This is a genomic window from Flavobacterium nitrogenifigens, from assembly GCF_003254565.1.
Classification (GTDB): Bacteria; Bacteroidota; Bacteroidia; order Flavobacteriales; family Flavobacteriaceae; genus Flavobacterium; species Flavobacterium nitrogenifigens.
This window is the reverse complement of record NZ_QJRI01000181.1, coordinates 1-115,343: the sequence shown is the minus strand read 5'-3', so window position 1 is coordinate 115,343 and position 115,343 is coordinate 1. Positions and strand designations below refer to the sequence as shown.

Annotated in this window: 95 protein-coding genes, 2 tRNA genes and 1 riboswitch (1 of these 98 running past the window's edge); of the genes, 53 read left to right on the top strand and 44 right to left on the bottom strand. The window is 34.1% G+C overall.

The annotated features are described in order from the left end of the window. Positions 1 to 2,671: the 5' portion of a type IX secretion system sortase PorU gene (gene porU / locus DM397_RS20545; RefSeq protein WP_111379353.1), read on the bottom strand. It extends 1,166 nt beyond the left edge of the window; the window shows 2,671 of its 3,837 coding nt (coding positions 1-2,671); its start codon is at positions 2,669 to 2,671; its stop codon lies beyond the left edge, outside the window. Between the two features lie 212 nt (positions 2,672 to 2,883). On the opposite strand from porU, the gene gldJ reads away from it, so the two are divergent. Continuing rightward, the gene (gene gldJ / locus DM397_RS20540) at positions 2,884 to 4,569 is read left to right on the top strand and encodes a gliding motility lipoprotein GldJ (RefSeq protein WP_111379352.1); all 1,686 of its coding nucleotides are present in this window, start codon (positions 2,884 to 2,886) and stop codon (positions 4,567 to 4,569) included. A 118-nt stretch (positions 4,570 to 4,687) separates the two neighbouring features. Then, a complete protein-coding gene (locus DM397_RS20535; RefSeq protein ID WP_111379350.1) occupies positions 4,688 to 5,971 on the top strand; it encodes a UDP-N-acetylmuramoyl-tripeptide--D-alanyl-D-alanine ligase in 1,284 nt (427 codons plus the stop codon). 46 nt (positions 5,972 to 6,017) lie between these two features. Here the strand turns inward: DM397_RS20535 and DM397_RS20530 are convergent, their stop codons facing one another. Beyond that, positions 6,018 to 8,897: a triple tyrosine motif-containing protein gene (locus DM397_RS20530; protein ID WP_111379349.1), complete on the bottom strand. Its 2,880-nt coding sequence runs from the start codon at positions 8,895 to 8,897 to the stop codon at positions 6,018 to 6,020. Positions 8,898 to 9,242: 345 nt separating this feature from the next. Here DM397_RS20530 and DM397_RS20525 point away from each other — a divergent pair, with 345 nt between their 5' ends. The 11 genes from DM397_RS20525 (at position 9,243) to bglX (ending at position 26,220) form a co-directional block, all read left to right on the top strand. After that, a complete protein-coding gene (locus tag DM397_RS20525; RefSeq protein ID WP_111379347.1) occupies positions 9,243 to 9,437 on the top strand; it encodes a hypothetical protein in 195 nt (64 codons plus the stop codon). 798 nt (positions 9,438 to 10,235) lie between these two features. Next, positions 10,236 to 13,361 carry a SusC/RagA family TonB-linked outer membrane protein gene (locus DM397_RS20520; protein ID WP_111379345.1) on the top strand — a complete coding sequence of 1,042 codons (3,126 nt, stop codon included), beginning with the start codon at positions 10,236 to 10,238 and terminating at the stop codon, positions 13,359 to 13,361. Positions 13,362 to 13,372: 11 nt separating this feature from the next. After that, the gene (locus DM397_RS20515; RefSeq protein WP_111379344.1) at positions 13,373 to 14,881 is read left to right on the top strand and encodes a RagB/SusD family nutrient uptake outer membrane protein; all 1,509 of its coding nucleotides are present in this window, start codon (positions 13,373 to 13,375) and stop codon (positions 14,879 to 14,881) included. A gap of 19 nt (positions 14,882 to 14,900) precedes the next feature. Next, positions 14,901 to 15,785 carry a hypothetical protein gene (locus tag DM397_RS20510; protein WP_111379342.1) on the top strand — a complete coding sequence of 295 codons (885 nt, stop codon included), beginning with the start codon at positions 14,901 to 14,903 and terminating at the stop codon, positions 15,783 to 15,785. A gap of 143 nt (positions 15,786 to 15,928) precedes the next feature. Next, positions 15,929 to 17,383 (top strand): glycoside hydrolase family 30 protein, encoded by a 1,455-nt coding sequence (locus tag DM397_RS20505; RefSeq protein ID WP_111379341.1) that lies wholly within the window; start codon positions 15,929 to 15,931, stop codon positions 17,381 to 17,383. A 91-nt stretch (positions 17,384 to 17,474) separates the two neighbouring features. Next, positions 17,475 to 18,926, top strand: coding sequence for a glycoside hydrolase family 30 protein (locus DM397_RS20500; protein WP_111379339.1), 1,452 nt, complete (start codon positions 17,475 to 17,477; stop codon positions 18,924 to 18,926). A 29-nt stretch (positions 18,927 to 18,955) separates the two neighbouring features. Next, the gene (locus tag DM397_RS20495) at positions 18,956 to 20,428 is read left to right on the top strand and encodes a glycoside hydrolase family 30 protein (RefSeq protein WP_111379338.1); all 1,473 of its coding nucleotides are present in this window, start codon (positions 18,956 to 18,958) and stop codon (positions 20,426 to 20,428) included. 133 nt (positions 20,429 to 20,561) lie between these two features. Beyond that, positions 20,562 to 21,638 carry a glycoside hydrolase family 16 protein gene (locus tag DM397_RS20490; protein ID WP_111379336.1) on the top strand — a complete coding sequence of 359 codons (1,077 nt, stop codon included), beginning with the start codon at positions 20,562 to 20,564 and terminating at the stop codon, positions 21,636 to 21,638. Between the two features lie 72 nt (positions 21,639 to 21,710). Next, positions 21,711 to 22,550: an endonuclease/exonuclease/phosphatase family protein gene (locus tag DM397_RS20485; RefSeq protein ID WP_111379334.1), complete on the top strand. Its 840-nt coding sequence runs from the start codon at positions 21,711 to 21,713 to the stop codon at positions 22,548 to 22,550. Between the two features lie 2 nt (positions 22,551 to 22,552). Then, on the top strand, positions 22,553 to 23,977 hold the full coding sequence (locus DM397_RS20480; RefSeq protein WP_111379333.1) for a glycoside hydrolase family 30 protein: 1,425 nt from the start codon (positions 22,553 to 22,555) through the stop codon (positions 23,975 to 23,977). A 14-nt stretch (positions 23,978 to 23,991) separates the two neighbouring features. After that, complete coding sequence (gene bglX / locus DM397_RS20475; protein ID WP_111379331.1) at positions 23,992 to 26,220, top strand: beta-glucosidase BglX; 2,229 nt, start codon at positions 23,992 to 23,994, stop codon at positions 26,218 to 26,220. 236 nt (positions 26,221 to 26,456) lie between these two features. On the opposite strand, the gene DM397_RS20470 is transcribed toward bglX, so the two are convergent. Further along, positions 26,457 to 28,478, bottom strand: a complete 2,022-nt coding sequence (locus tag DM397_RS20470) for a hypothetical protein (RefSeq protein WP_111379330.1) — start codon at positions 28,476 to 28,478, stop codon at positions 26,457 to 26,459. A 150-nt stretch (positions 28,479 to 28,628) separates the two neighbouring features. Continuing rightward, positions 28,629 to 28,886: a hypothetical protein gene (locus DM397_RS20465; protein WP_111379328.1), complete on the bottom strand. Its 258-nt coding sequence runs from the start codon at positions 28,884 to 28,886 to the stop codon at positions 28,629 to 28,631. A 282-nt stretch (positions 28,887 to 29,168) separates the two neighbouring features. On the opposite strand from DM397_RS20465, the gene DM397_RS20460 reads away from it, so the two are divergent. Further along, positions 29,169 to 29,924 (top strand): NUDIX hydrolase, encoded by a 756-nt coding sequence (locus DM397_RS20460; protein ID WP_111379326.1) that lies wholly within the window; start codon positions 29,169 to 29,171, stop codon positions 29,922 to 29,924. 26 nt (positions 29,925 to 29,950) lie between these two features. Next, the gene (locus DM397_RS20455) at positions 29,951 to 30,271 is read left to right on the top strand and encodes an MmcQ/YjbR family DNA-binding protein (RefSeq protein ID WP_111379325.1); all 321 of its coding nucleotides are present in this window, start codon (positions 29,951 to 29,953) and stop codon (positions 30,269 to 30,271) included. 5 nt (positions 30,272 to 30,276) lie between these two features. Here the strand turns inward: DM397_RS20455 and DM397_RS20450 are convergent, their stop codons facing one another. The 10 genes from DM397_RS20450 to ahcY all read right to left on the bottom strand — a co-directional run bounded on the left by DM397_RS20450 (position 30,277) and on the right by ahcY (position 39,160). Beyond that, a complete protein-coding gene (locus tag DM397_RS20450) occupies positions 30,277 to 30,885 on the bottom strand; it encodes an alpha-ketoglutarate-dependent dioxygenase AlkB family protein (protein ID WP_111379323.1) in 609 nt (202 codons plus the stop codon). Next, positions 30,872 to 31,117 (bottom strand): Ada metal-binding domain-containing protein, encoded by a 246-nt coding sequence (locus tag DM397_RS20445; protein ID WP_111379321.1) that lies wholly within the window; start codon positions 31,115 to 31,117, stop codon positions 30,872 to 30,874. The genes DM397_RS20450 and DM397_RS20445 overlap by 14 nt, the downstream gene beginning before the upstream one ends. 145 nt (positions 31,118 to 31,262) lie before the next feature. After that, on the bottom strand, positions 31,263 to 31,976 hold the full coding sequence (locus DM397_RS20440) for a 2OG-Fe(II) oxygenase (protein ID WP_111379320.1): 714 nt from the start codon (positions 31,974 to 31,976) through the stop codon (positions 31,263 to 31,265). Positions 31,977 to 32,120: 144 nt separating this feature from the next. Then, positions 32,121 to 32,963: a bifunctional helix-turn-helix domain-containing protein/methylated-DNA--[protein]-cysteine S-methyltransferase gene (locus DM397_RS20435; RefSeq protein ID WP_111379318.1), complete on the bottom strand. Its 843-nt coding sequence runs from the start codon at positions 32,961 to 32,963 to the stop codon at positions 32,121 to 32,123. Between the two features lie 134 nt (positions 32,964 to 33,097). Next, a complete protein-coding gene (locus DM397_RS20430; protein ID WP_111379316.1) occupies positions 33,098 to 33,559 on the bottom strand; it encodes a GNAT family N-acetyltransferase in 462 nt (153 codons plus the stop codon). 26 nt (positions 33,560 to 33,585) lie between these two features. Next, positions 33,586 to 34,545, bottom strand: coding sequence for a Fic family protein (locus tag DM397_RS20425; protein WP_111379315.1), 960 nt, complete (start codon positions 34,543 to 34,545; stop codon positions 33,586 to 33,588). Positions 34,546 to 34,586: 41 nt separating this feature from the next. Next, positions 34,587 to 34,919: a DMT family transporter gene (locus DM397_RS20420; protein WP_111379313.1), complete on the bottom strand. Its 333-nt coding sequence runs from the start codon at positions 34,917 to 34,919 to the stop codon at positions 34,587 to 34,589. A gap of 52 nt (positions 34,920 to 34,971) precedes the next feature. Continuing rightward, the gene (locus DM397_RS20415; RefSeq protein WP_111379312.1) at positions 34,972 to 35,256 is read right to left on the bottom strand and encodes a hypothetical protein; all 285 of its coding nucleotides are present in this window, start codon (positions 35,254 to 35,256) and stop codon (positions 34,972 to 34,974) included. 69 nt (positions 35,257 to 35,325) lie between these two features. Further along, complete coding sequence (locus DM397_RS20410) at positions 35,326 to 37,644, bottom strand: patatin-like phospholipase family protein (RefSeq protein WP_111379310.1); 2,319 nt, start codon at positions 37,642 to 37,644, stop codon at positions 35,326 to 35,328. A gap of 199 nt (positions 37,645 to 37,843) precedes the next feature. Then, positions 37,844 to 39,160 (bottom strand): adenosylhomocysteinase, encoded by a 1,317-nt coding sequence (gene ahcY, locus DM397_RS20405; RefSeq protein ID WP_111379309.1) that lies wholly within the window; start codon positions 39,158 to 39,160, stop codon positions 37,844 to 37,846. 317 nt (positions 39,161 to 39,477) lie between these two features. Between ahcY and DM397_RS20400 the strand changes: the two genes are divergently transcribed. Further along, positions 39,478 to 40,128, top strand: coding sequence for a 4'-phosphopantetheinyl transferase family protein (locus tag DM397_RS20400; protein ID WP_111379307.1), 651 nt, complete (start codon positions 39,478 to 39,480; stop codon positions 40,126 to 40,128). A gap of 137 nt (positions 40,129 to 40,265) precedes the next feature. Here DM397_RS20400 and DM397_RS20395 read toward each other — a convergent pair whose 3' ends face one another. The 3 genes from DM397_RS20395 to DM397_RS20385 form a co-directional block, all read right to left on the bottom strand. Further along, positions 40,266 to 40,664 carry a group III truncated hemoglobin gene (locus DM397_RS20395; RefSeq protein ID WP_111379306.1) on the bottom strand — a complete coding sequence of 133 codons (399 nt, stop codon included), beginning with the start codon at positions 40,662 to 40,664 and terminating at the stop codon, positions 40,266 to 40,268. Then, positions 40,661 to 40,948, bottom strand: coding sequence for a hypothetical protein (locus tag DM397_RS20390; RefSeq protein WP_111379304.1), 288 nt, complete (start codon positions 40,946 to 40,948; stop codon positions 40,661 to 40,663). The genes DM397_RS20395 and DM397_RS20390 overlap by 4 nt, the downstream gene beginning before the upstream one ends. A gap of 81 nt (positions 40,949 to 41,029) precedes the next feature. Next, positions 41,030 to 41,626, bottom strand: a complete 597-nt coding sequence (locus DM397_RS20385) for a Crp/Fnr family transcriptional regulator (RefSeq protein ID WP_111379302.1) — start codon at positions 41,624 to 41,626, stop codon at positions 41,030 to 41,032. Positions 41,627 to 41,720: 94 nt separating this feature from the next. On the opposite strand from DM397_RS20385, the gene DM397_RS20380 reads away from it, so the two are divergent. The 5 genes from DM397_RS20380 (at position 41,721) to DM397_RS20360 (ending at position 48,026) form a co-directional block, all read left to right on the top strand. Continuing rightward, the gene (locus DM397_RS20380) at positions 41,721 to 42,449 is read left to right on the top strand and encodes a phosphoglycerol geranylgeranyltransferase (RefSeq protein WP_111379301.1); all 729 of its coding nucleotides are present in this window, start codon (positions 41,721 to 41,723) and stop codon (positions 42,447 to 42,449) included. Positions 42,450 to 42,469: 20 nt separating this feature from the next. Beyond that, positions 42,470 to 43,093 (top strand): nicotinamide riboside transporter PnuC, encoded by a 624-nt coding sequence (pnuC, locus tag DM397_RS20375; RefSeq protein ID WP_111379299.1) that lies wholly within the window; start codon positions 42,470 to 42,472, stop codon positions 43,091 to 43,093. Then, entirely contained in the window at positions 43,054 to 45,168 is a 2,115-nt protein-coding gene (locus DM397_RS20370) for a DUF4301 family protein (protein WP_111379297.1), read from the top strand. Before pnuC ends, DM397_RS20370 begins: the two co-directional genes overlap by 40 nt. A 1-nt stretch (position 45,169) precedes the next feature. Continuing rightward, positions 45,170 to 45,571, top strand: a complete 402-nt coding sequence (gene arfB / locus DM397_RS20365) for an alternative ribosome rescue aminoacyl-tRNA hydrolase ArfB (RefSeq protein WP_111379295.1) — start codon at positions 45,170 to 45,172, stop codon at positions 45,569 to 45,571. A gap of 265 nt (positions 45,572 to 45,836) precedes the next feature. Then, on the top strand, positions 45,837 to 48,026 hold the full coding sequence (locus DM397_RS20360) for a TonB-dependent receptor (RefSeq protein ID WP_111379294.1): 2,190 nt from the start codon (positions 45,837 to 45,839) through the stop codon (positions 48,024 to 48,026). 48 nt (positions 48,027 to 48,074) lie between these two features. On the opposite strand, the gene DM397_RS20355 is transcribed toward DM397_RS20360, so the two are convergent. Further along, positions 48,075 to 48,491, bottom strand: a complete 417-nt coding sequence (locus DM397_RS20355) for a Rieske (2Fe-2S) protein (protein WP_111379292.1) — start codon at positions 48,489 to 48,491, stop codon at positions 48,075 to 48,077. Between the two features lie 159 nt (positions 48,492 to 48,650). Between DM397_RS20355 and greA the strand changes: the two genes are divergently transcribed. Both greA and DM397_RS20345 read left to right on the top strand, forming a co-directional pair. Beyond that, a complete protein-coding gene (gene greA, locus DM397_RS20350) occupies positions 48,651 to 49,127 on the top strand; it encodes a transcription elongation factor GreA (RefSeq protein WP_026728641.1) in 477 nt (158 codons plus the stop codon). A gap of 50 nt (positions 49,128 to 49,177) precedes the next feature. Beyond that, positions 49,178 to 49,567, top strand: coding sequence for an HIT family protein (locus DM397_RS20345; RefSeq protein ID WP_111379290.1), 390 nt, complete (start codon positions 49,178 to 49,180; stop codon positions 49,565 to 49,567). A gap of 55 nt (positions 49,568 to 49,622) precedes the next feature. On the opposite strand, the gene DM397_RS20340 is transcribed toward DM397_RS20345, so the two are convergent. Continuing rightward, positions 49,623 to 50,774, bottom strand: a complete 1,152-nt coding sequence (locus DM397_RS20340; protein ID WP_111379289.1) for a sensor histidine kinase — start codon at positions 50,772 to 50,774, stop codon at positions 49,623 to 49,625. 159 nt (positions 50,775 to 50,933) lie between these two features. On the opposite strand from DM397_RS20340, the gene DM397_RS20335 reads away from it, so the two are divergent. From DM397_RS20335 to DM397_RS20320, 4 genes are all read left to right on the top strand, one after another. Further along, positions 50,934 to 51,809: a flavin reductase family protein gene (locus DM397_RS20335; protein ID WP_111379287.1), complete on the top strand. Its 876-nt coding sequence runs from the start codon at positions 50,934 to 50,936 to the stop codon at positions 51,807 to 51,809. 34 nt (positions 51,810 to 51,843) lie between these two features. Then, a complete protein-coding gene (locus DM397_RS20330; protein ID WP_111379285.1) occupies positions 51,844 to 52,215 on the top strand; it encodes a DUF3127 domain-containing protein in 372 nt (123 codons plus the stop codon). 192 nt (positions 52,216 to 52,407) lie between these two features. Then, positions 52,408 to 53,046, top strand: a complete 639-nt coding sequence (gene aat / locus DM397_RS20325) for a leucyl/phenylalanyl-tRNA--protein transferase (RefSeq protein WP_111379284.1) — start codon at positions 52,408 to 52,410, stop codon at positions 53,044 to 53,046. Between the two features lie 3 nt (positions 53,047 to 53,049). Next, positions 53,050 to 53,844, top strand: coding sequence for an MOSC domain-containing protein (locus tag DM397_RS20320; RefSeq protein WP_111379282.1), 795 nt, complete (start codon positions 53,050 to 53,052; stop codon positions 53,842 to 53,844). On the opposite strand, the gene DM397_RS20315 is transcribed toward DM397_RS20320, so the two are convergent. The 11 genes from DM397_RS20315 to DM397_RS20265 form a co-directional block, all read right to left on the bottom strand. Then, positions 53,841 to 54,551: a HesA/MoeB/ThiF family protein gene (locus DM397_RS20315; RefSeq protein WP_111379280.1), complete on the bottom strand. Its 711-nt coding sequence runs from the start codon at positions 54,549 to 54,551 to the stop codon at positions 53,841 to 53,843. The genes DM397_RS20320 and DM397_RS20315 overlap by 4 nt on opposite strands. Positions 54,552 to 54,621: 70 nt before the next feature. Next, entirely contained in the window at positions 54,622 to 55,734 is a 1,113-nt protein-coding gene (gene thiH / locus DM397_RS20310; RefSeq protein ID WP_111379279.1) for a 2-iminoacetate synthase ThiH, read from the bottom strand. A gap of 153 nt (positions 55,735 to 55,887) precedes the next feature. Beyond that, positions 55,888 to 56,664, bottom strand: a complete 777-nt coding sequence (locus tag DM397_RS20305; RefSeq protein ID WP_111379277.1) for a thiazole synthase — start codon at positions 56,662 to 56,664, stop codon at positions 55,888 to 55,890. Continuing rightward, positions 56,645 to 57,283 carry a thiamine phosphate synthase gene (locus DM397_RS20300; RefSeq protein WP_111379275.1) on the bottom strand — a complete coding sequence of 213 codons (639 nt, stop codon included), beginning with the start codon at positions 57,281 to 57,283 and terminating at the stop codon, positions 56,645 to 56,647. The genes DM397_RS20305 and DM397_RS20300 overlap by 20 nt, the downstream gene beginning before the upstream one ends. Further along, positions 57,276 to 58,028 (bottom strand): hydroxymethylpyrimidine/phosphomethylpyrimidine kinase, encoded by a 753-nt coding sequence (locus tag DM397_RS20295; RefSeq protein ID WP_111379273.1) that lies wholly within the window; start codon positions 58,026 to 58,028, stop codon positions 57,276 to 57,278. Before DM397_RS20295 ends, DM397_RS20300 begins: the two co-directional genes overlap by 8 nt. Beyond that, entirely contained in the window at positions 57,986 to 58,597 is a 612-nt protein-coding gene (locus DM397_RS20290) for a thiamine phosphate synthase (RefSeq protein ID WP_111379271.1), read from the bottom strand. The genes DM397_RS20295 and DM397_RS20290 overlap by 43 nt, the downstream gene beginning before the upstream one ends. 89 nt (positions 58,598 to 58,686) lie before the next feature. After that, positions 58,687 to 60,510 (bottom strand): phosphomethylpyrimidine synthase ThiC, encoded by a 1,824-nt coding sequence (thiC, locus tag DM397_RS20285; RefSeq protein ID WP_111379270.1) that lies wholly within the window; start codon positions 60,508 to 60,510, stop codon positions 58,687 to 58,689. A gap of 101 nt (positions 60,511 to 60,611) precedes the next feature. Further along, entirely contained in the window at positions 60,612 to 60,818 is a 207-nt protein-coding gene (gene thiS, locus DM397_RS20280) for a sulfur carrier protein ThiS (protein WP_111379268.1), read from the bottom strand. A gap of 67 nt (positions 60,819 to 60,885) precedes the next feature. Then, positions 60,886 to 60,982, bottom strand: a riboswitch (TPP riboswitch). Between the two features lie 98 nt (positions 60,983 to 61,080). Further along, the gene (locus tag DM397_RS20275; RefSeq protein WP_111379266.1) at positions 61,081 to 61,641 is read right to left on the bottom strand and encodes a DNA-3-methyladenine glycosylase I; all 561 of its coding nucleotides are present in this window, start codon (positions 61,639 to 61,641) and stop codon (positions 61,081 to 61,083) included. Positions 61,642 to 61,656: 15 nt separating this feature from the next. Next, positions 61,657 to 62,334, bottom strand: coding sequence for a hypothetical protein (locus tag DM397_RS20270; RefSeq protein WP_111379265.1), 678 nt, complete (start codon positions 62,332 to 62,334; stop codon positions 61,657 to 61,659). A gap of 23 nt (positions 62,335 to 62,357) precedes the next feature. Further along, a complete protein-coding gene (locus DM397_RS20265; protein WP_008466784.1) occupies positions 62,358 to 63,020 on the bottom strand; it encodes a queuosine precursor transporter in 663 nt (220 codons plus the stop codon). A gap of 271 nt (positions 63,021 to 63,291) precedes the next feature. On the opposite strand from DM397_RS20265, the gene DM397_RS20260 reads away from it, so the two are divergent. Next, a complete protein-coding gene (locus tag DM397_RS20260; protein ID WP_111379263.1) occupies positions 63,292 to 65,355 on the top strand; it encodes a M3 family metallopeptidase in 2,064 nt (687 codons plus the stop codon). A gap of 57 nt (positions 65,356 to 65,412) precedes the next feature. Here the strand turns inward: DM397_RS20260 and tsf are convergent, their stop codons facing one another. The 6 genes from tsf to DM397_RS20230 form a co-directional block, all read right to left on the bottom strand. Then, positions 65,413 to 66,375 carry a translation elongation factor Ts gene (gene tsf, locus DM397_RS20255; protein ID WP_111288029.1) on the bottom strand — a complete coding sequence of 321 codons (963 nt, stop codon included), beginning with the start codon at positions 66,373 to 66,375 and terminating at the stop codon, positions 65,413 to 65,415. 143 nt (positions 66,376 to 66,518) lie between these two features. After that, the gene (gene rpsB / locus DM397_RS20250) at positions 66,519 to 67,286 is read right to left on the bottom strand and encodes a 30S ribosomal protein S2 (RefSeq protein WP_111367996.1); all 768 of its coding nucleotides are present in this window, start codon (positions 67,284 to 67,286) and stop codon (positions 66,519 to 66,521) included. Positions 67,287 to 67,462: 176 nt separating this feature from the next. Then, the gene (gene rpsI, locus DM397_RS20245) at positions 67,463 to 67,849 is read right to left on the bottom strand and encodes a 30S ribosomal protein S9 (RefSeq protein WP_008466792.1); all 387 of its coding nucleotides are present in this window, start codon (positions 67,847 to 67,849) and stop codon (positions 67,463 to 67,465) included. Then, positions 67,849 to 68,304, bottom strand: coding sequence for a 50S ribosomal protein L13 (gene rplM / locus DM397_RS20240; RefSeq protein ID WP_111379262.1), 456 nt, complete (start codon positions 68,302 to 68,304; stop codon positions 67,849 to 67,851). Before rplM ends, rpsI begins: the two co-directional genes overlap by 1 nt. A gap of 194 nt (positions 68,305 to 68,498) precedes the next feature. Beyond that, positions 68,499 to 69,311 carry a ferritin-like domain-containing protein gene (locus DM397_RS20235; protein ID WP_111379260.1) on the bottom strand — a complete coding sequence of 271 codons (813 nt, stop codon included), beginning with the start codon at positions 69,309 to 69,311 and terminating at the stop codon, positions 68,499 to 68,501. 25 nt (positions 69,312 to 69,336) lie between these two features. Continuing rightward, on the bottom strand, positions 69,337 to 70,083 hold the full coding sequence (locus DM397_RS20230; protein WP_111379626.1) for a ferritin-like domain-containing protein: 747 nt from the start codon (positions 70,081 to 70,083) through the stop codon (positions 69,337 to 69,339). 207 nt (positions 70,084 to 70,290) lie between these two features. On the opposite strand from DM397_RS20230, the gene DM397_RS20225 reads away from it, so the two are divergent. Next, entirely contained in the window at positions 70,291 to 71,316 is a 1,026-nt protein-coding gene (locus tag DM397_RS20225; protein WP_111379258.1) for a LacI family DNA-binding transcriptional regulator, read from the top strand. 36 nt (positions 71,317 to 71,352) lie between these two features. On the opposite strand, the gene DM397_RS20220 is transcribed toward DM397_RS20225, so the two are convergent. Both DM397_RS20220 and polA read right to left on the bottom strand, forming a co-directional pair. After that, positions 71,353 to 72,468 carry a hypothetical protein gene (locus tag DM397_RS20220; RefSeq protein ID WP_111379257.1) on the bottom strand — a complete coding sequence of 372 codons (1,116 nt, stop codon included), beginning with the start codon at positions 72,466 to 72,468 and terminating at the stop codon, positions 71,353 to 71,355. Between the two features lie 134 nt (positions 72,469 to 72,602). Next, a complete protein-coding gene (polA, locus tag DM397_RS20215; protein WP_111379255.1) occupies positions 72,603 to 75,440 on the bottom strand; it encodes a DNA polymerase I in 2,838 nt (945 codons plus the stop codon). 326 nt (positions 75,441 to 75,766) lie between these two features. Here polA and DM397_RS20210 point away from each other — a divergent pair, with 326 nt between their 5' ends. The 6 genes from DM397_RS20210 to DM397_RS20185 all read left to right on the top strand — a co-directional run bounded on the left by DM397_RS20210 (position 75,767) and on the right by DM397_RS20185 (position 80,245). Then, positions 75,767 to 75,979, top strand: coding sequence for a hypothetical protein (locus DM397_RS20210; RefSeq protein ID WP_111379254.1), 213 nt, complete (start codon positions 75,767 to 75,769; stop codon positions 75,977 to 75,979). Between the two features lie 185 nt (positions 75,980 to 76,164). Then, the gene (locus DM397_RS20205; RefSeq protein WP_111379252.1) at positions 76,165 to 76,839 is read left to right on the top strand and encodes a response regulator transcription factor; all 675 of its coding nucleotides are present in this window, start codon (positions 76,165 to 76,167) and stop codon (positions 76,837 to 76,839) included. Positions 76,840 to 76,849: 10 nt separating this feature from the next. Next, on the top strand, positions 76,850 to 78,178 hold the full coding sequence (locus tag DM397_RS20200) for a sensor histidine kinase (RefSeq protein ID WP_239457886.1): 1,329 nt from the start codon (positions 76,850 to 76,852) through the stop codon (positions 78,176 to 78,178). 104 nt (positions 78,179 to 78,282) lie between these two features. Beyond that, positions 78,283 to 78,471, top strand: coding sequence for a hypothetical protein (locus tag DM397_RS20195; protein WP_111379251.1), 189 nt, complete (start codon positions 78,283 to 78,285; stop codon positions 78,469 to 78,471). A gap of 162 nt (positions 78,472 to 78,633) precedes the next feature. Continuing rightward, positions 78,634 to 79,869: a metallophosphoesterase gene (locus DM397_RS20190; protein WP_111379250.1), complete on the top strand. Its 1,236-nt coding sequence runs from the start codon at positions 78,634 to 78,636 to the stop codon at positions 79,867 to 79,869. A 73-nt stretch (positions 79,870 to 79,942) separates the two neighbouring features. Then, on the top strand, positions 79,943 to 80,245 hold the full coding sequence (locus DM397_RS20185; RefSeq protein WP_008466807.1) for a thioredoxin family protein: 303 nt from the start codon (positions 79,943 to 79,945) through the stop codon (positions 80,243 to 80,245). Between the two features lie 24 nt (positions 80,246 to 80,269). Here DM397_RS20185 and DM397_RS20180 read toward each other — a convergent pair whose 3' ends face one another. After that, positions 80,270 to 80,911 carry a polysaccharide deacetylase family protein gene (locus DM397_RS20180; protein ID WP_111379249.1) on the bottom strand — a complete coding sequence of 214 codons (642 nt, stop codon included), beginning with the start codon at positions 80,909 to 80,911 and terminating at the stop codon, positions 80,270 to 80,272. A gap of 100 nt (positions 80,912 to 81,011) precedes the next feature. Next, a complete protein-coding gene (locus DM397_RS20175) occupies positions 81,012 to 84,290 on the bottom strand; it encodes a glycosyltransferase family 117 protein (RefSeq protein WP_111379248.1) in 3,279 nt (1,092 codons plus the stop codon). Between the two features lie 246 nt (positions 84,291 to 84,536). On the opposite strand from DM397_RS20175, the gene DM397_RS20170 reads away from it, so the two are divergent. Further along, positions 84,537 to 84,607, top strand: a tRNA-Gln gene (locus DM397_RS20170). A gap of 109 nt (positions 84,608 to 84,716) precedes the next feature. Then, a tRNA-Gln gene (locus tag DM397_RS20165) sits at positions 84,717 to 84,787 on the top strand. Between the two features lie 220 nt (positions 84,788 to 85,007). Here the strand turns inward: DM397_RS20165 and DM397_RS20160 are convergent. The 3 genes from DM397_RS20160 to DM397_RS20150 all read right to left on the bottom strand — a co-directional run bounded on the left by DM397_RS20160 (position 85,008) and on the right by DM397_RS20150 (position 88,279). Beyond that, a complete protein-coding gene (locus tag DM397_RS20160) occupies positions 85,008 to 85,814 on the bottom strand; it encodes a helix-turn-helix domain-containing protein (RefSeq protein ID WP_111379246.1) in 807 nt (268 codons plus the stop codon). 62 nt (positions 85,815 to 85,876) lie between these two features. Then, positions 85,877 to 87,298 carry an aldehyde dehydrogenase family protein gene (locus tag DM397_RS20155; RefSeq protein WP_111379244.1) on the bottom strand — a complete coding sequence of 474 codons (1,422 nt, stop codon included), beginning with the start codon at positions 87,296 to 87,298 and terminating at the stop codon, positions 85,877 to 85,879. Between the two features lie 156 nt (positions 87,299 to 87,454). Beyond that, the gene (locus DM397_RS20150; RefSeq protein WP_111379243.1) at positions 87,455 to 88,279 is read right to left on the bottom strand and encodes a universal stress protein; all 825 of its coding nucleotides are present in this window, start codon (positions 88,277 to 88,279) and stop codon (positions 87,455 to 87,457) included. A 174-nt stretch (positions 88,280 to 88,453) separates the two neighbouring features. Here DM397_RS20150 and rimP point away from each other — a divergent pair, with 174 nt between their 5' ends. The 4 genes from rimP (at position 88,454) to DM397_RS20130 (ending at position 94,243) form a co-directional block, all read left to right on the top strand. Continuing rightward, complete coding sequence (rimP, locus tag DM397_RS20145) at positions 88,454 to 88,918, top strand: ribosome assembly cofactor RimP (RefSeq protein ID WP_162536295.1); 465 nt, start codon at positions 88,454 to 88,456, stop codon at positions 88,916 to 88,918. Positions 88,919 to 88,937: 19 nt separating this feature from the next. After that, positions 88,938 to 90,191: a transcription termination factor NusA gene (nusA, locus tag DM397_RS20140; RefSeq protein ID WP_095927936.1), complete on the top strand. Its 1,254-nt coding sequence runs from the start codon at positions 88,938 to 88,940 to the stop codon at positions 90,189 to 90,191. 58 nt (positions 90,192 to 90,249) lie between these two features. After that, complete coding sequence (gene infB / locus DM397_RS20135) at positions 90,250 to 93,126, top strand: translation initiation factor IF-2 (RefSeq protein WP_111379242.1); 2,877 nt, start codon at positions 90,250 to 90,252, stop codon at positions 93,124 to 93,126. Positions 93,127 to 93,469: 343 nt separating this feature from the next. Next, positions 93,470 to 94,243 (top strand): acid phosphatase, encoded by a 774-nt coding sequence (locus tag DM397_RS20130; protein WP_111379622.1) that lies wholly within the window; start codon positions 93,470 to 93,472, stop codon positions 94,241 to 94,243. 153 nt (positions 94,244 to 94,396) lie between these two features. On the opposite strand, the gene DM397_RS20125 is transcribed toward DM397_RS20130, so the two are convergent. Then, positions 94,397 to 94,786: an SPOR domain-containing protein gene (locus DM397_RS20125; protein WP_111379241.1), complete on the bottom strand. Its 390-nt coding sequence runs from the start codon at positions 94,784 to 94,786 to the stop codon at positions 94,397 to 94,399. 220 nt (positions 94,787 to 95,006) lie between these two features. Here DM397_RS20125 and DM397_RS20120 point away from each other — a divergent pair, with 220 nt between their 5' ends. From DM397_RS20120 to DM397_RS24115, 12 genes are all read left to right on the top strand, one after another. After that, positions 95,007 to 96,344, top strand: coding sequence for a c-type cytochrome (locus DM397_RS20120; RefSeq protein WP_111379240.1), 1,338 nt, complete (start codon positions 95,007 to 95,009; stop codon positions 96,342 to 96,344). A 32-nt stretch (positions 96,345 to 96,376) separates the two neighbouring features. Further along, entirely contained in the window at positions 96,377 to 99,427 is a 3,051-nt protein-coding gene (locus DM397_RS20115) for a TAT-variant-translocated molybdopterin oxidoreductase (RefSeq protein ID WP_111379239.1), read from the top strand. 34 nt (positions 99,428 to 99,461) lie between these two features. Next, positions 99,462 to 100,865 carry an NrfD/PsrC family molybdoenzyme membrane anchor subunit gene (gene nrfD / locus DM397_RS20110; protein WP_008466839.1) on the top strand — a complete coding sequence of 468 codons (1,404 nt, stop codon included), beginning with the start codon at positions 99,462 to 99,464 and terminating at the stop codon, positions 100,863 to 100,865. After that, positions 100,858 to 101,382, top strand: coding sequence for a DUF3341 domain-containing protein (locus tag DM397_RS20105; RefSeq protein ID WP_111379238.1), 525 nt, complete (start codon positions 100,858 to 100,860; stop codon positions 101,380 to 101,382). The genes nrfD and DM397_RS20105 overlap by 8 nt, the downstream gene beginning before the upstream one ends. 8 nt (positions 101,383 to 101,390) lie before the next feature. Next, a complete protein-coding gene (locus DM397_RS20100; RefSeq protein ID WP_111379237.1) occupies positions 101,391 to 101,936 on the top strand; it encodes a c-type cytochrome in 546 nt (181 codons plus the stop codon). 27 nt (positions 101,937 to 101,963) lie between these two features. Continuing rightward, positions 101,964 to 103,358 carry a quinol:cytochrome C oxidoreductase gene (locus DM397_RS20095; protein WP_111379236.1) on the top strand — a complete coding sequence of 465 codons (1,395 nt, stop codon included), beginning with the start codon at positions 101,964 to 101,966 and terminating at the stop codon, positions 103,356 to 103,358. Between the two features lie 19 nt (positions 103,359 to 103,377). Then, positions 103,378 to 104,568 (top strand): cytochrome c oxidase subunit II, encoded by a 1,191-nt coding sequence (locus DM397_RS20090; RefSeq protein ID WP_111379235.1) that lies wholly within the window; start codon positions 103,378 to 103,380, stop codon positions 104,566 to 104,568. Between the two features lie 30 nt (positions 104,569 to 104,598). Continuing rightward, entirely contained in the window at positions 104,599 to 106,401 is a 1,803-nt protein-coding gene (locus tag DM397_RS20085) for a cytochrome c oxidase subunit I (RefSeq protein ID WP_008466848.1), read from the top strand. A 108-nt stretch (positions 106,402 to 106,509) separates the two neighbouring features. Next, on the top strand, positions 106,510 to 107,532 hold the full coding sequence (gene ruvB / locus DM397_RS20080) for a Holliday junction branch migration DNA helicase RuvB (RefSeq protein WP_111379234.1): 1,023 nt from the start codon (positions 106,510 to 106,512) through the stop codon (positions 107,530 to 107,532). A gap of 11 nt (positions 107,533 to 107,543) precedes the next feature. Next, positions 107,544 to 108,890, top strand: coding sequence for a cytochrome P450 (locus DM397_RS20075; RefSeq protein ID WP_111379233.1), 1,347 nt, complete (start codon positions 107,544 to 107,546; stop codon positions 108,888 to 108,890). Further along, positions 108,890 to 109,813 (top strand): tRNA epoxyqueuosine(34) reductase QueG, encoded by a 924-nt coding sequence (queG, locus tag DM397_RS20070; RefSeq protein WP_111379232.1) that lies wholly within the window; start codon positions 108,890 to 108,892, stop codon positions 109,811 to 109,813. Before DM397_RS20075 ends, queG begins: the two co-directional genes overlap by 1 nt. A 514-nt stretch (positions 109,814 to 110,327) precedes the next feature. Beyond that, a partial coding sequence (locus tag DM397_RS24115) for a beta strand repeat-containing protein (protein WP_111379231.1) occupies positions 110,328 to 115,343 on the top strand: 5,016 nt, incomplete at its 3' end.

Below are 115,343 nucleotides of genomic sequence, written 5' to 3'. Positions count from 1 at the left end.
TTCTTAATGATTCTGCAATAGTATTGTATTGATTTGAACCATAAGAAAGAAGGTTTTTACTCAGTGTTTTGTTAAATTCTTCGGCATTTGTTTGTCCGATTTCGCGAACTGTAGTCAACATTGAAATCGCGCCTCCTTTCGGATTCCAATATACATATTCGCCGGCTGTTGGTCTTGTAGGGTCATCAAAACGAGAAAATTCACATGTAATGGTTATGAATAAGGGGTATTTGTATTGATTGCTAAGGTTTTGTCCGTCAGATTTCTCCCAAATTCTTTCGCTTGCTAATCCATCTTCACCGCCATGTCCTAAATAATTAAATATTAGAGCGCCTTTTTCAAAAGCATTAAAGAAATCAGTTCTCGCTTTTGGGTATCGCGATCCGCCAGCAGAAGCTTCTTGAGTATAAGCATCCAGAAAAATTTTATCAATATTAAAAAAAGGTTTTTCAGTCGCGATTAGATCTGCAAGTGCGTTTTGGTTGGCTTGCAAAGTTTGGTCGCCTGGTCTATCTGAGTCATCGCTAATTAAAACGACATTGTTTCTCCAATTTCCGTAAGATTTTATGTCATGATATTCGATGACTTTATTGACCATTTCCTGAGCTTGCGCGTTGTCTGAAACTAGCATTCTTCCTAAAGCAATATCGATCCCGCCAAGAGACGGAATAACAACTCCTTCGTTAGCATCCATTAATCCGTAAAAATCATCAGAGGCAAATGAAGCTTCGCCGACAGTATTGCTTATTAAGGATTGGTAGATAGGTACAATATTAGTGTTGTTTGTAATTCTGTCTTTGTAATCATACGAAGCGTCTCCGAATAAGTTTAAGTAGCGCACTCTCTTATCTGGTGAAGAAGCATTGTCGTAAACATATTTGACACAATTTCGAATAGCGGCAATGTCTTGTTTGCCAGAAGAAAATTCTTGATAGATGTTTTCCAAAGAAATAACCTTTACGATTAAACCAGAATTTGTTCTGTGAAAATTGGCCAATCTCTCTGCTTGAGAAGCTAAAGATTTTGGAGTTATTATAACATAATCAATATCTTGAAAAACATTTTGGCTGTTTCTAAAAATTGTTCCTTTTAAATTTTGATTGGCAATTTTTGACTGATTTTCTTTTAGTGGAGTGTAATAATCAGAAGGATCTATTGCAACATATTTTCTAACCTCTCCTAAATTAGCTTTAAAGCTAAAAGAAGACTGATTGGTGTTTTCAGCTTTAGAAGCATTATATAGGTCTGTGACGTCCCAAATTTGAGTTATTCCTGATGCGTTTCCAATAGTATAATTGACAATTCCAGCTGTAGAACCTGCAGCGTTGTATTGAAAATGAAATTGTTTGCCTAAGCCTAAAAGTTTTCGTTTTGCTGTTAGGTTGATGTAATCCAGATAGCCTTTTGATCCTGGAACACCATTATTATTATAGGTAAGTTTTATTTTGATATTGTCTGCTCCGGTAAATTGAGTATTTGCAGGAAGTTTGCCTGTGGTGTATTTTGTGTCAGAATTGGGTATTAAAGATGAAAAATTTATGGAGCCTACATTTTGTCCGTTGGCTGTTATGGCAAAAGAAGTAGGTGTAAAAGATGCGGCAGCTGCGTTTATCTCAATTTTTACAGGTGCAGAAACGTCTAGGTTTGGAAAACTAAAAGTGAATTCCTGTTCTTGATTAATATCAAATGATTCTCCGAGCCATTGACGTCCAAGATGCACAATGTTGGTTTGGTCGATTTCGTGGTATTGATAGTCATCAAACGTGTTTAATTCTAAAGTGCTATTCCCTGTCGGTTGATTTAGGTTTTGAATTCGCTTGCCATCTCCTCCAGAAACGGTAATATAATAATAGGACTTGGTGTCGTATAAGTTTAAATTGGTTTGGCTTTCAGAATTCCAGTTGTCAGTTCCTTCAGCATAAAAAAGAATATAATCTTCATTGTTAAAAACACCGTCGTTTTCGCCAGTTATTTGTATGGCATTTTCTGTTAAATCATCTGGGTAGTAATTGCTGTTGGCAAGAGGGAGCATTCTTCCGCCGTTTCCATAAATTTTTATTCTTCTCGGATCAACTTTAGAAACGTCAAATCCTAAACTTTGCAAAAAAGACCTATCTATTTTATAAACCCCTGATTTTTGGATATAAAAGCGATACCAATCTCCAGAAGCCAAAACAGAATTTACTATTGCCGCCGATTTTTGAAATGAAGAAGTCGATGCAGTTCGCGTGTTTGAATTGCTAATAAAGTAAGAAAAGGACTTTATGCGTTTGTAGCTGTTTCCTGCCTTAATTATTGGTGATAAAGAAAGGAAAGAATATCGTATGTCTCTTGCGTTTGTAACTATTATGGATTCATTAGGTGTCTCAGGGATATTTTCAATTGTTAAATCTCCTAAATCAGCGCTTGAAATCGATTCATATACGATGTTGCTAATTTGCACTGAACTGCCGTTTGAAATGCCAGATTGATTTAGGTTTTGAAGTAATGCGATGCTTTTTTTTGTAATGTCGAAGCGGAAACTGGTTCCTAAAAAGTACGGAATTATGATTTTGCTTTCGCCATAATTTATCTCTTTTTTATTTTGCCAATCGATTGTTATAGCTCCATTTGTCTGTGAAAACGAGATGATTGGGATTAAAAAAAAGTAAATTAGAAATGCTTGCTTCATCTGTTAAAAAGGCGAGATTTAATTAAAAAATATTTAGTAAGTAAAAATATACTATTTCATGTTATAGTAATAATAAAAAGTATATTTTTGCGTTCGTAACTAAAGGTTATTTTCTGGTAAAAAACAGCTAAATAAAATTATTAGAACAGATGTTGCCAATTAAATGTTAATTATTATATTGCAGCACCTAAATTTATCACCTAAGAATGAGTATGAAAGTAAACAAAATTGTAGTCTTGCAGTTAATGATGTCAATGGTATTGATGTTGGGCACGGCTAGTTGTAGCAAAAAATCGAGTTCCACTCACGCTTCTAGAGCTACTGGCTGGGATGTAGATAGTCAGAATGGAACTGCTGCCAGAAATGCAGGTAAAAAACAACAGGCTGGTCCTGGTTTGGTTTTTGTTGAAGGAGGTACGTTTACTATGGGTAAAGTACAGGATGATGTTATGCACGATTGGAATAACACGCCAACTCAACAACACGTTCAATCATTCTATATGGATGAAACCGAAGTTACGAACGGTATGTACTTAGAATACCTAGAGTGGTTAAAGAAAGTTTTCCCACCAACAGAAGAAAATTACAAAAACATTTACGAAGGAGCATCTCCTGATACATTAGTATGGAGAAATCGTTTAGGATACAACGAAACGATGACTAATAACTATTTAAGACACCCATCTTATGCTAACTATCCTGTAGTTGGTGTTAACTGGATTCAAGCTGTTGAGTTCAGTAAATGGAGAACAGACCGTGTAAACGAGGCTGTTTTAGAGAAAAACGGGTATCTTAAAAAAGGAGCTAAAACAAATGATGTTAATGCTGAAAATGCATTTAATACTGAAGGATATTTAATGTCTCCAAGTACATCACGTGGTGCAAGCGAAGAGATTGTAATAAAGAAAAATCCTGACGGAAGAAGACCTAAAGCAGGTAAAGATGGTGTTGTGCCAGAAGAGAAAAATGTTTATGCTCAACGTTCATCTGGAATTATTTTACCAGAATACAGACTTCCTACAGAAGCTGAGTGGGAATACGCTGCTGCTGCTGATGTTGGACAAAGAGAATACAATATTTATAAAGGACAAAAGAAATATCCTTGGTCTGGAGATTACACACGTTCTAACAAACGTAAAAACAAAGGTGACCAATTGGCTAACTTTAAACAAGGAAACGGTGATTACGGTGGAATTGCAGGTTGGTCAGATGACGGAGCAGATATTACAAATGCTGTGAAAAGTTATGCACCAAACGATTTCGGTCTATATGATATGGCAGGAAACGTTGCAGAATGGGTAGCTGACGTTTACAGACCTATTATTGATAACGAGGCAAATGATTTTAACTATTATAGAGGTAACCAATATGCTAAAAACAAAATTGGTAAAGATGGTAAAATTGAAATCGTTACAACATCTACTATTAAATATGATACTTTAAGTAATGGTAAAGTTATTGCAAGAAACCTTCCGGGAGAAATTGCACAAGTGCCAGTTGACGAACAAGAAACGTATTTAAGACAAAATTTCAGTACAAGCGATAACATCAATTACAGAGATGGTGATAAGCAATCTTCTAGATTTTTTGATTTTGGTGATTCAGAGTCTGGACCTAAAGCAGATCAGGCAATGTACAACTCTCCTAAACATAACGTTACAACAGACAGTTTAGGAAAAATGATCAGAAAATATGATAACTCTAGTAAACGTACAACTTTAATCGATGATAAAGTAAGAGTTTACAAAGGAGGTTCTTGGAGAGACAGAGCTTACTGGTTAGATCCAGCTCAAAGAAGATACTTCCCTCAAGATATGGCAACTGATTATATTGGTTTCAGATGTGCAATGTCTAGAGTAGGTTCAAAATCTGAAAAAAGAAAATCTCCTAGAAACTAAGATTTAGGAATTCAAATAATAAAAAATTCCAAATTCCAAAAGCTGAATATTCAGTCTGGAATTTGGAATTTTTTTATTGTTTTTTTTCTACTTTTATGACTTATTAAAAAATATATAAATGAATATTCAAGACATTCATAACTTGTTTTTACAATGCAGTTCTCTGTCTATTGATACAAGAAAAATCGAAAAGAATTCGATGTTTTTTGCTATTAAAGGGGAGAATTTTGATGCTAATACATTTGCTAAAGAAGCTTTAGATTTAGGAGCTCTATTTGTTGTTATAGACAATGAATCTTATTTTATTGACGACAGGACTATTTTGGTAGAAAACAGTCTCCAAACGCTTCAGGAATTGGCAAAATTCCACAGATCTTATTTGGCTCTTCCAATTGTTGCTTTGACAGGAAGTAACGGAAAAACAACGACAAAAGAATTAATCAATGTTGTGCTGTCAAAGAAGTTCAAAACAAAAGCGACTATTGGCAATTTAAATAATCATATAGGTGTGCCATTGACTTTGCTTTCTTTTACCAAAGAAACTGAGATTGGAATTGTTGAAATGGGAGCCAATCATCAAAAAGAAATCGAATTTCTATGCCAGATTGCACAGCCAGATTTTGGATATATAACCAATTTTGGAAAAGCACATTTGGAGGGTTTTGGTGGAGTAGAAGGAGTAATTGCGGGTAAAAGCGAAATGTATCAATATCTTGCAGCAAACCAGAAAACGGTTTTTGTAAATTTGGAAGATCCTATTCAGATTGAGAAATCAAAAGAAATAAAATCATTTACTTTTGGAGTAAAAAAGGAAAATGCGGATTTAAATATTCAGAATATTTCAGCTAATCCTTTTGTGACTATCGCCTACAATAATTTTTCTGTGGAATCGCATTTAATTGGACTTTACAACGCCAATAATATTAATGCGGCAGTAGCAATTGGAAAATACTTTGATGTTAAAGAAAGTGATATAAAGAGCGCTATTGAAAATTATATTCCAGCTAATAATAGGTCTCAAATGATGCAAAAAGGATCAAATGAGATTATTTTAGATGCTTATAATGCTAATCCTAGCAGTATGGCTGTTGCGATTACCAATTTCCTACAGTTAGACAAGAAAAATAAGATTATGATTCTTGGAGATATGTTCGAATTGGGAGATGAAAGCCTTTATGAGCATAAAGTTATAGTGGATTCTTTAGCAAATCAGAATGAAGCTCAATGCTTCTTATTGGGAAAATCATTTTTTGCGAATAAAATTTCGAAGGAAAATATTCAGTTTTTTGAAACATTCGATGCTTTTGCTGAATTCCTTACGACCTTCAAATTTGATTCTAATATGATATTAATAAAAGGTTCGCGAGGTATGGCCTTAGAGCGAACGTTAGAATATATTTAAAAAAAAGTAGAGGCTGTCTCAGAAATTTTCAAGACAGCCTCTTTTTTTAAATACTCATTAAAAATCCGATTAGGTTTTCCTTTTTGTTTAGCCCTAATTTCTTTCTTAAACGATAACGGGCCAATTCAACTCCACCTGTAGAAATATTCATAATTTCGGCTATTTCTTTGGTCGACATATTCATTAATAAATAAGTAGATAAATCTAATTCTCTAGGAGAAATAGTTGGGTACTGGCCTTTTAGGCGTTTTAAGAACTCAAAATGAACATTTTTAATGTGTTTTTCTAAGTCTTTCCAGCTTTTATCTGTATTTACTTCTTTTACAATACTTTTATGCAGTTTGCTAAACTCTGCTTTGGTAGTTTCATCCAATATTCCAGTATCGATATCTTTCAGTTTATGAATAATTCCATTTAAAACTTTATTCTTTTTTACAACCTGTAGAGAATTGTTTACTAGCTCTTTGTCTTTTGCTAAAATTTTGATTTGGAGCTTATCATTTTTCAGTTTTTCAATTTCTTTTTCCAAATCATGCTGCTCATGCCTGATTTTCGATTCCTTTTCAAGATATAATCTTCTCTGTTCTATGGTTTCGTAATACCTATTTTTTCTAATCTTCAATTTTATTCTGATAGAGATTAAATAAGCGCCAAGTAAAACGAGTACCAAGTAAAATAAATAAGCCAAAAAGTGCCTGTACCAAGGAGGTGATACAGTAAACTCGACCTCTGTGATATTCGATTCTATGCCATAACTGTTTCTGGCCCTTAATTTCATTACATAATTGCCTTCTCTTAAATTTGTATACTCTTTAATGGCTGTCGAGGACCAGCCACGCCAGTTCTCTTCAAATGGCTCTAATTTATACGAATACATTACATTTTCCTGATTTTCGTACGTTGGAGAAGCAAAAGTAAATTTAACACGATTGTATTTGTAAGGTATGCTATATGATTCCAATTTATTGGTCAGATTTCCAGTTAAAATAGTATCTCCAGGATTCGTAAAACTTTCAATAAAAGCTTTTGGTTTTGTCATGAAAGTGCTTGGAATAGTTGAATTGTAATGCGCCAAACGATCTGTTAAACCTATGAAAATATTTTGCGGATCTATCGCGTTAACCGAAATATAATTGTTTACCAAATTCCCTGTTAAGTTCGAGAATATAGCTTGTTTCTTAGTAAAAGTTCCATTTTTATTTTTGACTAATACGCCAAGGGATTCATTAAACGCATACCAGAGGTTTCCTTCAGAATCCTCAATTAAGGTGTTGATAGTTGGGATTCCATCGAATAGTTTCGTTATTTTTTTATCCTCAAAAAAGGTTTCTTGTTCAACAGAATATCTATAAAAATGATTTTTTACTTGGAAATATACTTTTCCGTTAATGCTTTGGAGACTGTTTATTCCTTTAAATTTTTCTGAAATGCCAACATGCTTTTTTATAAAATCAAATCTTTGTAGATCTTCAGAAAGCTTTACTTGGTATAAGAACGGATTTTTCTTGAGCCACAAATAGTTTGCATCTATTTCAACAGAAAAATTATTGGTCGTTTCATCAAATCCTTTTACTTGATGAAGGTAATCATATCCAGTGGCTGAGCGCTTAAAAATTGAAAACCCATTATAACTTTCTCCAATAATATAATTTTCGTGATCTGGTATTTTTTTAAACCCAAAATATCCTTTGCTATCCAGTATTTTTGACACCCTATTATTTTCAATAATTAAGGCTCCACTATTACTTGCACATATTAAAACATTATTTAAGACTTGAATATTCCAAACTTGAGAGATTGTTCCTTCAACTCTTGTAAAGGGACTATCTCTAAATGTGCTTCCCCAAGTATGGTAGAATAATCCTTGATTTGTGGCTACATAAAGATTTCCGTTATGAGTTGTCGAGGCATAGACTGTTCCTATATTATAACTATAGTCAAAATAAGAAAAAGGCGAATTCTCATTGATAAAAGTTATACCGTTGTCTAGACCAAGCCAGATATTGCTTTTTTTGTCAACAAAAGAAACAAGAATAGTATTGTTCTGAATACCTTTTTGACGATTTAAATGCTGGATTATTTTACCGTTTAAATCACAGATAATGGCTCCGTCTAACACAGAGTTAAGTATAATAAATTTGTTTTTGATGATTGATCCGCCAAGCGAAGTGTTTTTCTTGATGAACTCGTTGGCTTCTGTTGCCCAAGGTTTGATAATGCCATTTTCGGACACAAAAAGACCTTTTTCCAATGTAGCATATAATAATCTGTTATTAGGCAATGGAAAAAGAGACCATATTTCCTTGTCATTAAAAAAAGTAGTGCCTTTTATTGCAGTAAGTTTTCTGTTTTTATATTCAAGTAAACCCAGAGTTTTATCCTGAAAATACAAACGGTTATTTACTAAAAATGAAAACTGAAAATTGTGAGGCGCGGTTAGAGTTGTAACTTTTTCATTTTTTAGAAAAAAGACTTTGCTGAAAGACTGAAAGATAACTTCTCCTTTAAAAATATGAATTCTCCAAATAAGATTAATATTTTCCTTGTCTATCGGGCTTAAAAGGTTATAGAGAGAATGATATTTTAAAATTCCTTTTTCATCATTTTTAAAATATCCAAATTCATTATTTCCTCCAACAAATATTCTTCCCGAAGCATCAATTTTTAAGCTTCTGATCTCAGATTTGTTAGGTAGGGAGTATTTATGCCAGTTTGAGCCATCAAATTGTATCAGACCACTATTATTTGCAAAATAAATGTTTCCATTTTTATCCTGATCAATACTCCAGTTTTGAGTTCCGCCTTTATATTCTGATCTTTTGTAATTCTTTATATCTGGAATTCCGATATTTTTTACCTGAGAGAAATTTTTTGTATGTAAGAAAAATAATAAAAATAATGTGAAAGATCTAACTAAGGATTTCATAAAATTTTAAGTATAATTTTTATAATAAATGTTTTATTTTGATTTTAAGCTATTGATTTGTTAATCTTAAATAATGATATCTTTTAAATTATTTTTAATTTATATAACGATAGCCACTATTAAACTAATGTAATATACGTTTTTTTTTAAACTAACATTTATGTAATATTTTTTTTAAAATTAAAAAGCTGTAAATTAATAGATTATAAAATAAATGTTGTGTTTTTGTCATGTGTTAGAATTTGCTTTGAAGTGTTTTTATAAAAATATTTAGCCTCATTCTAATTGGAATAATTATTATCATTTCGCCAAATTACTAATTAATTAACCAAAAATTTTAGAAAAATGAAATTGATAAAAATATTTATTTTTTGTATTTCCTCTTTACTGTTTTTAATAGTTGCGTTTATTGAAGAGGCAAATGGAATTATTGATGATGAAAGAGGTTTCCCCATTTTAAGACGCGACAGTTTAGTAAACGGATCTAATAAAGCAATTCCTCTGACTTTATTGGAAATTTCAGATTGGTGTTTACTCTAATGAAACTTTGACCATTAATTTCATTGATTTTGAATTGGTAAATTGATAATAAGTAAAAAAACAAATTTCACGATTGTTCTCAAGACAATATCTCAATATTTATGCGAAGTGATGGTTTAGCAAATACACTACACTAAGGGAAACTGTGAAAAACTCTTTTTTATGTAAGTTTTTAGACTGTGTAAAACTTGTATAATCCATTTTTTAAACTTTCAGTATGGAAGTTCATCAGATTTTAAAGTTGAACATAAAATGCTTTAGCATCAATGTTCATGAAAAAAATGCCTTTTTCTCAAATTTTTCAAGACGGATTCCTTTATTTTTTGACTATTAGCAGTCTTTTAAATATGAAAAATCTGATAAAAATTTGTGAAATAAGATTTTTCTTTCAGTGAAGAATATTAGTAATAATATAAAAAAAGTAGGGTAAAAATATGATATTCTTTATTTTTTGATTTTTGTAAAAATAGAATGTTTTTTTGTTGTAATTGTTTGTAGAATAGCTTTTTATGTCTTGATAAGCACTACTACCACGTTGTAGTTTTAATAATTTTTAATAAAATTTTTAGATGAGAATATTATGTAGTGTTATTTTTTAAAATTAACTTTTTTTTAGTATTATTTTTTTTTGATTTAAATATCTGTTAATAAATGTTTTATAATTTTTTTGATGTGTTTTTATAATATTATTTTTTTCTGTTTGATGTGTTTTTGTAATGATTTTTAGATGAGAAAAGTGAAAATTAAGTTTTAGTATTGCATCAAATTACTAATTAATTAACCAAAATTTTTAGAAAAATGAAATTAACAAAACTACTTGTTTTTTGTATTTCATCTTTATTATTCTCGGTTATAGCTGTGGCTCAGGATGTCACAGTAAATGGAATAATTAATGATGAAAATGGTTTGCCTGTTCCAGGCGCAACAGTTTTATTAAAAGGTACTACGAAATCGACAGCGTCAGACTTTGACGGAAAATTTCAAATGCAAGTACCGTCAAACGGAACATTAACAATTACATTTATTGGTTATAGCACTGTAACTGAAGCTGTAAATGGAAGAACAAAAATTTCAATTCAATTAAAACCAGAATCACAATCTTTAAATGAGGTTGTCGTTGTTGGATATGGTACTCAAAAGAAATCGGTTGTAACTGGAGCAATTTCTAGTGTGAAAGCATCAGATTTAGAAGATTTACCAATAACAAGAGTTGAACAATCTCTTCAAGGTAGGGTTTCTGGGGTTACTATAGCAGCAAATGCAGGGCAACCAGGGTCTGCTTCTACAATACGAGTAAGGGGTATTACTTCTTTTGGTAACAACGAACCTTTATGGGTAGTTGACGGTGTAATTGTAGATTCAGGAGGAATTGGTTATTTGAATCAATCTGATATTGCTTCTATGGAGGTTTTAAAAGACGCAGCGTCTCAAGCTATTTATGGTGCTCGAGCGGCGGCGGGGGTAATCCTTATCACAACTAAAAAAGGTAAATCTGGAAAAATGAGTGTAAATTATAATGGTTACACTGGATTTTCTGCAGCAGCGAGAAAACTTGATTTGTTAAATGCTACTGAGTATGCAACTATAATGAATGAAAGATATGCAAATGGTTATACAGATACTTCTAAACCTTACGATCTTCCGTACAAAAACGTTTCTTCTTATGGAGCAGGAACAGATTGGCAAAAAACAATCTTCAATGATAACGCTCAAAGAACCGGTCATGAATTAAGTTTATCAGGAGGAAATGATGTCTCTACTTTCTATGTTTCTTTTGGTTTATTAGATCAAGAAGGTATTGTAGCTACTCCAATTTCTAACTACAATAGAAAAAACATCCGTTTAAACTCAACACACAAAATTGTAAAAGGATTAACTTTTGGTCAAACTTTAGGTTACTCTCACGAAAAAACAGTAGGTATTGGAAATACAAATAATGAATATGGTGGGCCATTAAGTTCTGCTATCAATTTGGATCCTATTACTCCAGCAGTTGTAACTGATCCAACTGTGGCTAATAATCCCCCATACAGCAATCAGGCTGGTATTTTAAGAGATGCAAACGGAAATCCTTATGGAATTTCTCAGGTAGTAACTCAGGAGATGAGTAATCCACTAGCTTACATTCAAACTAGATTAGGAAACTACAATTGGGCTGATAATTTTGTTGGAAATGCTTATTTAGAGTTAGAAGCAATTAAAGGCTTAAAAATTAGAAGTACTTTAGGTGGTAAATTGGCATATTGGGGATCAGAAAGTTTTACTCCAGTATTTTACTTTAACTCTTCTACCATTAATTCAAAGAATAATTTGAGCAGAAGTTCAAATAGAGGTTTTGGATGGAATATCGAAAATACTATTTCATACGCAAAACAAATTGAAGATCACAACTTTTCAGTTTTAGTAGGACAAGGTGCTTATGTAGATAACATCACATCTGGATCTACAGTGACTTATTTTAATATTCCTTATACTAATTTTGATGATGCTACTTTCCCGAATGATCATCCACAAGACAATATTACTGCTTCTGCTTATAATGGTTATGAGCATAAAGTTACTTCATTATTTGCGAGAGCTAATTATGATTACAAAGAGAAATACTTATTTACTGGTATTGTACGTCGTGACGGTTCTTCTCGTTTTGGTCAAAATTACAAATATGGAACTTTCCCTTCATTCTCATTAGGATGGGTGCCAACTAAAGAAAGTTTCTGGCCAGAAAACAAGGTTGTAACTCAATTAAAGTTTAGAGGAGGATATGGAATTACAGGTAGTGATGCAATTGGAGATTTTAAATATTTAGCAACTATCGGTTCAGGAAGAAATTATACTATTGGAGATCAAGGTTCAGTAGTTGTGGGTAATAGCCCTAATGCACCTGCGAATCCAGATTTGAAATGGGAAGAAACTAGCCAGGCAAACGTTGCTTTTGATATCACGTTCTTTAATGACTTATCATTAACAACAGATTTTTATGTTAAAAAGTCTAAAGGTATTTTGCAAGATATTGATTTACCTGGTCACGTTGGTAGTACCGGTAGACCTTCTGCAAATATTGCTGATATGGAAAATAAAGGGATTGACTTAGAGCTTTCTTACCGTAAAAAAATTGGAAAAGTTGGTTTTAGCATTAGCGGAAATATTTCTTATTTAGAAAACGAGGTAACAAATTTAGGAAAAGATATCCAGTTCATTTCTGGAGATGCTACTTTCCAAAATATGGGTGCAGTAACAAGAACTCAAGTAGGACAAACTTATAACTCTTTTTATGGATATAAGACACAAGGAATTTTTCAAAATCAAGCAGAAATTAATGCTTACACAAATGCTTCAGGCGGTTTAATTCAGCCAGGTGCAAGACCAGGAGATTTCAGATGGCAAGATCTTAATGGAGATGGAAAAATTTCAGATGATGATAAAACTTTCATCGGAAGCCCACTTCCAAAATATACATACGGTTTCACAATTAATTTAGATTATAAGAACTTTGATTTGTTAATCTTTACTCAAGGAGCAATTGGAAACAAAATTTTCCAAGGATTACGTCGTCTAGATATTACAGATGCTAACTACCAAACTTCAGCTTTAGGTCGTTGGACAGGTGAAGGATCAACAAATTCATATCCAATTTTATCAACGGTTGATAACAATAAGAACTTCTCAAATCCTTCAGATTTCTATTTAGAAGATGGAGACTATTGGAGAATTAAAACGGTTCAAATTGGTTATAACCTTCCAAATGATGTTGTTTCAAAAGCAGGTCTTTCAAAAACAAGACTTTATTTGACTGGAGAAAATTTATTAACATTTACAAAATACTCTGGATATGATCCTGAGATTGGAGGAGGAGTTTTTGGTATTGATAAAGGATATTATCCACAAGCAAGAACTATAATGGTAGGGGTTAATTTACAATTTTAAAATTAAGAATCATGAAAATTAAAAGTATAAGATATTCATTCATTGCCGCTGGATTGTTACTTCTAGGCTCTTCTTGTGGTGAAGATTTTTTAACAGTGGAGCCAAAAGGGCTTCCGTTAGTAGATAATTATTATAAAGATGAATCAGAAGCATTTTCTGCCCTGGTTGCTGTTTATGATATTATGGGTAAACAATCTAAAGGTTTTGAAAATATGATCACGATGCTAAATGCTGGATCAGATGATTTCTATGCTGGAGGTGGTGGACCTGGAGATGGTGCTGGTATACACGCTTTTGATAACTATAAATTGGATAAAATAAATATGCCAAGAAGTTATTGGGGTGATTTTTTTCAAGGAATTGCTAGAGCAAATATTTTATTGGCAAAATTACCGGATGTAGATATGTCTGATGCTAAAAAAGTACGTTTTGGAGCAGAAGCAAAAGCGTTGAGAGGATATTTCTATTTTGAATTGGTAAGAACATTTAAAAATTTGCCATTGATCCTTACACCAATTTCGCCAGCTGAAGGATATAAAGTTACTCAAGTTAGTCCAGATGCGATTTATGCGCAAATAGAGAAAGATTTAATAGAAGCAAAAGCTGTGCTTCCTAATAAAATTGATGTTCCAACAGAAGGAGGTCGTCTTTCAAAAGGGGCAGTACAGGCACTATTAGGTAAAGTTTATTTGTATGAAGGTAAAAATTCATTAGCAGCTGCTGAATTTGCAGATGTAAATGGTACGCCAGGCGGAACTAGTATGTATGGTTACAAATTGCTGACTAAATTTTCAGATTTGTGGGTAATCAGTAACAAATTTAACTCAGAAGCTATTATCGAAATCATGCATACAGATAAAAGTAATGCAGATTGGGGATTCTGGGGCGGTGGAGCTGACGAAGGAAACTCTGTAAATATAATGGTTGGTCCAAGAGGATACGAAAGAAAAGATCTAACATTAGCAGATTATATCTCAGGATGGAGTTTTAACCCGGTAACTCAAAGTTTATACGATGCCTTAAAAGGAGATCCACGTTTCGAATCTACAATTTTTGATCTGCGTGCTCTTGTTGCAGCAGATAAAGCAAAGTATGCACCTGGCGATCAGGATACAGGATATTTCTTAAAGAAATTTATGCCTTTAAACTCTGATACATCTACAAGTGGTGGAGCAACAGCCTTAAATTACAAACAAGATACTTATGCAATTCGTCTAGCAGATACTTACTTAATGGAAGCAGAAGCATTAGGAGGAACTGGCGCTAGAGCGCAAGCTTTATTAGATGCTGTACGTGCTAGAGTTGGATTGGCTTCTGTACCAGTATCATTAGATGCAATTGCCAACGAAAGAAGGTTAGAATTGGCTGGTGAAGGACACCGTTGGTTCGACTTAGTTAGAACTGGAAAAGCGGCAACTGTTCTTGCTTCTAGTGGGTTCGTTGCTGGTAAAAATGAGGTTTGGCCTATTCCACAAAAGGACTTAGAGAATACTCAGTTAGTTCAAAATCCTAATTACTAATTAGTTAATACAATATCATATGAAAATAAATTTAATAAAAAAACAAGGTCTTTTAGCGTTGTTTTTTATGGCGACAGTATTAAGTTTAACTAGCTGTCAACCGGAAGATTCCGTTGAGAATAATGGATTAACCAATGATAATGTCGATGCATCTTTTACAGTTACACCAGTTGAAGGAAAAGTAAATACTTATAAATTGGTGGCTCAGCCAAAAGGAGTTTTAAAATCATTATGGGATATAGGAGCAGGTACTTATGCAGGTAAAATGGAAGAGGAAATTTCTTTACCTGATGCTGGAACATATACAATTGTGCATACAGCAATTGGTGCTGGAGGTGGTAAAGCTACTAAATCGCAAGAGGTTGTAGTTGCTACATCAGATCCATTAAAAGGAAATCTAGTACAAGGTGGTTCTTTTGCAACTGCTGCGGATCAAGCAAAATGGACAATTCTAAATCTTAGTGCTTCAGGTGCTGCATTCTGGTCATTTGCTAATAGCAGTGCAACTATTCACTCTCCAGGAGGATGGGCACAGGAAGGGATCTACCAAGCAATTGATGTTGTAAAAGATAAAGAGTATACAATAGATATGAAAGTTTCTTCTCCTAGTGGCTCTGATGAAACTTGGTTTGAAGTTTATGCAGGTAAATCAGTTCCACAATCTGGAGTTGAGTACAAAGACAACAAAGTTATGGGATTAAGTACTTGGGATGGTTGTGCAAAAGCAGGATTTTCAGGAATGCTTTCTAAAGTTGGTTGCGTTAAAAATGACAAAACAGGCACAGTTTCGAATGTGGTTAAATTTACAGAAACAGGAAAAATCTATTTACTTATCCGTTCTGGTGGTAATACTTTCACTAAAGATGGAATCACAGTTACTAAAATTGAGTTCCGAGGAAAATAAAAAGTTAAGTTTAAGTTTAAGTTTGGTTGTAAATAGCCCATAATCATTATGAGTATGGGCTATTTTTTAAATCCTTCAATGGGTAGAACTCGATTTTTTGATTTCTTCTAAACTTCAATTTAAAAAATAATAATTGGAAGCGAATGAAAAAAAATAGCCTAAAAATTTTATGCCTTTTGTTTTCTGCTGCAGCTTTTGCGCAACAGCCAAAAACAAAAAAAGAGTTTACAACCAACGGCAAAAAAATAACCGTTTATACTACCGCAGAAAACTCAAAGTTACGATTGACTACAACAGATAATTTAACTTTTTCTGCCGCAAAACAACCATTAGAAACAGAAACGTCTGTTTTTGTACAGCCAACCAGAAGGTTTCAGACTTTTATGGGAATTGGAGGAGCTATTACAGATGCTAGCGCCGAAATATTTGCTAAACTTTCAAAAGAAAAACAAGCAGAATTCTTAGATGCTTACTACGATCAGCAAAAAGGAATAGGCTATTCTTTGCTAAGAACAACAATTCAAAGTTCTGATTTTAGCAGTGGAAGCTATTCTTATATCGAAGAAGGCGATAAAGATTTGAAAACTTTTTCTATTGATCATGATAGACAATATCGTATTCCATTAATAAAACAAGCTATACAAAAAGCAGGTGGAAAATTGACAACATACGTTGCGCCTTGGTCGCCAAATGCTTTTATGAAAAGCAATAAAAATGTATTAAAGGGGGGCACTTTACTTCCAGAATACTATCAGACATGGGCAAATTTCTATGTAAAGTTTATTAAAGCCTACGAAAAAGAAGGTATTCCGATCTGGGGAACTTCTACGCAAAATGAGCCAATGGCGGTTCAGACTTGGGAATCTTGTATTTATACAGCTGAAGCAGAAAGAGATTTTATCAAAAATTATCTTGGGCCAACTTTGAAAAAAGAAAATCTTGGAGATAAAAAAATCATTGTTTGGGATCATAATCGTGATTTGATGAATTATCGTGCTAATGTAATTTACTCAGATCCTGAAGCATCAAAATATGTTTGGGGAATGGGATTTCATTGGTACGAAACTTGGTCTGGCGGAGCGCCAATGTTTGATAATGTTGGAAAAGTAAATGAAGCTTATCCAGATAAAAAACTAATGTTTATAGAAGGATGTATCGAAAAATTTGACGCATCAAAATACCAATTCTGGGGTAATGCAGAACGTTATGGAATGAACATGATTCATGATTTTAATAACGGAACGGTTGCTTGGACAGATTGGAATATTCTTTTAGACCAGTTTGGAGGACCAAATCATGTTGGAAATTTCTGTTTTGCACCAATTCATGCAGATACAACAACAGGAGAATTAATCTACACACCATCGTACTATTACATCGGACACTTTTCAAAGTTCATTCGCTTAAATGCTGTTCGTGTGAGTACAGCAGTAAGCAAAAGCGCTTTATTGAGCACATCATTTTTAAATGCTGACGGAACTATGGCAACTATTGTCATGAACCAATCAGCAAATGATCTTACCTACAATTTGATTATTGGGGATAAAAAGGCAGAAGTAAAAATTCCGCCACACGCTATACAAACACTTGTTTATTAATATTTTGCAGTAAAGTAATGAAGAGGACTAATTTGAATCATCCATTTTAGTCTTCTCTTGCTTTTAATTTTAAAACGATTATTTAAGCAATATGAAAGTTACCTCTCAAATATTTTTATCAGCTTTTATCTTAATGCAATTAAGCTGTTTTACCTCAAAAATAACAGCCCAGAAAAATAATAAAATAAAGGTTTATACTACTGCCGAAAACACCAATTTGAAATTGTCATTATCAAATGATTTAATTTCAAAAAACAACACTAAACAACAAAAAAACACAACAGTATCTATTACTGTAAATCCTGAAAAGACAGACCAAACCTTTCTCGGAATCGGAGGTGCAATTACAGATGCAAGCGCTGAAGTTTTTGCCAAATTATCGCCAAAAAAACAGCAGGAATTCTTAAATGCTTATTACGATAAAAATAAAGGTATTGGATATACTTTGGCAAGAACAAACATTCACAGCTGTGATTTCAGCAGTGATAGTTATACTTATATTTCTGAAGGAGATAAAGAGTTAAAGACTTTTAATATTGACCACGATCGAAAATATAGAATTCCTTTAATCAAAAAAGCAATTGAAACAGCCGGCGGAAAACTAACCTTATTTGTTAGCCCATGGAGTCCCCCAGCTTTCATGAAAGACAATAATGATATTTTGCACGGCGGCGTTTTATTGCCTGAATTTGCTCCAGCTTGGGCATTGTATTACACCAAATTCATAAAAGAATACGAAAAAGAAGGAATTCCAATCTGGGGACTTACAGTTCAGAACGAACCAATGGCCAAACAAAGCTGGGAATCTTGTATCTATACTCCAGAAGCAGAAAGAGACTTTCTTAAAAATCATCTTGGACCAACTTTAGAAAAAGAAGGATTAGGGGCAAAAAATGTTATTATCTGGGATCATAATCGCGGAGACATGCTAACCAAAAGAGCCAATCTTGTTTTCTCGGATCCTGAAGTTTCTAAATATGCTTGGGGAATTGGATTTCATTGGTACGAAACCTGGAACGGAGGCCCGCCTCAATTCGAGTCTGTAGCAAAAGTTCATGAAGCGTTTCCAAATAAAAATCTTCTTTTTACAGAAGGCTGTATCGAAAAATTTGATGCTTCAAAATATCAGTTTTGGGGAAATGCAGAACGTTACGGAATCAATATGATTCATGATTTTAATAACGGAACAGTTGGTTGGACAGACTGGAATATTCTTTTAGACCAGAACGGGGGGCCAAATCACGTTGGTAATTTCTGTTTTGCGCCAATCCATGCCGATACAACAAAAGATGAATTGATTTATACTCCAATGTATTATTATATAGGACATTTTTCAAAATTTATTAGACCAAATGCAAAAAGAGTACTTGAAACCACAAGTGATAAATCTTTATTAAGTACTTCGTTTAAAAATTCTGACGGACAATTGATTACGATTGTAATGAATCAATCTGAAAAAGAGGTTCTTTATTCTTTAGAAAATCAAACAGGAAGAACGACAATTACTATTCCGGCACATGCTATACAGACTATTGTATACTAATTGTCAAGCTAACTAAAAAAACACAAAAAATGAAATTTAATTTAAAAAATACTATAAAAGCATTTTTCTTCATGGCAGCCGTAATAGCTCAGGTAAAATGCTCTTCTTCAAGTGATCCTGTAGAAAATCCACCCGTAAATCCACCCGTTGTAAATCCGCCGGTAGTGGTAAAAAATGATGTTGATTTCTGGTTGACAAAAGGCAATCAGAGTGTTTTATTGGCAAAACAATCTGGGACTTTAGGATTTGGCACAACAGCAAATGCCTATGCTAATATCGAAGTGAATGCTACTCAAAAATATCAGACCATTGATGGTTTCGGATATACCTTAACAGGAGGAAGTGTTGACGTTATAAACCAATTAAATGCAACAAAAAGAACTGCTCTTTTGCAAGAATTATTCGGGAATGGAGAAAACTCAATTGGAGTAAGTTATATCAGAATTAGTATCGGAGCTTCAGATTTAAATGCAACGCCTTTTACTTATAATGATCTTGCGGCTGGAGAAACAGATTTAAATCTAGATAAGTTTAGTTTAGAAAAAGATAAAAATCTAATTGCCATGTTAAAAGAAATTCTGGCAATTAATCCGAAGATTTTAATTTTGGCAACTCCGTGGTCTGCACCTATCTGGATGAAAGATGTTGCTAGTTTTAAAGGAGGAAAATTGAAAACGGAATATTATAATGTTTACGCTAAGTATTTTGTAAAATACATTCAGCAAATGAAAGCAGAAGGAATTACAATCGATGCGGTAACTCCTCAAAACGAACCTTTACATGACGGGAATAATCCAAGTATGTATATGTCTGCAACAGATCAGGCAAGTTTTATAAAAAATAGTTTGGGGCCAGCTTTTAAAACAGCAAATCTAAACGTGAAAATTATTGCTTATGATCATAATTGCGATAATCCAAATTATCCAAAAGCAATTTTGGCAGATACAGATGCATTTCCTTTTGTAGACGGATCGGCTTTTCATTTATATGCAGGAGACATTAGTGCTTTAACCAACGTATATAATTCTTATCCGACCAAAAATGTATATTTTACAGAACAATGGACTTCTTCTGAAGGTAGTTTTGATGGTGATTTAAAATGGCATCTTCGAAATGTAATTATCGGATCGATGAGAAATTATAGTAAAAATGCTTTAGAATGGAATGTCGCAAATAATGCAAATTTTGGACCTCATACAGACGGAGGCTGTACAATGTGTAAAGGTGCAATAACCATAACCTCTAGTGATAGTTTTCAGCGTAATGTTGCCTATTATATTATCGCTCATGCTTCAAAATTTGTTCCGATGGGGTCTGTTAGAATTGAAAGCAATTCTGGAGGAAGTTTGCAAAATGTGGCGTTTATTACACCTTCAGGTTCTAAAGTATTGATTGTTGAAAATGATGGTTCTATTACAGAAACTTTCAATATTAAATTTAACGGAAAATGGGTAACAACTTCGCTTGAAGCGGGATCAGTTGGAACTTATACTTGGAAATAATATAATAAACAGTTCAATTTAAAAACTCTTTTTAATCTCAAATCTTTTGTTATTAACAAAAAACAAAAAGTAGTAGAAATAATATTTGCATTGAAATTCAATTTATTAACTAAACCATTTAAATAATAAAAAGATGAAAATAATCAATCTCGCAAATAGAGCTGGAGTATTTACTTTAGTTTTATTGTTTGCATTTCAATCTTGCAGCAGTAATAATGATTCGGGTGGAGATTCTCCAGCAAGTACTGTACCAGCGAATCTTTCTGTTCAGGTTGATGTTGTAGGAAGAACAGCAGAAAACCCGAATGGAGACGGAAGCGGAAAAATCAAATTAACAATCAATGCGACAAATGCACAATCATATAAAGTATTGATAAATAATGAACTTAAAGAACTAACAACAGGAGCTTTAAATTATGAGTTTACGGCATCAGGAACTATAAATTACCCTATTATTGTTTCTGCATACAATGGAGCAAAATTTATAAGTACTTCGACATCTGTAAATGTTTTTGTAGCTAGAAAAATAATTTGGGCAGACGAATTTAATACAGATGGAGCTCCAGATTCTTCAAAATGGGGTTATGATTTGGGAAATGGAAACGGTTTTGGGAATAACGAATTACAATATTATACAAACCGCTCTGAAAATGTAAAAATCGAAGGAGGCCTTTTGAAAATCACAGCAATCAAAGAAGCTTACCAAGGAAACCAATATACTTCGACAAGGATGCTAACGAGAGGTAAATTTTCTTTTAAATACGGAAGAGCAGAAGTTCGTGCAAAATTACCTGTAGGAGGCGGTACTTGGCCAGCTTTCTGGCTGTTGGGAGATAATATAGACACAGTTGGTTGGCCGTCATGCGGAGAAATAGACATTTTAGAATCAGTCGGAAACAATCCAAATGTAATTCATTCGTCACTGCATTCTCCAGGACGCTCAGGAAATACCCCAGATACAAAAACAACAACGGCTCCAAATTCAACAACCGAGTTTCATATCTACGCTGCCGAATGGGATGCCGAAAACATCAAATTTTATGTAGATGATAATTTATTTTACACGTATAAAAACTCAAGCACAACTCCATTTAATGCCAAATTCTTTGTGATTCTAAATTTAGCAATGGGAGGAAATTTTGGTGGAACTGTAGATCCAAATTTCAAAAGTGCTACTTATGAAATTGATTACGTAAGAGTGTACAATTAACATAACTTTTAAATAAATTTTTTTCTTTAAAGTCCCGTAAACACTAGATTTACAAGATTAAAATTTTTTAACATGAAAAAGATAAACAAACTTGTTTTTGCAGTAATGCTGCTTTTAGCCGTGAACTCATTTTATGGTCAGAATTTAAAAATTATGACTTACAATATCCGTTTGGATGTTGCTTCAGATGGAGAAAATGCTTGGCCAAAACGAAAGGATTATTTCACATCTCAAATTGGGTTTTATAGTCCAGAAATTTTTGGAGTTCAGGAAGCAACGCCAAATCAAGTTTTAGATATTGCATCGGCTCTGCCAAATTATAACAGATTTGGGGTAGGAAGAGAAGAAGGCGGATTGGGAGAAGCCTGTACGATTTATTATAAAAAAGACCGTTTTAAAGTTGAACAATCCAATACTTTCTGGTTGTCTGAAACTCCAAATGTGGTTTCAAGAGGTTGGGATGCTGCCTGCAACAGAGTTTGTACTTATGGACTTTTTAAAGATTTAAAAACGAAAAAACTATTTTGGGTTTTCAATTTGCATTTAGATCATATGGGTGAAGAAGCAAGGGTAAAAGGCGTACAGCTTGTTCTTTCTAAAATAAAAGAATTGAATACAAAAAATTACCCAGCTTTTTTAATGGGTGATTTCAATTCTGAACCGAACACAACGCAAATTGGTGAAATCAAAAAAGTGATGGATGATACCAAAGATGTTTCAATAGAAAAACCTTTCGGTCCTTCGGGAACTTTCAATGATTTCAAACACAATGAACCCGTAACATTATTATTAGATTACATTTTTATTTCAAAAAACAGTGGTCTAAAAGTTCAAAAACACGCAGTGTTAAGTGATTCTAAAGATTTAAAATATCCGTCGGATCATTTGCCTGTCTTAATAGAAATAGATTAAAAATGAAAAACATCAACAAAAAACTTCAAATCCTTGTTTTGCTGCCATTAATTGCAATGCAGTTCAACTGTGGATCTTCAAAAAGTGTTACAGCCAATTCTGGAAAAGTAGAATCTTGGATTACTACTACAGATGAAACTTCAAAACTTAAAAAACAAACTGATTTAGTCTTTGGTTCAGAAACAAATTCAAATCAGACCATTGAAGTAAATCCAGCAGAGAAATTTCAAACCATAGAAGGTTTCGGATTCTCGCTAACAGGAGGAAGCGCTCAAGCTATCAAAAAATTGGATAAGGCAAAAAGAGAAGCGTTACTTCAGGAATTATTTTCAAGAAAAGACAATGCAATTGGTCTAAGTTATTTAAGAATAAGTATTGGAGCATCAGATTTGAATGAAAAAGTTTTTTCGTATGATGATATGCCAGAAGGACAAACCGATATGAATTTGGAACACTTTAATCTTGGCCCAGATTTAGACGATGTAATTCCGGTTTTAAAAGAAATCTTAGCTATAAATCCTAAAATAAAAATAATGGGTTCTCCATGGTCGCCTCCAGTTTGGATGAAAGATAACGGAAGCTCAAAAGGCGGAAGCTTACAGCCAAAATACTATGGAGTTTATGCACAGTATTTTGTAAAATATATTCAAGCAATGAAATCGCACGGAATTGTTATTGATGCCATTACGCCTCAAAACGAACCATTGCACCCAGGAAACAATCCGAGTTTGTTAATGTTGGCAGAACAGCAAGCAGACTTTATTGGAAATCATTTAGGTCCCGCTTTCGCGAAAGCAGGAATCAAAACCAAAATTATTGTTTACGATCACAACTGCAACAAACCAGAATATCCTTTGACGATTTTAAGAGATCCAAAAGCAAATCCGTTTGTAACAGGATCGGCTTTCCACTTGTATGAAGGAGATATTAGCGCTTTAACGACTGTTCATAACGAGTTTCCAAATAAAGATCTGTATTTTACAGAACAATATACAGGAACAGGAACCAATTTTGAAACCGATTTAAAATGGAGTGTAAAAAATGTGGTAATCGGTTCAATGAGAAATTGGAGTAAAAATGCACTTTCGTGGGGATTAGCAAATGATGAATTCTACAAACCTTTTACACCTGGTGGATGTTCAACTTGCAAAGGAGCTTTGATGATTGACCAAAATCAGAACATCAAAAGAGAAGTAGGATATTATATCATTGGGCATGCTTCTAAATTTGTTCCAGAAGGTTCAGTAAGAATTGGAAGTAATGTTTCAGGAAATTTATATAATGTGGCTTTCAAAACTCCTTCAGGACAAACCGTTTTAATTGTAGAAAATGATGGAGCTTCGGCTGAAACATTTAATATTAAATACAACCAAAAACAAACCACAACCACTCTAAACGCAGGTGCAGTTGCAACTTACGTTTGGTAAATAGTTTTAAATACATGAAAAAAGTAACTACAATTACGCTATTTATGCTTTCGCTTTTTGCGTCGGCACAACAGCAGTCAATAGATCAGAAAGTCAATGATCTGTTGAAGAAAATGACAATCGAAGAAAAAATTGGTCAGTTAAATCAATATACGGGCGATAATCAGGCAACAGGTCCAATTACAATAAACCCAAATAAACAAGCTGAAATAAAAGCAGGTTTAATTGGTTCGATGCTAAACGTAATCGGAACAAAATATACTAGAGGATATCAGGAATTGGCGATGCAGTCAAGACTTAAAATTCCGTTGTTATTTGGTCAAGACGTTATTCATGGCTACAAAACTACTTTTCCGCTTCCGTTAGCCGAAGCGGCAAGCTGGGATTTACAAGCAATTGAATTAGCAGCAAGAGTAGCAGCAACAGAAGCTGCGGCAAGTGGAATTCACTGGACATTTGCGCCGATGGTAGATATTAGCCGTGATCCTCGTTGGGGACGTGTAATGGAAGGAGCAGGAGAAGATACTTATCTAGGTTCTAAAATTGCTTACGCAAGAGTAAAAGGTTTTCAAGGAAACAAATTGGGAGATTTAAACTCAGTTATGGCTTGCGTAAAACACTTTGCAGCTTATGGAGCCGGAGTTGGAGGAAGAGATTATAATTCTGTAGATATGAGCGAAAGGATGTTGTGGGAAACCTATTTGCCACCATTTAAAGCGGCTTTAGACGCTGGTGCAGCAACATTTATGAATTCATTCAACGATATTAACGGAATTCCAGCAACTGGAAATGCACATTTGCAAAGAGATATCTTAAAAGGAAAATGGAACTTTCAAGGTTTTGTAGTTTCAGACTGGGGATCAATTGGAGAAATGGTAGCACACGGTTACTCTAAAGATCTTAAAGAGGCAGCATATTCTGCTATTACTGCAGGAAGCGATATGGATATGGAAAGTAATGCATACCGTAAGAATTTAGCAGAGTTAGTAAAAGAAGGCAGAGTTTCTATAGATTTGGTTGATGACGCAGTAAGACGTATTCTTCGCAAGAAATTCGAATTAGGATTATTTGATGACCCTTACAGATATTCTGATGAAAAACGTGCAGAAAAAGCATTAAATAATCCAGAACACAGAAAAGCCGCCCTTGAAGTTGCGGAGAAAAGTATTGTATTATTAAAGAATGAAAACCAGACTTTGCCAATTTCTAAAAATGTAAAAACAATTGCATTTATTGGACCAATGGTTAAAGAATACAAAGAGAACATGGGCTTTTGGTCTGTAGAACTTCCAGAAGTAGATTACAATAAATGGATCGTTTCGCAATGGGATGGATTGCAAAATAAAGTGGGCAAAAACACCAAATTATTGTACGCAAAAGGTTGTGAGATTGAAGGAACAAACAAAGATGGTTTTGCAGAAGCGGTTGCAACGGCAAAACAAGCAGATGTTGTAATTTTGAGTATTGGTGAAAGACGCGACATGAGCGGTGAAGCGAAAAGCAGAAGCGACTTGCATTTGCCAGGTGTTCAAGAAGATTTAGTAAAAGCAATTCAAGCAACAGGGAAACCGGTTGTAGTTTTAATAAATGCAGGAAGACCTTTAGTTTTTAACTGGACTGCAGACAATGTTCCTGCTATTATGTACACTTGGTGGTTAGGAACGGAAGCAGGAAATGCTATTGCAAATGTTTTGTTTGGAGATTACAATCCGTCTGGAAAACTGCCAATGACTTTCCCAAGAGAAGTAGGGCAAGTGCCAATTTATTACAATCATTTTAGTACAGGAAGACCAGCTAAAGATGAAAACTCAACAAACTATGTTTCAGCTTATATCGACTTGAAAAATTCTCCAAAATATCCTTTCGGATATGGTTTGAGCTACACAACGTTTGATTATTCTGGTTTGAAATTATCTTCAACTAAAATAAAAAGCAATGAAACAATTAAGGTTTCGTTCCAATTGAAAAACAGCGGAAAAGTGGCAGGAGAAGAAGTAGTTCAGTTGTATTTGAAAGATAAATTTGGTTCTGTTGTGAGACCAGTTTTAGAATTAAAAGATTTCCAAAAAGTGAAATTAAACGCTGGCGAATCTAAAACAATCGAATTCACAATTGACAAAGAGAAACTTTCTTTCTACAATAATAAAGTAGAATGGGTTGCTGAACCAGGAGATTTCGAAGTTATGATTGGAGCTTCATCAGCAGATATTAAATTAAAATCTGATTTTGAATTAGTGAATTAGCCCATTGGGTGAAATTAAAAAGTACTGTTTAACACATAGAGACATAGATTTTTGTGTCGTACAAAAGAGAATAAAAGAAACAAGTTTCCACACATAGCAAAACTATGTGCATTTAAACTAGTGAAATGCCTTTTATTTAAGTCTTTAACTATGTTTCTATGTGTTGAAAAAATTTAGCAAAATAGATATTAAATAAAAAAGCGGGATTTTAAAATCCCGCTTTTTTTATGTCAAAATTATTTAAGTCGTTTTTTAAAACTATATTTCAGCATATTCAATAAGCCTTCTTCAATAATATCGATTCCAATTCCGAAATTACTGTCTGCAATTTCGTGATGTGCATTTCTAAAATCTTCAAAATCTTCACTAGGAATTTCTAAATTGATCAATGGTTTAAAATCGACATAAATAGAAGCGCCATTTTTGGTTACTTTTTTGCGGCTTGTAAAATCAAAATAAGGATTTGTAATAGTGCTTTCTTGAACAGTGTATTTTTCCTGAGTATCTATTTTCTGATCTGTCGTTAGGTTGATTTCGTATTTTTCGTTATCAAAATTATGCCAGAAAGAAAGATCGCTGTGCATAAAATCGCGTGCAGAATTCTTAACCACATTTCTATCAAAATACATTAAAAAACGATTCTTTTCAGGATCTGTAAAATAAGGGTTCTCAATCGAAGTGTTATACTGAATTGTAAACTCGTTCAGCTTTTTATCATCGCTTACAATTTCAATCGACGCATCTTTAAAAATGGTTCTGATATCAGTTCCGTTTCTATCTCCAGAATAATTTAAAGCATAGAATAAGAAATTATTCCAACTGTCAATGATTTCTCTTTTGTTAGTGTTTTTAAAATATTTACGCATATAATTGGCACGATTTCCTTTGTAAGTCGTAACCAACTTTAGCTGGCCCAAATTATTTTCAGCACTGAAATCGGCTTTTTCAGTTATACCATAATAAGGGAATTTATGAGGTTCTTTGATAGCTAATTCTTGATTTGGTTTTACTTCCAAATAATGCATAAAGTAGATATAACCACGGTTTTCAATTAACCCAAATTCATCTCTAGAAGTAGCATCAACAAAATACGTTTCGCCTTTGTAATTGATTTTTACAATAACGTGATTAAAAGTCAATAAAGATGGAAGATAATATTTGATGTAATGATCCGAATTAAAGTTTACCAATACTACAGAAGAATCAACATTGATATAATCCAGAACCACTTTCAGTAAAACCGATTTTGCTTTACAATCACCTTGTTTATTTTCATAAGTGACTGATGGTTCTTGCGGTTTGTGGCCGTTCATTTCATCAGCATTAAAAATATAATACACATGATTCTGTACGTAATCAATCGCAAATTGTAATTTCTCGTCTTGATCAGCAATGGCATCCAGTTTTTCAACAAGGTTTGGAGCAAACTCTTTTAAAGAGGCTTTACTGTATATTTCTTCATAGAGCGGAGAAATATAATTAGACAAATCAATCCAATTACGATCTGTAGCAAAATCAATAAAAGGAGCAATTTCTCTATTAACGTCAAAAGAGTTAATGTAATCGTCTTTTTCGATGACAAATTGTTCTCCTTTTTTCAAGTGATTGATTTCGGGTTCTATAACATTCCCTTCTTCATCTCTGAAAAATGTTTTTTTGTAAGCGATTGTTTCTTTTCTGTCATTGATGAAAGAAAACTTATACTTTCCGTAAGCCCAATAAGAACTTGGCGTTACATACACATATTTAAGAAACTCCTTTCTCATAAAATCGCGATCTGTAAAAACCTTTGTGCGAGAATCTTCGGTAATCAAGACATCATAAAGACGCAAATCTTTAATCGTAATATTTACTTTTTTATTGCTACTCAAAATACCGCCTTCGCTTTGATTTTCGCTATCCAAAACTTTAATTTTAGTATCAGCGATTTTATCAATCAAAACACCATCTCTCAAAACACTTATTCTGTGTATAACATAAGTCTCGTTTTCTTCTACAACAACATCTCTTACAGAAGCGCTTTCTAGGTTTGAAGGTTCGTTAAGTGTATAGGCAACGCAAGCATATTCACTGTTTTCAGTATCACTTGTGTAATAAACTTTATCTAAGAAATAGCAGAAATCACGTCCTTCGTCAACTTGTTTGTTAGAGAAATCCGATTCTTTTATATAGTCAATAAGTTGATCGTCGTTAATTGTAGGTGCCCAGCTTTCTGGTTTTTGAATTTTGTAGCTTTCTGATTCAATGATGTTTTCCATGTACTTTTTCTATAGGGGTATATTCTTACTTTTAAAACAGCTAAAATAATTAATAAATGACCATTTTCTTTCATTTTATTGTGAAATTTATAATAAAAAAAAAGCCTCACTAAAGTGAGGCTGCATTATAAATTATAAACAGGGACAAGGTTATTTTATAACAGTATTTACAAAATCCATGGCACCAATTCCTTTATAAGAAGCGTACAAGGCTTTATCGAATGCTTCTTGTTTTTCTTTTTTGTTTTTCGCATCAGTTTCAACAATCATTTCATTGAAAATCCTTTCCTGTTCTTCACTGTATTTCAAGGAAGCTTCTAAGAGATAGGTTTTAGAAACAAAACCAAAAGAATTTAGAATTTTACTTCTAATCTTTTGATTGAAATTTTTTAAAGTATTGGTATTCATGGTTTTCTACATTTAAATTTCTACACTCACTTTGAAGATAAATGGTAGCTTTGTATTGTTTTTCTTTGTTTATCGATTTCAATTTTAACAATTAAAATCAGTAATGTGTTATTATGACGCAATGTAGTTATTTTTTTTAAATTTGATTTTAAATTTTCGTTAAAATTGTAGTTTGAACACTTCTGTTTTAATTGAAAATCATCTCTTTATAAAAATACGTGAGTTTTATAAAAATGAAGTAAATTGCAGTGTTATTAAAAGAAGAATTTATATAGATTTTTGATGTTAAAAGACATTATAGATAATAACGAAAATTACCAGCCAGGACTTTCTATAGATTGTGTCATTTTTGGTTTTCATGATAATCAGTTAAAAGTTTTATTGATTAAAGTGGAACGAGCCAATAAATGGTCTTTACCCGGCGGATTTATTCCTGTTGATCAGGATATAGATACGGCTGCAATCACGGTATTGAATAGCAGAACTGGCGTTGATGGTGTTTTTTTAAGACAATTTGCAACCTTTGGAAAAGTAGATCGCAACAAACAGCATTTTGATAAAAAAATACTGGAATACCTTAAAATTGAAGAAGCAAAAGGAAAATGGCTTATGCGCCGTTTTGTAACGATTGGATATTATGCTTTGGTCGATTTTTCTAAAATCCTTCCAAATCCTGCAAACAGACTTGAAGTTGTTGAATGGATCGACCATAAAGAAGTTCCTGAACTTATTCTAGATCATCGTGAAATTCTCGATAAAGCTTTGGACACATTAAGAATTGAATTGAATTTAATGCCTATAGGCTACAATTTATTGCCAGAGAAATTTACAATTCCGGAATTGCAGAAATTGTATGAAACGATTTTAGATAAAAAACTTGACCGCCGAAATTTTTTACGTAAAATCACCAATATCGGAATTCTTACAAAACTTGATGAAAAGAAAAGCAATGTAGCGCATAAAGCTCCAAACTTATATTCTTTTGATAAAGGAAAATACGATGAGGTTCTTAAAAACGGACTGAATCAAGGCTGGTAGAGGGATAATAATTTAAAAATGATATTATGGTTTCAATTGAAGAATTTAGAAAGTTAGCAATGTCATTTCCAGATGCAACAGAAGAACCTCACTTTGAGAAAACTTCTTTCCGAATCAAAAAGAAAATTTTTGCCACTTTTGATGAAAAAAATAATCACGCCGTTTTAAAGTTAAACGAAATTGATCAGTCTGTTTTTTGCGCGTCAAGCGAAAAGATTTTCTATCCAATTCCAAATAAATGGGGAAAACAAGGCTGGACAATTGTCGAACTTTCAAGAGTAAGACCCGAAATGTTTGAAGATGCTTTGATACGATCTTACGAAACTGTGGCTTCACAAAAGAAATAGAATTGCTATCTCACAATTGTTCTAAAAGTCAAATTAACCCTTGGTTTTTGTGTAGTTTTTGTTGGAGGAAGTCTGTGAAGCCAATGTGTTTGCGTTTCATCTTTCATGACCAATAAACTTCCATGTTCCAAAATTAGAGAAATGGTTTCTTTAGACTCTTTATGTTTGAAAGCAAACTTACGTTCTGCTCCAAAACTTACTGAGCCAATTGCACCATTTTTCTTTAAATCTTTTTCGGCATCGCTGTGCCAAGCCATTCCTTCTTCTCCAGAATGATATAAATTCAGCAGACAGGAATTGAAAGTTTCACCTGTTTTTTCTTCAATGATTTTTTTGAGTTTCAAAAGTTCAGGAGTCCACGGTAGCGCTTTTTTTGTGGTATTCGAATACGTATATTCAAATTTCTGATCACCGTACCAAGCTACTTTTCTTTTGGTGAGGATTAGTTTTCCGAAGATGATGGCTTCATCATTTTTCCATTCAATTGTATTTAATAAAATATCACGGTAGGAATCGGCGTCTGTTCTCGAAAATAATTTTCCATAATAATTCACCGTTCCATCTTTTGGAAGCAGATTGGTTGTTTCGTCTGTTTGAGGATTAAATAAGTCCATTTTTCCATTTTAGATATTCCGATTTCATACAATGTCCGCAAGGTCTGAAACCATTTTGTTTGGCATTTATTTCAGAGGAAAAGAAGACACGATTTTCTCTTTTCATTCTTTTTCCCGAAGAACATTTTAGCGTTCCGTAGATTTTTAATTTCTGATTGCCACCGAAACAAATTTCCGCATTTTTAATTTTAATACGAAGATCTGAATCGGTTATTTTGTTATGTTGAAACATATTGTTTTGTGTTTTGTTTTTCCGCCACGAATTCACGAATTTTCTTTTTAAAATCTTTGCGATTATTTATTCGAATTAATTCGAATAATTTCTGATAAAGTTTGTAAAACGAATAATTCGTGAATTCGTGGCGGAAAAAAAATATTTATGAAAGAGCATCATGAAAAATAATTCCCAACGTATATCTTTCACCCGAATGTACTTCGCTTACGCCATGTTTCATATTCACACGATAATATCCTTTTGTGCCTTTTACTGGTCTAAAATTGGTTGTAAAAACTAAAATATCTCCTTTTTTAGGTTTCAAAACAATCGCTTTAGATTGAGCTCTTGGAGTTTGCTGCGTTAGAACAAATTCACCGCCAGTAAAATCTTCGTCAGGTTCGTTTAGAAAAAGTACAATTTGAATAGGAAAATAAACATCTCCATATAAATCCTGATGCAAAGTATTAAAACCGCTTTTGCCGTATTTTAGAATTAAAACTGTTGCTTTAAGCTGATTATTGTCGTGACATTGTTTTAGCAAATCTTCATGTTTTGCTGGAAATACCGTATCAATATTTAAGGCTTTCATCCAAGCATTGGCAATTGGAGCTAGTTTAGGATAAATAGAAGATCGAATGTTCTGAATTAAATCTGGAAGCGGATAATTGAAATATTTATATTCGCCCAAGCCAAATCGGTAGCGCTCCATTACAACTGTTTTTCGGTATATGGATGGGTTGTCATAATCGAATTTTAAATCCTCGCATTGTTCATTATTAAGGACTTTCGGAATGATTGCGAATCCATTTTCGTGCATAGATTCAGTGATGCTTTCCCAGTTTTGGGAAGCAATTTTTGATTGTATATTTTGCATAAAGAATTTTTAGATTACGATTTTTTTCTGCCACGAATTCACGAATTTTTTTGTAAATACTTTATCTAATATTATTCGAATTAATTCGAATAAATAATCGCAAAGATTTTAAAAAAATAATTCGTGAATTCGTGGCAAAAAAACTTATAGATTTATTTGTGCGCCTTCCCAGCCAATAATGGCTGTTTTTCGAGTATTTCCCCACATGTAACCGCCAAAAGTTCCAGAAGACTGAATTACACGATGACATGGAATGAGAAACGCAACAGGATTGCTTCCAATTGCTGTTCCGACAGCGCGTGAAGCATTTGGTTTTTGAATTTGGTGTGCGATTGAACCATAAGTAGAAAGCTGTCCCATTGGGATTTTAAGCAAAGCTTCCCAAACTTTCAGCTGGAAATCGGTTCCTTTTAAATGCAATTTGATTTCAGATAATTTGCTCCAATCATTCTGAAAAATGAATAGTGCATTTTGCTGTGCTAAGTCTAGTTTTTGAGTAAAAGAGGCATTCGGAAATTTATCTTTTAAGGCAACAAGTCCAGTGATTTCATCTTCGGCGAAAGCCATAAAACAAACGCCTTTTTGTGTTGATGCGACGATAATATTCCCAAACGGACTTTCAGCAAAACTGTAATTGATGGCTAGATTTTTTCCTCCGTTTTTATATTCGGCAGGAGTCATTCCTTCGATATTGACAAATAAATCATGAAGTCGGCTTGTTCCTGATAATCCTGTTTCAAAAGCAGTTTCAGAAACGGTCGCCTGATTTTCTTTGAGTAATTTTTTGGCGTGTTCGATGCTTGTAAATTGTAAAAACTTCTTCGGACTCGTTCCTGCCCATTCGCTAAAAAGCCTCTGAAAGTGAAACGGACTTAAATGCACTTTTTCTGCAACCTCATCAAGATTGGGCTGATCTTTAAAATTTGCTTTGATATAATCGATTGCTTCTGCAATGCGGTTATAATTAATGGTTTCTTGTGTGTTCATTTTTCTTCCATTTTATAAGGCAAAGATCGTTTGGTTTTGGCAGGTATAAAATCTGAAACTTGCTTTGTTTTTTGTTTCAAGTTTCAGGTTTCAAGTTCCAGCTTAACTTGAAACCTGAAACTTGAAACAAAATTTTACAATTCTTTTTCCATCTTAAAGTTAATCAATTCAACGCCCAAACGAATATTTTTTTGTTCGGCTTTTACAGCAAATCCTTTCTTTTCAAAAAATGGTTTTGCAGTAATACTAATATCTGAAGTTATGATTTTGGAATGATGTTTTCTAGCTTCAGTTTCTAATTCATTTAGAATTTTGTCTGCAATTCCTTGTCGCTGAAAATTTTTATGAATGTAGAAGAAATCAATGTAATCTCCATCTTTTAAGGTTCCAAAACCTGCAATCTGATTTTCAATAATGGCTAGTAAAACAAATTGTTTTTCGATAACTTCAATCCAGCGTTCTTTATTTTTTATGCCATAAGTCCACGCTTCAATTTGTTGCGGATTATAATCGTTTTTGCAAACAGATTGAATGGTTTCTACATACAATTTTTGCATTTCGGGAAGGTCTGAGATTGTAGCTTTGCGGATTTTCATGGTTAAGATGCTCTCTTTAAAAAAAACTAAGATTTAATTAAGGTATATTTGGCAGTGCTCTGATTTCCTGTAATATCAAAAAGCTTTAGTTCAAGTCCTTTTTTTAAATCACGGCTTGCAGTAGCTGCTGAAATATCTTTAAAAACATGCATATAATCTTTTCTTGTAAACTCTTTAATTCCGAGAGAATAAAAGTATTCTAATCTATCAATGTCTTTTATTGTTCTATTATCATAATTGAGTAAGTTTTCTAGTGATTTATTTATCACATCTAGCATGTACTCAATAAAATAAGTTGATTTTCCGCTGCTGTCACTCATAGCTAAAGATTTGTAATAACTATCTTGTGTTTTACTTATCAATGTCTCAAAAGGTAAAAAATCAAAAACAGGATATTCTTCCATTAAAATAATGGTTTGCCATAATCTTCCCATTCTTCCGTTTCCGTCTAAAAAGGGATGAATAAATTCCATCTCATAATGAAAAACACAGCTTTTTATTAAAGTTAATTCATCTTTATTTTTTAAGTACTCAAATAAATCATTCATTAAAAACGGGACATTCTCGTAAGGAGGAGCTATGTGTGCAACTTTTGTTCCTTTTACAATTCCAACCCCTTGTTTTCGATATTTTCCAGCATCAAGAATTAGATCTTTCATCAATAATTGATGAGCGTTTAGAAAGCTTTTGGAAGAAGTCGATTTATATTTTTCTAAATCATCATAAACTTTAATAGCATTTAAAACTTCTAATACATCTTTTTGAGGACCAATTACTCTTTTGTTCTCGATTAATGCAGTTATTTGTTCTTCTGTTAAAGTATTTCCTTCAATTTGCAAAGAAGAATGTATTGTTTTGATTCTATTCTGTTTTCTTAGTTTTGGAGACTGTTTATCAAGATATACAGCGTTCAGTGCTCCAATTTTTTCAGAAATAGAACTTATCAATTTTAATATAGTGGGTGTAATCTCATAAGGAGGTTTCATGATAGTATCATTTGATACTATCAAAAATAATATTTTTTGATTTAATGAGCTGTAGTTTTAGAGAAAACATTAATTACAACTACGCCAATTATAATTAAAGCTAAGCCAATAATTGCTGGTAAATCTGGAATTTCTTTGAAAAAAATAGCGCCAATAATTGTAATTAGAACAATTCCGACTCCAGACCAGATGGCATAAGCAAATCCGACAGGAATGGTCCTGATGGCAAAACTCAAACAATAAAAAGCGCCACAATATCCAATAATGGTAATGATACTTGGAATGAGTTTGGTAAATTCTTCAGACTTTTTTAATGCTGAGGTAGCAATGATTTCGAATATTATAGCGATAAATAAAAATAAAAAATTCTTCATGATTGTCGTTTTTTACAAAGTTAAGCTTTGTTTAAAACGAAGGGGAATTTATTTATCGAATATGAGTTTCTGTTTCATTATTTTTTACTTCATCAAAACAATTGATGCATAACATTTGAAAATCGGCTTTGGCTTGAAAAACATCAGTCCATTCTTCGCCATTATCAAGAAGCCATTGTTCGCATTCTCCGCACCAGGCAATTTGAGGAAGATCTTCTTCGGCTTCTGAATAGTAAAAACCTACTTTTTCTTTAGAGTCGGTCGCCATTGCAATGTGAATACAGCCAAAAGTCATTTCTTTTGTGCCATGTGTTTCGCATAAAACTTTTTCAATCATAATTTCCTGTCTTCTTTTATTCTTCCAGATGTTTTGGATTTCAAACTTAAACTTTTAGGATTAATTCTCCTATGGATTAAGTGATAATCCTACGCTGAAAAATAATCGTACTTTGTCTATATTATTGATCCATGAAGTATCAAAATGAATTGGGCCTAAAATAGATTGATAAGAAATCGCTGCTCCTCCAGATATTACGAGACTGGTATCGAGATTGTCATCCCAATTTCCTTTTGGATTGAAGGCATGTTTTATATAATCGTTGAAATTTTCAAAACCAACAGAAGCAAGATTGAAATGAGGAGTAAGATAAATTTTTCCGATTAAGTTTATTTGAGATCCAAGTTTGAGCCCCATATATTGTGTAACATTAAGTTCGTCTTCATGAAGTCCTGCAAATGAGAAGCGATTGCTACCAGAACTTGGTATAATACCACCTATAAAGTATTTTGCAGCATAGCCAAGTCCTGAAAACGGAAGATCGTCATTTTTAAGTTTGTCTTGAAAAATAAAATAGGAATCAAAACCTATAATTCCTGTAATTTTCTTTTTTAGGGGCAATCTCTTTTCATAAGTTAAACCCAATTTGGTGTAGCCATTTGTTGAGCCAGAAATACGCTTAAAGTCTGGATCGTAAAGTGAGGCATCAAGATCGGTAAGAAGTGATCGCGCTATGTTTGATTTTATAATAGTTCCGTCGGTGGCAAAGAAAACTTTATCCATGTCATTATAAGAATAATGAAAGTTGAACTCGATATTGTTAAAGCTGTAGTTGTTGATACTTAAATAATTAGGGTTGTATTCACGGTCATATTTTGGTTTTAGATTTGTATAACTATAATTTAGTCCAAAACCGACATAACTTTTTAGAGAATTTAAGTTTCTGTTTACTTCATTGTTTACTTCAAAAGTATTGTAAAGTATATTGTCTGATGCTTTACCATTAATATAAATTTCTTGGCGAAGTAAAGCTCCATAGGCCTCAGACATCCACCACCATTCTCGGTGTTGTCCAAAATTTTTCTGGTAATTGATTCTTGCTTTTGGCTGCTCGGCAATATCGACCGTTAAAAGAAGACGTGATGCATCGGCAAGAACATTTCGTCCTGTGTAGTTAAAAATGATTCCGACACCTCTGTACGTGTCATAATGAATTGAGGTATTTAGCTGATTTTTGGCACGTTCGAAACCAAATAATGTAATGCCTAATTTGTCTCCATCTTTGATGAAATAACTATATGTAATCTCGTCAAAAAGATTGGTTCCCATTGCTCTGTTAATTCCTGCAATTAAATCTTTGGTAGTATATTTTACATGGGTTTTCAGGTTTGCTCGTCCAACAACGAGAGGCATATTTTCGGGGCTTATTTTTTTATAAACGATTGTGTCCAATACAAACTCATTTGGCATATCGGGCAATTTGTGAGTTCGCTGCTGAAATCCTTTTAACTTTTCTGAAAGCGCAATTAAAGCTGGAAGATTTTGATCTGTGGCAATTTTACCGTCTTTGTAAATTTCGTTGCTATTGGCAAAATCGGCAGTAGAAAAACGAAGATTCGGTAAATGATCAACCAATATTGTACATAAATCTCGGTTTGCAGGATTTTTGATGTTGCTGGGGAACATACTGGTCTGCATTAATATGGTCATAAGATTGTTTAGCTTATCGACAGGTTCCATTCCGCCTCCGACATCGCTTCCAATAATAATATCGGCACCCATTTGTTTGGCAACATCAGTTGGGAAATTATTTAATACTCCACCGTCTACCAAAACAGTTTTTCCGTAAGGCATTGGTTTGAATATAGCAGGCAGCGACATGCTGGCACGCATGGCGTAAGATAAACTTCCTTTGCTTAAAATAACTTCTTTTCCTTCAACCAAGTCTGTAGCCATAGCTCTGAAAGGAATTGGCAGACTGTCAAAATCTTTGACATTGTATACCGGAAAGGTTAGCTCAGAAAGGTATTCTCTTAGATTTTGATCATTTAAGAGAGAGCCAATGCTGTTAAGTTTTCCGTCTTTAACGCCGATTCCGACTAAATAACGTTGAAATTCTCTTTTTTCTTCGGCACTTACAGCTCGTAATGACTGCCCTCCGCCTAAGAGTTTATCCCAATAAATATCTTTAGTGATTTTTTCTATACTGTCACCAGAATATCCCATTGCATACAAACCACCTATTATACTTCCCATACTGTTTCCAACAATAAGGTCTGGAACAATGTGAAGAGAGTCTAATTTCTGTAAAAGAGGAATGTGAGCAATCCCTTTTGCGCCCCCGCCACTTAACACTAATACGACTTTAGGCTTTTTTTCCTGAGAAAAAATAATTTGCGGAAGGCTGAGTAAAAATAAGAAGACGAATAAATAAGATGTTTTTTTCAATTTTTTTACTATTTAAGTATTTGATAAATAGATTCTTATTCTGGTTATTAAAAGTAAGCAGATATTTATAAAAGTACAATTTTTTGAAAAGAAATCTTTTTTTGTCTGTTAAAAACAAAACCCGACAGGTTTTAAAACCTGTCGGGTTTGAATATGTATTTAGATAATCTAAAATCTAAACTCAGAAATCTAAAATCAATTAGTATCTGTAGTATTCTGGTTTGAATGGACCTTGAACTTCAACACCAATATAAGCAGCTTGATCTTCACGTAAAGTTTCTAATTCAACGCCTAATTTAGCTAAGTGTAAAGCAGCAACTTTTTCATCTAAATGTTTTGGTAACATGTAAACTTCGTTTTTGTAAGCTGCACTGTTGTTCCATAATTCGATTTGAGCTAAAGTCTGGTTTGTGAATGAGTTACTCATTACAAAACTTGGGTGACCTGTAGCACAACCAAGGTTTACCAAACGACCTTCAGCCAAGATAATGATATCTTTTCCAGTAATAGTATATTTGTCAACCTGAGGTTTGATTTCGATTTTAGAAGCACCGTGGTTTTTGTTTAACCAAGCCATGTCGATTTCGTTATCAAAGTGCCCGATGTTACAAACAACAGTTTTGTCTTTCATTTTTTCGAAATGACTTCCAACCACGATATCTTTATTTCCTGTAGTTGTAATGATGATATCAGCATTAGCAATTACAGTGTCTAATTTTTTTACTTCGTAACCGTCCATTGCAGCTTGTAAAGCACAAATTGGATCGATTTCAGTAACTGTTACAATAGAACCAGCACCTCTAAAAGAAGCAGCAGTTCCTTTTCCTACGTCACCATATCCACAAACGATTACTCTTTTTCCAGCCAACATTAAGTCAGTTGCACGACGAATAGCATCTACTGCAGATTCTTTACATCCGTATTTGTTATCAAATTTAGATTTAGTAACAGAGTCGTTAATGTTGATAGCAGGCATTGGTAAAGTTCCAGCTTTTACTCTTTCGTAAAGTCTGTGAACACCAGTTGTAGTTTCTTCAGAAAGACCTTTAATTCCAGGAACTAATTCTGGGTAACGATCGATAACCATGTTTGTTAAATCTCCACCATCATCCAAGATCATGTTTAATGGTTTTCTATCTTCACCAAAGAACAAAGTCTGCTCAATACACCAGTCAAATTCTTCTTCATTTAAACCTTTCCAAGCGTAAACAGAAATTCCAGCAGCAGCAATAGCAGCAGCAGCTTGATCTTGAGTAGAGAAAATGTTACAAGAAGACCAAGTAACTTCTGCACCAAGAGCAATTAAAGTTTCGATCAAAACAGCAGTTTGAATCGTCATGTGTAAACATCCAGCAATACGAGCACCTTTTAATGGTTGTTCGTCTTTATATTCAGCGCGAAGTGCCATTAAACCTGGCATTTCAGCTTCAGCTAGTTCAATTTCTTTTCTTCCCCAAGCCGCTAGAGAAATGTCTTTTACTTTGAAAGCCACGTAAGGCGTAGTTGTAGTACTCATTTATATTATATTTGTATAATTGTAAAATTTTTGCAAATTTAAGGAATAGCTTTTTATTTTTACTAATTTCTGTCAGATTTGTGAAATCTTTAATTTCTTAATCTCTAGAATGTTACTTTAAAAATTGTTTTTAGCCATATAAGTGATGTAAGTTCATTTAAAAAAGATTCTTAAACTATTACCTTTGTTGCGAATTGCTTATATTTACTAATGCATTCTTTAAACCAACAGTTATATTTTCTTAAATAACTTGTATGGTTTAAAATTTACCACTAAACATTTATAATTAACCATTTACCATTTATAATTAAAAAGTAATGCCTTTATTTCAGACCATACAATTCAACGAAACGACTAAAATTTTAATTTGGGAAATAACCGAATCTTTTGACGAATTGTACAGTCGCGTTACTTTGAAAGAAAAGACGCAACGCAGACTAGATGGAATGAAATCTCAAATGCATCAGCGTGCTTTTCTAAGTGTTAGAATGCTGATTCAGGAAATGGGTTTTACTGATAAAGACTTACATTATGATGAGTTTGGGAAACCTTATTTTGATTGTGATAATCATATTTCAATTACACATTCTTACCATTTTGCGGCAATCATTATAAGTAAAGAAAAGGTTGGAATTGATATGGAATTGCAGCGAGAAAAGATTCAGAGAATTGCAGATAAATTTACAGATTTCGAATGCAATTACTTAGACCCTTCATCGATAGAAGAATACATAAAAAAACTTACCGTTATCTGGGGTGCCAAAGAGGCAATCTTTAAAATAAGAAATGAAAAAGGTATAAGTTTTAAAGATCATATTAATGTAGACAATTTCTCTTTAGAAGAAACCCAAACTCAGGCAAGTCTTCATTTTGATAATTTGATTAAGGATTTTGATGTTCATTATCAGGAAGTCAAATCGGATAATTTTGAGGGAACTTTTACTTTGGTTTATGCTTTTGAGAAATAAAGTTTTAATGTAAAAATTCCAAATTCCAAATTCCAAATTTGAAGATTTATTTTCAATTTTGTCATTCGGAGGAACAGGGAATCTTCGCAAGAAACTCCGCAAAGTAAATCGTAAGCCTTTTAAATAAATAAAGAATTTTAAATCTCGCTTTCTTTTTGTCTATGCTGAAACATACTCATATATAGAAAAGTGCTCATTTTGCGAGCGCGTCTTTTTAGTGTTTCGGCATTCTCACCTTCAAAATGTTCGTCAATGGTTTGAAACCAATGATTCAGCCAGATTCCGAATTCGTTTGTTGTGATTTTCTCATCAAAATGAGCGTCAACTTCATTGTGAACCGCATGAGGATTTCCTTTGTATTTTCGGACACCAAATAGATTGGTTTCCCAAAAATCTGTCAGCTTTTCGAGATGCGCATCCCAATCAGAAATCATTTCATTAAAATAAAAGCCGATTTCACGATCGGCTCTTATTTTAGCATAAAACTGATGAACCAAAAAAGAAACATCAGCTCTATTTTCTATTTGTTTTCTCATAGAATTAAACTATTTAAAAGTATAAAGAACAAACTTAAAAAAGTGCTTAACATGATAAGGTTGAAAACTACTTTATGTTTCATTTGTGCCAAAATAGATGTATTTGCGAAAACACAAGCTAAAACAATAATTCCTAGTTGGATCATTTGTGGAATAGAAGTCCCGTTTGCTAAAACATACATAGCTGCAGCGCCTCCTAAACAGCTTTGTCCAATTACTGCCATTGCAGCAGAACCCATATAATTTCTATTGAAAATGTCGAATGTTGTTTGATATAGTGTCATGATATTCAGTTTTTTATATCAACAAAATTACAGCTACAATAGACTACATTTTATGACTTTAATCATAAAACGATTTTTTTTTTATCTGTATACTTTTCGGTTAATAATCTTCAATTCGCCTTTTTTCTCCAATGCTTTAATGGTTCTGATGACAGTTTCAACCCGTAAACCTGTTAAATCTCCAATTTGCTGTCTGGTAAAATTAATGAGATAACCATTTTTATCTTTTTGAAAATTGAAATAGGCGATTCCGTGATCTATTAATTTTAAAACTCGATGTTCAGGTTCATGCGTCGAAATCTCTGCCGCCATAACCGATTTATAATACAATCTTTGCGCTAAGTTTTCGATTATCTGAATGCTCACTTTTGGATTTTCTTCTAAAAGCTTCATGAAATTTTCTTTTGGAAGAATAAAAAGCTCAGTATTTTCAACAGCTATTGCATTTGCAGGATATTTTTGATTTAGGAATAATGGAGGTTCGCCAAAAGATTGCCCGTTATAAAAAATACCTTGTATAAATTCACGCCCATCATCATTATAATTACTCATTTTTATTTCACCAGAAATAATCTGGTAGTAATTTGACGGTAGATTTCCTTCTTCAAAAATAATGTCATTTTTATCAAATGATTTTTTTATGACTCCGTACTTTTCTAGTAATTCAACTGTAATCATAATGTGTTATTTACGTTATCAAAAGACGTTCGACAAATATAATTCATTCAAAATAGTTCTTCTACATTAAAAATCTTTTACTTTTACACCCCGTATGCAAGAACAAATACTCACTATCAGACAGCAGATTTTAGAAGCTAAAAGCAATGGCCAGAAATTATTGGCAGTGCTCTTGGATCCTGATAAAATTGTATTGGAAAATGTCGATCATTTAATTGGAAAAATTAAAGGTTCCCCTGCAACTCACATTTTTGTTGGAGGAAGTATTGTTCAGAACAACATTTTAGAAGAATTGATTTCGGAGTTAAAGCAAAAAATAAATCTGCCGGTTATTTTATTTCCTGGAGATCCTTCTCAGATTTCATCAAAAGCAGATGGTATTTTATTTCTTTCTTTATTATCTGGCCGAAATCCTGATTATTTGATCGAATATCAGGTTCAGGCTGCCCCAATTCTTAAAAAAACAAATTTAGAAGTTATTTCAACAGGTTATATTTTAATTGAAAGCGGCAATGAGACAGCTGTTGCCCGTGTGAGTAAAACAAAACCTTTAAGTCGTGAAAATCTTGATTTGGTTTTGGCAACAGCACAAGCAGGAGAAATGTTAGGAAACCAACTTATTTATTTAGAAGCGGGAAGTGGTGCCAAACAGTCTGTTCCAACAGAAATGATTGAACTTATTTCTCAAAACATTCAAATTCCTGTTATTGTTGGTGGAGGAATTGTAGATTTGCAAGGAATTCAAAAAGCCTATCAGGCTGGAGCAGATTTGGTTGTTATTGGAACTGCTTTTGAAAATAACAGTCGTTTTTTTGAGTTATAAAAGACAAATACCACATTTTCATGATAGATTTTTTTTTAGAAAGTTATAAGAATGCACCGCTATGGCATATTGCTTTGGAGTTCCTAGTATTCGTCTGCGGAATTTTAAGTGTTTGGTTTGCTAAAAAAGAAAATATCTGGGTGTATCCGACAGGACTAATTGCGACAGCAATATCAGTATATCTGCTTTATGTTGCGGGTTATATCGGCGATATGATTATTAATGCTTATTTTTCGATTATGAGTATCTACGGCTGGTATGTATGGGCAAAAGGAGGGACTGCAGAAGATAATCTGCCAATTACCCGTACAAATTTTAATGAAAAAATAATCGGAATCTTACTGTTTATTGTGACTGTTTTTGTAGTTTTCGGGATTTATAAATATTTCGATTATGAAATACATAAAGACAATTATGTTGATATGATTTCGTCAGGAATATTTTTCGCAGGAATGTGGTATATGGCCAGAAAAAAAATAGAAAACTGGACACTTTGGATTATTGGTGATATTATTGTTGTGCCTCTCTACGCTTATCGCGGTTTAGGGATGCTGTCACTTCAATACATAATTTTTACAATTTTGGCTATTTCAGCTTATTTAGAATGGAGAAAGATCTTAGACAGCAAAAAACAACCATCATAAAAATTGCTTTGTTTGGTCCTGAAAGTACAGGAAAAACAACCTTAGCAAAACAGCTTGCAGATTACTACGAAACCGAATGGGTTCCTGAGTTTGCACGCGATTATTTGCAAGAAAAATGGGAAGAGAATAAGCATATTTGTGTAGCCGATGATATGATGCCAATTGCGTACGGTCAGACTGCATTGGAAAACGAAAAACTGGCAAATGCAAATAAATACTTGTTTTGTGATACCAACTTAATGGTAACCAAAGTATTTTCTGAAATGTATTATGGTTTTTGTGATCCGCTTTTGAATGAAGCGGCGCTCAAGCATGAATATGATTTGTTTTTCCTTACCGACATTGATGTTCCTTGGGAGAAAGATGATATTCGTGATACTCCAGAAGGAAGAGAAACTGTTTTTTCTGTTTTTAAACAAACTTTAATAGATACGAAAAAGCCTTTTATAACCTTATCCGGCGATAAAGAAACTCGTTTGGCAAAAGCAACGGTTATTATTAGCGAATTGACTATTGCTAAAGAAAAAGGATTTACGTCATCAGATTTTGTTCAAATTTACGATAGGGGAATTCCTTTGGAAAAAATTCTAAAACAGATGGAAATTCTTGACAACGGAATTCCAAAAAGCAATTTAATAAGTCCAGCCACAACTGATAATGGAATTTTAAGTTTATCTGAAAAAGATTTTGAAGATAAAGCTGTTTTTTTTGATAAACAGAAAGAAAATTTAAAAATTAAAAAGTTTGTTCCTGCTTCTGGTGCGGCAACAAGAATGTTTAAATTTTTGAATGCATTTTTGAATGATTTTGATATTCAGGAAGAAACTATTAATGCGTATATAAATAGAAAAAAAGATAAAGAACTTGCCATTTTTATTATTGGAATGGATAAGTTTCCTTTTTTCAAATCGATCGATGAAAAATTAAGAGAAATTTATCCTGATTTTGAAACTCTTGAAAGAGATTACAAGAATTATTATTTTATAAAATTATTGTTGTCTCCTGACAATTTTAATTTTGCTAATAAACCAAAGGCGGTATTGCCATTTCATTGGTATGAAACGCATATTGCAACTCCAATTGAAGAACATTTAAATGAATGTATACATTACGCTACTTCAAATAAAGTCTCGAATTTGCATTTTACTGTATCAGAAAACCATCAAGAGTTATTTTATAGAGGAGTTGATGAGGTAATAGAAAAGATTGAAGAACCGGCTGGAGTTAAAATTAATATTACTTATTCGTATCAAAATAGAAGTACAGACTCCATTACTATTGATGGAGAAAACAGATTGGTAAAAGATAAAAATGGTAATTTAATTTTCAGACCAGGAGGGCACGGTGCTTTGATTGAAAATTTAAATAATCTTGATGCAGATTTAATCTTCATTAAAAATATAGATAATGTCATTCAGAACCATATTGATAAAATTACATTATATAAAAAGGCCCTAGCAGGTGTTTTAATAGAAATACAACAAAAAGTTTTTTCTTATTTAAAAGCAATTGATCAAAATGATGTCAAAGAAAATCATTTAGCAGATATTGTTTTGTTTTTAAAAGAAGAACTAAATGTCGAGATGAGTAATGACTTCAGTAAATTTACTTTTGAAAATAAAGTAAATAAAATTAAAGAACTTTTAGATAGACCAATACGCGTTTGCGGAATGGTAAAAAATGAAGGAGAACCAGGGGGAGGACCATTTTGGGTAATGAATGATAAAGGTATAAGCTCTCTTCAAATTGTTGAAACTTCTCAGGTAGATTTGACTAGCAAGAAACAGCAGGCAATTTTAGCAGAAGCAACACATTTTAATCCTGTAGATTTAGTTTGCGGCATCAAAAACTATAAAAAGGAAAAATTCGATTTACTGCAATTTGTAGATCAAAAAACAGGTTTTATTGTAGAAAAAAGTGTTGATGGGAAAACAGTGAGAAGTTATGAGCTACCAGGTTTATGGAACGGATCGATGGCCAATTGGTTAACCGTTTTTGTAGCTGTTCCTTTGATTACTTTTAATCCTGTAAAAACGGTAAACGATTTGTTGAAAGCGGCACATCAGCCACAATAATATGGATTCAGAAAAAATCATAGCAGAGTTAAATTTCAAAGCCGTTCGAAGTAGCGGTTCTGGTGGGCAAAACGTAAATAAAGTTTCGTCTAAAGTAGTTTTGAGTTTTGATCTGAATGCTTCTCAAGCCTTGACTGATGAAGAGAAATTATTATTAAAAGAAAATATTTCGGCAAGATTAACTTCTGAAAATATTTTGATCTTAAACTGTGACGAAGACCGTAGTCAGCTTAAAAACAAAGAGATTGTAACCAAACGGTTTGTGGAAATCATCAGAAAAGGACTTTATGTTCCTAAAGTTAGAAAGGCGACAAAAGTTCCAAAAGCTGTAATTAAGAAAAGAATCAAAGACAAAAAGAATGTTTCTGATTTGAAGCAATCAAGAAAAAAACCGGATTTTTAGTATTAAGACAGAAGAATTAAGTATTAAGAAATTCAAAGATGAAAAATCTTAATACTTAATACATTTATCTTAATACTTTTTTATATTTGCACTGTCTCAAAGGGGTGCTCCAAATAACGAGCTGAGATCATACCCAAAGAACCTGAGCGAGTAATGTTGCTAAGGGAAAACGACACTATCGAGCGTGCACACTTTATTTTGTCGGGAAACACATTTATTAATTTAACAAAGAATAATTCCCCCTTTTATTCGTAATTCTTTACGAATGAAAACTATTTTTAAAGGTACTGAGGTACTAAGTTGCAAAGGTTCTGAGGTTCAAAAAATGAGCAGAACCAGATCTATTTTCTTTTCTCTATTTTCTATCTTCTTTTCTCTTTTCTCTTTTGCGCAGCAGCAAGATTCTACCAAAGTGAATCAGCTTGATGATGTATTGGTTTCGGCAGTTCGTGTTACTTCTAAGACTCCGGTGAGTTTTAGTAATATGGATAAAAAGGAGATCAAGTATAGAAATCTAGGTCAGGACATTCCGGTTCTGATGAATTATCTTCCTTCGGTTGTGACAACTTCAGATGCAGGAAATGGTGTTGGTTATACCGGTATTCGAGTTCGTGGAAGCGATGCAACACGTGTAAACGTAACCATAAACGGAATTCCGTACAATGATGCAGAAAGTCAAGGAACATTTTGGGTAAATATGCCCGATTTCGCTTCTTCTGTAGAGAGCCTTCAGTTGCAGCGCGGAGTTGGAACATCAACAAATGGAGCAGGTGCTTTTGGTGCCAGTTTAAATATGCTTACAGATAGTTATGCTAGAAAAGCGACGGGTGAGATTTCAAGTTCTGCAGGATCATTTAACACATTTAAAAATACAGTAAAGTTTAGTACAGGTTTATTAAATGATCATTTTGAAATTGCTGGACGTTTATCTACAATAAAAACACACGGATATATTGATCGAGGAAGTGCAGATCTAAAATCATATTTTTTGCAGGGAACTTATGTTGGCAAAACCACTTTGATTAAAGCATTAGTTTTTGGAGGAACTCAAAAAACATATCAATCTTGGAACGGAATCGATGCAGAAACGCTTAATATAGACCGTACTTTTAATTCTGCTGGAATGTACACAGACGATGCAGGAAATGTGCATTTCTATGATAACGAAACCGATAATTACAATCAAGATCATTATCAATTGCATTGGAGCGAATCGATTTCTGATAAATGGAGTACAAACCTAGCATTTCATTATACAAAAGGAAAAGGGTATTACGAAAATTATAAAGAAGATGAACCTGTTGCTGGTTATGGACCAATTCAACCAACAAAAACAGTTGAAGATGACAATGGGAATTTAGTTCCAGTAACCGATTTGATTCGTCAAAAATGGTTGGATAACGATTTCTACGGAACGACTTTTTCTGCTAAATATGTAACAGAAAAATTAAATGTTATTTTAGGCGGAGGTTGGAATAAATATGAAGGAGATCATTTCGGAAAAGTAATCTGGTCACAATACTCTGATCAATCGGTATTAGGATCTCATTACTATGATGATTATTCGTCAAAAACAGATGGTAATATTTTTGCGAAAGCAAATTATCAATTCACAGAAAAATTAAGTTTCTATGGAGATTTACAATACAGAAATGTGAAATATAAAGCAAATAGTAAAGAAACTGGTTTAGTAGATGATAATTTCAATTTCTTTAATCCGAAAGCTGGTTTGAATTATGCTTTCAATGAAAAAAACACTTTGTATTTTTCTTATGCAAGAGCAAATCGTGAACCAAATAGAACAGATTACGAAGGCGGAAATGTAAAACCAGAAAAACTGAATGATTTTGAGTTAGGATGGAGATTCAATTCAGAGAAATTTCAATTGAACTCTAATGTATATTACATGGGATACAAAGATCAATTAATCTTAACAGGAAGATTGGATGATGTAGGAAACCCGATTCGCGCTAATACAGAGAAAAGCTACCGTTTAGGTTTTGAATTTGATGCAACGATTGCACTTTCTGAGAAATTTACTTTAAGGCCAAACTTTACTTTAAGCAGTAACAAAAATGTTGATTTAGCAGTTGATGGAGAATATTACGGAACAACTAAAATTGCCTATTCTCCAGAAGTAATTGCAGGAAACGTGATTGTGTATAAACCGATAGAAAGATTATATCTTTCATTATTGCAAAAATATGTTGGAGAACAATATATGAACAATATTGAACTTCCGGCAGCTAAATTGGCAGATTACTTTGTAAACGATTTTAATGCATCTTACGAAATTAAACCAAAAAAGATTTTTCAATCTATAACAATCACAGCTTTGGTGAATAATATTTTCGATAAAAAATATGTTTCAAATGGTTATATGTGGGATGTTTATCCGTACTATTATCCGCAAGCAGGAACAAATTTCTTAGTAGGTTTGAATTTGAAATTTTAATGAACCTAAGACACAAAAAAGCCTGAAATATTTCAGGCTTTTTTGTATTTAATTGTACACGTGAATAATAGTTCCAGAAGATTCAACGCGATATTGTTTCATCGGATATTCTTTTCCGCCCAGACCTGTAAATAAATTATATTGGCTTTTGTCGCAAGAACAAACTGCATAAATTCCATCAATTGTCATTGCAGTACAAGAATTAAAAGCTTGATTAGGGCAAGCTGCATCAAAAGCGTTATAGGTTCCTTCGCCAGTTTTCATTACAATAATTCCTTTTGCACCATAATTGGCAACATATACAGGATTACTCGGATACAGTAGTTTGTTATACGTTGGAAGATTAGTGTCGAGATAAGCATTTACCGAATAGTTAGGAATGTTCGGATTGTTATTACTTCTGTTATTGTCACTGCAAGCAAATAAAACTGCAGTAAATGCGATAAAGAACCAGATTTTTTTCATTATTTGAATAAGAATTAGTTAAAACAAAAATAATTTATTTAGATTTGAAATCTATATATGATTAACATATAATTATGTACTATTAAAAATTATAGTATATTTGTGGTAAGAAAATCCCGTCGCGATGGGATTTTTTGTATTTATATAAACGATGAAGTTATGAGTAAAGTATCTTATTATACAGCTGAAGGATTAAAAAAATTAAAAGATGAATTGGAGCATTTAAAGAGTGTAATGCGTCCAAAGGCATCTCAAGATATTGCAGATGCAAGAGATAAAGGTGATTTGTCTGAAAATGCAGAATATGATGCAGCAAAAGAAGCGCAAGGTTTATTAGAAATGAGAATTGCTAAACTTGAAGAAGTATATGCAAATGCTAGATTAATTGACGAATCGCAATTAGATGTTTCTAAAGTTTTGGTTTTATCGAATGTAAAAATCAAAAACCAAAGTAACGGAATGGAGATGAAATATACGCTTGTTGCTGAAAGTGAAGCTGATTTAAAAACAGGAAAAATTTCTGTAACTTCTCCTATCGGGAAAGGTTTATTAGGGAAATCTGTTGGAGAAGTAGCCGAAATTACGGTTCCAAACGGAGTTTTGAAATTTGAAATTCTGGAAATTTCGAGAGACTAAGCCATTGCGAGGAACGAAGCAATCACACTATTAAGATTTAAAAATTAACCATGAGTTCAATATTCACTAAAATAGTCAACGGAGAAATTCCTGCATACAAAATCGCTGAAGACGAGAACTATTTAGCGTTTTTAGATGTAAATCCAAACGCTAAAGGACACACACTTTGTATCCCGAAACAAGAAATCGATAAGATTTTTGATATGGACGAAGAGTTGTATTTAGGATTGATGAAGTTTTCTAAAAAAGTTGCAGCGGCCTTAGAAAAGACAGTTCCATGCAAAAGAATCGGAATAGCAGTTGTCGGACTTGAAGTGCCTCATGCACACGTACATTTGATTCCGTTAAACCATATGGATGAAATGCGTTTTATTGATAAAGTTTCACTTTCAAAAGAAGAATTTGAAGCTTTAGCAAAAAATATTCAATCAAATTTGTAAAGACTTCGACTTCGCTCAGTCTGACAAAACAAATAACTAAAGTGCAGTAAATTTATTACTGCACTTTTTTATTTAAAGCAATCTGAAAAGTAGTTCCTTTCCCAATTTCAGAGTGTAAAACTTTGATTTTCCCGTTATGATATTCTTCCACAATTCTTTTAGTTAAAGAAAGTCCAAGTCCCCAACCACGTTTTTTTGTGGTATATCCAGTTTCGAAAATAGTGTTGAATTGCTTTTTAGGAATTCCGGTTCCAGAATCTTTAATGTTAATTTTTACCTGATGTGCGTCTTGTTCAATTTGAAGGTCTAAAGTTCCTTTTCCTTTCATGGCATCAATAGCATTTTTAACCAAATTTTCGATCGTCCAGCTATGCAAAGTAGGGTTTATCATTACTAAAATAGGAGAATCTGGAGCATGAAACGAAAAGGCAACTTGTTTAGAAAAACGAGATTGCAAATACTCATAAGCTGTTTTAGTTTCCTTTACAATATCATGAAGTTCTAAAACAGGAATAGAGCCAATTTTAGAAAAACGATCAGTAATGGTCTGCAAACGTTCGATATCTTTTTCAATTTCAAGACTAATTGACGGATCTATATTTTCTGTTTTTAATATTTCAACCCAACCAATTAATGAAGAAAGCGGTGTGCCAATTTGATGTGCCGTCTCTTTTGCCATTCCTGCCCAAAGTTTGTTTTGGGTTGCCATTTTAGTGCTTTTGTAAAAATTATAAATTAAAGCAATACACAAGAATATAATAAGAAGAAGTGCAATCGGATAATATTTGAGTTTGTTCAATAATGAAGAATTACCGTAATATAAGGTCTGATATTTCCCTGGAGCATATTCAAAAGTGATAGGCTCATTTTCATTTTTCAGTTTATTTAAGAAAGCGATTCTTTTTTTCTTGTCATTAAGAATTTCGTCAGGGACATTCACTGCACTTACCACATTATCATAAAGCATTATTATACCTGGAATCGAAGTATTGTTATTAAAAATCTGAAGAGGAAGTTCTACATCTGTATTTTCGTCGGCGTTCACTATCGTAATTTGCGCCTTCACAAAAAGATTCATTTTTAAACGTTCCTCATTTTTAAAAATTTGGAAAAAAGTATAAGTGTTCCAAAGAATTAGAGAAATGATTATAAAACATACCGAAATAATAATCCAGCGGGTTGTATTTGTTCTTTCAGAAAAAGACATATCAGTTTTTTTGAGGTATAAATATAACGAAATATACACATTTTATATTTTCTCCATATAGAAAGATTTTTCGATTTTATCTCTAAAACTATTTTTTCGAATTAAACCATTTCAATACTTTTGTAGCTACTAAAAGAGATTCTGTCTAAATTTAAAAGTATGATCAGCGTTAACCCAAAAGAGATTCCAACGGCCAAATTGCAAGGCTATCTGCAGAGTTCAATCGGGCCTAGACCTATTGCTTTTGCAAGCACAATTAGCGAAAAAGGGATTCCGAATTTATCTCCATTTAGTTTCTTTAATGTGTTTAGTGCCAATCCGCCAATTTTGGTTTTTTCACCATCAAGACGTGTTCGCGATAATACGATTAAACATACTCTAATTAATGCAGAAGCGACTCGAGAAGTGGTAATAAATGTTGTTAATTATGATATTGTACAACAAACATCATTGGCAAGTACAGAATATGCAGACGGAGTAAACGAATTTATTAAAGCAGGATTAACCCAAATTCCTTCAGATTTAGTAAAACCATATCGCGTAAAAGAATCTCCGGTTCAGTTTGAATGCAAGATTACGCAGATTATTCCGTTAGGAACAGAAGGAGGAGCTGGAAATTTGATTTTATGTGAAGTAGTAAAAATTCATATCGATGAATCGATTTTAGATGAAAATGGAGCGATCGATCAGCATAAAATTGATTTGGTTTCAAGACTTGGAAATAATTGGTATTCAAGATCTAATCAAGGGCTTTTTGAAGTTGCAAAACCCTTGACAACATTGGGAGTAGGCGTAGATTCGATACCCGATTTTATAAAAGAAAGCCCTGTTTTTGATGGGAATGATTTAGGGAAATTAGGAAATGTTGAAACCTTGCCTACAAAAGAAGAAGTTAGTATATTTGTGAAACAAAATTTCGCAGTCAAAGGAGTTTTAAGCTCAGACGACCAGAAAAAAGTGCATTTAGAAGCCAAAAAATATCTGGATAACGGTGATGTAGAATCGGCTTGGAAAGTGCTTTTAGCCAAGAAATAAAAAGAAAATAGAAACAATAATTAAATAGACGAAGATGGAAGTTACAGGAAAAGTAAAAGTGGTTAACCCAGAGCAGCAAGTTAGTGCCTCATTCAAAAAAAGAGAGTTAGTTGTTACTACTGAGGAGCAGTATCCACAACATATTTTAATCGAATTTACACAAGATAAATGCGATTTGTTGAGTAGCTATAAACAAGGAGATGCAGTAAAAGTTTCTATCAATTTAAGAGGAAGAGAATGGGTTAATCCGCAAGGAGAAACTAGATATTTCAATAGTATTCAAGGTTGGAGAATCGAAAGATTAGCAGCAGAAACTCCAGGACAAGCTCCTGCAATGCCAGCGGCAGAAACTTTTGCTCCAGCAACAAACTTAAATGAAGACGAACCAGACGATTTACCGTTCTAAAAAAAGGTTTAAATTCCAAATTATAAATTCCAAATTCCAATTCATAACTATGTTTTGGGATTTGGAATTTTAGTTTAGAGCTTTATTTTAAATAAAAGACAATATTCTGAAAGTTTGGAATTTGGAATTTTTAGTATTGAGATTTCTATTTGTATTGGAATTTGGAATTTCATAATTGAATATTAAAAAGAGATGTATTATTTATTCAACGATTTGTTTTTTCCGCCAGTTGAAGAAGCTGATGAAGAAGGGGTTTTAGCAATTGGAGGCGATCTAAGTCCAGAGCGCTTACTATTGGCTTACAAAAGCGGTATTTTTCCTTGGTTTAATGAAGGAGAACCGATTCTTTGGTGGGCGCCAGATCCTAGAATGGTATTGTTTTTTGATGAATTGGCGATATCCAAAAGTATGCGGAAGATTCTCAATAAGAAAATATTTAAGGTTACTTATAATAAAAATTTCAAAGAGGTAATTTTAAATTGTCAGCAGATAAAACGAGAAGGGCAGGATGGAACTTGGATTTCGGATGAAATGATTGAAGCCTATTGCAAATTAAATGAAGAAGGAGTGGCAAAATCGGTTGAGGTTTGGCAAGATGATGTTTTGGTTGGCGGTTTGTACGGAATTGATTTGGGAGATGTTTTTTGCGGAGAAAGTATGTTTTCTAAAGTTTCAAATGCTTCAAAAACAGCTTTCATTGCTTTAGCCTTATATTTGAAGAAAGAAAATTATAAATTATTGGATTGTCAGGTTTACAATCCGCATTTGGAGAGCTTAGGCTGTCGAGAAATTGATCGTGAAGAGTTTATGTCCATTTTAAAAAGCAAATAGAAAATGAGTGCTATTTACAGCGTAAAAGAAATTTATATTTATCCGATAAAGAGTTTGGCGGGAATTAGTCTTGAATCTGCAAAAGCTGAAGAAATGGGATTTGAAAACGACCGCCGTTGGATGCTTATTGATGCAGAAAATCAAATGCTGACACAAAGAGAACATCGAATCATGAGTCAGTTTTATCCGCAGATTTCAAATGGGAAAATCAGCATTACTTTTCAGGATCAAAAGCAAGAATTTTCTATTAGCGAACATTTAGAAAATGTGATAGAAGTAAATGTTTGGGACGATAAAAGCGAAGTGGTTGAGGTAAATCTTGAAACGTCAAAATGGTTTAGTCAGCATTTGGGCTTTCAATGCAAATTGGTTAAAATACTTAAAAATGGAGCTCGTAAACACGAAAGCTCCAGATTAAAAGAAACATTCAATGTGAGTTTGGCAGATGGTTATCCTTATTTAATGATTGGATCTAAAAGTTTGGATTTTTTGAATGATAAATTGGATGAAAAAATTACCATAAAAAGATTTCGTCCAAACATTGTTGTAAGCACTGAAAATCCTCACGAAGAAGATGATTTTAAGACTTTTGCGATAGGAGAGGTTCAATTTAAAAACATAAAGCCCTGCGGAAGATGTGTTATGGTGAACAATGATCCGGAAAATGGGCGTTTGAAAAAGGAACCGCTAAAAACGTTAAGCAAATACAGAAATGTAGATAATTCTGTTTTATTCGGAACCAATATTGTGAGTCTGAATTCTGGAATTATTAGAGTTGGTGATGAGGTTATTTTCTAGAAATTCAACTTTATAAAATTCCAATTTAAAGTATTAAAAATTACTAGTTCATTGTTTAAAGTTGGTAATTCTAGAATCAATTTTAAGGTTTCATGCGCCATCATATTGCCTATAATTCCAGGTAAAGTTCCAAGAACACCATTCAAATTACAATTCGGAGCATCTTTTGGATCTGGCATTTCGGGAAATAAATCCCTAAGATTTTTACTTCCGTTATGATTAAAAACAGCAATCTGACCTTCAAATTTCAAAATACTTCCATAAACCAAAGGTTTCTCCAATTTTACGCAAGTATCATTTACCAAATAGCGCGTTGTAAAATTGTCTGAACCATCTACAATTATATCATACTGTTCAATGATTTTTGAGGCATTTTCCAAAGTCAGTTTTTCATTGATTGCAACAGCCTCAATCAGCGGATTTAGTTTTGAAACGACTTCTTGAGCAACAATTGATTTTTGTTTTCCGATTTCATTTTCGGTATATAAAATCTGTCTGTGTAGATTATGAATTTCGATCGTATCAAAATCCATAATTCCAATAAAACCAACTCCTGCAGTTGCAATATATTGTAAAATTGGACAGCCCAAACCGCCTGCGCCAATTACTAAAACTCTTGCTTTTTTTAATTTTTCCTGACCTTCATCACCAATTTCAGGAAGGATGGTTTGTCTGTTATAACGAAGGAATTCTTGTATAATGCTCATTTTTTTAATTGTGAATTGTGAATTGTGAATTGTAAAATGTTAAGTTTTCAAACTTGAAACTTGAAACATTTCAACTATAAGCCTTGTTCCAGTCTTTCCAAACAGGTTCATAACCTGCATTTTTTATGATGTTTGAAATTTCTTCTGCAGAACGTTCATCGCTGATTTCAAATTGTTCCAACGATTGAGGATCGACAACATAACCTCCCGGATTTGTTTTAGAGCCCGCACTCATACTCGTAACGCCAATCGGAATTATATGGTTTCTAAACGTCTCATTTTCGCGAGTAGAAATCGAAATTTCTAAATCCTCATTCCACAAACGATAAGCGCAGATTAATTGTGTCAAATCTTTATCATCCATAATGAAGTTGGGTTCGATAATACCTTCAGCTGGACGCAGACGAGGAAAAGAAACGGAATATTTGGTCTGCCAATATTTTTTTTGAAGATAATCTAAATGTAAGGCATTGAAGAAACTATCTGTTCTCCAGTCTTCTAAACCTAATAAAACGCCTAGACCAATTTTATGAATTCCAGCAGTTCCAATTCGATCTGGAGTTTCCAATCGATAATCGAAATTTGATTTTTTACCTTTTGTATGATATTTTTTGTAAACTTCCTGATGATACGTTTCCTGATAAACCAAAACAGAATATACTCCAGCATTGTGTAAACACTCGTAATCTTCTACAGAAAGAGGCTGTACTTCAACAGAAATAATAGAAAAGTTTTCTTTGATTAGATTAATAGCATTAAGAAAATAATTAATATTTACAGTATAATTTGCTTCTCCCGTAACTAATAAAACATGATCAAAACCTGTGTTTTTTAAGGCTTCAACTTCCAGTTTTATTTCAGCGTCAGTCAGCGTTTTTCTTTTGATTTTATTGTCTAAACTAAATCCGCAATAGGTGCAAATGTTTTGGCATTCGTTGCTCAAATAAAGTGGCGCATACATTTGGATGGTTTTCCCGAAACGCTTCTTGGTGATTTCATGACATTTTTGTGCCATTTGCTCTAAATAATTTTGAGCAATAGGAGAAATTAGAATCAAAAAATCATCGAGATTGTATTTGGTTTTAGCCAAAGTGCGCTCGACATCTTTTGATGTGGTTTTATATATTCTAGATTGGATTTCATCCCAATTATATTGCTCAAAAATAGATTTGAATGTTTTCATGTGAGTTTAGTTTTACTGCAAAAGTTTTTTAACGCAAAGCGCGCTAAGAATACGCAAAGTTCGCTAAGCTTTGAGTTCTTGTTTTTGACAAAAAGTTCGCAAAGCTTAGCGAACTTTGCGGAAAAACTCTGCGAACTTTGCGTTAGAAAAAAATTATTCATAAAGAAAAGAAGTCAAAGGACTAGAAGCTGAAGCATAATTCTGCTGATTGGCAACTTTAGCTTCAAAAGCTTTTCTTCCTGCAATTACCGCTTCCTTAAAAGCTTCGGCCATTAATTTCGGATTTCCAGCTACGGCAATGGCAGTATTTACCAAAACGGCATCGGCACCAATTTCCATTGCTTTTGCTGCATCAGAAGGCACTCCAATTCCAGCATCTACGATAACAGGAACGGTACTTTGTTCAATGATGATTTCTATAAAATCGATTGTTTTTAAACCTTTATTGCTTCCAATTGGTGAACCTAACGGCATTACGGCAGATGTTCCAGCACTTTCTAAATACTTGCACAAAACAGGATCAGCATGAATGTACGGAAGTACAATAAAACCAAGTTTAGCCAATTCTTCGGTTGCTTTTAAAGTCTCAATCGGATCTGGCATTAAATATTTCGGATCGGGATGAATTTCCAGTTTTACCCAATTGGTTTCCAAAGCTTCGCGAGCCAATTGTGCAGCAAAAACAGCTTCTTTTGCATTTCTTGCCCCAGAAGTGTTGGGTAATAAATTGATATTTGGATGTTTTAAGTGCGATAAAATAGCATCAGTATCAGTTTCAAGATCAATACGCTTTAGGGCAACAGTAACCAATTCGCTTTCTGAAGCTAAAACAGCATCTTCCATTTCTTCATTCGAACCAAATTTTCCAGTTCCGAGAAACAAACGGGACTTAAAGGTTTTATCTCCAATATTAAACAATGATGTCTGCATATAATTTTTCTTTTAATTGTTGAATTAATTTTGGTTTTTCATCACTTTCAGTAATGATTCCAGACACGGCAATTCCGAAAATTCCTGTTTCCATTAGCGGACTTACATCGCGCACTGTGATGCCGCCAATGGCATAAACAGGAATGTCAATTTTATTTTTTTTTAGTTTTTGAAGAATTTCATGATAACCCGACAAACCTAAAATCGGACTTAGTTTTTCTTTAGTTGCTGTAAACCTGAAAGGCCCTAAGCCAATATAATCACAGCCGTTTTTTACATGATTTTCGATATCTTCAAAAGTATTGGCAGTTCCTCCGATAATTTTTGTTGAGCCTAAAATTGCTCTGGCTTCGTCGATTTTTGTGTCGGTTAATCCCAAGTGAACTCCATCAGCTGCAATTTGTTCTGCGAGATGCAAATCGTCGTTTACAATAAAGTTCGCAAGATATTCTTCGCAAAGGGGTTTTACCGCTTCCGCTAAAGTGAAAACGTCTTTTTGGGTTTGGTTTTTAAATCGCATTTGTACCCAATTACATCCAGCATCAAGTGCCTGATGTATGTTGCGTAATTGGTCGTCAATTGTTTCGCCTTGCGAAATATATTGCAGTTTGCTATACATAATGGTATCCGATTAATGTTGATGTTGAACTCAAATATTTTTCTATGTAGGTTTTTGCATTTTTGCAAGCTACTTCCATAGTTTGATTTAGTGCTAAATTGGAAGCGATTGCCGAAGAAAGGACACAGCCTGAACCATGTTTTTCGTGGCAGTTTTTTTCCGTTGGGAATAAATCAAGAATTTTATTTTTTAAAAACAATTGATCTTTTCCGATTTCATTTGAATTATGTCCGCCTTTGAGTAGAATTGCAGTCGAAATTTCATTCTCAATCCAAAGATTATCTTTTATAAAACCAGGAAGTAATTGTTCGATTTCTATATAATTGGGTGTAATCAAATTGATTTTTGACAAGATTTGAAATAAATCTGAACGATCTTCAATATTTAGAAAATCAAATTCTGTTGTTGATTTTAAAACTGGATCCCAGACAATTTTTGTATCTGGAGAAATTAATTTTATCGTCGAAAGAATCCGATTTAAATAAGAAAGAGAAGGCATAATTCCGATTTTAACAGCACTGATTGTATAGCTTTGAAATAAGACTTCAATAGAGCGTATTACAAAATTGATATTGATCCATTCAATTTTATGAAATTCATTTTCAGTCTGAAGGGTATTAGCTGTTGCAATAGCAAACCCAGTAACTTTATGCTGTTCAAATGTTTTGATATCAGCCAAAATTCCAGCGCCACCAGACGGATCTAAACCTGCAATTGTGAGTACGAATGGACGATTTTCTGACATAATTTAAATTGTTTTAACGGATTCTCATGGTTCCAAATACTTCCTAAAAGCGCAACATCATCAAAACCGTTTTCAAGTGTTTTTTGAATGTTTTCAATATCAATTCCGCCTAAAGCAATCACTTTTGTTTTACTATTTGTTTTTGATTTTATAGCTTTAAAAAGATCATTTTTTGGATGATAATTTTCTTTTGAAATACTTTTAAAAACAGGGCTCAAGAATGCATAATCAAATTCATTTTCTAACGAATTAAAATCTTCGATAGAATGTGTTGATGTTGATTTAGACCTACAAGGTTTTGAAAACCTTGCAGGATCATTAAGATTGCTTTTTCTCTCTTTTTCAGAAAAATGAAATCGGTCAATGCCAAAACCTTCGGCTAAATGATGCTGATTGTGCAAAACCAGTTTATTTCGAAATTCTTGTTTTATCTGATCAATAAACTGAGCCATTTCTAATTCTGAAAAATCAGGTTTCCGAATATGAAGCAAAGACAATCCTTCTTCCAATAAAGAATGAAGAATATCTATTTCATCTTCAATAGTAAAAGGATTTGTAATCACAATCATTTTTTGAGAGTATTAAGTATTAAGATGAAAGAATTAAGAGATCGTCTATTTAAATCTTAATACTTAATTCCTCCATCTTAATACTCATGTTATATATAAATCTCTTTCCCTTGCTCAATAAATTCCTCTGATTTCTCTTGCATTCCTTTTTCAGCTGCAGCAACATCTCTAATTTCCTGAGATATTTTCATGGAGCAGAATTTAGGGCCACACATCGAACAGAAATGCGCCACTTTTGCTCCATCAGCAGGGAGTGTTTCGTCATGGAATTCTCTTGCTGTATCTGGATCAAGGGCCAAATTAAACTGATCTTCCCAACGGAATTCAAAACGAGCTTTACTCAAAGCATTATCGCGATATTGTGCTCCCGGATGACCTTTTGCTAGATCGGCAGCATGCGCAGAAATTTTATAAGTGATTACACCATCTTTAACGTCTTTTTTATTCGGTAAGCCCAAATGTTCTTTTGGCGTTACATAACACAACATTGCACAGCCATACCAGCCAATCATAGCAGCGCCAATTGCCGAAGTAATATGATCGTAACCTGGAGCAATATCTGTAGTTAATGGGCCTAAAGTGTAAAAAGGAGCTTCATGGCAATGTTCCAATTGTTTGTCCATGTTTTCTTTAATCATGTGCATTGGCACGTGACCTGGGCCTTCAATGAAAACCTGAACATCATGTTTCCAAGCAATTTTGGTCAATTCTCCCAAAGTTTCTAGTTCGGCAAATTGAGCAGCGTCATTCGCATCTGCAATCGAACCCGGACGTAAACCGTCTCCCAAAGAAAAAGCAACATCGTATTGTTTCATGATTTCGCAGATTTCTTCAAAATGTGTGTAAAGGAAGTTTTCTTTATGATGAAACAAACACCATTTTGCCATAATCGATCCGCCTCGAGATACAATTCCAGTAACTCGATTGGCAGTTAAATGAATGTAGCGAAGTAAAACTCCAGCATGAATTGTAAAATAAGAAACCCCTTGTTCTGCTTGCTCAATCAATGTATCGCGGAAGATTTCCCAAGTTAAATCTTCAGCAATTCCTTTTACTTTTTCTAATGCCTGATAAATTGGAACGGTTCCGATTGGAACGGGAGAATTACGGATAATCCATTCTCTGGTTTCATGAATATTTTTTCCTGTTGATAAATCCATAATCGTATCGGCGCCCCAACGGCAAGCCCAAACGGCTTTTTCAACTTCTTCTTCGATGCTAGAAGTTACAGCACTGTTTCCGATATTGGCATTAATTTTTACCAAGAAATTACGACCTACAATCATAGGTTCGCTTTCTGGGTGATTAATGTTGTTTGGAATAATTGCTCTTCCGCAGGCTACTTCAGAGCGTACAAATTCGGGTGTGATTTTGCTTTTTGGAGTATTAGCACCAAAACTATGACCGCTGTGTTGGCATTGCATTGCCTTGGTTTGTTCGTTTAAAAGCTCAATACGCTGATTTTCGCGAATAGCGATATATTCCATTTCTGGAGTGATAATGCCTTGTTTGGCATAATACAATTGAGTAACGTTTGCGCCCTTTTTTGCTCTTTTTGGCTGATGCAGATACTCAAAACGAAGGTGATTAAGGCTTTCGTCTTTTAATCGGCTTAAGCCATAATCTGAAGTGATTTCGTTTAAAATTTCGACATCGTTTCGGTCTAGAATCCAACTTTCGCGTAAGCGTGGCAATCCTTTTCTAATATCAATTTCGATATTTGGATCTGTATAAGCTCCAGAAGTGTCATAAACCGTTACTGGAGGATTTTTTTCTATTCCACCATTTGAAAGTTTAGTGTCGCTTAAAGTTATCTCGCGCATGGCTACTTTTATTGGGTGAATTTCTCCATCGATATAAACTTTTTTAGAATTCGGAAATGGGGTTCTTGATATTTGTTCTTCGTTTGTCATGATATTTTTGTTTCAGGTTTGAAGTTTCAGGTTAACTTGAATTATGGTTATTCTCAACTATAGATTGGAATTTGTAATTTTCTGTTTTGGAATTTTAAAAATTATCCCCCTTGCGTAGCAGAAATAATTAAAATTTCGTCAGTTTCTTGTACGAAGAATTCGTTCCATTTGAGTTTTGGAACAACGGTATTGTTAACAGCAACGGCGATTCCGTTTTGTTTGTGCGGAATTTCGAGATCGAGCAATGATTGAACGCTTAGCGATTCAGCATTGAATTGTTTGGTTTGTTGATTGATTTTTAGTTCCATTCCTTTTTGAGTTTAGTGTATAGATACACCTTAGGAATGGCTACAATGACGCATAGAAATGCGTTCAAGAAGTCATCTTACTTTTCCCTACGCTAGTATGAACTAGATCAGGTTCAGAGGGTAAAATCTCAGCCTGCGCGATGCAGACACCCCTAAAGTGTGAAGCAAATATATGTATTTTTTTTAAGTTTTCAGTCTCAGTCTCAGTTTTCAGTTTTTAAAACTAAGAAAAGTCCCTGAAAACTGAGACTGAGACTGAAAACTATTTAGCTCTAGTAAAGCAATCTTCTACATGATCATTGACCATTCCGGTCGCTTGCATGTGAGCGTAAATAACGGTTGAACCAACAAATTTGAATCCGCGTTTTTTTAAATCTTTGCTGATCGCATCAGAAATTGGAGTAGTTGCCGGGACATCTTTCAAAGTTTTCGGATTATTGTCAATTGGTTTGCCGTCAGTAAATTTCCAGATATAATTAGAGAAAGTTCCAAATTCATCTTGAACTTTCATAAAAGCCTGAGCGTTTGTAACGGCAGATTTAATTTTGAGTTGATTACGAATGATTCCTGTATTCTGCATTAATTCTTCGATTTTATCTTCAGAATAATTAGCAATTTTTTTATAATCAAAATTGTCAAAAGCAGTTTTGAAGTTTTCCCTTTTATTTAAAATAGTAATCCAGCTTAGTCCAGCCTGAAAAGTTTCTAGAATTAAAAACTCAAAAATAGTTGGGTCGTCATAAACAGGAGTTCCCCATTCTTCGTCATGATATTTTTTATACAAATCGCTGGCAGAACACCAGCCACATCTTATTGGTTCCATTTTTTAATTCTAATTTTATCTTCCAATCTGCCAGCTATATCCTTTTACAGTTGGAATATAAGCTGAGCGTCCAATTATAATTAAATTAGTGTAGATTTTCCTGTTGTATTTAATGCCGATAGCATTGCCCGACATGTACATTTTATTTGCTTTGAATTTTACTTTCATTTTGCCATCTTCAAGTTCAGCATCTGATACTTTTTCGACAAGCCAAGTTGACTTCCATTTAACGGACAACTCATTTTCGGCCGTTTTAGTAACGCTTTTAACTAGTTTAACGGCTTCTTCAGGAATTTCGAAGTTTTGCGTCAGCTCTTTTTGTGTCATTGTTTGACCCATTTTACAATTATCAAGGATCTTTCGGATATTAATAAAGTTTAGCAATTTGTCATTTGCTTCTTTTTTAATATCAATATTTGCATTTTGAGTTTTGTTTTCAAGATCAGGAGTTGGAGTTATCGCAATGGCATTTTTTACAGCGAAAACTTTTTGATTTGCAGCGGTTTTTTCTACTCCAAATTCTTCAGAGGTTTTAATGCTTTTTGATGAAATTTTTACACCTTTTTTGACAGGAGCTGGTGTTAACTTGTTAACAGGTTGAATGGCTTCTTTAGGCTGTTTTTTTTCGTCATTGCCACAGCTGAAAAAGAAATAGGTAACAGAGAATAAAATAAGCAAGTAAATTTTTTTCATGACCTAAATATGTTTTTTATTTTTCATCCTTTATGTGCAGGATCTTCGTCTAAATATTTTTTAATTAGATGATGCCCTAAATAAATTGCAGGAGTCAATAAAATAGCTATTGCTAATTTAAAAGTGTATCCTATTAATCCTGAAGATATAAAGGTGTCAAAATCAATTTTTCCAGGAAGCCAAAAAGCAATTCCTAAAACTATAAATGAATCAAATAATTGCGAAATTACAGTAGAACCGGTTGCTCTTAACCATATTTTCTTTTCGCCAGTTCTATTTTTGAAAAACCAAAATATCCAAACATCTATAAGTTGAGAAGCCATAAAAGCTATTAAGCTCCCCACAATAATCCACATGCTCTGCCCAAATACTGCCTGAAATTGATCATCGTTTACAGGACTGATTCCTTTTGCGGCAGGAATTGTAATGGCCATAAAAAGAATTAAAAAAGCATAAGCAATCAAACATGCTGTAATGAAAGAAAGTTTTTTTACCCCTTTTTCTCCAAAGTATTCATTAATCAAATCGGTTGTAAGAAATACAATTGGCCAAGGCAAAATTCCTATACTCATTACAAAAGGGCCAATTTGAATTAGCTTTCCTCCAATTAACTCAGCTACAACGGCATTGGTAATAAATATTCCTGCTAAAATTACAAAAACAATTTCTTTTCTGGTTCTAAACATTTGATTTTTGATATTGATATTTCAAAAATAAACTATTTCTTTTAATTCTACCAATCAGACATTCCTACGGAATGAAATGCTTTATTAAAACAGCAGTGTGAAATATTATTTTGTTTAATCCATTGGATAAAATGACATGAAATTAATTTTATATTGGATTAATTTTTATAATCCTTTAGAATATGAAGTTTGCTTTTGATTGGTTAATTTTGAGATTCTGTTGCATTTTTTGCTAGTCAGATTTTGTGCAGAACTAATTAATGCATTTGTTATGAAAACACCAATAGAGATAGAAAATTCATTATTAAGAGATTGGTCTGGGCCTTATGGAGGAGTTCCAGATTTTACAGTATATAAAGTTTCAGATTTTAAGCCTGCAATAAAATTTGCTATTCAGGAAAAATTAGAAGAAATTGATTCAATTGCAAATAATCCAGAAAAACCGACATTTAAGAATACAATTGAAGCTTTAGAGCTTTCTGGTGAAAAATTGGATCGAATTCATGCAATTTACGGTATTTACAGATCTAATCTAAGTACTGCAGAATTTAATGCAGTTGACACTGAAATGTCTCCAAAATTGGCAGAGATTAATGATAAATTGTATCAAAATGAAAAACTGTTCTCTAGAATTGAAGCCTTGTACAAATCGGATGAAAAGAATAATTTAACGAAAGAGCAGCAACGTTTGCTATGGCTTTATTATACCGATTTTGTTAGAGAAGGAGCAGAGTTAAAAGTACAAGATAAAGAGAAAGTGGCTAAGATTAATCAAGAATTAGCAACGCTTTTTACATCATTTAGCCAAAAATTGTTAGCAGAAGAAAACGATCAGTATATAGAACTAAAAACAGAAGCGGATTTTGATGGCTTGCCTGAAGAATTTAAAAATGCGGCCATTGCCGAAGCTAACGAAAGGAATCTAAATGTTTTGGGATGTATTGGAAATACAAGATCTTCAATTGAACCTTTTCTGACTTTTTCAAACAAGAGAAGTCTAAGACAAGAGGCTTTTGATATATTCGTAAAACGAGGCGATAATAAGAATGAAAATGATACAAATGAAACACTTGTGTCTATTTTAAAATTAAGAGCTGAAAAAGCGAAGATTTTAGGCTTTAAAAACTTTGCTGAATGGAGTTTATCTAACAAGATGGCTAAGGATCCACAGAAAACGCTAGATTTGATGCATTCTGTATGGAAACCTGCTGTAGAAAAAGTAAAAAACGATGTTTCTGCTATGCAGGAAATGGTAAATAAAGAAGGAGGAAATTTTAGAATTCACCCTTGGGATTACCGCTATTATGCAGAAAAAGTGCGTAAAGCACTATACGATTTAGATCAGAATGAAATTAAGCAATATTTGCAGCTGGAAAATTTACGTGAAGGAATGTTCTGGACGGCAGGCGAGTTGTTTAATTTAGGTTTTAAGCAATTATTTGATGTTCCTGTTTATCATCCCGATGTTCGTGTTTGGGAAGTGAACAATAAAAATACAGGAGAAGCAATAGGACTTTGGTATTTTGATCCTTACGCTCGTACAGGAAAACGTTCAGGGGCATGGATGAATTCGCATAGAGATCAGCAGAAAATAAAAGGCAATGTACTTCCTATTGTGTCAAACAATTGCAATTTCATAAAAGGAAATAGAGGCGAGCCTGTTTTGATTTCGTGGGATGATGCAACGACTTTATTTCATGAATTTGGTCATGCACTTCACGGATTATGTTCTAATGTTACTTATCCAAGTCTTTCTGGAACTTCAGTTGCGAGAGATTATGTTGAGTTTCCGTCTCAGTTGCTGGAACATTGGCTGGCAACGCCAGAGGTTTTAAATAAGTTTGCGCTTCATTATAAAACTAACGAGCCTTTATCACAATCATTAGTAGAAAGAATAGGAAAAGCAGCTAATTTTAATGAGGGTTTTGCAACAGTAGAAACGATTTCAAGCTCATTTGTTGATATGAAACTGCATTTAACAACCGAAACAATCGATCCGCAGGCATTTGAAGCGCAAGTTTTAAATGAAATTAATATGCCGTCAGAAATTGTGATGCGACATAGAATTCCGCAATTTGCGCATATATTCTCAAGTGACGGATATGCGGCTGGTTACTACAGTTATTTATGGGCAGATGTAATCAATGCAGATGCTTATGAAGCGTTTCTGGAAGCAGATGGACCGTTTGATAAGAATGTTTCAGAACGTCTTTATGAAACCGTTTTAAGCGTTGGAAATACGATTGATAATGAAGAGATGTATGAGAATTTTAGAGGCCATGCACCACAATCTGATGCATTGATGAGAGCGAGAAATTTTCCAGTTGAAAGCTAAAAATAAAAAAGCCCGAATAAATAAATATTCGGGCTTTTTAATATTGAAAATAATATATTAACCTAAAGTAACTCTTTTGAAACCTGTAATTTCAACATTGAATCCTTTTACGTAATCACCAACTTTTTTACTGTCATCTTTGATGAAGTTTTGATCTAAAAGAGCTTTCTCTTGATCTAAAGTAGTGTTGTCAGAAATGAAACGTTGAACTTTTCCTGGAAGAATTTTATCCCAAATTTGCTCTGGTTTACCTTCAGCTTTTAATTCAGCTTTAGCATCTTCTTCAGCTTGTTTGATAACTTCAGGAGTTAATTGAGAGAAAGAGATGTATTTAGGAACATTTTTCAAAGTTTTTCCTAAACGTTTTGCTTCTTCATTGTCTTTTTCGATTACAGCGATACGAGCAGCAAGTTCAGATTCAACGAAAGCAGGATCAAAATCTTTGTAAGATAAAGTATCAGCTCCCATAGAAGCAACTTGCATAGAGATGTCTTTTGTTAAAGCTTCAGCGTTAGCAACTGGAGCAGAAATTGCAGTTAAAGCAGCAATTTTATTAACGTGAACATAAGATCCAACGTAAGCACCTTCTAAAATTTCGAAACCACCGATTTCGATTTTCTCACCGATAACTCCAGTTTGCTCGATTAATTTCTCAGCAACTGTAATTCCGTTGAAATCAGAAGCTAATAATTCTTCTTTAGAAGAGAAGTTGATAGCTCTTTCTACTAAATCTTTAGCTAAAGCAACGAAAGCTTCATTTTTACCTACGAAGTCAGTTTCGCAGTTTAAAGTGATGATAGCTCCTTTAGTGTTGTCAGCATTGATAAAAGAAACAGCAGCTCCTTCAGCAGACTCACGGTCAGAACGGTTAGCAGCAACTTTTTGTCCTTTTTCTCTAAGGATTTGGATAGCTTTATCAAAATCTCCTTCAGCTTCAACTAAAGCTTTTTTACAGTCCATCATTCCGGCACCTGTAGATTGTCTTAATTTATTTACGTCTGCAGCAGTAATTGTTGCCATAATATTTTAAGTTTTAATATGTTTTTAAAAGTAAAAAATTCCAGCTTTTAAATCCCAAACTCCAATTTTAATAAATTATCAACATAACGTTTTTAATTTTGTCTTGGATTTTGGAATTTAAAATTTGGAATTTAAATTTTGATTTATTCTTCAGTTTCAGTTGCAGGAGCTTCAGCTTCAACAGCAGGAGCTTCTTCAGCAGCTTCAACTTCTTTCTCAGCACCTCTGTCAGAAAGACCTTCGATTACTGCAGTAGTTACTAAAGATAAAATTTTGTCAATTGATTTAGAAGCGTCATCATTTGCAGGAATCACGTAATCAACCTCTCTTGGGTCAGAATTCGTATCAACCATTGCGAAAACTGGAATGTTTAATTTTTGAGCTTCTTTTATTGCGATGTGTTCAGCTTTGATATCTACTACGAACAATGCTGCAGGTAGTCTAGACATATCAGCAATTGAACCTAAGTTTTTCTCTAATTTAGCACGTAGACGATCAACTTGTAAACGCTCTTTTTTAGATAAAGTGTTGAAAGTACCATCTTTCTTCATTTTATCGATAGAAGACATTTTTTTAACTGCCTTTCTGATAGTTACAAAGTTAGTCAACATTCCGCCTGGCCATCTTTCAGTGATGTAAGGCATGTTTGCAGCTTTTGCTTTATCAGCAACGATGTCTTTTGCTTGTTTTTTGGTAGCTACGAATAAGATTTTTCTACCTGATGCAGCGATTTTTTTCAAAGCTTCGTTAGCTTCTTCAATTTTAGCTGCAGTTTTATATAGATTGATAATGTGAATACCATTACGCTCCATATAAATGTAAGGAGCCATATTTGGATCCCATTTTCTAGTCATGTGTCCGAAGTGAACACCTGCTTCTAGTAATTCTTTTACTTCTATTTTGTTTGCCATTTTTGTACTAGTTTACGTTCTGTTGATTAGCAATGTATAAATGGCGATTTCTCTGGCTTTATACATTTAGATGCTAAACTATATCCTACCTCGATAGGAGAGCAACAATAACTGTGTTTTTTAATTTCAATAAATAATTGATAATGTCTTGTCCCATCTGAACAAGACAGGTAATATTAACGTTTAGAGAATTGGAATCTCTTACGAGCTTTCTTCTGACCGAATTTCTTACGTTCAACCATTCTTGGGTCTCTTGTTAATAAACCTTCTGGTTTAAGGATAGCTCTGTTTTCAGCGTTAACTTCACACATTACGCGTGCTAATGCCATTCTTACAGCTTCTGCTTGACCAGTTGTACCACCTCCGTAAACGTTTACTTTTACGTCAAAGTTACTAGCGTTTTCTGTCATAGAAAGCGGTTGTAAAACTTTGTATTGTAAAGTTGCAGTTGGAAAGTAAGTTGCGAATTCTTTTTTGTTTACAGTGATGTTTCCAGTTCCTTCAGAAACGTATACACGTGCAACAGCGGTTTTTCTTCTACCGATTTTGTGAATAACTCCCATTACTTAAGATCATTTAGGTTAACAGTTCTAGGTTTTTGAGCTCCGTGTTTGTGCTCAGCTCCTACAACAACATTTAGATTTCTAAAAAGTTCAGCACCTAATTTGTTTTTAGGTAACATACCTTTTACAGCTTTTTCTACTAATGCAGCTGGATTTTTAGCTTGCAATACTTTAGCAGTTAAAGTTCTTTGTCCTCCTGGGTAACCTGTATGACGCATGTAAATTTTGTCATTCATTTTTGTACCTGTAAGGTTAATTTTTTCTGAGTTGATAACAATTACGTTATCTCCACAGTCAACGTGCGGTGTGTAACTTGGCTTGTACTTACCTCTTAAAATCATTGCAACTTTAGAAGCAAGACGTCCTAAGTTATGACCTTCAGCGTCAACAACAATCCACTCTTTAGTTACAGTGGCTTTACTTGCTGAAACTGTTTTGTAGCTTAATGCGTCCATAATATTATTTTAATTAAACATTCCATCCCCAATAAAGGGGATGCAAAAGTACAATTAATTATTTTAAAACCAAATACCTGAAAGAATATTTTATCTGCTGAAAATCAGGTACTCAGTTTTTTAATTAATTAATGAATAAAAAAACCGTCTTCACAATAATGTCAAGACGGTTAAATATTTAGAGAAAAAAGTAATTATACAATAAATATATTGGCAATATCAACAACCTGCTGAGTTGTAAGTGGCTCATCATAAGCTTCTGAGCCTGCTGCAGCTCCAAAAGCGGCGGCAGTATTAAACCCAGCTTGCATAGTTACGCCTTCGCCATCATAAACTGCTTGTGTTGCGGCAGGCATGCCAGCGCCTCTTTCGGCATTAGAAATCCATCCTTTTAAACCTCTCAATCTTCTAACTTCAGAAGCATGACGAGCTTCGACAGAATGAATCTGCAATGCAGCAGTCAATAAATCGGGAGTTGTTATCAAATTTGCAGCTTGTCCTTTGTAGGCTCTAACTCCTGTATCTTCAAAGGCTTGTGCTAAGGCTAAGAATGTTGGATAATCATGAAAAGGATCAAATGCCCCACCCACAGTAAAATCGAAAGTGGGTTTAGGAACGAAGTTCGGACTTGCGGTACCACCTAAACCAGCAATTAAAAATTTGACATGATCAGATTCATGATCTGCAATCTGTTGAAAGACTTTTAAATCGCGTCCGCCATTTTCAGAAGCTGGAATTACTCCAGAATCTAATGCCATAGCATAAAACTCATTTTCGAGATATTCTAAGGTTAAAGCAAACTGAAGTGCTCCAATAGGAGTTGCAGGAGTTGCTGTTATGTCTTTAGCGAAAGCTTTATTGGTAAGAGCCGACAATCCGAAAGGAATTGTTGCTAGAGCTAAATTTTTTCCAATATTTCCAAACTGCGAAAAACTGTCTCTGCGTGAACCAGTACTGTTCATTAAATTGTCGTCAGTAAAGGATTCTATAAATTTTAAAATGTTCATAATTTCTAAGTTTTACTGGTTAAGATTAAGGCAAGTATTTAGCTGTAAATTTTGTGGTAATAAAACCAGCAGCAATCGGGAGGATTTTAGATGGATCTTTTGCATCATCTAAACCTGTTGACATATTTACGATATCGTCTCCAGCAAAATCTTTAGAATTTGGATTGATCAAACTTCTTATGGCAGATGCATGTCTAGCTTCAACAGAAACAATTTTTCCTGCTAATAGTAAATAATCTGCAGTTTTAATCAATTTTCCAGCTCCGTTATAAGCGGCAACACCTGTGTCTTCAAGTGCTTTTGCAGTTGCTAAAACTTCGTTACGACTATTAAAATTTAAAGAGCCATATGTAAAAGACAAAGTCGGAAGCAATTGAGAACTAGGATCTGGAAGTGCGCCAGTCAAAGCTGCTTTGAAAAAATCTCTGTGAACTACTTCATGATGATATAAGTCGGTCAAAACTTGACGCTCAGTGTCATTAAATACAGTATTAAAGCTTGTAGAATTTACAACCTTAGTATAAAAGTCCGCTTCTAGCTGCTCTAGAGCGTAAGCGTAAGTGAGAACACCAAAGTCACCTGAGCCTAGGTCAAAAATGCCATTTCTGACTCCTGGCAAAGATGTGTCCTCCATATTGTTGTTATCGTCATTATCGCTGCAGCCAGCAAGAACCAAACCTGTGGTAACTAATGTTAATCCACTGAGCTTAAGAAAGCTCCTTCTGCTATTCAGTGAAGGGTCAACTTCATGAATTTTAACTTCGTTTTTCATAATCAAGTTTTTTATTAGGTTAACAACATTGGCCATAGTTGTTTGGTATTTAATTATTAACGAAATTTTAGGAGATGCGGTTTCAGAATAATCCTCTTTTATGGATTTTTTTCGAATAGGCAGTATAATTTCAAAGACAAATGGTTGTTTTTTGTTTTATTTTCGGTAATTCTACTATATTTGTATTAATTACATAAACTTTTATAGATGAAAGCTAAAGCAACTCTAAAACAAATTGCGAAAGAACTAGGAGTTTCTGTGTCAACAGTGTCTAAAGCATTGAATGACAGTCCGGAAATTAGTGAGCAAACGAAGGTTAAGATTAAGGAGTATGCCAAACTCAAAAATTATAAGCCGAATGTTATTGGTCTAAATTTAAAAAATCGTAAAACCAAAACGATAGGGGTAATTATTCCTAATATTCTAAATTCTTTCTTTGCGAAAGTTTTTAGCGGTATTGAGAAAGTTGCCGATAAGAAAGGGTATAATGTAATTACTTGTATTTCTAACGAATCTTTAGAGAAAGAAATTCATACACTTGAAATGTTGAGTAACGGAACCATTGACGGATTTATCCTTTCGGTTTCTGAAGAAGCTCAAAAACTTCAAGATTACAATCATTTTTCTGAAATAATTAACGACGGAACACCAATCGTGATGTTTGATCGTATTGCTGATGAAGTAGATTGCGACAAAGTTGTTGTAGATGATTTCGATTCAGCATTAAATTCAACACAGCATTTAATCAATCTTGGATGTAAAAATATCGCTTTAATATCTTCTGTAGATAACTTGAGTGTTGGAAAATTAAGAGCTGACGGATATTTGAAAGCTTTAGCGGACAATAATATTCCGGTAAATGAAAAAATTATTCTTCGTACCGATTCTGAAGAAGATATGAAAGCTAAAATTGATGCGATTTTTGACAATAAAATTGATGGAATTTTTGCTTTAGATGAAAATGATTCGGTTGCGGCTCTACGAGTAAGTTTGAAAAAAGGATACAGAGTTCCAGAAGATATTTCTATTATTGGTTTTGCAGATGGTATTTTAGCTTCAAGACGTTTATCGCCAAGTTTGACAACAGTAAGTCAGCATGGTGTTGAAATTGGAGAAGTTGCTGCTAAAAGATTAATCGAAAGGTTAGAGGAGCCTGAAGGAACAGTTTCTGAATATGAAACAATCGTAATCAAGACAAAATTGAAAGAAAGAGAATCAACTCGAAAAAAATAAAACTAAACATCCATTCGTCACAACGAATGGATTTTTTTATTTAAGCTCATAAGGAAATTTAGGATTCTTGTATTTTTTTAATCTCTCAAACGGAACTAAAAAAGATTCTTCACAATTTCTGGCTGCCCTGTAGAAACTCGGAGTAAATTCAATTCCTTTTTCTGTGTAATTCCAAGCTGCAAATTTCCAGTATTCTGCGTTGGTATAATCGCAGTCATCGTCATTATCGGGTTTTTTAAATTGCTCTATTGAGGTGATGATTTCTAATAATTTTGAAGCAAAATAATTATTTCTGTATTTTGAAAAAGCGTCAAAATTATTTTCACTGTCACCCGTCACGCTTTTGTCAAAAGCTAGAATATCATCAATTCCATATTGTTTTCCATAATTTAAATCAATTAGATATCCACTGCTTCCAAAATCTGGATGAGCACCTCCGCAATCCCAAAACATTGAAACTTGAAAACCTAATAAGTCATTGTTCAGAAAATTAATTGTTGTATTTCCTTCAATGCCTTTTCCTTGGCTATATTCAAAACTAGACGCACAATTAAGCTGAGCTAATGTGTTTTCAATATGTATTTTTTCTAAAATTGGATTAATCAAAGTTTTATTTTTCTCTGAGAAATTATTTTCCAATCTAAAGAAATCTGAATCGCAATGTTTTTCAGAATACCATACAAATTCTTTGTTGTTATAAAGTGTTGTTTTCTGTTTTTTGAATTTCAGAAATTTATATTTTACTAGATTGAGACGTTCATCATCAAATCTAATTTTGAGATTTGATTTATAGTTATCAAAATTTACAGGTTCAAGATGAACGGCTAACTGCTTGTCTTTGCTATCATACCAAAAACCATCAAAATTATTACCCGACTTTTTCAAATAGAATTTTTCAGTAATATTATCGCCAGGTTTAAAGTAGAAAGTGAAATTATTACTGTCGTTTAATTTTCCTTCGAGCTTAATATCTTTTAATGAATTTTTGTAGAAATAAGTTGCATTTAGACTTGTTTCATTGTCCGATTTATAAACTTGAACAGTCATAAAAATAGTGCTTTTGCCTAAAGTTCCTTCGAGATAATAAATCTTGCTCTGACAAATTGCAATTGTTGAATAAAGTAGAAATAGGTATAAGAAATATTTCTTCATTTTACTATCTTTTAAATCTTTAAAGGTTGTTGTAAGCTGTAAATGTAGCAAAAGTAAAATTCTTACAATGTTGTTTTTAATGAATAAAAAAGCCGTTCAATTTGAACGGCTTTTTAAGTATGAAGAATATTTTTTTAGTGCGCTTCTAACCAGTCTTTTCCTAAACCAAGTTCTACTTCTAAAGGAACCGACATTTTGAAAGCATTTTCCATTTCGTGTTTAATCATTGGCTGGATTTTTTCGAGTTCATCATTGTGAACATCGAACACAAGCTCATCATGCACCTGAAGAAGCATTTTAGACTTCCAGTTTTCGTCACGAAGTTTTTTATGAATGTTGATCATGGCAATTTTGATCACATCGGCAGCACTTCCTTGAATTGGTGCATTTACAGCATTTCGTTCAGCGGCGCTTCTTACAACAGCATTAGCAGAATTAATATCTTTTAAATAACGGCGACGACCTAAAATAGTTTGTACATAACCTTTTTCACGAGCAAATTCAACTTGTTCAGAAATATAAGATTTAAGACGCGGATAAGTTTTGTAATAAGCATCGATCAAAGCGGCACTTTCGCTTCTAGAAAGTGAAGTTTGGCTACTTAAACCAAAAGCAGAAACACCATAGATAATTCCGAAGTTTACCGTTTTAGCATTGCTTCTTTGTTCACGGGAAACTTCTTCTAAAGCAACATTAAAAACCTTTGCTGCGGTTGCTCTGTGAATGTCTTCTCCGTTTTGGAAAGCTTTAATCATATTTTCTTCGCCACTTAGAGCTGCAATAATTCGCAATTCAATTTGCGAGTAATCGGCAGAGATTAAAGTATGGTTTTCATCACGTGCAACAAAAGCTTTACGAATCTGACGGCCTCTCTCGGTACGAATCGGAATATTCTGCAAGTTTGGATTATTAGAACTCAAACGGCCTGTTGCAGCAACTGCCTGCATATAATCTGTATGAACGCGTAAGGTCTTTTTGTCAACTTGTTCTGGTAAAGCTAAAATATAAGTACTTTGCAGTTTTACCATTTGTCTCCAATCTAAGATATCTTTTACGATTGGGTTGTCATTTGCCAAATAAGTCAAAACTTCTTCTCCAGTTGCATATTGTCCAGTTTTGGTTTTCTTTTGTTTTGCTCCGCCAATTTTAAGTTTGTCAAATAAAACATCTCCTAATTGTTTTGGAGAAGCCAAATTGAATTTCTCACCAGCTGTTTCGTAAATTTTCTGTTCCAAAGATTTGATTTCAACATCCATTTCTTTCGACATTTGATTTAAGAAATCAACATCTAAGCGAATACCTTCCATTTCCATATCGGCCAAAACACTTACTAAAGGAATTTCGATTTCATCAAATAACTTTTTAGTTTCAGTTTTGTCTAATTGAGTTGTGAAGATTTCTTTCAATTGTAACGTAATATCGGCATCTTCCGCAGCATATTCTTTAATATCTTCCAAAGGAACATCACGCATATTAAGCTGATTTTTTCCTTTTTTGCCAATTAAAGTTTCAATTGATTTTGGAGAATATTTTAAATAAGTCTCTGCCAAAATATCCATATTATGGCGCATATCTGGATTAATCAGATAATGCGCGATCATAGTATCAAAAAGCTTTCCTTTTACAGTTACACCGTAATTAGAAAGGATTTTTAAATCGTATTTTAAATTTTGTCCGATTTTTTCAATGTTTTCATTTTCAAAAAACGGAACAAATTTTTCGACTAAAGCTTTTGCTTCTTCCTGATTTTCTGGAAACGGAACATAAAATGCTTTTCCTTTTTCATAAGAAAATGACATTCCGACCAATTCTGCATGCAAAGCATCTATTCCTGTGGTTTCAGTATCAAAACAAACTGAAGATTGTTTTTGCAGATTCTGCAAAAGCATTTTAATGCCTAAATCGCCTTGAATGGTTTGGTAAAAATGCTCTGTGTTTTCTAAAGTATTATAAAAAGAAGTTCTTGGGGCATCTGTATCTTCGTCTGCATCAGCGCTTCCAAAAAGATCAAATTGGTCTTCATTTTTAGCGGCAGTTTTTTTAGCTGGTTTTGCGTCTGTAGCCGCAGTAGCAGTCTGAGTTCCATCTGCTTTAAATAAATTATCAAACTGCTCTGCCATTCTTCTAAATTCTAATTCTTGAAAAATAGCATCTGTTTTTTCAATATCTGGGCGAGAAAGCTCGTAATCTTCTTCATTAAAAGTAACATCGCAATCGGTAATAATCGCAGCCAGTTTTTTAGAAAGAATTCCTTTTTCTTTATTAGCTTCGATGTTTTCTTTCATTTTGCCTTTTAGCTTGTCTGTATTAGCCAAAAGATTTTCCATAGAACCAAACTCTTTCAAGAATTTTTTTGCTGTTACTTCACCAACACCAGGCAATCCAGGAATATTATCTACAGCATCACCCATCATTCCAAGAAAATCAATTACTTGTTCAGGTCTTTCAATTTCAAATTTTGCCAAAACTTCAGGAACTCCCCAAATTTCGATTCCGTTACCCATTCGGGCAGGTTTGTACATAAAGATATTTTCAGAAACCAATTGAGCAAAATCTTTATCGGGCGTTACCATAAATACCTGATAGTTCTGTTTTTCTGCCTGTTTTGCAATTGTCCCAATCAAATCATCGGCTTCACAGCCCGCAAGTTCAATAATCGGAATATGCATGGCTCTTAATAACTCTTGAATATAGGGAACAGCAATTTTAATTGCCTCTGGAGTTTCGTCACGGTTTGCTTTGTAATCAACAAACATTTCAGATCTTACATGACTACCGCCTTTGTCGAAAGCAACGGCTAAATGATCTGGTTTTTCTCTTTTAATAACATCCAAAAGTGAGTTCATAAAACCCATAATTGCAGATGTATCCATTCCTTTTGAGTTGATTCTCGGGTTTTTTATAAAAGCATAATAACCACGAAAAATTAATGCATAAGCATCTAGAAGAAAAAGGCGTTTTTGAGTTGACATATTAAAAATATTAGTCTGTAAAAATAAACAATTGGGTTCTCAAAAATTAGACTAACAGGATTTTTTTTCCACCATATAAGTTATATAAGTTCATTTTAGTTGAGACACGCCTGTAGAGGCGCGCTTGTAGAGACGCACTGCAGTGCGTCTACATATTTGTGAAGAGTTTTTAAATGAACTTATATAACTTATAAGGTAAAAAAAACTCAAAGCGTTAATATCAAGTTAAAATTTTTTATTCAGGGATTTCTTCATTTTGGCTTCATTTTCAGAAGGTAATTTTGATCTGTAAAATAAAAGGTATTAATTCATAAATCTTAGAAATCATGAGAAATTTATTAATGTTACTAGTGGCAGTTTTAGGAACAAGTGCAATGGTTCACGCATTTCCTGCAAAAGATGGAAAAACAGCTCCAGCAAAAGAAGTGAAAGCTACAAAACATCCTAAACACAAATCTGATAAAAAAGCAAAATCAGTAAAAACTGAAGCTCCAAAAACAGAAGCTGCTAAACCAGAAACCGCAAAAGCTAAAAAATAAAAATTGCTCTCGTTTTGTTTTCGAAGCATTGTAACGAAGGCAAAACAGGAATAATGATTATGAGAATGCGATTGAAGAAGCTGATGAAGAAATTTGTCAGCTTTTTTCATTCGTTAATTTTTTAATAATGTGCCGCTAGACTTTTGATAATTGATTAATTTTAGTTGTGCTTAAATGCTTTGTTTATGAATGTTTTAATAGTTGAGGATAATAAAGAACTTGCTGTAGAGGTTTACGATTTTCTGTGCAATGCTGGTTATATCTGTAAAATTGCAAATAATTGTGCCGATGCATTGGACGAATTTGGAAGCAATGATTATGATGCCATGCTGTTGGATTTGGGGTTGCCTGATGGCGATGGTTTTGAGGTTTTGCAAACGATTCGAAAAACTAAGTCAAAAATTGCAGTAATTGTCCTTACAGCGCGGGGAGAATTGGATGACAGGATTAACGGACTTCATCTTGGTGCCGATGATTATTTGACAAAACCTTTTGCCTTGACAGAATTGGGAGCAAGATTGTTTGCTGTAATTCGCAGGATTCATGGTTTTACTTTAAACAATTTAAGCATTCATGGCTTTTTATTACAACTTCAAGATTATAAGGTGAGTTTTGATGAAATTCCCTTAAGTCTCACTAAAAAAGAATTTGATATTTTTCAGTATTTAGTTCTCAATAAAAACCGTGTGATTACAAGGTTACAATTGACCGAACATATTTGGGGAGATATTCTAGAAGTCAATTCAGATTCCAACTTTATAGATGTTCATGTTCGAAATCTTCGAAAAAAATTAGACAAACATACTTCAATAGATTGGTTTGAAACGGTTCGAAATGTGGGGTATCGTATAAACGAATAAATTTATTCTTGTGAAAATAAAACATCAATTAGCCATTTTTAACGCCATGACCAGATTGCTGGTCATTTTGGTTTTATGGTTGATGCTTCCTATTTTGGTAGAAAATGTAGTTTATCATCATATTAATAATAGTCTACTAGAGAAAAAGAAAAAGTTTATCGAGCATCTTAATCAGGAGGAAATCAATGATTTTATGGAAAATCAAGATGACTCGACTCAAACTTTTTCTGAATTTTCGACACTTCACAGTGAGTTTTTGGTGCTTTCAAAAATGCCGATAAAACCGCATCAGAAAAAAACAACTTTTACAAACGAGTATCGCAAGATTGAAAATGAAGAAAGCGAATACAGAATATTACAGCATCACTTTACTTACGAAGGGCAAGATTATCAGCTCGAAATTGGAAGCAGTTTAAGCGAGGTAAATGATTTGACTTTTGTCATAAAGCTTTTTATCATCATTGTTTTTGTGATAATTCTCTTGATTACTTTTTTGGCAGACACTTTTTATATTGAATACCTTCTAAAACCATTTTATAAAATTATTGACACCAAAATTAGGCGCGTAAACGAACCAGAAACATTTGATCATACTCCAATAAAAGCAACTTCAAGAGACTTTAGGGAATTAGACTTTGTTTTGAACCAAATGATGGATCGAATTACTGAAGTTTTTAAAAAAGAAAAACAGTTTATCTCAAATGTTTCGCATGAACTTCTTACACCAATTGCACTGCTCAAAAACAAACTTGAAAATTTGTTGCAGAATCAATCTTTAGATGATAATGCAGTCGATAAAATTGCGGGATCTCTAAAGACGCTGGATATGCTGAAAAAAATCATCAATAATTTATTGCTGATTTCTAGGATAGATAATAATCAATATGAATTGAATGAGGAGATTAATCTTCGTGAAATTGTTTCTGATTTGCAGGAGGACCTTCAAGATCGAATTGAGGATAAAGATATTCAGTTCATGAACGAGATGGAGAATGATTTTGTTTTTATAGGAAATAAAACCTTGGTTCATATCCTTATATATAATCTTGTAACTAATGCCATCAAATACAATAAACCAAAAGGGGGCATAATTATAGAAGACGGTTTTGCAGATGAACACTATTATATTTCGGTAAAAGATTCAGGAATAGGTATGGACGAATCTCAGTTGGAAAAAATATTCACGCGTTTTGCTAGAATCAGTTCAGATCAGGAAGGACAAGGGTTGGGGCTTGCAATTGCCCAAAGTATTGCCTCTTTTCATCATATTCAAATCAAGGTAAAATCGGTTTTAAATCAAGGAACTACTTTTACTTTACTGTTTGAGAAAGCTAATTAAAAGTTAAAATTTCTTGTAAGACTTTTTCTTCATTTTGTCTTCATTTTGTGGTTATACCTTTGACTTATAAATAATGAAAATAACAATCATAAAAATTTAAAGTCATGAAAAAATTAGCAATTTTAGCAGTAGCAGTTTTAGGAACATTTGCAATGGCAAACGCACAAACAACTCCAGCACCAGCAAAAACAAAAGAAGTGAAAACTGAGAAACACGATAAAAAAGCAAACAAAAAAGCTAAAGGAGAGAAAAAAGCAGAAACTGCAAAAACAGAAACTCCAAAAGCAAAATAATATAAGATTTTAAGTCTTAAGATTAAATAGTTTTAAAGGTTGGTAGGTTAAAGCTGGAAGAGTCATCTTTCAGCTTTTTTATATTTTACAGCGTTAAATTTTTTATAATAAAAAGAAATAGAATTTTCATTCTTTGTTACTTTGTTTAAAACTATATATTAAATGATTTTTCGTTTTATAATTCTATGTGCTCTTTTATTATTTATTGAGTTCTATTCATATCAGGCTTTTCGAACTTTAATCAAAACACGTTGGGTTTTGATTAGTTATCAAGTTATAAGCTTACTGGTCTTAGTCTTTATCATCTATTCTTTCTCGCAAGTAGATCGCTCTGTTGGTCAAACTAGACAATTTATGTTTACGACAGGATTGATGCTGACGGTATATGTGCCTAAAATTTTGCTTACACTAATCATGTTTGGCGAGGATATTTTTAGAATAGGCGCCAGTATTTTAAACTATTTTGTTTACAATGCTCCAAGAAAAGAAATGATGCCTGATCGTAGAAAGTTTGTGAGTCAGATTGCATTAGGTTTGGCGGCGATTCCTTTTTTGTCTATAATTTATGGAATTTTTGAAGGGAAATATAATTTCAAGGTAATCAAACAAACCATATTTTTTCCAGATCTTCCAGATGCTTTTGATGGGTTTAAAATCACGCAGATTTCTGATGTTCATAGCGGAAGTTTTGATAATCCAGAGAAAATAAATTACGCTATTGATTTGATCAATGCACAAGAAGCAGACTTGATTTTGTTTACTGGGGATATTGTAAATACCCATGCTAAAGAAATGCATCCTTGGCTCGAAACCTTTAGCCGTATTAAAGAGTATAAATATGGGAAGTTTGCCGTTTTAGGAAATCATGATTATGGCGAATATGTAACTTGGCCTTCTGAAAAAGAAAAAGACGAAAACTTTAAGGCAATTAAAAACCTGTATGGCCAAATTGGTTTTAAATTAATGCTTAACGAACATACTTACATTCAGAAAGGCGATGACAAAATTGCTTTGATTGGTGTAGAAAACTGGGGAGTGAATTTTAAGAAAGCAGGCGATTTAAATAAAGCTTCAAAAGATGTTCATCAAGACGATTTTAAAGTTTTAATGAGCCATGATCCGAGCCATTGGGATGCCGAAATTAAAGACCACCCAAAGAACTTTCATTTGACTTTTGCAGGCCACACGCATGGTATGCAATTTGGAATTGAGATTCCAGGGTATTTTAAATGGAGTTTGGCACAATACATTTATAAACAATGGGCAGGATTGTACGAAAACATCGGAAGATACGTTTATGTTAACCGCGGATTTGGTTTTCATGCGTATCCTGGACGAGTAGGAATTATGCCTGAAATAACAGTAATTGAACTAAAAAAAGGCCGTAATGTCGGTTAATTCGTTAAAAATGCTACATTTGTATAATATTTATTTCTTTTAAGAGATTTAAAAAACTTAATTTTTTGGTTTTATGTCAAAATTTGGAGAACTAATAAATGCCCAAGTTCCAGTGTTAATTGATTTTTACACAGATTGGAATGAATCTTCAGTTTCTATGCATCCTGTTATTAAGGACGTAGCTGCTGCGCTTGGCGATAAAGCCAAAGTAATCAAAATTGATGTAGATAAAAATCAGGAACTAGCAGAAGCACTTCGTATTAAAGGGCTTCCAACTTTAATGATTTACAAAGAAGGACAAATGATCTGGAGGCAATCTGGAGAGCTTGATGCCAATACTATAATCGGAATTGTTCAGGAACAATTTAACGTCTAAATAACTTCTCTTTATTGATGTTATTTAGTGAATAATATCAAATTTATATCCATTTTCTTTTAAAAAATGCAGTGTTCGAGGCAAAGCAAATCTTAAATTTGGAGAAGCTTTAATACTGTCATGAAAAACAATTACGCTACCAGATTTTACATTTTTGGTTACATTTTCGAGACATTTTTCTGGAGTAATGCTTTGATCGAAATCGGCACTCAAAACATCCCACATTACTATTTTATATCCTAAACTTCTAAGGATTTTAGACTGTGCTTTTTTGATTTTTCCATAAGGAGGGCGGAACAATAGACGATGAGGAGCTTTCTCTTGCTCATCTAAAACAGCAGCGCAGTTTTTTACATTTTCAATATAATCATTCGTATGGATTTTCCACCCATTCACATGATTCATAGTGTGATTGCCAATTGAATGTCCGTCGGTAATTAGCTTTTCAAATAAAGCCAGATTCGCTTTAATGTTTTTTCCGATGCAGAAAAAAGTAGCTTTTGCATCAAATTTTTTTAATTCGGATAAAACCCAGTCTGTAATTTCTGGGGTAGGGCCGTCATCAAAAGTGAGGTATATTTTCTTTTCGTTGTTAGGAATGTCCCAGCAATATTTAGAAAACACCTTTTTAATAAATGCGTTAGTTTTTACCCAATAGAAGCTCATTTTGAATTAAAATTGTATTACATGTATAAAATTAAAAAATGCAGCGCTATTTATCAAACAGCGCTGCATTTTTTTAATAAGTAAGATTTTCGTATATTATTTACTCTTTTTCACGTCCAAAGCGCTCAAAAACATTTACATAAGTATTAAATGTAGTTTTGTGCTGGTTGTAAAAAGCAGTGTCTTTGTTATCATCCATTACATGAAGTAAACTTCTGTAACGCTCGATATCTGTAATAATATCTACAGCTAGATCAGTTTGGTCAGAAGGAGTCAATGTGCTGTAATAGTTTAAGTTTTCCTTATATTTCTGAACCAATTTGTTTAAAAGATCTTGTGCTTTGGCTTTTTCTCCAACTTTGTAATAGCCATCAGCAAAAGCTTCAACCAATGAATAGTAGCCATATTTGTCCAAAGGCATTTTAGTCATCGCTAAATTGATTACGTTTTTAGCTTTGTCAATTTTGCCTTCAGCAATAAGCTGGTTCATTAATCTCGAAAGATTAGTTCTGTACGTAATACTATTTCTTCTAGTTTCAGGGTCGTGATAGATGTTTCCATTGCTATTGCCCCAATCCCATTTCATTACAATATCATACATTTTATCTGCATCGATTTGTCCCATATCTAATGGCCCGCCATCTTTAGAAGGAGTGTTTTTTATTGGAACTAATTTATACACCATTCCGTCCAATTGCAGATAATCTTTTAGCCATAAATAATCTTCGTCATCAAAAGCACCACCACTAAAGTAAATTGGTCTCTTCCAGTTGTTATTTGCTAAGATATCAAGCATCATTAAACGGTTTTTGTATAATGCGCTTCCTTTGATGTCAATGTCTAAATAAGGAACAATAGAGTCGTAATATTTAGGATTAACTACTTTATTTTGAATAATAGTGTTTTTATCCACATTTACTCTAATCTTATTTGTTGGATAGAAATGGATTGTTTGTCCGTTTTGTAAACCAACAGTAGATTTAGGATTTTTGATGAAATCGATAAAATCTTTAATATTCCAACGAGTATCAATTTTTTGGATGTAAGCTGTATAATCTAAATTATCTCCCACATATTGGCTGTGTACAAAAGAAATAGGCAACGGATTTGATTCATAAGATTTCGCTTTCATCTGATCGATATACCAATCTGTCATAAATAGACTTGTATTTACAATCTTCACATCGGTTCTAAAATGCTCAATTTCTTGTGCATACCAAAGAGGGAAGGTGTCATTATCTCCAATGGTAAATAAGATTGCATCTTTATCACAAGAACTTAAGTAAGCTTTTGCCATTGCAACAGCAGTGTATTTTCCAGATCTATCATGATCATCCCAGTTTTGAGCAGCCATTAAAACAGGAGCTGCCAATAAACTTCCGGCAATAATTACTGGTCCGGCAATTTTTGGAGCCAAGTATTTATATAAACTTTCATAGAGAGAGTAAACACCAAATCCGATCCAAATGGCAAAGACATAGAAGGAACCTACAAGAGCATAATCTCTTTCACGAGGTTCAAAAGGTCTTTCATTTAAATATATTTTTAGTGCAATTCCTGTAAATAAAAATAAAGCCAAAAGAACATAGAAGCTCTTTAAATCTTTGTTTGCGTGGTACATAATACCAATTAATCCTAAAATAAAAGGAAGGAAATAATAAGCATTACGGCCTTTGTTGTTTAAAACATCTGTTGGCAAATTGTCTTGAGAACCTAAATGAACAGAATCTAAAGCTTTGATGCCACTGATCCAGTTTCCGTCCAAATTATCGTATTTACCTTGCTGATCATTTTGGCGCCCGACAAAATTCCACATCAAATATCTCCAGTACATGTATCCAAATTGATATTCAAACATGAAACTGAAGTTGTCTGCTGTCGTTGGTTTTTCGATAAGTAAATATTCGCCGTAGCTTCTTAAGAATTTTACGTAACCTTCGTTATCAATTTGTTTTTGAGCATAAGCTTTTCTAAACTCAGAAACTGTTTTTTCAACTTCGTTACGCAATTGAGCTGTAGCTTTATTGTATTCGTCTTCGCTCAATTGGCTCGCATCGATTCCGTATTTTGCTAAATCTTCATCATAATTATAATTAGGATTGATTCGGAACTTTGGAGGATTTGTAAAGTTGATATAGTTTTGAATGTGACCCGTTTCTGTGCTCCACATTCTTGGCAGAATTGCTTTCTGATTGTCGTCAGAATTTTGTTCTGCATTTTTATAATTGTTGGTAATAATGTATTTACCTGTTTTATAATCTCTTTCGTAGTTTGGTTTTTTGTCTAAATAAGGCGTTTTAGCATCAAGACCAGCAAAAAGTTCAGTGTATTGAGGTCCATAAAATAAAGGATTTACACCATATTGCTCACGATTATAGTAAGCCAAAACCTCAGTAGCATCTGATGGTTTGTTTTCGTTAATAACTGTATTAGCATTTGCACGAACAGGAAGCATTAACCAAGTTGAGAAACCAATCAGAATGAATAAGATACACAATATAATAGTGTTGTAGAATATTAAGCCTTTTTGTCTAGTGTATTTTAATCCGAAATAGAAAAAGGCAACAAATAATAATGCTACAAAGATAGTTCCTGAGTTAAATGGAAGTCCCATACTGTTTACCATGAAAATCTCGGTTTTTCCGAAAAAAGCCATAGTTAATGGAAGCAATAACTTGAAAATGAATAACAAAATTCCAATAACAACTACGTTAGCAATTAGAAAGTTTTTGATAGTAACTTTTTCGTAGTGTTTGAAATAGTATAAGAATCCAATAGAAGGAATAGTCAAAAGAGCCATGAAGTGAACTCCAAACGAAAGACCAATAACCAATGAAATGATTAAAAGCCATTTGTTTCCTTTTGGCTTATCCATGTCTTGCTCCCAACGTAAACCAAGCCAGAAAAGCAGAGCAATTAATAGAGAAGCCATTGCATAAACTTCGGCTTCTACTGCATTAAACCAAAAGCTATCAGAAAATGTATAAGCTAAGGCGCCTACAAAAGAACTTCCTAAAATAACAATCGAATTGTTTTGATCAATTTCAGCAAAACGACCTACGATCTTTTTCAAAATCATAGACGATGACCAGAACATAAATAATATGGTAAATGCGCTAGAAAAAACAGACATCATGTTGACCATTAGAGCCACATGCTGCGCATCTATTGCAAACATGGCAAAAAACGCACCCATCATCTGGAAAAGTGGAGCTCCTGGTGGGTGACCTACTTCAAGTTTGGCTGCGGTAGCAATATATTCTCCGCAATCCCAAAAGCTCATTGTAGGTTCTACTGTTAATGTATAAGTTATTAAAGCGATTGCAAATGCAAACCAACCAATAATTGTATTCCATTTATTGAAATTGAATTGTGCCATATTTAGGTGTTAAAAATTTGAATGTTTTTCTATCCTACAAAGAAAATGTTTTTTTACTTAAAGAAACGAGCATTAACAAAAAATTCTACAAAACTATAAGTGAAAAGTAATGTATTGTCTATGAGGAGTTTTTGAAGTTGAAGCGGATTTGAATGTGAAAAAAATCAAAAAAAATGATTTTTTTTGGCCAAAAAGTTTGCACAAACTAAATAAAGACTTAAATTTGCACTCGCTTTACAGCACTGCTGGTCTATGGTGTAATGGTAACACTACGGTTTTTGGTGCCGTCTTTCTAGGTTCGAGTCCTAGTAGACCAACAGAAAAGTCTCTCAGAAATGAGAGACTTTTTTTTATTTAAAAAAGTTTGCTTTAAAATTTGCATAAATTAAATAAAGTTTTAATTTTGCACCCGCTTAACCGCACTGCTGGTCTATGGTGTAATGGTAACACTACGGTTTTTGGTGCCGTCTTTCTAGGTTCGAGTCCTAGTAGACCAACAGAAAAGCCTCTCAGAAATGAGAGGCTTTTTTTTATGCTTTAAATTTAGGTTTTTTAGCGCAAAGCACACAAAGGTATGTGCAAAGTGTGCAAAGGTATTTTATGATGAAGGCAAAGTTCTCAAAGCTTTATGTGTCTTGTTTTAAATATAGCCCGTGGTTTCAACCACGGGAAACTTATTGCGAAAGACGTATTTTTGAGGAGGCTTATTGCGAAAGCTTATTTATGATTTAAAGAAGAAGGAACGATTCCGAATTTCTTTTTAAATGAAAAGGAAAAATGCGAAAGATCTTCAAAGCCAACGCTGATATATACTTCTGATGGCGGATTTCCTTGGCTGATTAAATAATATGCTTCTTGAAGTCTTTTGTTTAAAAGCCATTTTCCGGGTGTTTGCTGAAAAACTTTTTGAAAATCTCTTTTAAATGTGGCGAGACTTCTCCCTGTTAAATAAGCGAATCGTTGCATTTGAACATTGAAATGGAAGTTTTTGTTCATAAATGCTTCTAAGTCAATTTTTCCTGGCTCGTTAAAATCAAATAATATTTCTTTTAATTCTGGATTTACTTTTAATAAAAGATGAATAGCTTCTTTGATTTTTAAATTGAACAAAGTTTCGTTATTCTCTTCTTCAACTTCAAGATAAGATAGTAGCGATTCCATGAAAGATTTGTAGAGTGGGTTGGGAGCCAATGAAAACATGGCATCTGTATCGGCTTTTTTATCGGCTTTCAAATTGTACTCCTTGCTGATTTCTCTTAAAATTTCCTGATCCAAAAAAAGAGAAATGGTTTTGAATTCTCCTCCCTCTGGTGGAATCTTAGTGAACTTTGCCAAATGATTTCTTCTGCTAAAACGAAAATCTCCTGCCTTTGAGTGAAAAGTGTTTTTGCTGTCTGAGGCAATCATTTCGCCAGAAATTTGATAGCTGAAAACATGTTCCGGAATAAAATGCTCGCCTTCTCGACTGCGTGAGTAATAGCACGAGTAGAGGATTTTGGGTTTTGTATTTGGTTTTATGCTCATATTGTAAAAATACTAAAAGATCTGGAAATCTTTATGCGTAAAGATTTCCAGATTGATGTTGATTATTTTGGCTGAATCAATGCTCTTGGCTCTAAGTATGCTTCTAGGCCAATTGTTCCGAACTCGCGTCCGATTCCAGATTGTTTAAATCCGCCAAAAGGAGCCATCGGATCATGGCTGATTCCATTAACTTGTACACGACCAGCATTAATTTGCGAAGCGACATTATAGGCTCTTTTTGAATCTGATGAACTCACGTATGCTTGTAATCCGTAAGTAGTGTCATTGGCGATTTCAATTGCTTCTTCTTCTGTTTTATAAGTGATAATAGATAGAACAGGGCCAAATATTTCTTCTTTTGCAATGCGCATTTGATTGTTTACGTTTGTAAAGATTGTTGGTTTAACGAAATTTCCGTTTTCTAATCCTTCTGGTTTTCCTAATCCGCCTATCAGTATTTCTGCGCCTTCATTGATTCCGATCTGAATATAATCTTGAACACGATTGTATTGTTTTTCGCTAACCATTGGCCCAACTGCGGTATTTGGATTTTTAGGATCTCCAACAATAAAGTTTGAGGCTGTTTCTTTTATAAGAAGTTTTACCTCGTCTAATCTGTCTTCTGGAATTAATAATCTAGTTCCGGCAATACAGGCTTGTCCGTTATTCATAAATGCTGCTCCAAGTGCAAGCGGAATGGCTTTTGAGAGGTCAGCGTCGTCTAGAATAATGTTTGGAGATTTTCCGCCAAGTTCAAGCGTGACTCTTTTCATAGTGTTGACAGCTTCTTTTGCAATTATTTTTCCGACGTTTGTAGATCCTGTAAAAGATATTTTGGCGATATCTGGATTTCTGCTTATTTCTGCGCCGACAACTTCTCCTAATCCATTTACGATGTTTACTATTCCTTTTGGGAGTTGCGCATCATGTAAGCATTTTATCATTAATTGTGTTTGTTGCGCGCTCATTTCGCTAGGTTTTATAACGGTTGTGCATCCCGCAACAATTGCTGTTGCTAGTTTGCTAGAAATAAATCCGTTGCTGGAATTCCATGGGATTATTATTCCAACAACGCCGATTGGAGTCATTTGAACTTCAGATTGTCCCATTGTTTTGATAAAATCGTAGCTGTTTAGTAGATTAATTGCTGAATCGAATCCTTTTAGCATGTATTCATAACTTACTGATGCAAATTGAAATGTTCCTCCGTATTCTTCGACCATTATGTTTACAAAATCGGTTTTTCTTTTTTCAATAGAAGATTTGATGTTTTTAAGGTGTTGGATTCTTTCTGAGGCTGTGGTTTTTGAAAAAGTTTTGAAAGCATTTTTGGCTGCTTCAATTGCGTTTTGAGTGTCTTCTGTGTTTCCTAAACGGACTTTTCCTAATTTTTCATTTGTTGTAGGGCTGATAAGATTGAAGTATTCTGTTCCCTTAGGAGTAACAAATTCTCCATTAATGTAAATTTTGTCTATTGTTTTCATATTGTTGTTTTTTAATGAATTTTTATTTGACAAATTTCTGCATTAAATGGATTTACGGTTTTGTTGAAAAGCTCAGTTAAACTTTGTTGAAAAGCTCATTTTTTTTGCATAAAAAAGCTTCTCGTTGGAGAAGCTTTAAGAAAAAAAATAATTATGTTAGATTTTTAATGTTATAACGGGTTTAACAGCATGATTAACCAAGCCTTCGCTAATGCTTCCGTTAAAGAAATGTGCGAAACCAGTTCTGCCGTGTGTGCACATTCCGATAACGTCGGCGTTTATTCTGTTAGAGAAATTTATAATTCCTTTTTCAATATTGGTGTCATTATAAATTTGAGTGGTGTAATTGGTGATGTTAAATTCTTCTACAAAATCATTCATTGCTTTTTCGCTTACGTGAGTTGGTTTGAAGCTGTTGGGTGTGCAAATGGTAACCAAATGCAGTTTTGAATCAAATAACTTGGTGAAGTTTAAAAGTTTTTCGAATGGCTTTTTTGCTTCATCAGAAAAATCAGAAGCAAAAACAATATCAGAAGCATTAAAATTTGGAATGTTTTTCTTGATGACTAAAACAGGAATTTCTGAGTTTCTAACTACTTTTTCTGTGTTGGAGCCTATTAAGAGTTCTTCAACGCCAGAAGAGCCATGGGAGCCCATAATAATTAGATCAATATCGTAGTCTTTGCTTATTTGTGTGATTCCGTGTATGGGTTTGTCCATTTTTACAATTTCAGTTACCGGAATTCCTTCTAGATAATTTTTAGAAGCAACTTCGTCTAGCGTTTCGTTTGCTTTCTTCATAAAAAGCATGGTTTCGGGGATGCTGGTCCCGCCCATTATAGCATCATTTGATTGCTGTGGCAATTCAAGCATGTGGAGAAGAATGAGTTCAGAATTGTTCTTTTTTGCGATTTGAGCGGCAACTCTTAAAGCGTCTTCTGCATGTTCTGAGAAGTCAGTAGGTACTAAAATTCGTTTCATGATTTTGAGGGTTAAAAATTATGAATAATTCGCGTTTTTAATGCTATATAAAGATACGGAATTATTTTAGAGCAATCAATTTATTTGATTTATAAAAAAAACACTATATTTGCACTGTTATTTATTAAAATCTAAATAATGAGGGGACTAAGTGTCCCCTCTTTTTATAAAATTATGACATTTAAAGAAAAAGTAAACGGATTAATTACGGAAGCTCTTCTGGAAAAACCATCAGTCTTTTTGGTTGATTTGGCAGTTTCGGATTCTTTTAAAATTAGTGTTGGTTTAGACGGAGATAATGGAGTAGCGCTACAAGACTGTATTGACATTAGTCGTGCAATCGAGAATAATCTAGATCGTGAAGAGCAGGATTTTTCGCTAGAAGTAGCATCGGTTGGAGTAGGAACTCCTCTTAAAATGATAAGACAATACAAGAAAAATGTTGGTAGAACGTTGATTGTTACCACAAATACGGAAAAAATAGAAGCAGAATTAGTAGAAGCTAATGATGTTTTTATAATTTTGTCTTGGAAAGCAAGAGAACCGAAAAAAGTAGGAAAAGGAAAAGAAACAGTTCAAAAAGAGCAACAAATACCTTATACAGAAATTAAAGAGGCAGTTGTTACGGTAACATTTTAATTTTAATTAAAAAATTCGCATGGAAAATTTAGCATTAATCGATTCATTCTCAGAGTTTAAAGACAATAAACTTATTGATCGTGTAACGCTTATGGCAATTTTAGAGGACGTATTTAGAAATGCATTAAAGAAAAAATACGGTTCAGATGAAAATTTCGATATCATTATTAATCCTGATAAAGGAGATATGGAAATTTGGAGAAGAAGAGTAATTGTTGCTGATGAGGATCTTGATTTTGAAAATGAGGAAATTACATTGACTGAAGCAAGAAAAATTGAAGCGGATTTTGAAATTGGTGAAGAGGTTTCTGAAGAAGTAAAGTTGATTGATTTAGGAAGAAGAGCTATCTTAGCGCTTCGTCAGAATCTTATATCTAAAATTCACGAACACGATAATACAAATTTATACAAACAGTTTAAAGATATTATCGGTGATATTTATACAGCGGAAGTGCACCACGTACGTCCTAGAGTAGTTATCTTGGTTGATGATGAAGGAAATGAAATTGTGCTTCCAAAAGAAAAACAAATTCCATCAGATTTCTTCCGTAAAGGAGATAACGTTCGTGGGATTATTGAAAGCGTTGAATTAAAAGGAAACAAACCTCAAATTATTATGTCTAGAACTTCAGAGAAGTTTTTAGAGAAATTATTTGAGCAAGAAATTCCAGAAGTTTTTGACGGTTTAATTACGGTGAAAAATGTAGTTCGTATTCCTGGTGAAAAAGCAAAAGTAGCTGTTGATTCTTACGATGATAGAATTGATCCAGTTGGAGCTTGTGTGGGAATGAAAGGTTCTCGTATTCACGGAATTGTTCGCGAATTAGGAAATGAAAATATTGATGTAATCAATTATACAAACAATATTCAATTATTTATAACAAGAGCTTTAAGCCCTGCTAAAGTTTCTTCAATCAAAATTGATGAAGATAACAAACGAGCTGAAGTATTCTTGAAATTAGAAGAGGTTTCTAAAGCAATTGGTAGAGGTGGTCACAATATCAAATTAGCAGGTCAGTTGACAGGTTATGAGCTAGATGTTATTCGTGAAGGAGATGTTGCCGGTACTGTTGCAGATGAAGACGATGTTGAATTAACAGAGTTCTCAGATGAGATCGAAGAGTGGGTAATTGAAGAGTTTGCAAAAATCGGTTTGGATACTGCAAAAAGTATCTTGAAACACGACGTAGAAGATTTAGTAAGAAGAACAGACTTAGAAGAGGAGACTATTCTAGATGTTATGAAGATACTAAAAGAAGAGTTTGATAATTAAGCAATAGCTTACATCTGCTCTAACAACACAACGAAAAAGGTAATAATAAAAAGGTTATATGTCTGAAGAGAGAGTAATAAGAATAAACAAGGTTTTAAGGGAATTAAATATTTCGTTAGAAAGAGCTGTAGATTATCTAAAAGATAAGGGAATTGCTATTGATGCAAATCCAAATGCAAAAATTTCTGATAGCGAATTTAATATCCTTCAAAGCCAATTTGCGGGCGATAAGGGGAACAAGGAGGCTTCTAAAGAGGTTGGAGAAGAGAAAAGAAAGGAAAAAGAAGCATTGCGTGTAGAGCGTGAGAAAGAAATTGAAGACAAACGCAGACAAGAAGAAGAGCGTCAAAAACAGCAAGAAATAATTAAAGCGAGAGCGGTTGTTTCGGGACCTGTACAAGTTGGTAAAATTGACTTAAATCCAAAAAAACCTGCGATTACTCCTTCTGAGGAAACAGCTAAGGTTGAAGAGCCAAAAGTTGTTGCTGCGCCTGTGCAGCCAGAAAAGCCTGTTCAAAATGAAACAGTAAAATCTGAACCAGTTGTTTCAACTCCTGTTTCTGAAGTTAAAAAAGAAGAACCTATTATTACTGAGAAAAAAGAAGTTAAAGCAGAATCTAAAGTTGCTCAGGAGCCTATCGTGTCTACTGATCCAACAACTTCAGAGGAAACTATTACAACTCAATATCAAAAGCTTACAGGAACTACTCTTACAGGTCAAACAATTGATTTATCTCAATTTAATAAGCCTAAGAAAAAGAAAGAAGATCCTAAAGCGGCTCAGAATAAACCTGGAGCTCCTGGAGTTGGCAATAATAATAACGCAAATAAAAACAAGCGTAAAAGAATTGGTCCAAAACCGGGTACGCCTGGTGCGCCAAAACCTGCTACAGGTAATGCGCCTGGAACGCCAAATCCAAATAACAAACCAGCTCAAGGTAACAATGGAGGAGGTTTTAATGCTAACAGAAGCCAAAGACCTGGTTTTGTAAAAGGAAACCGTCCTGCAATTGTGGCTAAAGTTGAGCCAACAGAAGAAGAAGTAAAAAACCAAATTAGAGAAACTCTTGAAAAACTTCAAGGTAAAGGAGGAAAATCTAAAGCGGCTAAATATAGAAGAGATAAAAGAGAAACGCACCGTCAGAAATCTGATGATGAGCAAAGAGCTCTTGACGAAGGAAGTAAAACAATTAAAGTTACTGAGTTCGTTACTGTAGGTGAAATTGCTATCATGATGGATGTGCCGATTACTAAAGTAATTGGAACTTGTATGTCTCTTGGTATCATGGTTACCATGAACCAGCGTCTAGATGCTGAAACATTGACAATTGTTGCTGATGAGTTTGGTTATGATGTGGAGTTCATTACAGTAGATATCGAAGAAGCGATTGAAGTTGTAGAAGATAGAGAAGAAGACTTAGTAACAAGAGCGCCAATTGTGACAGTAATGGGTCACGTTGACCACGGTAAAACATCTTTACTGGATTATATCCGTAAAGAAAATGTAATTGCTGGTGAGTCTGGAGGTATTACTCAGCACATTGGAGCGTATGGAGTTACTTTGGATAACGGACAAAAAATCGCATTCTTAGATACTCCGGGTCACGAGGCGTTTACCGCGATGCGTGCACGTGGAGCTCAAGTTACCGATATCGCTATTATCGTAGTGGCGGCGGATGATGATATCATGCCACAAACAAAAGAGGCAATTTCTCACGCACAAGCTGCGGGAGTGCCAATTATATTTGCAATCAATAAAATTGATAAACCAAATGCGAATGTTGATAAAATTAAAGAGCGTTTGGCTGGTATGAATTTACTTGTTGAAGATTGGGGTGGAAAAATTCAGTCACATGATATTTCTGCAAAAGTCGGAACAGGGGTTAAGGAATTATTGGAGAAAGTTTTATTAGAAGCAGAGATCTTAGATCTAAAAGCAAATCCGAATAAAGCAGCTCAAGGAACTGTTGTTGAGGCTTACTTAGATAAAGGAAAAGGATATGTTTCTACGATTTTAGTACAACAAGGTACTTTGAAAATTGGAGATTATATGTTGGCTGGTAAACACCATGGTAAAGTTAAAGCGATGCATGATGAAAGAGGGCATACTATTTTAAGTGCTGGTCCTTCGACTCCGGTGTCTGTTTTAGGTTTAGATGGAGCGCCAACAGCGGGTGATAAGTTTAATGTATTTGAAGACGAAAAAGAAGCAAAACAAATTGCATCTAAACGTTCTCAATTAATGCGTGAGCAGTCTGTTCGTACTCAAAGACATATTACACTTGATGAGATTGGACGTCGTATCGCTCTTGGTCAGTTTAAAGAATTGAATGTAATCCTTAAAGGAGACGTGGATGGTTCTGTTGAAGCATTATCAGACTCGTTCTCTAAACTTTCTACAGAAGAAGTTCAAATTAATATTATCCATAAAGGAGTTGGTGCGATTACAGAAACTGATGTTAACTTAGCTTCTGCATCAGACGCGATCATTATCGGATTTAACGTTCGTCCTGCTGGAAATGCTAGACAGCTTGCGGATAAAGAAGAAATTGATATCCGTTACTATTCTATCATTTATGCAGCTATCGATGACTTGAAAGATGCGATGGAAGGAATGTTAGCTCCTGAAATGAAAGAAGAAGTTTTAGGTAATGCTGAAATTCGTGAGATTTTCAAAATTTCTAAAGTAGGTTCAATTGCGGGATGTATGGTGACTGATGGTAAAATCTTGAGAACTTCTAAAATTAGAGTTATTAGAGATGGAGTTGTGGTTCATACAGGTGAGCTAGTTGCCTTGAAACGTTTCAAAGATGATGTGAAAGAAGTAACTAAAGGTTACGATTGTGGTATCCAAATAAAAGGATTTAATGATATCGAAATTAATGACGTTATCGAAGCTTACCACGAAGTAGCAATAAAAAAGAAATTGAAATAAAACTCAATTGATATATTTAAAAGTCCCAATGAAAATTGGGACTTTTTTTTGTTTTTAAGAATTTGATGTCTAATGATAGCGGTATTCAGAATTCAATCTTTAGAAATGCGTTTCATTTTGTAATATGCAACCTAAATGAAAGATATGCAGCGGTTTGGTTAAGAGATTGTTTGTTTCTTTGTGTAATGTTTAATAGAAATCTTTACAGAAACAGTAGTTATTTAATTTTCGGGTTATTTAGTTTGAAACAAAAGCAGATAATTGTTTTTATTGAGAGGTAATGAAAAGAGAAGGTTTTTATCTGTTTGGTTTTATGTTTGGTTGAGGATATAATATGATGTTTATGCAGTTGAGAATTATTCGCGTTATCAAAGCATTTGTTTGGAGTGGTATTAAAACAAATGATGTATTTGAGCCTTTGAATATTGAGCAGTTTAAAGAAACGATTCCTGGCTTGATACATGGTTACTTGTCGCCTGAGGAAATGCCTAACAGTTTAAGTTTATTGCCATCGCCTCCAAAAGTAGGGTCTAAAGTCTTTAAACGCGATTTTAATTCTGCTAAAAAAGCGGTTGAGTCGACAGATAAGGTGCGTTTTGTATTGGCAAATGCTGATGCGGATTTGTCTTTTCCAGCAGTTGCAAAGTTGTTTGAAAATAGTCTAGGGATTGAGATTAGTGAGTTAAAGACACCAAAGGTTTATGTTTTTATGCGGAGGGTAATGACTGATGTAGGTTTGTCGGCTTATGCAGTCAAAAAATATTATTATAGAGAGCGGCCTTTTGTGGTGAATAAAGGAAAAACATGTACACCAGAGAAAGAAGAGGGAATGCGTACAGCCAGTTCTTTTCCTTCGGCGCATGCCGCACTGAGTTGGGCCTGGGCATTATTATTTGCCAAGATGCTACCAGAGAAAAAAGAAATGATTTTGATGCGTGGATATGAATTTGGCGAAAGTCGTATTATTTGTAATGTGCATTGGCAAAGTGATGTGGAAATGGGAAGGGTTATAGGAGAGATAATTGTGAAACGATTATGTGTTAATTCTAGTTTTCAAAAAGATTTTGATAATGTTAAAGAAGAAATCTATAGGATGCTGAGAGGTGCATCTGATTAGAACGTCATGTTTTGTCAGGAGACTTTATTGTTTTGAGATGTAAAATGTTTTTTTTTAAAACTATTTTAAAAGGTTTGTTCGTTTTGAGAACGATAAAAAAAAGAAGCTTTCCAAACATTGGAAAGCTTCTTTTTTTTTTTAACAAATATTTTTTTATTTTCCGGGCTTAAGCAGGAAAACGCTTTTGTATCTTTTTTTAATTTCTGCCAAATTTCTCTCGGCTTCTATTCTGGTTTTAAAATTCCCGACAATTACCTTGTAATTTGGAGTGCTGAAAATAATGGTTCCATCAATATTGGAATTTTCTCTTTTGAAATCCGATAACGTTTTTTTTGCTTCATCGCTTTTACCGCTAAAGATTTGGATTCTATAAGTATCGTTTGTATTTATTGACGTGTTAATTTTGCGCTTTTCATTCAGTAACTGTTCAAATTTAGGATCTTGATTCAGTGTTAAATTTTGGTCTTGAGCATTAATATTGTGCGCGAAAGCAATCGTTGTAATTGTTAATAAAAGGCTTTTTGAAGGACTTAAAATTCTCATAATGTGATGGTTTTTATGCAAAAATACTATTTAAAGTTTGAGTGTGAAATTTTAATATTATTTAGAATTGATATAAATTGATAATTAAGACTATTTTAAGGTTTTGAGAATAGCTCATAAGTCGTATTTTTGTGCAAGTTTTAAAAGAGGGTATAGGTTTTAGCTGGATTTAGTACAGAAAAAATCATACCAAAAATTAGTAGACAATTATTTATACTATATGAAAAAGGTGGGTAACCATAATTCGATCTCAAGAAAATTGCTGTTTGGCTTATCGCTAACGTTAATTTTCTCCCTAACTTCATTTGCTCAAGATGCTGCTGCTCCGGCGGCGCCTGAGGCTGCTGCCGCTGCTCCAGCTGCAGGAGGCGGTGATCCAGTAAAAGGGAAAGAACTTTTTAATGCAAATTGCGCTGCATGTCACAAATTAGATGCTAAATCAACTGGTCCTGCTTTAAGGGGAGTTGCTGATAAGCATGATAAAGCTTGGATTTACAAGTGGGTGCATAACAGTTCTGACATGATTAAGTCAGGTGATGCTGTTGCTGTTAAACTTTTTGAGGAAAATAACAAAGCTGTAATGACTTCGTTTCCTCAATTGTCTGAAGGAGATATTGATAATATTATAGCATATACTTCTGAGCCTAAGGCTGAGCCTGCTGCTGCTGCTGTAGGAGGTGCTGCAACTCCTCCTGGGACTAATGTAGAAGGTGGTGCTATTTCAAATAACATTATTTTAGGAGCTCTTGCTCTTGTAATGGCTATTTTAGTTGTGATGTTGTTTATGGTAAACAAGGTTTTAACTAAAGTTGCAAATAAAAACGGTATTGAGGTTGCTTCAAAAGAAGAGAGACTTCCAATCTGGAAAGCTTTCGCTAGAAACCAATTCTTGGTTTTAGTAACTGCAATCTTCTTGCTTTTGGCAAGTGGTTATTTTGTGTACGGATACTTAATGCAAGTAGGTGTAGATCAAAATTATGAGCCAATTCAGCCAATTCACTACTCTCACAAAATTCACGCTGGTGATAACGAAATCAATTGTAAATATTGCCACTCTGCTGCTCGTGTAAGTAAAACAGCTGGTATTCCTTCTTTAAATGTTTGTATGAACTGTCATAAAAATATTTCAGAGGTTGCTGAAACTACTGCTACTCCTGAGTACAGCAAGGCATTCTACGATGCTCAAATCCAAAAATTATATGACGCTGTTGGATGGGATAAGACTAAACAAGCTTATACTGGAAAAACAATGCCTGTAAAATGGGTTCGTATTCACAACTTGCCTGACTTCGTTTACTTCAACCACTCTCAACACGTTACTGTTGCTGGTATTGAATGTCAAACTTGTCACGGACCAGTACAAGAATTTGAAATCATGAAGCAATACTCTAAATTAACAATGGGATGGTGTGTTGATTGCCATAGAAAAACTGATGTTAAGATGGAAGGTAATGCTTACTATGACAAAATTCATGCTGAACTTTCTAAAAAATACGGTGTAGAGAAATTAACTGCAGCGCAAATGGGAGGTTTAGAGTGTGGTAAATGCCACTATTAATCGATTTATTAAGATTTTAATATATATATACAATGTCATCAAACAAAAAATACTGGAAAAGTGTTGAGGAGCTAGAAAATAGCTCTATTGTTGAGGCGCTTAGAAATAACGAATTTGTTGAAGAAATTCCTACTGATGAGTTTTTAGGTAATGCTGAGGCTTTAGCTACATCAGGAACTTCACGTCGTGACTTTTTAAAGTACGTAGGGTTTAGTACGGCGGCTGTAACATTAGCTGCTTGCGAAGGTCCGGTTCACAAGTCTATCCCTTATGTATTGCAACCAGAGCAAATCATCCCTGGTGTTGCGGATTATTATGCAACTACAGTTTTTGATGGATTTGATTTTGCTAATCTTTTGGTGAAAACTCGTGAGGGTCGTCCAATTAAAATTGAAAACAATACAATTGCTGGAGCTAAATTTTCTGCGAATGCTAGAATTCATGCCTCTATTTTAGGTCTGTACGATAGCGCTCGTTTGAAAGAGCCAAAAGTAGATGGTCAAAATTCTTCTTGGTCAGCTGTAGATTTGAAAATCAAATCTAGTTTAGCAGATGCTAAAGCTAAAGGTGGTCAAGTAGTATTATTAACTAATACTTTAGCAAGTCCATCTACAGAGAAATTAATTGGAGAGTTTATTGCAAAAAATCCAAACGCTAAGCACGTTGTATATGATGCAGTTTCTTCATCTGAAGCATTAGACGCTTTTGAAGCTGTTTATGGTCAAAGAGCTTTAGTTGATTATGATTTTTCAAAAGCTTCTTTAATCGTTTCTGTTGGAGCTGATTTCTTAGGAGACTGGCAAGGTGGAGGATATGATACTGGATATGCACAAGGACGTATTCCGCAAAATGGAAAAATGTCTCGTCACTTTCAGTTTGAATCAAACATGACATTGTCTGGAGCTGCTGCTGATAAGCGTGTTCCAATGACTGTAGCTGCTCAAAAGCAAGCTTTAGTTCAAATTTATAATATTGTTGTAGGTGCTTCTGTTCCTGTAGCTTTAGAAGGAAACTTTAAAACTGAAGTAGTAAAAGCTGCACAACAGCTTAAAGCTGCTGGTTCAAAAGGAGTTTTAGTATCTGGAATTGAAGATAAAAATGCTCAATTATTAGTTTTAGCTATCAATCAAGTATTGGCTAGTGAAGCTTTTAGTACTGCTGGAGCAAGACAAATTAGAAAAGGTTCTAATGCTGCAGTTGCACAGTTAATTAAAGATTTGAATGCTGGAAGTGTTCACACTTTAATTATGAGCGGAGTTAACCCAGTTTACACTTTAGCTGATTCAGCTTCTTTTGTGTCTGGATTGAAAAAAGTTAAAACATCAGTTGCTTTTTCATTAAAAGAAGATGAAACTGCATCAATTGTTTCGATTGCTGCGCCAGCTCCTCACTATTTAGAGTCTTGGGGAGATTTAGAGCTTACAAGTGGAACATATAGCTTAACTCAGCCTACAATCCGTCCTATTTTTAATACAAAACAATTTCAAGATGTTTTATTGTCAGTAAACGGTACTGCTGGTACTTATTATGACTACTTAAAAGCAAATTCTGGAGCTTACACTGCAGGTGCTTCTTGGAATAAAGTTTTACACGACGGTGTTGCTGTTTTAGGAACTTCAGCATTATCTGGAGGAGCTATTGATGCTGCTACTGCTGCAAATGCTGTTGCAAGATCTAAATCTGCTGGTGAATTCGAATTAGTATTATATACTAAAACAGGATTAGGAGACGGACAACACGCTAACAACCCTTGGTTGCAAGAGTTTCCAGATCCAATCACAAGAGTTTCTTGGGATAACTATGTTACAGTTTCTAATGCTGATGCTAAAAAACTTGGTTTATCAAACGAAATTGTTGCAAACGGTGGTTTGAATGGTAGTTATGCTACTATTACTGTTGACGGAACTAAATTGGAAAATGTTCCAGTTATCGTTCAGCCAGGTCAAGCAGTTGGTACTTTAGGACTAGCTCTTGGATATGGACGTAAAGCAGCTCTAAAAGAAGAAATGCAAGTAGGTTTAAATGCTTACGCTTTATATAAAGGTTTTAATAATGTTCAATCTGTATCTATTGTAAAAGCTGGAGGAGTACATGAGTTTGCTTGTGTTCAAGGTCAGAAAACTTTAATGGGTAGAGGAGATATTATTAAAGAAACTACTTTAGAAATATTTAATACTAAAGATGCTGAACATTGGAATGAAAAACCAATGGTATCTTTAGATCACCAAGAAGTTGAGGCTACTACTGTAGATCTTTGGGAATCTTTTGATCGTACAACTGGTCACCACTTCAACCTTTCAATTGACTTAAATGCTTGTACTGGATGTGGAGCTTGCGTTATCGCTTGTCACGCTGAAAACAACGTTCCTGTTGTAGGTAAAGCAGAGGTAAGAAGAAGCCGTGATATGCACTGGTTACGTATCGATAGATACTATTCTTCTGAAAGCACTTTTGAAGGTGATAATGAAAGAAAAGAAGGAATTGCTGGTTTATCTAGTTCATTATCTACATTTAATGAAATGGAGAAAGCAGGAGATAATCCTCAAGTTGCATTCCAACCTGTAATGTGTCAGCACTGTAACCACGCACCTTGTGAAACAGTTTGTCCTGTTGCTGCAACTTCTCACGGTCGTGAAGGCCAAAACCATATGGCTTACAACAGATGTGTTGGTACTCGTTACTGTGCAAACAACTGTCCATATAAAGTACGTCGTTTTAACTGGTTCTTATACAACAAAAACAGCGAGTTCGATTATCATATGAACGATGATTTAGGACGTATGGTTCTTAATCCAGACGTTAACGTGCGTTCTCGTGGTGTTATGGAGAAATGTTCTATGTGTATCCAAATGACACAAGCTACTAAATTAAAAGCTAAAAACGAAGGCCGTCCAGTTAGAGATGGTGAATTCCAAACAGCTTGTTCTAGTGCTTGTTCTTCAGGAGCGATGATATTTGGTGATGTAAATGATAAAGAAAGTAAAGTTGCTAAATTAGCGGCTGACGAAAGATCATACCACTTATTAGAGCATGTAGGTACAAAACCTAATGTGGTTTACCATGTTAAAGTTAGAAATACTTAGTAAAATTATTAATTAAGAAACAATATAAAGGATTATGTCGTCTCACTACGAAGCACCCATTAGAAAACCTTTAGTTATTGGTGATAAATCTTATCACGATGTAACTGTAGATGTAGCTGCACCTGTTGAGGGGCCTGCAAACAAGCAATGGTGGATTGTATTTTCAATCGCATTAATAGCCTTCCTTTGGGGGTTAGGTTGTATAATTTACACCGTATCTACCGGTATCGGAACATGGGGATTAAATAAAACAGTTGGCTGGGCTTGGGATATTACTAACTTCGTTTGGTGGGTTGGTATTGGTCACGCCGGAACATTAATTTCTGCGGTATTATTACTTTTCCGTCAACGTTGGAGAATGGCCATCAACCGTTCTGCTGAAGCTATGACTATTTTCTCAGTAGTTCAAGCAGGTCTTTTCCCAATCATTCACATGGGACGTCCATGGTTAGCATACTGGGTATTACCTATTCCAAACCAATTTGGATCGTTATGGGTAAACTTTAACTCACCTTTACTTTGGGACGTATTCGCGATTTCAACGTATCTTTCAGTATCATTAGTTTTCTGGTGGACTGGTTTATTACCTGACTTTGCAATGCTTCGTGATAGAGCAATCACACCATTTAATAAAAGAGTTTATTCTATCCTAAGTTTTGGATGGAGCGGTAGAGCAAAAGACTGGCAACGTTTTGAAGAAGTATCTTTAGTATTAGCTGGTTTAGCTACTCCACTTGTACTTTCTGTACACACGATTGTATCTATGGACTTTGCTACTTCTGTAATTCCTGGATGGCATACAACAATTTTCCCTCCATACTTCGTTGCTGGAGCGGTTTTCTCTGGATTCGCGATGGTAAACACATTGCTTATCGTTATGAGAAAAGTATCTAACCTTGAAGCATACATCACATTACAGCATATCGAGTTAATGAACATCATTATCATGATTACTGGATCTATCGTAGGTGTTGCTTACATCACTGAGTTATTCGTAGCTTGGTATTCAGGTGTAGAATATGAGCAATATGCATTCTTAAATAGAGCTACTGGACCTTACTGGTGGGCATATTGGTCAATGATGACATGTAACGTGTTCTCTCCTCAGTTCATGTGGTTCAAAAAATTAAGAACTAGTATCATGTTCTCATTCATCATTTCGATTGTAGTAAACATCGGTATGTGGTTTGAAAGATTCGTAATTATTGTTACTTCTTTACATAGAGATTACCTTCCATCTTCTTGGACAATGTTCTCACCAACATTTGTTGATATTGGAATTTTCATTGGAACAATTGGTTTCTTCTTCGTATTGTTTTTATTATACTCTAGAACATTCCCTGTAATTGCTCAGGCAGAGGTTAAAACAATTTTGAAAGGAACAGGAGATAATTACATTAGAGAAAGAGCAAACAGTAAAGATTCACATCATGAGTAATAAAGTTATATACGCCATTTATAATGACGATGACGTTTTGATGAGTGCAGTAAAGAAAACTAGAGCTGCTCATCATCATATTGAAGAGGTTTTTACTCCATTTCCGGTTCACGGATTGGATAAAGCCATGGGATTAGCACCAACAAGATTAGCAATATGTGCTTTTTTATATGGATGTGTTGGTATTTCTGTTGCAACAACTATGATGGGCTACATCATGATTCATGACTGGCCACAGGATATTGGTGGTAAACCAAGTTTTAGTTTCATCCAAAATATGCCATCTTTCGTGCCAATTATGTTTGAGATGACTGTATTCTTTGCAGCTCACTTAATGGTAATTACTTTTTACATGAGAAGTAGATTATGGCCTTTTAAAGAAGCTGAAAACCCAGATGTAAGAACAACTGATGACCACTTTTTAATGGAGGTTGCTGTAAATGATAACGAAGCTGAGTTAGTTTCTTTCTTTGAAGGAACTGGAGCTGTTGAAGTTAAAGTAATAGAAAAGAATTAATTGTAGCTATGAAAAGGATATATAAAATAACACTTTTAGTTGGTATAACTATTTTAGTTTCATCTTGCCACAATAATTCGGCACCGAACTATCAGTATTTCCCAAATATGTATGAGTCTGTTGCTTACGAGCCATATTCAGAAGCAAAAATATTTAAGGGAGGAAAAGAAGGACAGCTTCCTGTTGCAGGAACTATCAATAGAGGTTTTGAACCTTATGAATATGAAAATTCAACGGCTGGTTATGAATTAGCAAAAGCTAATCTAAAATCACCATTGACAGAAGAAGAGAAAAACTCTGGAAAAGGGAAAGAACTTTTCGAAATTTACTGTATTAGCTGCCATGGTGCAACTGGAAACGGTAAAGGTAAATTGGTTGAAAGAGAGAAATTTCTTGGAGTACCTAGCTATAAAGACAGAGAGATCACTGAAGGAAGTATTTTTCATGTTGAGACTTATGGTTTAAATGCAATGGGTTCACATGCAAATCAATTAAGTGCTCACGAACGTTGGTTAGTTGCTGACTATGTTCTGAAACTAAGAAGCCAATTATAATTGTTGAACAAACTGATCGTAATAGATATGTATACATTTTCAAGTAAATTAAAAACTTTTTCTATCATCTTAATGGCCGTTGGTTTATTAGGAATTGGGTATGGTTTTTTAAGTGCACCAAAAGATATTCAAGAAGTTGAAAAAATACTAGCTGCAGATGAACATGGTTCACATGGTGCTGCACATGAAGAAAAAGCGGAGGCATCTCACAAAGAAGCAGGTCATCATGAAGCTGCTGAAGCTGCACATGACGCTCACAAAGGAGCTGCACATGCTGAAGTTTCTGGTGCAAATGAGCACGAAAAACATTTAGAGCACGTATTGCACCAATTGCAAAATAAGCCTTGGTCTGCTGTATATGTAGCTTGTATTTTCTTTTTACTGCTTTCAATGGGAGTTTTAGCTTTTTATGCTATCCAACAAGTTGCTCAAGCAGGTTGGTCTCCAGTTTTGTTTAGAGTTATGCAAGGTATCACAGCTTATTTACCAGCTGGTTCTGTTATCTTCTTTATCATCTTAGTTTTATGCGGATTACACTTCAACCATATCTTTGTTTGGTTAGGTGAAGGTGTAACAGATCCTAAAAACGCTAATTATGATGCAATTATTGCTGGAAAATCTGGATATTTGAACTTTCCTTTCTGGATCGTAAGAGCTGCTATCTTTTTAGGAGGTTGGAATTTATACCGTTATTTTTCTAGAAAAAACTGTTTAGCTCAAGACGAGGCAAATGATGATCTTTACTACAAAAAGAACTTCAAAGCTTCTGCTGGATTCTTAGTATTCTTCATCGTTTCTGAGTCTATCATGGCTTGGGATTGGATTATGTCATTTGATCCACACTGGTTTAGTACATTGTTTGCTTGGTATGTATTTGCTTCTTTCTTCGTAAGTGGTATTACAACTATTGCATTAGTAACAATTTATTTAAAATCAAAAGGATACTTAGAGTATGTAAATACAAGTCATATCCACGATTTAGCTAAGTTTATGTTTGGTATTAGTGTATTCTGGACTTATTTATGGTTCTCTCAATTCATGTTGATTTGGTATGCTAATATTCCAGAAGAGGTAACTTATTTTGTAACAAGAATTCAATTATATAACCTTCCTTTCTTTGGAGCGGTTGTTATGAACTTTGTTTTCCCATTATTAATATTAATCAATACTGATTTCAAACGTCTTAACTGGGTTATTGTAATGGCAGGTATTGTGATATTATTAGGTCATTATGTTGATTTCTTTAATATGATTATGCCTGGTACAGTAGGAGACAAATGGTTTATTGGAGTTCCTGAAATTGCATCGATTCTTTTCTTCTTAGGTTTATTTATATTTGTTGTATTTACTGCATTAACTAAATCTCCTTTGCTTGCAAAAAGAAATCCTTTCATCGAAGAAAGTAAACATTTTCATTATTAATATTTAAAGAAGTAAACAGATGACAAGTTTGTTGGTAATTATAGTTTTAGTTTTATTAGCGGTTGCATTATGGCAATTGACGAAGATATTTGATCTTACTCAGGTAGGATCGTCTTCTGATGATTCTCAGGTTGCATCAGATAATGACAATAACGTTCAGGGATATATTATGTTTGGCTTTTTAGCTTTCATTTATATATTTACGATTTATGGTTTACTAAAATGGGGTAATTTGGTACTTCATACTCCTGCTTCTGAGCACGGTGGTTTAGTAGATAATTTAATGAATATTACTTGGGTTTTAATCTTTACAGTTCAAGTTATTACGCAAGGTTTGCTTTACTGGTTTTCTTTTAAAAATAGAGGAAACAAGGATAGAAAAGCATTATTCTTTGCTGATAGTAATAAACTAGAAGCAATCTGGAGTATTATTCCATCTGTTGTTTTAGCTTGTTTGATTCTTTACGGATTATATGCTTGGAATAACATCATGTTTGTTGATAAAGATGAAGATGTAATCGAAATCGAATTATACGCTCAACAATTTAAATGGACAGCAAGATATGCTGGACAAGACAATGTTTTAGGTAAAGCTAACGTACGTTTAATTGAAGGAGTTAATACATTAGGGGTTGACATGTCAGATCCTAATGCTCAAGACGATATCGTAGTTTCAGAATTACACATCCCTAAAGGTAAAAAAGTTCACTTTAAAATGCGTTCTCAGGATGTATTGCACTCTGCTTACTTCCCTCACTTTAGAGCTCAAATGAACTGTGTTCCTGGTATGGTTACTGAATTTGCTTTCGTTCCAACTTATACAACTTCAGAGTACAGAGAGTTACCATTTATGGTTGAGAAAGTAGCACATATCAATAAACTTAGAGCTGAAAAAAGTACTGAGTTAGTTGCAAAAGGAGGTACAGCTTTAGACCCTTATACATTTGATTATTTATTATTATGTAATAAAATTTGTGGAGCTTCTCACTACAACATGCAAATGAAAGTTGTTGTTGATACTCCAGAAGATTACAAAAAATGGTTAAGTGAAAAAACTACTTTAGCTCAGGATATTAAAGCTGCAAAAGCTGCTGAAAAACCAGCTGAAGGAGCTGCACCAACTACAGATACTGCTGCAAAAGTAATTGACACTGTTAAAACTGTTGTTGATACTGTTAAAGCGGCTGTAGCTAAAGTTGCGATGAAATAATATTATTAAGAAAATTTAAAGTACAAATATATGTCAGCAGAAGCGCACGGTCACGATCACGGACACGATCACGAGCACGAACATCATCATAAAGACACGTTCATTACTAAATATATTTTTAGTATTGATCACAAAATGATTGCTAAACAATACTTGATTACTGGTATTGTTATGGGAGTAATTGGGATTGCAATGTCCTTGCTTTTTAGAATGCAATTAGCGTGGCCAGAAGAGTCTTTCAAAATATTTAATGTTTTATTAGGAGATAAATTTGCACCTGATGGTGTAATGGCAAATGATATTTATCTGGCTTTAGTTACAATTCACGGTACCATCATGGTATTCTTTGTACTGACGGCAGGTTTGAGTGGAACATTCAGTAACTTATTGATTCCACTTCAAATTGGAGCTAGAGATATGGCATCTGGATTTATGAATATGATTTCATACTGGTTGTTTTTCTTATCTGCAGTTGTAATGTTATGTTCTTTATTTGTTGAAGCTGGACCAGCATCTGCAGGATGGACAATTTATCCTCCATTAAGTGCATTACCACAAGCAATTCCTGGATCTGGAACAGGTATGACATTATGGTTAGTATCTATGGCTATTTTCATCGCATCTTCTTTGATGGGATCTTTAAATTACATTGTTACTGTACTTAACTTAAGAACTAAAGGAATGTCTATGACTAGACTTCCTCTTACAATCTGGACATTTTTCGTAACAGCTATTATTGGTGTTATTTCATTCCCAGTTTTATTATCTGCAGCTTTATTATTGATTTTTGATAGAAGTTTTGGTACTTCATTCTTCTTATCTGATATCTATATTGCTGGAGAGGTTTTACACTACCAAGGAGGTTCGCCTGTATTGTTTGAGCACTTATTCTGGTTCTTAGGTCACCCTGAGGTTTACATCGTAATCTTACCAGCGATGGGACTTGTTTCAGAAATTATGGCGACAAATGCTCGTAAACCAATTTTCGGTTACAGAGCGATGATTATGTCAGTTCTTGCAATTGCATTCTTATCAACTATCGTTTGGGGTCACCACATGTTTATTTCAGGTATGAATCCTTTCTTAGGATCTGTATTTACTTTTACAACTTTATTGATTGCAATTCCATCTGCTGTAAAAGCTTTTAACTGGATTACAACTTTATGGAAAGGTAACTTACAATTTAACCCTGCAATGTTATTCTCTATCGGAATGGTTTCTACTTTCATCACTGGAGGTTTGACAGGAATCATTTTAGGAGATAGTACATTAGATATTAACGTTCACGATACTTACTTCGTAATTGCTCACTTTCACTTAGTAATGGGTATCTCTGCACTTTACGGAATGTTTGCTGGTATTTACCACTGGTTCCCTAAAATGTACGGAAGAATGTTAAACAAAAACTTAGGTTATATTCACTTCTGGGTAACTGCAGTTTGTGCTTATGGAGTTTTCTTCCCAATGCACTTTATCGGATTAGCTGGTTTACCAAGACGTTACTATACTAATACAAACTTCCCATTATTTGATGATTTGCAAAATGTGAATGTTTTAATTACAACATTTGCTCTTGTAGGAGGTGCGTTCCAATTAGTATTCTTATACAACTTCTTTAGCAGTATTTTCTACGGTAAAAAAGCAACTCAAAACCCATGGAAATCTACTACATTAGAGTGGACTACACCAGTTGAACATATTCACGGTAACTGGCCAGGAGAAATTCCTCACGTATATCGTTGGCCGTATGACTACAGTAACCCTAATCACGATGTAGATTTTGTTCCTCAAAATGTACCAATGAAAGAAGGTGAAGAAGTTTTACACCACTAAAAAAATAATTAAAGGCTGTCAGAAATGACAGCCTTTTTTGTATAGTTAAAGTTTTAATCGTTCAGATTAACTGTTTTACAAACTGATTAGTTTATATATCTTTGTGGGATGAATGAAAATCTCGATCCTACTACTAAAGGATACAACTCAGAAGAGTTAGATCTTGAAAAAAGATTGCGTCCGCTATCATTTGATGATTTTGCCGGACAAGATCAAGTTTTGGAAAATTTGAAAGTCTTTGTTGCCGCTGCCAATCAGCGTGGTGAAGCGCTAGACCATGCCCTTTTTCATGGTCCTCCAGGTCTAGGGAAAACTACTTTAGCAAATATCTTAGCAAATGAATTACAGGTTGGTATTAAAATTACTTCTGGTCCAGTATTGGATAAACCTGGTGATTTGGCTGGTTTGCTAACAAACCTAGACGAAAGAGATGTTTTGTTCATTGATGAGATTCATAGACTTAGTCCTGTTGTTGAAGAATACTTGTACTCTGCAATGGAAGATTTCAAGATTGATATTATGATTGAATCGGGACCAAATGCAAGAACGGTTCAAATCAATTTGAATCCTTTTACTTTGATTGGAGCAACAACTCGATCGGGATTGTTAACAGCTCCTATGCGTGCCCGTTTCGGGATATCTTCACGTTTACAGTATTACACGACCGAACTTTTAACTACTATTGTTGAGAGAAGTGCTTCTATTTTAAAGATGCCTATTGACTTAGAAGCGGCGATTGAAATTGCTGGAAGAAGTCGTGGAACTCCTCGTATCGCAAATGCTTTGTTAAGACGAGTTCGAGATTTTGCACAGATTAAAGGAAATGGAAGAATAGATATTGAAATTTCAAGATATGCTTTAAAAGCACTAAATGTAGATGCGCATGGTCTAGATGAAATGGATAATAAAATATTGCTGACCATTATCAATAAATTTAAAGGAGGTCCGGTTGGACTTTCAACGTTGGCTACAGCAGTTAGTGAAAGCAGTGAAACCATCGAGGAGGTTTATGAACCTTTTTTAATTCAAGAAGGATTTATTATGAGAACACCTCGAGGCAGAGAAGTTACAGATAAAGCCTATAAACATCTTGGAAAAGTAAATACTAATAATCAAGGAGAGTTGTTTTAATACTGATAGAAATGTCTATAAGTAAAAAGTATAATTATCCGCCAAAGCTCTCTATTTTAAGATTTTTTATGGATGCTGAAGGAGTTCGTAGAAATCCGATACCGTATCATGAAAAATATTTTGAGCGGTTTGGAGACTCTTTTTCTATACGAATTGGAAAATCAAGACATATTATCTTGTCAAGAGATAATGACGTTGCTCAGTATATACTACAGAAAAATCAAAAGAATTATTATAAATCTAAATTCCAGTCTGTTTATCTTTCTAAATATTTAGGAAAAGGTCTTTTAACGGTTGATGGAGAATTTTGGCTCAAACAAAGAAGACTTATTCAGCCTGCTTTTCATAAGCAAAAAATGAATCAGTTGGTTGATAATATGAAGCTAACTATTGTTTCTGAGCTCAATGAAATTGTCACAGATAAAAAAGTAGATCTTTTTCCGATGATGAGCGAAGTAGCATTTAATGTTGTCGCTAAATCATTATTTCAATTTTCTATTGAAGAAGAAAAACTTAACCGAATAAAATATATTATTGAGGCGGTTCAGAATTTTCTAATTAAGGAAATTAGATTGCCACATAAAGCATGGTGGTTTTCAATTAGCGGTCAGGTAAAAAATCACCTTCAATTAGCGAAGGAAAATGATGCAATCATTAGAGGTATTATTGAAGAGAGAGTTGCTTCTCAAAATGAAGTGAATGATTTATTGAACATGCTTTTGGAAACTCGTTATGAAGATACTGGAGAGGGTATGTCTGTTGAACAATTAATAGATGAAATTAAAATTCTCTTTATTGCTGGACATGAAACAACGGCTAATGCTCTCACTTTTACATTGCAATTGCTCGGAAGCCATTTAGATGTACAGCAAAAAGTATTTGAAGAAATTCTTAAAGTTGAATCGGAAAGTGAGAATGTTGTAGAACAGCTCCAAAAAATGACATATATAAATGCAGTTTTGAATGAGTCAATGCGTTTGTATCCGCCTGCTTGGATTACAGACAGACAAAATGTAGAGGACGATTCTTTAGGTGAGTTTATTATAAAAAAAGATACTTTAATTGGTGTTTCTTTTTATGAGTTGCATCGAAATCCAAAATATTGGGATAATCCAGAACAATTCAATCCAGATCGTTTTTTAGGGGAACAGAAAAAATATTCTATGCAATATTTTTATCCCTTTGGAGCAGGACCAAGAATGTGTATTGGTGCTGGTTTTGCTATTTATGAAATGTGTTTGGCAATTTCCCATATTATTAAAAAGTATAAAGTTGTTTCAGTAAGAAATACGGTCAATTTTAATCCTTTGATTACCTTAAAACCTGTTGATGTTGAAGTTGTTTTTTCTGAAAGGTGATGATTAATTCTAAAGAAAAATATTCGAAGTTTATAAAAGAAGAAGCCAAAAGACTTGGTTTTCTTTCTTGCGGTATTTCTAAAGCAGGTTTTTTAGAGGAAGAAGCGCCGCGACTTGAAAATTGGTTAAAGAATAATCGGAATGGTCAGATGGCTTATATGGAAAACCATTTTGACAAACGTTTAGATCCGACTTTATTGGTTGATGATGGTAAAAGTGTTGTGTCGCTTTTACTGAATTATTATCCAGATTCTTTTCAAAATGACGAAAGTTTTAAGATTTCTAAGTATGCCTACGGACAAGATTATCATTTTGTGATCAAAGATAAACTAAAAGAACTTCTTCATTCTATTCAAGAAAATATTGGTGAAGTTTCAGGACGTGCTTTTGTTGATTCAGCACCTGTTTTGGATAAAGCTTGGGCAGCCAAAAGCGGTTTGGGTTGGATTGGAAAAAATAGTAATTTGATTACTCAAAAAGTTGGCTCATTTTACTTCATAGCCGAACTTATTATTGATTTAGAATTAGAATATGATCATGCTGTAACAGATCATTGTGGCAGTTGTACCGCTTGTATCGATGCCTGTCCCACGCAGGCAATTGTTGCTCCCTATATTGTAGATGGAAGTAAATGCATTTCGTACTATACCATCGAATTAAAAGAAAATCTTCCCGAAGAAATGAAAGGAAAATTTGATGAATGGATGTTTGGCTGTGATACCTGCCAAGATGTTTGTCCATGGAACCGATTTTCGAAACCACATTCAGAACCTTTGTTTAATCCGAATCCAGATTTGCTTTCTTTTACTAAAAAAGACTGGTTAGAGATTACAGAGGAAACTTTCCGAACAGTCTTTAAAAATTCCCCTATCAAAAGAACCAAATTTGATGGTTTAAAGCGTAATATTAAATTTTTACAATAGTATTTAAAATATTTTATTTTATTTATATTACTGATTATCAAGGCGTTTTCTTGCGTGCGCACTTTTCTTAGCCTTTTTTATTTCTTACGTTTTATTACTTATTTGTCAATAAATTCTGTAAGAATTTTAAATTATCGTAATTATTTAAGAAAATTCAGTCCTTTCATTATCAAATGTTTACAAAATTTTGATTTTCAGCCGATGAACAATTGTTAAAAACTGTTGTTTGACGACTTTATGTGCACTTTGTCGGAATAATAAGGTTCGATTTGGTTTCGCGATATACTTTCGCACTTTCCAAATCTACTTATTTTAAAACCAGAGAGACTTTTTTAGTCTTTTTAATACAATGTCATGGTCTACATAATGTCCTTTTTTTGTGTAAGTCTCAGGAAAACTTTTTCAAGTTTTTCAAAATCCAATTTATTTTTTTTCACGTATCCCACACATATACTAAAAACGATCTTCCGTTTTTTAGTATCCAAAATTTCTGTTCCACAAACACAAGTCGTCTATGCGTAACTCTACTTTTTGTAAGTCTGGATTTTCTAGACTAATTCTTTTTATCTTATTTGCCGTATTACCAATAACTTCATTCGCACAAGTATGCGGAACCCCTGGAGTTGATGGACCTGTTGCTGTGTCAAGCTCTGTAAATACGTACTATCCAATTTCAGGAAATATTACTTTAAATGCGGGAGCTCAATCTATTTTGTTAGCTGGAGTGCCTGCAACAGATCAATATTCGAATAATTTTGGAGCCACTCCGATTTCAGCTGGAGACTTGATTTTAATTATTCAAATGCAGGATGCAACGATAAATTATACAAATACAATTAGTTATGGTTCTGGAACAACAAGTAGTGGCCCAGATAATCAAGGAGGTACAGGATTTACGTCTCTTGGTAATACTGGAGTTTTTGAGTATGTAATTGCGACGAATAGTGTACCCTTATCGGGGGGAAATTTGACATTCAAAGGTACTGGAGCTAATAACGGTGTCTTGAATAGTTTTTATAATGCAAATGCTACGACAACACGAGGAAAGAGAACATTTCAAGTAGTGAGAGTACCTCAATACTCTAATTTAACCCTTACAGCCAATATTACTACACCACCGTTTAATGGAGTTGCTGGTGGTATTATTGCTTTTAATGTTTCTGGAACTTTTAATTTTAATGGTTTTAGTATTGATGGTAGTGCAAGAGGGTTTCGAGGAGGATATAGTCCAAAAGCAGATTCGAATGCTAACGATTCTAAAACTTATGTTGATGACTCTTCAAAAAGTAATGTTTCTGGAAAAGGGGAAGGAATAGCTGGTACGCCTAAATATATGTGGGATGGCTTTAATCAGGTAGCAAGTACAGTCGAAGGAATGCCTGGAGGTTCTGCTGGAAGAGGTGCTCCTGCCAATGCTGGAGGAGGAGGTAATGACCACAACACCGGTGGAGGTGGAGGAGGTAATGGTGGTTTTGGTGGTCTTGGTGGTGCTGGATGGCAAGGAGGAGGAGGAGATCTTTTTTCTAATTATCTTACAGGAGCAGGAAGACCAGGGTCAAAATCTTATGTTACGACTACAAAATTCCCAAGACTTATTATGGGCGGTGGCGGTGGCGCAGGAGATGCAAATAATGCGTCTTCTGGTGTAAAAGGAGGTGTTGGAGGGGCAATTATCCTTATTAATGCTGGAAATGTTTTAGGAAGCGGTACTATTTATGCTAATGGAGGAAAAGGAGCACCAGGAACTTATGCTAGTTCACCAGATGGTGCAGGAGGAGGAGGAGCTGGAGGAACAGTTTTGTTGAATGTTTCTAATAATAGTACAGCAAATATAAAAATAGAAGCGAACGGTGGTGCCGGAGGAAATACTGAAAATGACGATAACAATGAACACGGACCAGGTGGAGGTGGAGGTGGTGGAATTATCTGCCATAATGTTTCAAGCACAGTTGCGATTACAACTAGTGTACTTGGTGGGGCTGCAGGTAAATCTAATGCAGGAAAAGGAATTAATCATGGAGCTGTTGAAGGAAAAGATGGTTATGTATCAACTTTTACAGTTGCAGACGTGCCACCAAATTTACAGGTTAATGCAAATTGTTTTCCAGTCCTTGAAACAAAAGTAAAAACATTATCTACTACTGCGGTTTGCAATGCTATTGATGAAAAAGTTTCTTATGAAATCGAAATAAAAAATACGGGAGCAGGAAATGCTGCTGGTGTAATGTTGGATTTTAGTTTTCCACCAGGTATCGAATTTGATTCAGCTACGGCAGTTTATTCTACTGGAGCTTCGGGACCAGCAGGAACTCTATCGAATTCGGCTACGGCTAATAATCCTGTTTTTGGAGGATTTAACATTGCACAAATTGGTGTTGTGACCATAACTTTAGTTGGAAAAGTAGCAACTTCAATAGCTGCAGGAACTTATAGTGCAAATGCACAAGCATTATATCTTGACCCAACACGTACAATAGCCAATTCCACTAGAAGAATAACGGCATTTACAAATGCTTATGGTAGTGCAAATAAAACGTACGAAGGTACAGGCCAATCAAATGTTCCAGGTGTAAATTTTAGCGGAACAGGTACTGCTGTTGATAATATTTCAATTTTAGCTTTACCAGCAGCTCCAACTGTGAGTGTAACACAAACAACTTGTGCATCTCCAACTGGAACTATAACGGTAAATACACCCGCAAATGATTCAGGAATAAGTTATACTTTAACAGGAACGAATCCTATATCTGCTTCGGTAAATAGTACAACTGGTATTTTTTCTGGATTGGTACCAGGAACTTATTCTGTAACAACTACAAACGAACAAGGATGTACTTCTGCTGCAAATACTGGTATTGTTATTAATGCTGTTGATGGTGCCCCAACAACAACAGGGGTAACTATTTGTCAAGGTGAAACAGGATCATTGACAGCTTCTTCAGCTTGTGCGGTTTCTAGTAGTATTGGACCGCTGTTTGGTATAGCTAGTAATGTTGACGGAATAGGGTCAGTTGATTGGTTGAATCCTACAGGAGCTAATTCAAATGGTTCAGGTGTAGCATCTGCAAGCAGTAATAATAATCGAACCACAAAATACCTTCACGTAAGAGATTTTAAGTTTTCTATTCCCGCAAATGCTAAAATAAAAGGAATTGCAGTGACAATTGGACGTTATGCAAGTTTAAATAATACTGGTAATAATAACAATAACAATGTTTCCGATAATGTTGTTAGTTTAATTAAAGCAAATGCAATTGTAGGAGAAAATAAAAAAAGCGCAGTTACTTGGTCAAATAGTAGTACAGCGGTTGTTACTTATGGTGGTGGGGCTGATTTATGGACAGCCACTTGGACGCCAGATGAGATTAATAATGCTGGTTTTGGAATTGCTTTAGCTGCAAATATTAGTAAGTCCGGCAATAATACAGTTACCGCATATGTTGATTATATGCAGATAACAGTAAGCTATACTATAGGAGAAATAGAATGGTATACAACATCCACAGGTGGTTCATCAATTTATACAGGTACTTCTTTTAATCCAGTAGGAGTCACAGGATCTGGATTGACAAGTACTGCTACAGCAACAACAAAAACGTATTATGCGGCTTGTTCAGGTAATGCGAATTGTAGAGCGGCAGTTAATTTTGTTATTAATGCAAAACCAACAATTACAGGAATTGCTCCTAACTCAAGGTGTGGTGCAGGAGAAGTAACTTTGGGGGCAACAGCATCAGCAGGAACGATTAACTGGTATGCAGCTTCTACAGGAGGCTCATCATTAGGAACAGGAGAGAGTTTTACGACACCAAGTTTATCTACAACAACTTCCTATTATGTTGAGGCAACAGATAATGGTTGTGTAACACCAACAAGAACAGAAGTTAAAGCAACAATAAATTCAGTTCCAACAATAAATTCTACAACAGAAGGTTCGATATGTGGTTCTGGATCAGTAAAATTAACCGCAACTGCATCAAATGGAGTGACTATTAATTGGTATGCTGATCCTACAAGTTCGAAAGTATTAGAAACAGGAACCACTTTTAATACTCCAATTTTAACAGCTACTACAACTTACTATGTTGGAGCAGTAACATCGTTAGGTTGTACATCAACGTCTAGAATTGCTGTTGCAGCTGTTGTAAATAATGCTTCTACTATTGTATTTACAAGTGGTACTCAAAATCCAACAGTTTGTTCTGGAGCATCAGTTCCTAGTGCAGTATATACTTTTGGAGGAAGTGCTACAAATGCTACAGTATCTAACTTGCCTGCAGGGTTATCTGCTGCGGTTGATGCTAATGCAAAAACAGTAACAATTTCTGGAAACCCAACAGCAGCAGGTACTTATACAATTACAACGGTTGGTCATACTGCGCCTTGTATAGAAGCAACAATTCAAGGAATTGTAAGCATAACACCGAATGTGTCTATTGCACCATTTTCGCCAGCAACGTCTTCTCGTTGCCAAGGAGTTGAAACAATAACAAAAACTACAACAGCAACAAATTCAACAGGTATTACATATAGCCTAGATTCTGCAAGTAGCGCAGGCGGAAATACTATAAATTCAGCTACTGGAGCAGTAACTTATGCAGCTGGATGGTCGGGAATAACTACAGTCACAGCAAGTGCTGCAGGATGTAATGGACCAGTAACAACTACTTACATAGTAACGACAAATGCTTCACCTACAGCAACTATATCTGGAAATTTAACGGCATGTTTAACTACGACTTTAACAGCGAATTCAAATGCAAATTCGCCAACTTATGTATGGTATAAAGATAATGCTGCAATCTCTGGTCAAACTTCTTCTAAGTTAGTTGTAAATTCCAATGGAGATTATAAAGTAAAAGTTAGGAATTCTTCTGGATGTGAATCAACTTCTGCTACTTCTACAGTAAAATTTAGTGATACCGAAAAACCTGTTAAGCCTGTATTGGCTGATATTACAGGAGAATGTTCTGCAACAGCAGCAGCTCCGACAACGACAGACAATTGCGCAGGAACAGTGACGGGAACAACAGCAGATCCTTTGACTTATAATGCTCAGGGAACCTACACCATAAACTGGACTTTTAATGACGGTAACGGAAATGTAGAAACAGCAGTCCAAAAAGTGATCATTAAAGACACGGAGAAACCTGTCAAGCCCGTATTGGCTGATATTACAGGGGAATGTTCTGCAACAGCAGCAGCGCCGACAGCCATAGACAATTGTGCAGGAACGGTGACTGGGACAACGACAGACCCATTGGCATACAATGCTCAGGGAACTTATACGATTAACTGGACTTTTAATGACGGCAACGGAAATGTAGAAACAGCTACTCAAAAGGTAATCGTTAAAGACACGGAGAAACCTGTAAAACCAACATTAGCAGATATTACGGGAGAATGCTCCGCGACAGCAGCAGCGCCGACAACGACAGACAATTGTGCAGGAACAGTGACTGGGACAACGACAGATCCATTGGCATACAATGCTCAGGGGACTTACACGATTAACTGGACTTTTGATGAC

Bases quoted from the DNA above. Each gene is read 5' to 3' on its own strand.
- gldJ (WP_111379352.1), top strand. From the start codon at position 2,884: ATGAAAGTAAACAAAATTGTAGTCTTGCAGTTAATGATGTCAATGGTA.
- DM397_RS20535 (WP_111379350.1), top strand. From the start codon at position 4,688: ATGAATATTCAAGACATTCATAACTTGTTTTTACAATGCAGTTCTCTG.
- DM397_RS20530 (WP_111379349.1), bottom strand. From the start codon at position 8,897: ATGAAATCCTTAGTTAGATCTTTCACATTATTTTTATTATTTTTCTTA.
- DM397_RS20525 (WP_111379347.1), top strand. From the start codon at position 9,243: ATGAAATTGATAAAAATATTTATTTTTTGTATTTCCTCTTTACTGTTT.
- DM397_RS20520 (WP_111379345.1), top strand. From the start codon at position 10,236: ATGAAATTAACAAAACTACTTGTTTTTTGTATTTCATCTTTATTATTC.
- DM397_RS20515 (WP_111379344.1), top strand. From the start codon at position 13,373: ATGAAAATTAAAAGTATAAGATATTCATTCATTGCCGCTGGATTGTTA.
- DM397_RS20510 (WP_111379342.1), top strand. From the start codon at position 14,901: ATGAAAATAAATTTAATAAAAAAACAAGGTCTTTTAGCGTTGTTTTTT.
- DM397_RS20505 (WP_111379341.1), top strand. From the start codon at position 15,929: ATGAAAAAAAATAGCCTAAAAATTTTATGCCTTTTGTTTTCTGCTGCA.
- DM397_RS20500 (WP_111379339.1), top strand. From the start codon at position 17,475: ATGAAAGTTACCTCTCAAATATTTTTATCAGCTTTTATCTTAATGCAA.
- DM397_RS20495 (WP_111379338.1), top strand. From the start codon at position 18,956: ATGAAATTTAATTTAAAAAATACTATAAAAGCATTTTTCTTCATGGCA.
- DM397_RS20490 (WP_111379336.1), top strand. From the start codon at position 20,562: ATGAAAATAATCAATCTCGCAAATAGAGCTGGAGTATTTACTTTAGTT.
- DM397_RS20485 (WP_111379334.1), top strand. From the start codon at position 21,711: ATGAAAAAGATAAACAAACTTGTTTTTGCAGTAATGCTGCTTTTAGCC.
- DM397_RS20480 (WP_111379333.1), top strand. From the start codon at position 22,553: ATGAAAAACATCAACAAAAAACTTCAAATCCTTGTTTTGCTGCCATTA.
- bglX (WP_111379331.1), top strand. From the start codon at position 23,992: ATGAAAAAAGTAACTACAATTACGCTATTTATGCTTTCGCTTTTTGCG.
- DM397_RS20470 (WP_111379330.1), bottom strand. From the start codon at position 28,478: ATGGAAAACATCATTGAATCAGAAAGCTACAAAATTCAAAAACCAGAA.
- DM397_RS20465 (WP_111379328.1), bottom strand. From the start codon at position 28,886: ATGAATACCAATACTTTAAAAAATTTCAATCAAAAGATTAGAAGTAAA.
- DM397_RS20460 (WP_111379326.1), top strand. From the start codon at position 29,169: ATGTTAAAAGACATTATAGATAATAACGAAAATTACCAGCCAGGACTT.
- DM397_RS20455 (WP_111379325.1), top strand. From the start codon at position 29,951: ATGGTTTCAATTGAAGAATTTAGAAAGTTAGCAATGTCATTTCCAGAT.
- DM397_RS20450 (WP_111379323.1), bottom strand. From the start codon at position 30,885: ATGGACTTATTTAATCCTCAAACAGACGAAACAACCAATCTGCTTCCA.
- DM397_RS20445 (WP_111379321.1), bottom strand. From the start codon at position 31,117: ATGTTTCAACATAACAAAATAACCGATTCAGATCTTCGTATTAAAATT.
- DM397_RS20440 (WP_111379320.1), bottom strand. From the start codon at position 31,976: ATGCAAAATATACAATCAAAAATTGCTTCCCAAAACTGGGAAAGCATC.
- DM397_RS20435 (WP_111379318.1), bottom strand. From the start codon at position 32,963: ATGAACACACAAGAAACCATTAATTATAACCGCATTGCAGAAGCAATC.
- DM397_RS20430 (WP_111379316.1), bottom strand. From the start codon at position 33,559: ATGAAAATCCGCAAAGCTACAATCTCAGACCTTCCCGAAATGCAAAAA.
- DM397_RS20425 (WP_111379315.1), bottom strand. From the start codon at position 34,545: ATGAAACCTCCTTATGAGATTACACCCACTATATTAAAATTGATAAGT.
- DM397_RS20420 (WP_111379313.1), bottom strand. From the start codon at position 34,919: ATGAAGAATTTTTTATTTTTATTTATCGCTATAATATTCGAAATCATT.
- DM397_RS20415 (WP_111379312.1), bottom strand. From the start codon at position 35,256: ATGATTGAAAAAGTTTTATGCGAAACACATGGCACAAAAGAAATGACT.
- ahcY (WP_111379309.1), bottom strand. From the start codon at position 39,160: ATGAGTACTACAACTACGCCTTACGTGGCTTTCAAAGTAAAAGACATT.
- DM397_RS20400 (WP_111379307.1), top strand. From the start codon at position 39,478: ATGCCTTTATTTCAGACCATACAATTCAACGAAACGACTAAAATTTTA.
- DM397_RS20395 (WP_111379306.1), bottom strand. From the start codon at position 40,664: ATGAGAAAACAAATAGAAAATAGAGCTGATGTTTCTTTTTTGGTTCAT.
- DM397_RS20390 (WP_111379304.1), bottom strand. From the start codon at position 40,948: ATGACACTATATCAAACAACATTCGACATTTTCAATAGAAATTATATG.
- DM397_RS20385 (WP_111379302.1), bottom strand. From the start codon at position 41,626: ATGATTACAGTTGAATTACTAGAAAAGTACGGAGTCATAAAAAAATCA.
- DM397_RS20380 (WP_111379301.1), top strand. From the start codon at position 41,721: ATGCAAGAACAAATACTCACTATCAGACAGCAGATTTTAGAAGCTAAA.
- pnuC (WP_111379299.1), top strand. From the start codon at position 42,470: ATGATAGATTTTTTTTTAGAAAGTTATAAGAATGCACCGCTATGGCAT.
- DM397_RS20370 (WP_111379297.1), top strand. From the start codon at position 43,054: ATGGAGAAAGATCTTAGACAGCAAAAAACAACCATCATAAAAATTGCT.
- arfB (WP_111379295.1), top strand. From the start codon at position 45,170: ATGGATTCAGAAAAAATCATAGCAGAGTTAAATTTCAAAGCCGTTCGA.
- DM397_RS20360 (WP_111379294.1), top strand. From the start codon at position 45,837: ATGAAAACTATTTTTAAAGGTACTGAGGTACTAAGTTGCAAAGGTTCT.
- DM397_RS20355 (WP_111379292.1), bottom strand. From the start codon at position 48,491: ATGAAAAAAATCTGGTTCTTTATCGCATTTACTGCAGTTTTATTTGCT.
- greA (WP_026728641.1), top strand. From the start codon at position 48,651: ATGAGTAAAGTATCTTATTATACAGCTGAAGGATTAAAAAAATTAAAA.
- DM397_RS20345 (WP_111379290.1), top strand. From the start codon at position 49,178: ATGAGTTCAATATTCACTAAAATAGTCAACGGAGAAATTCCTGCATAC.
- DM397_RS20340 (WP_111379289.1), bottom strand. From the start codon at position 50,774: ATGTCTTTTTCTGAAAGAACAAATACAACCCGCTGGATTATTATTTCG.
- DM397_RS20335 (WP_111379287.1), top strand. From the start codon at position 50,934: ATGATCAGCGTTAACCCAAAAGAGATTCCAACGGCCAAATTGCAAGGC.
- DM397_RS20330 (WP_111379285.1), top strand. From the start codon at position 51,844: ATGGAAGTTACAGGAAAAGTAAAAGTGGTTAACCCAGAGCAGCAAGTT.
- aat (WP_111379284.1), top strand. From the start codon at position 52,408: ATGTATTATTTATTCAACGATTTGTTTTTTCCGCCAGTTGAAGAAGCT.
- DM397_RS20320 (WP_111379282.1), top strand. From the start codon at position 53,050: ATGAGTGCTATTTACAGCGTAAAAGAAATTTATATTTATCCGATAAAG.
- DM397_RS20315 (WP_111379280.1), bottom strand. From the start codon at position 54,551: ATGAGCATTATACAAGAATTCCTTCGTTATAACAGACAAACCATCCTT.
- thiH (WP_111379279.1), bottom strand. From the start codon at position 55,734: ATGAAAACATTCAAATCTATTTTTGAGCAATATAATTGGGATGAAATC.
- DM397_RS20305 (WP_111379277.1), bottom strand. From the start codon at position 56,664: ATGCAGACATCATTGTTTAATATTGGAGATAAAACCTTTAAGTCCCGT.
- DM397_RS20300 (WP_111379275.1), bottom strand. From the start codon at position 57,283: ATGTATAGCAAACTGCAATATATTTCGCAAGGCGAAACAATTGACGAC.
- DM397_RS20295 (WP_111379273.1), bottom strand. From the start codon at position 58,028: ATGTCAGAAAATCGTCCATTCGTACTCACAATTGCAGGTTTAGATCCG.
- DM397_RS20290 (WP_111379271.1), bottom strand. From the start codon at position 58,597: ATGATTGTGATTACAAATCCTTTTACTATTGAAGATGAAATAGATATT.
- thiC (WP_111379270.1), bottom strand. From the start codon at position 60,510: ATGACAAACGAAGAACAAATATCAAGAACCCCATTTCCGAATTCTAAA.
- thiS (WP_111379268.1), bottom strand. From the start codon at position 60,818: ATGGAACTAAAAATCAATCAACAAACCAAACAATTCAATGCTGAATCG.
- DM397_RS20275 (WP_111379266.1), bottom strand. From the start codon at position 61,641: ATGGAACCAATAAGATGTGGCTGGTGTTCTGCCAGCGATTTGTATAAA.
- DM397_RS20270 (WP_111379265.1), bottom strand. From the start codon at position 62,334: ATGAAAAAAATTTACTTGCTTATTTTATTCTCTGTTACCTATTTCTTT.
- DM397_RS20265 (WP_008466784.1), bottom strand. From the start codon at position 63,020: ATGTTTAGAACCAGAAAAGAAATTGTTTTTGTAATTTTAGCAGGAATA.
- DM397_RS20260 (WP_111379263.1), top strand. From the start codon at position 63,292: ATGAAAACACCAATAGAGATAGAAAATTCATTATTAAGAGATTGGTCT.
- tsf (WP_111288029.1), bottom strand. From the start codon at position 66,375: ATGGCAACAATTACTGCTGCAGACGTAAATAAATTAAGACAATCTACA.
- rpsB (WP_111367996.1), bottom strand. From the start codon at position 67,286: ATGGCAAACAAAATAGAAGTAAAAGAATTACTAGAAGCAGGTGTTCAC.
- rpsI (WP_008466792.1), bottom strand. From the start codon at position 67,849: ATGGGAGTTATTCACAAAATCGGTAGAAGAAAAACCGCTGTTGCACGT.
- rplM (WP_111379262.1), bottom strand. From the start codon at position 68,304: ATGGACGCATTAAGCTACAAAACAGTTTCAGCAAGTAAAGCCACTGTA.
- DM397_RS20235 (WP_111379260.1), bottom strand. From the start codon at position 69,311: ATGAACATTTTAAAATTTATAGAATCCTTTACTGACGACAATTTAATG.
- DM397_RS20230 (WP_111379626.1), bottom strand. From the start codon at position 70,083: ATGAAAAACGAAGTTAAAATTCATGAAGTTGACCCTTCACTGAATAGC.
- DM397_RS20225 (WP_111379258.1), top strand. From the start codon at position 70,291: ATGAAAGCTAAAGCAACTCTAAAACAAATTGCGAAAGAACTAGGAGTT.
- DM397_RS20220 (WP_111379257.1), bottom strand. From the start codon at position 72,468: ATGAAGAAATATTTCTTATACCTATTTCTACTTTATTCAACAATTGCA.
- polA (WP_111379255.1), bottom strand. From the start codon at position 75,440: ATGTCAACTCAAAAACGCCTTTTTCTTCTAGATGCTTATGCATTAATT.
- DM397_RS20210 (WP_111379254.1), top strand. From the start codon at position 75,767: ATGAGAAATTTATTAATGTTACTAGTGGCAGTTTTAGGAACAAGTGCA.
- DM397_RS20205 (WP_111379252.1), top strand. From the start codon at position 76,165: ATGAATGTTTTAATAGTTGAGGATAATAAAGAACTTGCTGTAGAGGTT.
- DM397_RS20195 (WP_111379251.1), top strand. From the start codon at position 78,283: ATGAAAAAATTAGCAATTTTAGCAGTAGCAGTTTTAGGAACATTTGCA.
- DM397_RS20190 (WP_111379250.1), top strand. From the start codon at position 78,634: ATGATTTTTCGTTTTATAATTCTATGTGCTCTTTTATTATTTATTGAG.
- DM397_RS20185 (WP_008466807.1), top strand. From the start codon at position 79,943: ATGTCAAAATTTGGAGAACTAATAAATGCCCAAGTTCCAGTGTTAATT.
- DM397_RS20180 (WP_111379249.1), bottom strand. From the start codon at position 80,911: ATGAGCTTCTATTGGGTAAAAACTAACGCATTTATTAAAAAGGTGTTT.
- DM397_RS20175 (WP_111379248.1), bottom strand. From the start codon at position 84,290: ATGGCACAATTCAATTTCAATAAATGGAATACAATTATTGGTTGGTTT.
- DM397_RS20160 (WP_111379246.1), bottom strand. From the start codon at position 85,814: ATGAGCATAAAACCAAATACAAAACCCAAAATCCTCTACTCGTGCTAT.
- DM397_RS20155 (WP_111379244.1), bottom strand. From the start codon at position 87,298: ATGAAAACAATAGACAAAATTTACATTAATGGAGAATTTGTTACTCCT.
- DM397_RS20150 (WP_111379243.1), bottom strand. From the start codon at position 88,279: ATGAAACGAATTTTAGTACCTACTGACTTCTCAGAACATGCAGAAGAC.
- rimP (WP_162536295.1), top strand. From the start codon at position 88,454: ATGACATTTAAAGAAAAAGTAAACGGATTAATTACGGAAGCTCTTCTG.
- nusA (WP_095927936.1), top strand. From the start codon at position 88,938: ATGGAAAATTTAGCATTAATCGATTCATTCTCAGAGTTTAAAGACAAT.
- infB (WP_111379242.1), top strand. From the start codon at position 90,250: ATGTCTGAAGAGAGAGTAATAAGAATAAACAAGGTTTTAAGGGAATTA.
- DM397_RS20130 (WP_111379622.1), top strand. From the start codon at position 93,470: ATGCAGTTGAGAATTATTCGCGTTATCAAAGCATTTGTTTGGAGTGGT.
- DM397_RS20125 (WP_111379241.1), bottom strand. From the start codon at position 94,786: ATGAGAATTTTAAGTCCTTCAAAAAGCCTTTTATTAACAATTACAACG.
- DM397_RS20120 (WP_111379240.1), top strand. From the start codon at position 95,007: ATGAAAAAGGTGGGTAACCATAATTCGATCTCAAGAAAATTGCTGTTT.
- DM397_RS20115 (WP_111379239.1), top strand. From the start codon at position 96,377: ATGTCATCAAACAAAAAATACTGGAAAAGTGTTGAGGAGCTAGAAAAT.
- nrfD (WP_008466839.1), top strand. From the start codon at position 99,462: ATGTCGTCTCACTACGAAGCACCCATTAGAAAACCTTTAGTTATTGGT.
- DM397_RS20105 (WP_111379238.1), top strand. From the start codon at position 100,858: ATGAGTAATAAAGTTATATACGCCATTTATAATGACGATGACGTTTTG.
- DM397_RS20100 (WP_111379237.1), top strand. From the start codon at position 101,391: ATGAAAAGGATATATAAAATAACACTTTTAGTTGGTATAACTATTTTA.
- DM397_RS20095 (WP_111379236.1), top strand. From the start codon at position 101,964: ATGTATACATTTTCAAGTAAATTAAAAACTTTTTCTATCATCTTAATG.
- DM397_RS20090 (WP_111379235.1), top strand. From the start codon at position 103,378: ATGACAAGTTTGTTGGTAATTATAGTTTTAGTTTTATTAGCGGTTGCA.
- DM397_RS20085 (WP_008466848.1), top strand. From the start codon at position 104,599: ATGTCAGCAGAAGCGCACGGTCACGATCACGGACACGATCACGAGCAC.
- ruvB (WP_111379234.1), top strand. From the start codon at position 106,510: ATGAATGAAAATCTCGATCCTACTACTAAAGGATACAACTCAGAAGAG.
- DM397_RS20075 (WP_111379233.1), top strand. From the start codon at position 107,544: ATGTCTATAAGTAAAAAGTATAATTATCCGCCAAAGCTCTCTATTTTA.
- queG (WP_111379232.1), top strand. From the start codon at position 108,890: ATGATTAATTCTAAAGAAAAATATTCGAAGTTTATAAAAGAAGAAGCC.